The 115,343-nt window shown below is 56.2% G+C and carries 99 protein-coding genes and 2 riboswitches (1 of these 101 running past the window's edge); of the genes, 58 read left to right on the top strand and 41 right to left on the bottom strand.

The features are described 5' to 3' along the window. Window positions 1-871: the 5' portion of a YkvI family membrane protein gene (locus tag AAC01S_RS02940; protein WP_067618506.1), read on the bottom strand. Its footprint begins 176 nt before the window's first position; only the first 871 of its 1,047 coding nucleotides appear in the window; it begins with the start codon at window positions 869-871; its stop codon lies beyond the left edge, outside the window. A 219-nt stretch (window positions 872-1,090) separates the two neighbouring features. On the opposite strand from AAC01S_RS02940, the gene AAC01S_RS02935 reads away from it, so the two are divergent. Continuing rightward, window positions 1,091-1,900, top strand: a complete 810-nt coding sequence (locus AAC01S_RS02935) for an undecaprenyl-diphosphate phosphatase (protein ID WP_067618503.1) — start codon at window positions 1,091-1,093, stop codon at window positions 1,898-1,900. A 307-nt stretch (window positions 1,901-2,207) separates the two neighbouring features. Here the strand turns inward: AAC01S_RS02935 and spoVV are convergent, their stop codons facing one another. After that, entirely contained in the window at window positions 2,208-3,488 is a 1,281-nt protein-coding gene (gene spoVV, locus AAC01S_RS02930) for a dipicolinic acid transporter SpoVV (RefSeq protein ID WP_311794820.1), read from the bottom strand. Between the two features lie 164 nt (window positions 3,489-3,652). Between spoVV and AAC01S_RS02925 the strand changes: the two genes are divergently transcribed. The 9 genes from AAC01S_RS02925 to ku all read left to right on the top strand — a co-directional run bounded on the left by AAC01S_RS02925 (window position 3,653) and on the right by ku (window position 13,945). Then, window positions 3,653-4,006 (top strand): nucleotide pyrophosphohydrolase, encoded by a 354-nt coding sequence (locus AAC01S_RS02925; RefSeq protein WP_174520816.1) that lies wholly within the window; start codon window positions 3,653-3,655, stop codon window positions 4,004-4,006. Window positions 4,007-4,147: 141 nt separating this feature from the next. Continuing rightward, window positions 4,148-4,579 carry a tetratricopeptide repeat protein gene (locus AAC01S_RS02920; protein ID WP_067618500.1) on the top strand — a complete coding sequence of 144 codons (432 nt, stop codon included), beginning with the start codon at window positions 4,148-4,150 and terminating at the stop codon, window positions 4,577-4,579. Further along, window positions 4,569-5,294, top strand: a complete 726-nt coding sequence (dapB, locus tag AAC01S_RS02915; RefSeq protein ID WP_281178102.1) for a 4-hydroxy-tetrahydrodipicolinate reductase — start codon at window positions 4,569-4,571, stop codon at window positions 5,292-5,294. The genes AAC01S_RS02920 and dapB overlap by 11 nt, the downstream gene beginning before the upstream one ends. A gap of 46 nt (window positions 5,295-5,340) precedes the next feature. Continuing rightward, complete coding sequence (gene bshA, locus AAC01S_RS02910; RefSeq protein ID WP_067618599.1) at window positions 5,341-6,462, top strand: N-acetyl-alpha-D-glucosaminyl L-malate synthase BshA; 1,122 nt, start codon at window positions 5,341-5,343, stop codon at window positions 6,460-6,462. An 11-nt stretch (window positions 6,463-6,473) separates the two neighbouring features. After that, window positions 6,474-7,697: a CCA tRNA nucleotidyltransferase gene (locus AAC01S_RS02905; protein WP_169793996.1), complete on the top strand. Its 1,224-nt coding sequence runs from the start codon at window positions 6,474-6,476 to the stop codon at window positions 7,695-7,697. Next, the gene (locus AAC01S_RS02900) at window positions 7,694-8,704 is read left to right on the top strand and encodes a biotin--[acetyl-CoA-carboxylase] ligase (protein ID WP_067618492.1); all 1,011 of its coding nucleotides are present in this window, start codon (window positions 7,694-7,696) and stop codon (window positions 8,702-8,704) included. Before AAC01S_RS02905 ends, AAC01S_RS02900 begins: the two co-directional genes overlap by 4 nt. Window positions 8,705-8,773: 69 nt before the next feature. Next, window positions 8,774-10,165, top strand: coding sequence for a tetratricopeptide repeat protein (locus AAC01S_RS02895; RefSeq protein WP_067618489.1), 1,392 nt, complete (start codon window positions 8,774-8,776; stop codon window positions 10,163-10,165). Window positions 10,166-10,227: 62 nt separating this feature from the next. Further along, window positions 10,228-13,053 (top strand): ATP-dependent DNA helicase DinG, encoded by a 2,826-nt coding sequence (dinG, locus tag AAC01S_RS02890; RefSeq protein ID WP_067618486.1) that lies wholly within the window; start codon window positions 10,228-10,230, stop codon window positions 13,051-13,053. Between the two features lie 73 nt (window positions 13,054-13,126). Next, on the top strand, window positions 13,127-13,945 hold the full coding sequence (ku, locus tag AAC01S_RS02885) for a non-homologous end joining protein Ku (RefSeq protein ID WP_067618483.1): 819 nt from the start codon (window positions 13,127-13,129) through the stop codon (window positions 13,943-13,945). Between the two features lie 28 nt (window positions 13,946-13,973). Here ku and AAC01S_RS02880 read toward each other — a convergent pair whose 3' ends face one another. Beyond that, complete coding sequence (locus tag AAC01S_RS02880; RefSeq protein ID WP_169793995.1) at window positions 13,974-14,960, bottom strand: ATP-dependent DNA ligase; 987 nt, start codon at window positions 14,958-14,960, stop codon at window positions 13,974-13,976. Between the two features lie 57 nt (window positions 14,961-15,017). On the opposite strand from AAC01S_RS02880, the gene ligD reads away from it, so the two are divergent. From ligD to AAC01S_RS02860, 4 genes are read left to right on the top strand one after another with little or no spacing between them, the layout of a single operon-like run. Beyond that, a complete protein-coding gene (gene ligD, locus AAC01S_RS02875; protein ID WP_067618477.1) occupies window positions 15,018-15,908 on the top strand; it encodes a non-homologous end-joining DNA ligase in 891 nt (296 codons plus the stop codon). Window positions 15,909-15,959: 51 nt separating this feature from the next. Continuing rightward, window positions 15,960-16,763 carry an S-methyl-5'-thioadenosine phosphorylase gene (gene mtnP / locus AAC01S_RS02870; RefSeq protein WP_174520813.1) on the top strand — a complete coding sequence of 268 codons (804 nt, stop codon included), beginning with the start codon at window positions 15,960-15,962 and terminating at the stop codon, window positions 16,761-16,763. Continuing rightward, complete coding sequence (gene mtnA / locus AAC01S_RS02865; protein WP_067618474.1) at window positions 16,760-17,773, top strand: S-methyl-5-thioribose-1-phosphate isomerase; 1,014 nt, start codon at window positions 16,760-16,762, stop codon at window positions 17,771-17,773. The genes mtnP and mtnA overlap by 4 nt, the downstream gene beginning before the upstream one ends. Window positions 17,774-17,814: 41 nt before the next feature. Continuing rightward, the gene (locus AAC01S_RS02860; protein WP_067618471.1) at window positions 17,815-19,128 is read left to right on the top strand and encodes an amidohydrolase; all 1,314 of its coding nucleotides are present in this window, start codon (window positions 17,815-17,817) and stop codon (window positions 19,126-19,128) included. Here AAC01S_RS02860 and AAC01S_RS02855 read toward each other — a convergent pair. Next, window positions 19,103-19,327, bottom strand: a complete 225-nt coding sequence (locus AAC01S_RS02855; protein ID WP_067618468.1) for a hypothetical protein — start codon at window positions 19,325-19,327, stop codon at window positions 19,103-19,105. The genes AAC01S_RS02860 and AAC01S_RS02855 overlap by 26 nt on opposite strands. A gap of 87 nt (window positions 19,328-19,414) precedes the next feature. On the opposite strand from AAC01S_RS02855, the gene surE reads away from it, so the two are divergent. The 8 genes from surE to AAC01S_RS02820 all read left to right on the top strand — a co-directional run bounded on the left by surE (window position 19,415) and on the right by AAC01S_RS02820 (window position 26,192). Further along, on the top strand, window positions 19,415-20,161 hold the full coding sequence (surE, locus tag AAC01S_RS02850) for a 5'/3'-nucleotidase SurE (RefSeq protein WP_083511460.1): 747 nt from the start codon (window positions 19,415-19,417) through the stop codon (window positions 20,159-20,161). Window positions 20,162-20,178: 17 nt separating this feature from the next. Beyond that, on the top strand, window positions 20,179-20,355 hold the full coding sequence (locus tag AAC01S_RS18595) for a YpmA family protein (RefSeq protein ID WP_083511459.1): 177 nt from the start codon (window positions 20,179-20,181) through the stop codon (window positions 20,353-20,355). Further along, the gene (locus AAC01S_RS02845) at window positions 20,352-20,846 is read left to right on the top strand and encodes a PepSY domain-containing protein (RefSeq protein WP_067618464.1); all 495 of its coding nucleotides are present in this window, start codon (window positions 20,352-20,354) and stop codon (window positions 20,844-20,846) included. Before AAC01S_RS18595 ends, AAC01S_RS02845 begins: the two co-directional genes overlap by 4 nt. Before the next feature lie 137 nt (window positions 20,847-20,983). Further along, window positions 20,984-21,514, top strand: a complete 531-nt coding sequence (locus AAC01S_RS02840) for a hypothetical protein (RefSeq protein WP_245630047.1) — start codon at window positions 20,984-20,986, stop codon at window positions 21,512-21,514. After that, the gene (locus AAC01S_RS02835; RefSeq protein ID WP_067618458.1) at window positions 21,511-23,052 is read left to right on the top strand and encodes an ATP-dependent metallopeptidase FtsH/Yme1/Tma family protein; all 1,542 of its coding nucleotides are present in this window, start codon (window positions 21,511-21,513) and stop codon (window positions 23,050-23,052) included. The genes AAC01S_RS02840 and AAC01S_RS02835 overlap by 4 nt, the downstream gene beginning before the upstream one ends. A gap of 128 nt (window positions 23,053-23,180) precedes the next feature. Further along, entirely contained in the window at window positions 23,181-24,476 is a 1,296-nt protein-coding gene (asnS, locus tag AAC01S_RS02830; RefSeq protein WP_083511457.1) for an asparagine--tRNA ligase, read from the top strand. A 22-nt stretch (window positions 24,477-24,498) separates the two neighbouring features. Further along, on the top strand, window positions 24,499-25,278 hold the full coding sequence (locus AAC01S_RS02825) for a DnaD domain-containing protein (protein WP_067618455.1): 780 nt from the start codon (window positions 24,499-24,501) through the stop codon (window positions 25,276-25,278). 17 nt (window positions 25,279-25,295) lie between these two features. Further along, window positions 25,296-26,192, top strand: a complete 897-nt coding sequence (locus AAC01S_RS02820) for a complex I NDUFA9 subunit family protein (RefSeq protein WP_067618452.1) — start codon at window positions 25,296-25,298, stop codon at window positions 26,190-26,192. A gap of 1 nt (window position 26,193) precedes the next feature. On the opposite strand, the gene AAC01S_RS02815 is transcribed toward AAC01S_RS02820, so the two are convergent. Continuing rightward, on the bottom strand, window positions 26,194-27,333 hold the full coding sequence (locus AAC01S_RS02815; RefSeq protein WP_067618449.1) for a D-alanine--D-alanine ligase: 1,140 nt from the start codon (window positions 27,331-27,333) through the stop codon (window positions 26,194-26,196). 56 nt (window positions 27,334-27,389) lie between these two features. On the opposite strand from AAC01S_RS02815, the gene AAC01S_RS02810 reads away from it, so the two are divergent. From AAC01S_RS02810 to AAC01S_RS02775, 8 genes are all read left to right on the top strand, one after another. Continuing rightward, window positions 27,390-28,754, top strand: coding sequence for a UDP-N-acetylmuramoyl-tripeptide--D-alanyl-D-alanine ligase (locus AAC01S_RS02810; RefSeq protein ID WP_067618446.1), 1,365 nt, complete (start codon window positions 27,390-27,392; stop codon window positions 28,752-28,754). A 99-nt stretch (window positions 28,755-28,853) separates the two neighbouring features. Then, window positions 28,854-31,142, top strand: coding sequence for a bifunctional diguanylate cyclase/phosphodiesterase (locus AAC01S_RS02805; protein WP_067618443.1), 2,289 nt, complete (start codon window positions 28,854-28,856; stop codon window positions 31,140-31,142). Window positions 31,143-31,694: 552 nt separating this feature from the next. Continuing rightward, entirely contained in the window at window positions 31,695-33,785 is a 2,091-nt protein-coding gene (locus tag AAC01S_RS02800) for a S9 family peptidase (protein ID WP_067618440.1), read from the top strand. Between the two features lie 340 nt (window positions 33,786-34,125). Further along, window positions 34,126-35,772, top strand: a complete 1,647-nt coding sequence (locus tag AAC01S_RS02795; RefSeq protein WP_067618437.1) for an FUSC family protein — start codon at window positions 34,126-34,128, stop codon at window positions 35,770-35,772. Between the two features lie 33 nt (window positions 35,773-35,805). Further along, complete coding sequence (locus AAC01S_RS02790; RefSeq protein ID WP_067618434.1) at window positions 35,806-36,261, top strand: MarR family winged helix-turn-helix transcriptional regulator; 456 nt, start codon at window positions 35,806-35,808, stop codon at window positions 36,259-36,261. A gap of 169 nt (window positions 36,262-36,430) precedes the next feature. After that, window positions 36,431-37,369 (top strand): Tle-like phospholipase domain-containing protein, encoded by a 939-nt coding sequence (locus tag AAC01S_RS02785; RefSeq protein ID WP_067618431.1) that lies wholly within the window; start codon window positions 36,431-36,433, stop codon window positions 37,367-37,369. Window positions 37,370-37,402: 33 nt separating this feature from the next. After that, window positions 37,403-38,383, top strand: a complete 981-nt coding sequence (locus tag AAC01S_RS02780; RefSeq protein ID WP_067618427.1) for an alpha/beta hydrolase — start codon at window positions 37,403-37,405, stop codon at window positions 38,381-38,383. A gap of 130 nt (window positions 38,384-38,513) precedes the next feature. Continuing rightward, the gene (locus tag AAC01S_RS02775; protein ID WP_067618424.1) at window positions 38,514-39,776 is read left to right on the top strand and encodes an NRAMP family divalent metal transporter; all 1,263 of its coding nucleotides are present in this window, start codon (window positions 38,514-38,516) and stop codon (window positions 39,774-39,776) included. Window positions 39,777-39,862: 86 nt separating this feature from the next. On the opposite strand, the gene AAC01S_RS02770 is transcribed toward AAC01S_RS02775, so the two are convergent. Then, a complete protein-coding gene (locus AAC01S_RS02770; protein ID WP_067618420.1) occupies window positions 39,863-41,125 on the bottom strand; it encodes an FAD-dependent oxidoreductase in 1,263 nt (420 codons plus the stop codon). Window positions 41,126-41,273: 148 nt separating this feature from the next. Between AAC01S_RS02770 and AAC01S_RS02765 the strand changes: the two genes are divergently transcribed. Then, window positions 41,274-41,825: a DUF84 family protein gene (locus tag AAC01S_RS02765; protein WP_067618417.1), complete on the top strand. Its 552-nt coding sequence runs from the start codon at window positions 41,274-41,276 to the stop codon at window positions 41,823-41,825. A gap of 138 nt (window positions 41,826-41,963) precedes the next feature. Here the strand turns inward: AAC01S_RS02765 and glnA are convergent, their stop codons facing one another. Beyond that, entirely contained in the window at window positions 41,964-43,385 is a 1,422-nt protein-coding gene (glnA, locus tag AAC01S_RS02760) for a type I glutamate--ammonia ligase (RefSeq protein WP_067618414.1), read from the bottom strand. 142 nt (window positions 43,386-43,527) lie between these two features. On the opposite strand from glnA, the gene AAC01S_RS02755 reads away from it, so the two are divergent. The 15 genes from AAC01S_RS02755 to AAC01S_RS02685 all read left to right on the top strand — a co-directional run bounded on the left by AAC01S_RS02755 (window position 43,528) and on the right by AAC01S_RS02685 (window position 60,371). Next, window positions 43,528-44,325, top strand: coding sequence for an SGNH/GDSL hydrolase family protein (locus AAC01S_RS02755; RefSeq protein WP_306307164.1), 798 nt, complete (start codon window positions 43,528-43,530; stop codon window positions 44,323-44,325). A gap of 294 nt (window positions 44,326-44,619) precedes the next feature. Next, on the top strand, window positions 44,620-45,324 hold the full coding sequence (locus AAC01S_RS02750) for a GntR family transcriptional regulator (protein ID WP_067618411.1): 705 nt from the start codon (window positions 44,620-44,622) through the stop codon (window positions 45,322-45,324). A gap of 55 nt (window positions 45,325-45,379) precedes the next feature. Next, entirely contained in the window at window positions 45,380-46,597 is a 1,218-nt protein-coding gene (locus AAC01S_RS02745) for an enolase C-terminal domain-like protein (protein WP_067618408.1), read from the top strand. Window positions 46,598-46,631: 34 nt separating this feature from the next. Continuing rightward, entirely contained in the window at window positions 46,632-47,441 is an 810-nt protein-coding gene (locus AAC01S_RS02740) for a sugar phosphate isomerase/epimerase family protein (protein ID WP_067618405.1), read from the top strand. Beyond that, window positions 47,438-48,514 (top strand): Gfo/Idh/MocA family protein, encoded by a 1,077-nt coding sequence (locus AAC01S_RS02735; RefSeq protein ID WP_067618402.1) that lies wholly within the window; start codon window positions 47,438-47,440, stop codon window positions 48,512-48,514. Before AAC01S_RS02740 ends, AAC01S_RS02735 begins: the two co-directional genes overlap by 4 nt. A gap of 11 nt (window positions 48,515-48,525) precedes the next feature. After that, entirely contained in the window at window positions 48,526-50,520 is a 1,995-nt protein-coding gene (locus AAC01S_RS02730; RefSeq protein WP_067618399.1) for a YjhG/YagF family D-xylonate dehydratase, read from the top strand. Between the two features lie 16 nt (window positions 50,521-50,536). Beyond that, window positions 50,537-51,970 (top strand): aldehyde dehydrogenase family protein, encoded by a 1,434-nt coding sequence (locus AAC01S_RS02725; RefSeq protein WP_067618396.1) that lies wholly within the window; start codon window positions 50,537-50,539, stop codon window positions 51,968-51,970. A gap of 12 nt (window positions 51,971-51,982) precedes the next feature. Further along, window positions 51,983-52,864, top strand: coding sequence for a fumarylacetoacetate hydrolase family protein (locus tag AAC01S_RS02720; protein ID WP_067618393.1), 882 nt, complete (start codon window positions 51,983-51,985; stop codon window positions 52,862-52,864). A gap of 218 nt (window positions 52,865-53,082) precedes the next feature. Next, the gene (locus tag AAC01S_RS02715; protein ID WP_067618390.1) at window positions 53,083-54,519 is read left to right on the top strand and encodes an ABC transporter substrate-binding protein; all 1,437 of its coding nucleotides are present in this window, start codon (window positions 53,083-53,085) and stop codon (window positions 54,517-54,519) included. A gap of 34 nt (window positions 54,520-54,553) precedes the next feature. Further along, window positions 54,554-55,531, top strand: a complete 978-nt coding sequence (locus tag AAC01S_RS02710; RefSeq protein ID WP_083511452.1) for a carbohydrate ABC transporter permease — start codon at window positions 54,554-54,556, stop codon at window positions 55,529-55,531. After that, on the top strand, window positions 55,528-56,379 hold the full coding sequence (locus AAC01S_RS02705; RefSeq protein ID WP_067618387.1) for a carbohydrate ABC transporter permease: 852 nt from the start codon (window positions 55,528-55,530) through the stop codon (window positions 56,377-56,379). Before AAC01S_RS02710 ends, AAC01S_RS02705 begins: the two co-directional genes overlap by 4 nt. 45 nt (window positions 56,380-56,424) lie before the next feature. After that, the gene (locus tag AAC01S_RS02700) at window positions 56,425-57,576 is read left to right on the top strand and encodes a Gfo/Idh/MocA family protein (RefSeq protein ID WP_067618384.1); all 1,152 of its coding nucleotides are present in this window, start codon (window positions 56,425-56,427) and stop codon (window positions 57,574-57,576) included. A 29-nt stretch (window positions 57,577-57,605) separates the two neighbouring features. Next, window positions 57,606-58,682 (top strand): Gfo/Idh/MocA family protein, encoded by a 1,077-nt coding sequence (locus tag AAC01S_RS02695; RefSeq protein ID WP_157071018.1) that lies wholly within the window; start codon window positions 57,606-57,608, stop codon window positions 58,680-58,682. A 249-nt stretch (window positions 58,683-58,931) separates the two neighbouring features. Beyond that, on the top strand, window positions 58,932-60,134 hold the full coding sequence (locus tag AAC01S_RS02690) for a dicarboxylate/amino acid:cation symporter (protein WP_067618377.1): 1,203 nt from the start codon (window positions 58,932-58,934) through the stop codon (window positions 60,132-60,134). Window positions 60,135-60,152: 18 nt separating this feature from the next. Next, entirely contained in the window at window positions 60,153-60,371 is a 219-nt protein-coding gene (locus AAC01S_RS02685) for a hypothetical protein (RefSeq protein ID WP_067618374.1), read from the top strand. Between the two features lie 416 nt (window positions 60,372-60,787). Here the strand turns inward: AAC01S_RS02685 and AAC01S_RS02680 are convergent, their stop codons facing one another. Further along, window positions 60,788-61,978 (bottom strand): PucR family transcriptional regulator, encoded by a 1,191-nt coding sequence (locus tag AAC01S_RS02680; RefSeq protein ID WP_067618371.1) that lies wholly within the window; start codon window positions 61,976-61,978, stop codon window positions 60,788-60,790. A gap of 177 nt (window positions 61,979-62,155) precedes the next feature. Between AAC01S_RS02680 and fdhA the strand changes: the two genes are divergently transcribed. Both fdhA and AAC01S_RS02670 read left to right on the top strand, forming a co-directional pair. Continuing rightward, window positions 62,156-63,406 (top strand): formaldehyde dehydrogenase, glutathione-independent, encoded by a 1,251-nt coding sequence (fdhA, locus tag AAC01S_RS02675; protein WP_067618368.1) that lies wholly within the window; start codon window positions 62,156-62,158, stop codon window positions 63,404-63,406. Between the two features lie 189 nt (window positions 63,407-63,595). Continuing rightward, entirely contained in the window at window positions 63,596-65,008 is a 1,413-nt protein-coding gene (locus AAC01S_RS02670) for a hypothetical protein (RefSeq protein ID WP_067618365.1), read from the top strand. A gap of 98 nt (window positions 65,009-65,106) precedes the next feature. Here the strand turns inward: AAC01S_RS02670 and AAC01S_RS02665 are convergent, their stop codons facing one another. From AAC01S_RS02665 to AAC01S_RS20165, 6 genes are read right to left on the bottom strand one after another with little or no spacing between them, the layout of a single operon-like run. Then, a complete protein-coding gene (locus AAC01S_RS02665; RefSeq protein ID WP_067618362.1) occupies window positions 65,107-67,368 on the bottom strand; it encodes a histidine kinase in 2,262 nt (753 codons plus the stop codon). 24 nt (window positions 67,369-67,392) lie between these two features. Then, a complete protein-coding gene (locus AAC01S_RS02660) occupies window positions 67,393-67,662 on the bottom strand; it encodes a hypothetical protein (RefSeq protein ID WP_067618359.1) in 270 nt (89 codons plus the stop codon). Window positions 67,663-67,705: 43 nt separating this feature from the next. Then, window positions 67,706-68,275 carry a potassium-transporting ATPase subunit KdpC gene (gene kdpC, locus AAC01S_RS02655; protein ID WP_067618356.1) on the bottom strand — a complete coding sequence of 190 codons (570 nt, stop codon included), beginning with the start codon at window positions 68,273-68,275 and terminating at the stop codon, window positions 67,706-67,708. A gap of 12 nt (window positions 68,276-68,287) precedes the next feature. After that, window positions 68,288-70,330 (bottom strand): potassium-transporting ATPase subunit KdpB, encoded by a 2,043-nt coding sequence (gene kdpB / locus AAC01S_RS02650; RefSeq protein WP_067618353.1) that lies wholly within the window; start codon window positions 70,328-70,330, stop codon window positions 68,288-68,290. Window positions 70,331-70,373: 43 nt separating this feature from the next. Next, a complete protein-coding gene (kdpA, locus tag AAC01S_RS02645; RefSeq protein ID WP_067618350.1) occupies window positions 70,374-72,077 on the bottom strand; it encodes a potassium-transporting ATPase subunit KdpA in 1,704 nt (567 codons plus the stop codon). Between the two features lie 34 nt (window positions 72,078-72,111). Beyond that, window positions 72,112-72,192, bottom strand: a complete 81-nt coding sequence (locus tag AAC01S_RS20165; RefSeq protein ID WP_083511450.1) for a potassium-transporting ATPase subunit F — start codon at window positions 72,190-72,192, stop codon at window positions 72,112-72,114. A gap of 367 nt (window positions 72,193-72,559) precedes the next feature. On the opposite strand from AAC01S_RS20165, the gene AAC01S_RS02640 reads away from it, so the two are divergent. Beyond that, window positions 72,560-74,086 (top strand): ATP-binding protein, encoded by a 1,527-nt coding sequence (locus AAC01S_RS02640; protein ID WP_083511449.1) that lies wholly within the window; start codon window positions 72,560-72,562, stop codon window positions 74,084-74,086. A 69-nt stretch (window positions 74,087-74,155) separates the two neighbouring features. Next, window positions 74,156-74,845 carry a response regulator gene (locus tag AAC01S_RS02635; protein ID WP_067618347.1) on the top strand — a complete coding sequence of 230 codons (690 nt, stop codon included), beginning with the start codon at window positions 74,156-74,158 and terminating at the stop codon, window positions 74,843-74,845. Between the two features lie 94 nt (window positions 74,846-74,939). Here AAC01S_RS02635 and AAC01S_RS02630 read toward each other — a convergent pair whose 3' ends face one another. After that, a complete protein-coding gene (locus AAC01S_RS02630) occupies window positions 74,940-75,809 on the bottom strand; it encodes a pentapeptide repeat-containing protein (protein WP_067618584.1) in 870 nt (289 codons plus the stop codon). 17 nt (window positions 75,810-75,826) lie between these two features. Continuing rightward, window positions 75,827-76,156, bottom strand: a complete 330-nt coding sequence (locus AAC01S_RS02625; protein WP_067618344.1) for a PadR family transcriptional regulator — start codon at window positions 76,154-76,156, stop codon at window positions 75,827-75,829. 203 nt (window positions 76,157-76,359) lie between these two features. On the opposite strand from AAC01S_RS02625, the gene AAC01S_RS02620 reads away from it, so the two are divergent. Then, window positions 76,360-77,229, top strand: coding sequence for a proline iminopeptidase-family hydrolase (locus AAC01S_RS02620; protein WP_067618341.1), 870 nt, complete (start codon window positions 76,360-76,362; stop codon window positions 77,227-77,229). Window positions 77,230-77,261: 32 nt separating this feature from the next. On the opposite strand, the gene AAC01S_RS02615 is transcribed toward AAC01S_RS02620, so the two are convergent. From AAC01S_RS02615 to AAC01S_RS02600, 4 genes are all read right to left on the bottom strand, one after another. After that, the gene (locus AAC01S_RS02615; RefSeq protein ID WP_067618338.1) at window positions 77,262-78,176 is read right to left on the bottom strand and encodes a universal stress protein; all 915 of its coding nucleotides are present in this window, start codon (window positions 78,174-78,176) and stop codon (window positions 77,262-77,264) included. A gap of 172 nt (window positions 78,177-78,348) precedes the next feature. Then, window positions 78,349-80,052 (bottom strand): methionine--tRNA ligase, encoded by a 1,704-nt coding sequence (metG, locus tag AAC01S_RS02610; RefSeq protein ID WP_067618581.1) that lies wholly within the window; start codon window positions 80,050-80,052, stop codon window positions 78,349-78,351. A gap of 447 nt (window positions 80,053-80,499) precedes the next feature. Then, window positions 80,500-82,443, bottom strand: a complete 1,944-nt coding sequence (gene kimA / locus AAC01S_RS02605; protein WP_067618578.1) for a potassium transporter KimA — start codon at window positions 82,441-82,443, stop codon at window positions 80,500-80,502. Between the two features lie 60 nt (window positions 82,444-82,503). Next, window positions 82,504-82,980: a GNAT family N-acetyltransferase gene (locus AAC01S_RS02600; protein ID WP_067618334.1), complete on the bottom strand. Its 477-nt coding sequence runs from the start codon at window positions 82,978-82,980 to the stop codon at window positions 82,504-82,506. 114 nt (window positions 82,981-83,094) lie between these two features. On the opposite strand from AAC01S_RS02600, the gene AAC01S_RS02595 reads away from it, so the two are divergent. Continuing rightward, window positions 83,095-84,594: an MFS transporter gene (locus AAC01S_RS02595; RefSeq protein WP_067618331.1), complete on the top strand. Its 1,500-nt coding sequence runs from the start codon at window positions 83,095-83,097 to the stop codon at window positions 84,592-84,594. A gap of 36 nt (window positions 84,595-84,630) precedes the next feature. Here the strand turns inward: AAC01S_RS02595 and AAC01S_RS02590 are convergent, their stop codons facing one another. The 17 genes from AAC01S_RS02590 to AAC01S_RS02515 all read right to left on the bottom strand — a co-directional run bounded on the left by AAC01S_RS02590 (window position 84,631) and on the right by AAC01S_RS02515 (window position 108,192). Further along, complete coding sequence (locus AAC01S_RS02590) at window positions 84,631-85,272, bottom strand: GNAT family N-acetyltransferase (RefSeq protein ID WP_067618328.1); 642 nt, start codon at window positions 85,270-85,272, stop codon at window positions 84,631-84,633. Between the two features lie 13 nt (window positions 85,273-85,285). Then, a complete protein-coding gene (locus AAC01S_RS02585; protein WP_067618324.1) occupies window positions 85,286-86,797 on the bottom strand; it encodes a cobyric acid synthase in 1,512 nt (503 codons plus the stop codon). 20 nt (window positions 86,798-86,817) lie between these two features. Next, window positions 86,818-87,651: a DNA adenine methylase gene (locus AAC01S_RS02580; protein ID WP_067618321.1), complete on the bottom strand. Its 834-nt coding sequence runs from the start codon at window positions 87,649-87,651 to the stop codon at window positions 86,818-86,820. A 163-nt stretch (window positions 87,652-87,814) separates the two neighbouring features. Next, a complete protein-coding gene (gene metE / locus AAC01S_RS02575) occupies window positions 87,815-90,139 on the bottom strand; it encodes a 5-methyltetrahydropteroyltriglutamate--homocysteine S-methyltransferase (RefSeq protein ID WP_067618575.1) in 2,325 nt (774 codons plus the stop codon). A gap of 38 nt (window positions 90,140-90,177) precedes the next feature. Beyond that, window positions 90,178-91,215 carry a ribonucleotide-diphosphate reductase subunit beta gene (locus tag AAC01S_RS02570; RefSeq protein WP_067618318.1) on the bottom strand — a complete coding sequence of 346 codons (1,038 nt, stop codon included), beginning with the start codon at window positions 91,213-91,215 and terminating at the stop codon, window positions 90,178-90,180. A 99-nt stretch (window positions 91,216-91,314) separates the two neighbouring features. Further along, window positions 91,315-93,600, bottom strand: a complete 2,286-nt coding sequence (locus tag AAC01S_RS02565; RefSeq protein WP_067618571.1) for a ribonucleoside-diphosphate reductase subunit alpha — start codon at window positions 93,598-93,600, stop codon at window positions 91,315-91,317. 196 nt (window positions 93,601-93,796) lie between these two features. Next, window positions 93,797-93,995, bottom strand: a riboswitch (cobalamin riboswitch). Window positions 93,996-94,064: 69 nt separating this feature from the next. After that, a complete protein-coding gene (locus AAC01S_RS02560; RefSeq protein WP_245630039.1) occupies window positions 94,065-94,742 on the bottom strand; it encodes an HAD hydrolase-like protein in 678 nt (225 codons plus the stop codon). Between the two features lie 132 nt (window positions 94,743-94,874). After that, window positions 94,875-95,813 (bottom strand): ABC transporter substrate-binding protein, encoded by a 939-nt coding sequence (locus AAC01S_RS02555; RefSeq protein ID WP_245630038.1) that lies wholly within the window; start codon window positions 95,811-95,813, stop codon window positions 94,875-94,877. A gap of 67 nt (window positions 95,814-95,880) precedes the next feature. Next, window positions 95,881-96,513, bottom strand: a complete 633-nt coding sequence (locus AAC01S_RS02550) for an ABC transporter permease (RefSeq protein WP_067618315.1) — start codon at window positions 96,511-96,513, stop codon at window positions 95,881-95,883. Next, complete coding sequence (locus AAC01S_RS02545) at window positions 96,491-97,642, bottom strand: ABC transporter ATP-binding protein (RefSeq protein WP_067618313.1); 1,152 nt, start codon at window positions 97,640-97,642, stop codon at window positions 96,491-96,493. Before AAC01S_RS02545 ends, AAC01S_RS02550 begins: the two co-directional genes overlap by 23 nt. A gap of 109 nt (window positions 97,643-97,751) precedes the next feature. Next, a riboswitch (cyclic di-AMP (ydaO/yuaA leader) is annotated at window positions 97,752-97,896 on the bottom strand. A 348-nt stretch (window positions 97,897-98,244) separates the two neighbouring features. Then, window positions 98,245-98,403 (bottom strand): hypothetical protein, encoded by a 159-nt coding sequence (locus AAC01S_RS19155; protein WP_157071017.1) that lies wholly within the window; start codon window positions 98,401-98,403, stop codon window positions 98,245-98,247. 26 nt (window positions 98,404-98,429) lie between these two features. Continuing rightward, window positions 98,430-98,867, bottom strand: coding sequence for a PaaI family thioesterase (locus AAC01S_RS02540; protein ID WP_169793993.1), 438 nt, complete (start codon window positions 98,865-98,867; stop codon window positions 98,430-98,432). Window positions 98,868-98,877: 10 nt separating this feature from the next. Beyond that, entirely contained in the window at window positions 98,878-100,539 is a 1,662-nt protein-coding gene (locus AAC01S_RS02535; protein WP_067618309.1) for a long-chain-fatty-acid--CoA ligase, read from the bottom strand. 29 nt (window positions 100,540-100,568) lie between these two features. Then, the gene (locus tag AAC01S_RS02530; RefSeq protein ID WP_067618306.1) at window positions 100,569-102,347 is read right to left on the bottom strand and encodes an acyl-CoA dehydrogenase FadE; all 1,779 of its coding nucleotides are present in this window, start codon (window positions 102,345-102,347) and stop codon (window positions 100,569-100,571) included. Between the two features lie 38 nt (window positions 102,348-102,385). Next, window positions 102,386-103,582: an acetyl-CoA C-acyltransferase gene (locus AAC01S_RS02525; RefSeq protein WP_067618559.1), complete on the bottom strand. Its 1,197-nt coding sequence runs from the start codon at window positions 103,580-103,582 to the stop codon at window positions 102,386-102,388. A 39-nt stretch (window positions 103,583-103,621) separates the two neighbouring features. Next, on the bottom strand, window positions 103,622-106,030 hold the full coding sequence (locus tag AAC01S_RS02520; protein ID WP_067618303.1) for a 3-hydroxyacyl-CoA dehydrogenase/enoyl-CoA hydratase family protein: 2,409 nt from the start codon (window positions 106,028-106,030) through the stop codon (window positions 103,622-103,624). Beyond that, window positions 106,027-108,192, bottom strand: coding sequence for a (Fe-S)-binding protein (locus AAC01S_RS02515; RefSeq protein WP_067618300.1), 2,166 nt, complete (start codon window positions 108,190-108,192; stop codon window positions 106,027-106,029). Before AAC01S_RS02515 ends, AAC01S_RS02520 begins: the two co-directional genes overlap by 4 nt. Before the next feature lie 211 nt (window positions 108,193-108,403). Between AAC01S_RS02515 and fadR the strand changes: the two genes are divergently transcribed. The 4 genes from fadR to AAC01S_RS02495 all read left to right on the top strand — a co-directional run bounded on the left by fadR (window position 108,404) and on the right by AAC01S_RS02495 (window position 112,362). Then, window positions 108,404-109,000 (top strand): fatty acid metabolism transcriptional regulator FadR, encoded by a 597-nt coding sequence (gene fadR, locus AAC01S_RS02510; RefSeq protein ID WP_067618297.1) that lies wholly within the window; start codon window positions 108,404-108,406, stop codon window positions 108,998-109,000. 22 nt (window positions 109,001-109,022) lie between these two features. Continuing rightward, window positions 109,023-109,805 carry an electron transfer flavoprotein subunit beta/FixA family protein gene (locus AAC01S_RS02505; protein ID WP_067618295.1) on the top strand — a complete coding sequence of 261 codons (783 nt, stop codon included), beginning with the start codon at window positions 109,023-109,025 and terminating at the stop codon, window positions 109,803-109,805. A gap of 33 nt (window positions 109,806-109,838) precedes the next feature. Continuing rightward, a complete protein-coding gene (locus AAC01S_RS02500; RefSeq protein ID WP_067618292.1) occupies window positions 109,839-110,822 on the top strand; it encodes an electron transfer flavoprotein subunit alpha/FixB family protein in 984 nt (327 codons plus the stop codon). A gap of 118 nt (window positions 110,823-110,940) precedes the next feature. Continuing rightward, window positions 110,941-112,362, top strand: coding sequence for an amino acid permease (locus AAC01S_RS02495; protein WP_067618289.1), 1,422 nt, complete (start codon window positions 110,941-110,943; stop codon window positions 112,360-112,362). 5 nt (window positions 112,363-112,367) lie between these two features. Here the strand turns inward: AAC01S_RS02495 and AAC01S_RS02490 are convergent, their stop codons facing one another. The 4 genes from AAC01S_RS02490 to AAC01S_RS02475 are packed head-to-tail and all read right to left on the bottom strand — an operon-like array spanning window position 112,368 to window position 113,878. Next, on the bottom strand, window positions 112,368-112,871 hold the full coding sequence (locus tag AAC01S_RS02490; protein ID WP_067618286.1) for an Hsp20/alpha crystallin family protein: 504 nt from the start codon (window positions 112,869-112,871) through the stop codon (window positions 112,368-112,370). 17 nt (window positions 112,872-112,888) lie between these two features. Continuing rightward, window positions 112,889-113,107, bottom strand: a complete 219-nt coding sequence (locus AAC01S_RS02485; protein WP_067618283.1) for a hypothetical protein — start codon at window positions 113,105-113,107, stop codon at window positions 112,889-112,891. 42 nt (window positions 113,108-113,149) lie between these two features. Beyond that, complete coding sequence (locus tag AAC01S_RS02480) at window positions 113,150-113,425, bottom strand: hypothetical protein (protein ID WP_067618280.1); 276 nt, start codon at window positions 113,423-113,425, stop codon at window positions 113,150-113,152. 42 nt (window positions 113,426-113,467) lie between these two features. Beyond that, on the bottom strand, window positions 113,468-113,878 hold the full coding sequence (locus AAC01S_RS02475) for a hypothetical protein (protein ID WP_067618277.1): 411 nt from the start codon (window positions 113,876-113,878) through the stop codon (window positions 113,468-113,470). A 175-nt stretch (window positions 113,879-114,053) separates the two neighbouring features. Between AAC01S_RS02475 and AAC01S_RS02470 the strand changes: the two genes are divergently transcribed. Both AAC01S_RS02470 and AAC01S_RS19150 read left to right on the top strand, forming a co-directional pair. Further along, window positions 114,054-114,347: a Dabb family protein gene (locus AAC01S_RS02470; protein ID WP_067618274.1), complete on the top strand. Its 294-nt coding sequence runs from the start codon at window positions 114,054-114,056 to the stop codon at window positions 114,345-114,347. A gap of 239 nt (window positions 114,348-114,586) precedes the next feature. Continuing rightward, a complete protein-coding gene (locus AAC01S_RS19150) occupies window positions 114,587-115,273 on the top strand; it encodes a hypothetical protein (protein ID WP_157071015.1) in 687 nt (228 codons plus the stop codon). Window positions 115,274-115,343 lie beyond the last annotated feature (70 nt).

Raw genomic sequence — 115,343 nt, 5'->3', positions numbered from 1 at the left:
TCGACCCGATGGCGTAGACGTTGCCGATGAGCGTCGAGTAAATTTCGCCGAACAGGACCGCAATGAACATCCACGTCAACCACGATTGGAAGTGCGACGCAATGTAGCCCATGGGAATGGCGTACGTTTGCACATCCGGCATGTATGCGAACAGGCAGAACGTGACACAGCACAGCAGTACGCCCAAGCCGACGGCGCCAACCAAAGCGCCGTTGCGAAGCGTCCGCTGATCGCGAATCTGACCGCCGAGCGGAACCAGCACGCCGACGGAAAGCCCAACATTCATCGCCGCGTACAACAGCGCGTTGATCCAAACGACGAAGCCTGTGCGCGAATCGACAGCCTCCGGGTGTAACAAAGCGTGAAGCGGCGGGTGCATGTGAACCCAGGTATGGACCGCCGTGTACACGACGAAGCAAGTCAAGAGCGGGACAATGACGCTGTTGACCCGCAGCAGGCCGTTCATGCCAAACAGCATCGTGACGAGCGTTACGCCGGCCGCCGCGGCTACGCCAACCGTAAACGGAAGCGACAGGCGTTCGCGAAACAGCTCTCCCGTACCGGCCAGCATCGCCACCGTTGTGCCGAAGAGCATGAACAGGATGGCGAAATCGACAATGCGGCGGACACGGGGCGTGAACAAGTGCGCGTTGACGTCCCGAAACGAATTCGCGCCCAAGATTGCACCCAAGGCCATGAGACGGAAGCCGATCCACGCAAACAGAACGGTAACGAGCGCGATGGAGACATATGCAATCGGCCCAAATTGCGCAAAAAACTGATAAATCTCCCGCCCGGACGCAAAACCGGCTCCGACCACCGTTCCAATGTAAACGCAAGCGACTTGCACCGTCATCCAACGCGAGGACATGTCTATACCCCCCAATACGGTCTATACATATGGACACGATCCGGCCTTCATGACACCAGCGAGATCTTCGGAGGCGTCTCGGACATGTTCCCGCTTGTCCGCAAATATACATCTAATGCATGTACACCTGTGCCCATCCGGAGATTCGCGCTTGTGGACAAGGGTGGGCGCAAGCTGTGCGAGCTTGATTGAAATCGCGGCCGTAAAGGGGGAACCAATTTGACTGTTCTGCAAGCCATTGTCATGGGAATTGTGCAAGGCATTACCGAATTTTTGCCGGTAAGCTCGTCGGGGCACATCGTGATCGCCGAAAAATTGATGCACGTCGACATCGAAGAAGACACGCTGTTCATCCTGCTGCTCCACATCGGCACGCTCGCGGCCGTGGTCTACGCGATGCGCCGGGAGGTGGCCTGGCTGTGGCGGCACCCGAAGTCGCGCATCACGTGGATGATTCTCGTCGCGCTCCTGCCAACCGCAGTCGTTGGTGCCGTCTGCGAAGAATGGTTCGACAACTTGTTTGAGAGCGGCATCACGATTGGCTTCGAGTTCGTCATCACTGGCGTCGTGTTGTGGTGGATCGACAGCGTCAAAAGCGGAACCAAAACCGAGTCGACCATCACCTTGTCGGACAGCCTGTGGGTTGGCACGTTCCAGGGAATCGCCATTTTGCCAGCTCTCTCACGCTCTGGATTGACGATCGCCGCAGGGCTGTGGCGTGGTATGGATCGCGAGGCGGCAACCCGCTTTTCGTTTCTCCTGTCTATTCCAGCCATTCTGGGCGCGACGCTTGTCAAACTGGACGACGTGATCGAACATAAGACGGCCATGCTAGCGCTTCCTTGGGGCTCCATGCTGCTCGGCACCTTGGCTGCCGCCGTCGCTGGATACTTTGGCGTCAAGTGGACGCGCTGGTTGGTCAGCAACTGCCGGATGCGCGTCTTTGCGTGCTACACCTGGGCCGTTGCGGCGTTCGTCCTGTACGACCAACTGATTGGCCATCATTGGTTTCCGTCGTTGCTGGGCTAAGCGGAAGGCGTGGGCTGACCAAAAGGCAGTCCATGCAGCCCTGCCACCATCCTGCATTCCTAGTTTCGTAGTGAGGGCCGCCCTGGAGTGTCAAAACGGAGGCGGCCCTCAAACTGTTCTCATCGGGGGATGACGTGAATCACCGGAGGAGCTTATCCGAAATTGCATCCCCATGGCCGGCGCGGACGAACGAAGTACCCGCATGGCCACAGCAAAAAGGGTCGCTCGGAAGCACTGGACTCCCTGGCGGCGACCCACGTCTTTGCACGATGCCAACCTCTTGTACAAACCCTGCAGCGCATACAAATCACTTCATTCTTGCGTAGAACCGAATGACTCGCATACGGCGAACCATCGCAAACAGGAACGAACACCCTAACATCACGGCAAGGCCAACGACCCACACCCGCAGACCAGACGATGCCACTTGCCAAAACGAATGGTTGGACGCCGCTTCGGCCACGGCGGATACCGGCGTCAGATGCACCATGGCTGCGCTCGCCGATTTGCCCACACCGAAGAGATACAGGATGACGGTAATTGCCGCAGCCAAGACAGCGTGCAGAAACCGAGCGATAAAGTACGGCCGCATCCGAATGTCCGTGTTCGTCAGAACACTCGCGACCTGAGCATGCACGCTCAATCCGCTCCAAGCGATGATTCCGCTGACCAAGGCCAATTTTTGAATTATGGGCGCGTTGACCGCTGCCGCTTGCGCGCTGCCGATGTCGAGTTCAAGCACACCTGCCAGGGTGGGATTGACCAAACCACCGTTGATGTGGAACAGGTGGTAGACGACAGCGACTGGCCAACCAATCACGGTCATGATCCCGCTGATCCGCAAAATTTCAATCAGGACCGCGAAAAACACAATGAAGCCCGAAATCATAAGAATCGTTTGCACCGACTCCGTCACCGCGTTGCCGAGCAGTTTGCCGAACGGGCGGCCGTCCACCTCGCGAGCTTTCAACATCTCGTCAAACGCCCGCTTGAAGATGTTGCCCTTTGGCCGAGTGATCTCCCGCGCCTGGATCTCCGCGAGATGGGTCGGATCTTTGCGGCCCCAGAATTTGAACGCGACCCCTACCAAAAATGACGATACGTAGTGCGCGATCGCGAGCAATCCACCGAGTGCCGGCGACTTGAACATACCTACGGCAACCGCGCCAAACATAAACAGCGGATCGGCGGTGTTGGTGAACGCGAGCAGGCGTTCTCCTTCAATGCGCGTGCACTGGTTCGTCTCGCGAAAGCGGGCGGTAATGACCGCGTCCATCGGGTATCCGGCTGCAAGACCCATGGAGAGCGCGAACGCGCCAACGCCTGGCACGCTGAAGAGCGGTCTCATAAGAGGCTCAAGCAGGACGCCGAATCCACGAACGACTCCGAGACCTAACAACAGCTCCGACAAGATAAAAAACGGCAGTAGAGAAGGAATGATAATCTCCCAACACACCTTGAGACCTGACATGCCCGCCTCATAGCCTGGCTTTGGATAAATGACCAGAGCGAGCGTGAAAACAACTGCCATGGCGGCGAGGAGCACGGTAAACACGTGTCCCTTTTTGGCTTGGCTCAAACCCTTCACTCCTTCTTTCAACCAGTCGGCCTTCGCGGGCTGGTCCAAAAATCGTCCATACATGCATATGACATGCTGTCCCGTTTATGTTTCAGCCGCTTGGTTCGCTATAATGTGAGAGGATAGACAGGATGAAGGACCATGACCCACGACACGGCGACAGGACGATGGGGATGGCGACTGGCCGCAGGGGAGTGAACAAGCAGTTGGGACTCGCGGATATGCAAAAACAGGTCGATGATTATATCGGACAATTTAAAGAAGGCTATTTTCAACCGATGACGCTCGTGGTGAGGTTGAGCGAAGAACTCGGAGAACTGGCTCGAGAGGTCAATCATCACTTTGGCGAAAAACCGAAGCGTCAGGATGAAGCGGATGGAAGCATCGCGCTCGAACTGGGGGACATGTTGTTCGTGATCGCTTGTCTCGCCAATCGGTTGAATATCTCACTCGACGACGCGTTTGCCGCGGTCATGGAGAAGTTTCAAACGAGGGACAAAGACCGCTGGACGAGGATCGAGAAATAGCCAATGGCGACACAGCGACTTGGCACGTTGAAATAGGTAGGGAAAGGCCTTTCGGGGGCATCTGGACCGTCAGTTCCGTCCGTGGGCCAAGGTACAATCCCTTGCAAGACGGCCTCCGTACAATGCACGGAGGTGGTGTACATGTACGACGATCGGTTGATTCAAGCCGGATTCGCCTACTTGTACGTAGGGTTGTACGACGAAGCGTTGGCTTCGTTCGTCCGCGCCATCGAAGCGAATCCGTCCCGGCCAGAACCGTATTTTCACGCATCCATCACGGCCCATCGCAACGGCGACCTCGCAAATGCCAGCCGATGGGCCATGCGGGCCATGGAATTGGCGCCGGATCGCGCCGAATACGTGGAAAATTGGCGAGTGATCACGGCTTCCCAATTGGTCGAAGAGAGCCAGTCGACCTTTTTTCAAGGGGATACCAAGGGCGCGTTGAAGCTGCTCCGTCAAGCGTTGGCCCACGATCCGCTGCATCTGGATGCGCGCAGGCAGCTTGACCAATTGTGCCGCTTATACCCGACCGCGTGTGTGGAAGCAGAGGAGGAGACACGTGACAAATAATGTGATACGCGTAGCCATCGCCGGAGCCACAGGGCGCATGGGAACCGCAGCCGTTCGGGCTGTCTCGGCCACGGACGATCTCGTCATCGCAGGGTTGCTCGTTCGCGAAAAGCGGCCCGATGTGGAGGCGAGTCTGGAACCGTTTGGACAGGCCTACGACAATGCAGAGACCCTGATAGCAACAGAACGGCCAGACGTCTGGTTGGATCTGACGACGCCTGAGTCAGTGGTCAACCATGTCGATTTCGCCCTCTTGTCAGGCGTGCGTCCAGTCGTCGGCGCCACAGGCTATTCGCAAGACGACTTGGAACGTTGGAATCAAATCGCCGCGGAACGGGAAATTGGAGGACTTGTTTGCCCCAATTTCGCCATTGGGGCGCTGCTGATGATGCGGTTTGCGGCCGAGGCAGCGAAATGGATGCAAAAGTCGGAGATCATCGAGCTTCACCACGACCAAAAGCGGGACATGCCGTCAGGGACGGCCATTCGGACGAAGCGAATGATGGATGTGGATTACGACGTGCCCATTCACAGCGTTCGACTGCCAGGGTTTGTCGCGCACCAAGAGGTCATTTTTGGCGGTACCGGAGAAATCCTGACCATTCGCCACGATTCGTTAAACAGGGAGAGTTTCATGCCTGGCGTATTGACCGCCTGCAGAAAAGTCGTCCAGTTGCGGCAGGTCGTCTATGGACTTGAGCATTTGCTTTGGTGACAACGAACAGACGGCGAGAGGAACGATCACGGGAGGTGGCACCACTTTGAAAATTGGGATCAGCTGTTATCCAACCATCGGCGGTTCCGGCGCAGTCGCCACGGAACTCGGGAAAGCGTTGGCAAGCCGTGGACACGAAGTCCACTTCATCGTCACCGATGTTCCATTTCGGCTTGGCACGTTTATTGAGCACGTATACATACACGAAATTGACACAGCCACCTATCCCGTCCTGCGAACGCCGCCTTACGATTTCTCATTGGCCGCGTTGATGGCGAAGGTCGTCGACGACTATGAATTGGATGTGCTGCACGCCCACTACGCGTTGCCATTCGCTGTCTGCGCGTTTCTCGCCAAGGAAATGGCGTCGCGCGACGTCAAAGTGGTGACGACGCTTCACGGGACCGACGTGACCGTGCTCGCCCAGGACAGCAGTCTCAAGCAAGTCATGAAGCTCGGTATCGAACGGAGCGACGCCGTGACTGCCGTCAGTCGAAGTTTGATTGAACAGACCGTCGAGCTGTTTCAAACGGAGAAGCCCATCGAATGTGTCTACAACTTTATTGATACCGACGTGTTCGTGCCGAAAGTCGGTCAGCGTGTGCGCAGATCGCTCGCCAAACCGGGAGAACGAGTGCTTCTGCACATCTCGAATTTCCGTCCCGTCAAGCGGATTTGCGACGTGATCGACATCTTCGCCCAGGTCCGCCAGTCCATCGAAGCGAGATTGGTGCTCGTCGGCGAAGGCCCGGACCTGTCGCGCGCGAGAGATCGAGTGCACGATCTCGGCTTGAATCCGTATGTCGACTTTCTCGGCAAACAGGACGAAGTCGCCCCATTGGTCGCCGCCGCGGACATTCTTCTGCTGCCTTCGGAGAAAGAGAGCTTTGGACTGGTGGCGCTGGAGGCGATGGCGTGCGGGATCCCTGTCATCGGATCGACCGCTGGCGGCATTCCCGAGGTCGTCGTGCACGGAGAGACAGGGTTTCTCTCGGAGATCGGCGATACGGACTCGATGGCCGCCCATACGCTGCGGTTGCTCGAAGACAAAGAACTGTATGCGCGCATTGCGAAACAGGCCAGGGAGCGAGCGCAGAAGTCGTTTTATATCGGGGACAAGGTAGGCGAGTACGAGGCCATCTATCGACGGGTCTGCGGCATGGTATGAGACGCTTTCCCGTGCCAGAACCGGTGATTCCCGTCATGTCGACCTTGTCGGACGCCGGTTATGAGAGTTACCTCGTCGGCGGCGCCGTTCGCGACATGTGGCTCGGCAAGGAGATCCACGATTTTGACGTGGCCACATCCGCGGCGCCGAACGAGGTGAAGCGGTTATTCAGGCAAACCATCGACACGGGGCTTCGCCACGGAACCGTGACGGTGGTTTGCGGGGGCCATCACATCGAAGTCACGACATTTCGCGAAGAAGGTCCGTATCTCGACGGGCGACGGCCGTCGTACGTGTCGTTTTCCACCGATCTCATGGCCGACTTGGCGAGGCGCGATTTCACCATGAATGCGATGGCCATCGCCCGCGATGGGACGCTCATCGATCCATTTGGCGGCGCCGTCGATCTCGCCAATCGCCAACTGCGCGCTGTCGGAGTGCCAGAGGAGCGCTTCTGCGAAGACGGCCTCCGGCTGCTCCGTGCCTTGCGTTTCGCCGTCACGTATGATCTCCAGATGGAAGCCGAGACGTGGGCCGCTGTCGATCGCGCCGCAGAGGCGATGGGCCCGATCGCGAACGAACGGATCGGCCAAGAATTGCTGCGTTTGCTCGCGGGACCCTGGCCGCGACACCTGCCGTTGTTGGCCGAATCCCGTCTGTGGTTGGTCAAAGGGGAACCATTGGCGTGTCTGCGCCAGGGCTTCGCATGGATGATGAAAGCGGCTCACGCGGCGGCACAGGCGGAGGCTGCGCCAGTTGGTATCGACGGTTTAGCCGTTCTGTTCGCCGGTCTGGACGATGGACCGCAGTTCGTCAAACAGCTCTGCCAAATGTTCGCCTTGGGCAAGGACGCTGCCAAGTCGGCACAAAGCGTCTGCGAGTTGGTCCAGAGACTCTTGCGCGGCGGCGAAACAGGCTGGTCCACACACACGCTGTTCGAAGCGGGCCACGACGCGGCGACGCGAGCCTTGCAAATCTGGTCGTGGCTGTCGCCGACGGACGTGGCAAATATCGCGCAGGCCGAGGAGAAGATTCGCCGGCAGCCCCTTTGGTCCAATCGCGATCTCGCCATTTTCGGCCAGGATTTGCTGGAGTCAGGCATCCACGGCCCAGAAATCGGCCAACTGCTGCGATGGCTTCGCGAACAGGTGCTGGACGGACGTTTGGAAAACGAGCCTCGCACACTCCTCGCCGCAGCGTTAGACGAGAGCATAAAGAGGGGAATGTCGTCATGACCTTGGATGACATGGATATTCAACAGCGCCTGGTCCTGGCGTTTACACAGTCCAAGCAGCCCATTTCAGGGGAGGAATTGAGCCACCAGTTGGGCCTCAGCCGAACAGCTGTCTGGAAGCACATCAAGCAACTCGAAGCGTTGGGGTTCACGTTCGAGGCGTCGACTCGGGTCGGTTACGTCTTGCGCGATTGGCCGGACGAGTTGATGCCGGCCTTGGTCAAACCGCACTTGGCGCCAGATCGCGCAGGTGCGTTGGGACATCTGATTCTGTGGGCGGCAGAACGGGAATCGACCAATGTCACGGCGATTCAATTGGCGTCCGAGGGCCAACCGCACGGCACGGTGGTCACCTGCGGTGTGCAGACCGGCGGCAAGGGCCGGCGGGATCGGGCGTGGACATCGCCGAAAGGCGGCATGTGGTTTTCGATCCTCCTGCGCAACCCGTGCGCCTTGTCGCAAGCTGCCGACTTGACGCTGCTGGCGAGTCTGGCGGTCCAGCGAGCCCTGGCCAAACACGGTGTGAACACGCGCATCAAGTGGCCTAACGACATCCTCTTGAACGGGCGAAAACTGTGCGGAATTCTGGCGCAGATGCGCACAGCCGGCGAGACCATCGATTACGCCGTGCTCGGAATCGGCATCAACGCCAACTTTGTAGAGCAGGACCTGCCGGCCGACTTGCAGGGCAAAGCCACGACAATTCTGTCCGCGACAGGCAAACCAGTCTACCGTCCGCGGCTGCTCGCCGATATTCTCGCCGAGATCGCGGCGCTTTACCGTCTGTTCGACGAGGGCGGCGGCTTCGCGGACATTCGCGACGAGTGGCTGGCCGCTTGCGCGACCATCGGATCGCGCGTCGAAGTCCAAGTGGGGCGGGAGATCGTGGCGGGGACCGCCATCGACGTCGACGATCACGGCAACCTCCTGATGCTGCTCGACGATGGCACGCGACATCGTGTTCACAGCGGCGAAATCCTCTTTCAAGCCCGCGACGTCATCCCCTAATCGCAATTGGTTGCATAAAGTTCCGCGAGCGACGGACGCTAGGGGGATGAAAGCGAGGAGGAACGCGCCGTGCAGTACGTGGAACTTGCAGCCATCGCGGAAGCGGTTCAAGCGCTGAGATCGAAACTGCCCACTGCCGATGAGACATTGCGGGAGAAATTGTCCGATACGCTGTTGACCTTGCGAGAACTGGCGAACAAAACCTTGGATGCGTGGATGTCGGTGGACGAAGCCATCGAAGAGACGTACGCGCTGCTCGAGTCGCCGTCCGTCGCGAAGGATGCCATGCCTTCGGAGACGCCTTCCGACAACGGGACGATGGTGGAATCGGGGGACGCCCTCGACAGTCCGTACGCCGAAGGCCTGTTTGACCTGTCGGCCAAGTACGAATGTCAACTTCGCAAAGGACTTGCCTACTACGATCTTCGCATGTTCGATCACGCCGCAAAGACACTCTCCGACGCGATCGACGAAGCGGACTGCAGCGGCGACAGCCTCGGGGCGATGATTTACGTCGCGCTCAGTCAACTCCACGCAGGCCACCTCGACGAAGCCAAACAAACACTTGCGACGGTCGAAGCGGCAGTCGATGCTGATGACGAGATCGTGCTGCAGGCGCTGCTCGAAGTTCGCACGTTCCTACATGCGAGCGAACGCGATTGGCAGAACGCCATCCATACGCTGTACAACTTGCTCGACTTCGACTCCGACCGCGGTGAAGTCTGGTTCAATCTTGGCGTATGCCACATCCACCTGGGTGAATTTGCGGCAGCGGAACGCTGTTTCGCCCAATCCCACGCGCGAACGGATGACGAGGAAGCCTTGCTCTGGCGTGCTCTGGCGTTGGTTTGGGCAGGCAACGGCCGGGCCGCGAAGACCATTGCCGAGATCATTCCGCCGACAGCGTCGACCGTCAAATGCATTCGGCTTCGCGTGATGCTGCTGTTGGCCGTGGGCCTGCACCAGCATGCGTTGATGCAAGCCCGGGAATACCAGCGCCATCAAGACAACCTCGCACTCGGTCTCTACCTGGAGGCTTTGTGTTGCGTCGTGATGGGTTCCAGTGCGAGGGCGTCGGTGTTGTGCAAACGGGCGCTCACCATCGCCCCGGACGATCTGCCGCTGACAGCCTTGCTCGGCTGTTGTTTGTATCTCATCGGAGACTACGATCGTTCGGAGGGCGTCTTGGCAAACTTGGCCAACCAATTGCCGTCCGTTCCGGGCATGGTTTCGCTGCTTCTTGGGCGTCTCGCCATACGTTCCCACGACACACACCTGGCGATGAAGCATTTGCACGCGGCCGCCAAGTCCTCCCAGACTTCCATTCGCCGCCTCGCGGCGCTCTATCAGGCGGTGGTCTACGAACGCAGGGCGGAATCGGAAGATTTGGTCGCCTCGCTGCAACGAGCGGTTCAACTCGGGGTTCCAGCGGATGTCCTTCGTCATGCGGACGGCCCCTAGCCCCAGTCCAGTCCACTTTGCTAGAATAGGATCATCTCGCAAAATGGGAGTTGCTCCGAAACGTGACATACGTTGTAGTGGACATCGAAACAACCGGATTCGATCCGACCAGCGATGACATCATCGAGATCGGGGCCGTTAGAATGGATGGCAATCAGGCGGTGGAAACTTTCCACCGCCTGATCCGTCCGTCCCGCAGCATACCGCAGGAAATCACCGACTTGACCGGAATCTCGAACGATATGGTGAAAACCGCGCCGGCGTTGGAAGACGCCTTGCCTGAGTTCCTCTCGTTTCTCGGAGATTCCGTCATGGTCGCTCACAATTTACAATTTGATCGTTCGTTCATTCAGCAGAAGTGCGAGTCGATTGGCCACACGCTCCTCGGCGCGGACGGATTGTGCACGCTCAATCTGGCTCGCATCCTGTTTCCCAGTCTCTCGAACTACCGACTGGAGAACGTTGCCCGAACCCTGCAGATTGACGTCGATGAAACCCATCGGGGTGTCGCCGACGCCCTGCTGGCCGGTCAAGTCTTGTACAAGCTGGAGCAAAAGGCAATTCGGTTGCCGCTCTTGGTCCTGCAAAACCTGAGCCAACTCGCCTCACTCTATTCCTCGATCACGTCCGATTGGTTCAGCCAACAGGCAGCGCACGTCTTGGAGCAATCGGGCGACACCTTGCCGGAACCGTTGGACGTCCGCGATGGCCTCGTCTTTGCGAAAGAGCCGGAACGGACGCCCAAACGAAATGGTCGTGCCGGCGTGCTGGACCATCTCGAAGATCTCGGTCGAAAAGCGTCCGAACTGCTGGGTCCAGACGGACCCATGAGCAGACTGCTTGAAGGGTATGAACCTAGAGCGGGTCAAATGACCATGATTGAAAAGGTGAGCGAAGCGCTTGTGCACGGCAAACACGCGGTCATCGAAGCCGGGACGGGAACTGGCAAGTCGATGGCCTACCTGATCCCTGCCGTCCTCTACGCGTTGGCGACGGATGAAAAGGTCGTCGTCAGCACGCACACCATCGCGCTGCAGGATCAAATCGAGCAACGCGATTTCCCCACGCTGCAACGGCTGTTTGACGGCACCATTTCCCTGGCTGTCCAGAAGGGCAGAAAGAACTACGTCTGCCTTCGCAAGATCAAAGGCGAATCTACGGCACAGTCGTTCGTCACGCCGATGGACGAGATTCAAGGCGTCATGTCTCTGCTCGTCTGGCTGACGGAAACGCCCGACGGAACCAGGGACACCTTGTCGACCGGCGCGGTGGGTCACGCGCAGTGGGCGCGCGTGCAAAGTGAAACCGATTCGTGCATCAACAAGCGGTGTCCGTTCTTTCGACCATGCTACTACTTTCGCGCCAAGGGCGCGGCGCAGTTGGCTGACGTCGTCGTCACCAATCACTCGCTCTTGTTGTCCGACATGAAGGCGGACAATCGAGTCCTGCCAAAATACGATGCGCTCGTGATCGACGAAGCCCACCATTTGGAGGAACAGGCGACGAAGCATCTGGGAAGCGAAGTGCACGCCGTCCAGTTGGCGGCGTTTGCCAACCGACTGAGCCGAGATCGAGGCAAGAGCGGGGTGCTTGCCGATCTTAGGACGCGCGCGGCAGAATCGCCGACCGCGCCCAAGCGGATGGTTGAGCGCCTGGACGCCGCGCAGGAGTGGATTGAAGAGATTCAACGGACCTGCGATCACGCATTCAACATCCTTGGCGGACTCGTTCCGCAGGGCAAAGCGGAGTACCGGCTCACCGACGCGTGGCGGCAAACCGACGAGTTCCGCCTCTTCGTGCAGGCGATGGACGAGCTTGCCCATCCGTTGAAATCGCTCGAAGAGCTCCAGCAAAGCCTGCAGGAATGGGCCAAGAACGCCGTATCCGACGACGAGGCGGGCCGCATCGTCGACGCGTCGGGATTTCTCGGCACATGGATCGAAAGCGTCCGCTTGCTTGAGAGCACGTCGCTCGAGTTGCCGGACTTTGTGACCTGGATTGAACGCCGAGGCACGTCACGCCCGCGCTGGAGCGTGCATCGGGCGCCGATCGACGTTTCCGCCGCACTGCGCTCCGCGCTGTTTGAACGGTACGACAAGGTGATTCTCACCTCCGCCACACTGTCCGTCAAAGGAAACTTCGACTACGTGGTGGCACAACTCGGACTCCAGGAATCCGTCCGCGACGGCAAACTGATTGCCACACACGTGCCTTCGCCGTTCGACTACAGCGCGCAGGCAATGCTTTGTGTTCCCAACGACGTGCCCGAGTTGGCGAAGATGTCGCCGCAAGAGGCGGCGATGTGGCTCGGAGACTCGCTGTATCAATTGGCGGTCGTCAGTCAGGGGAGGATTCTCGCTCTCTTCACCAGTCATCAGATGCTGCGGGAAACGGCCAAGCTGATCCGCCAGCCGCTGCGCCAGCACGGTCTGCAATTGCTGGCGCAGGAGATCGACGGCGGCAGGACAGCGATGCTCGAAGCGTTTCGCAACAACCCGAAGAGCGTGCTGCTCGGTGCCCAGTCGTTCTGGGAAGGGATCGACCTCCCTGGCGATCAACTGACGACGCTCGTCATCGTCCGGTTACCGTTTGCGCCGCCGACCCACCCGGTGACCGAGGCGCGGCACGAGCGGATCGAACAGAATGGAACGAGTCCGTTCTGGGCGTCGAGCCTGCCGGAAGCGGTTGTGCGTTTTCGCCAAGGATTTGGCCGCCTGATTCGAACTCGCCAAGACAAAGGCGTCGTTGTCGTGTACGACAAACGCCTTATCACACAGCGCTATGGCACCACGTTCGTGCAGTCGTTGCCAGGCGTTCGTCCGCTCGTTGCTCCGGAACGGGATGTCCTCTCGCATATTCAAACATTTTTGGGGCAATCTGCTCGCTAGTCGAGGCATGCCGCGGGCGTGTGTGACCCACCCTACTCGTAGGAGTCCGAGTCGACGGGAGGGTGGTGCAGGGATGCATACGATGTGGAAAGGTTCCATCAGCTTCGGCCTGATCAACGTCCCCGTGCGCATGTACAAAGCGACGGAGAGCCAGAGTGTTCGTTTTCGGCAATTGCACAAAGCGTGCAAAACGCCCATTCAGTACCAGAAGACGTGCCCCACGTGCGACATCGAAGTGAAGGCAGAGGATATTGTCAAAGGCTTCGAGTACGCGAAAGGGCAGTTCGTCGTGATCGAGGACGACGAACTGGAAAGTTTGAACCACGAGCGCTCGCAAACGCTCGATATCGTCCATTTCACGGACGCGCATGAAATCGACCCGGTCTATTACGACAACACGTATTACCTTGCGCCGGAGCAAACTGGACGCAAAGCTTACGCCTTGTTGGCACAGGCCCTCGGAGACACCCATAAAATCGCCGTTGCCCGAACGGTGCTGCGGGCCAACGAGGCCATGGCCTGCATCCGCATGAGCGACGGCGTGCTCATCATGCAAACGCTGTTTTGGCCGAACGAGGTCCGGTCCACGTCGGAACTGCCGTTCGTTCATCAGGCTCCCGACGTCGCCGAGGAAGAACTCGACATGGCCGTCAAGCTCATCCAACAGCTCAGCAAACCGTTCGATCCCGCCCAATTCAAAGACGAGCGCAAAGACGCGGTGGAGCGTTTGGTCGAACAGAAACTTGCCCACATGGAGACGACAGGCGAAGTCGAGAAGCCAGCCGCCGCCACGGCCGACGTGATCAGTTTGATGGACGCGCTGCAAAAGAGCATCCAAATGACCAAGGCGGAACCCCTCAAAGGCAAAGGAAGGAAGAAAAAGACCTCGTAAGCAAATGGTCCGTCCTTACCTGCCTGGCTCACATGTCCGCCTTCGCCATCGTGCATTCGAACGGCGGGACGTCCGAGCGGGCAATCAGTACAGGCTGGCGCAGGGTTGCGTCGGGCGTCCACTCGAGGAACGAAACCTTGACCGTCAGCTCTGGTGCGGCCCAACGGGCCGCACCACGCCGAAGGTCGTTCGGAATCTCGACGAAGGGCGATTCTGCCATGTAGGTCAGTTCTGCCAGCAGTTGTTTCCACTCCGTTTGTGGCAGCCTCCCGGTACCGACATGCCCGACACAATGCAGCAGCTGACGTTCGTCGTAAAGGCCCACAATCAGTGCGTTGGGCTGGTCATCGCGGAGTGTGACTCCGCCAACGGCCAGGACCGCGTTGCGGATGTGTTTCAGCTTTTGCCACCGATTGTCCTTTCCGCCAATCAAGTACGGTTTGCGCAGGTCTTTCACCACAATGCCCTCTAGCCGCAGTTGTTTCGTCGCTTCGAACAGCGCGCCGAGATCGGCCTCATTGTCGACCATTCGATACATATGCGCCGGCTCCAGAACGCGCCTGAGCAGCGTTTGGCGCTCCTCCAAATTTCTCTCGACAAGCCAATCTCCATCGAGAAACAACATGTCAAAAACCATGTAGAGAACGGGTACATCGCGGGAAGCGGCCTGGATGGCCTTGGGCGTCTGGGAGCGATCCCGCCGCATCAATTCGTAGAACGACGGCCTGCCATCGACCATCGCGACGACTTCGCCGTCCAGCACACAGGAATTGGCATGCGCGTACTCTCGCAGTTGCAAAAGCTCAGGGTACTGCTGCGTTCGCTCCCGGCCATTGCGATTCCACAACCGAATCTGCCCGCCATCGATGTACGTGAGCAGCCGCACGCCATCCCACTTGACCTGGCCGATCCAGTGGCTGCCCGTTGGCAATTCCTGCACTTGAATCGGCTCAAACGGCCGTATCACGGGGAGATCCACCTTCATCCGCTCCTGTTCGCGATGTCTGTATTCCATCAGTTTGCCCGGAATCGGGCACACTAGGCGGGAAACGAGAATGGGGAGGCGGCATGTATGGCTGTGGAGCAATTGGAAGTTCAGGCGGAGGTGCCGGTGAACATTACGCATCCGGACAAGATCCTGTTCCCGGAAGTACACAGGACCAAGATCCAATATCTCCAGTATCTCGCCACGGTCGCTCCTGTCATGCTGCCTTATCTGGCGGATCGCTCCATCACACTCGTGCGCTGTCCACACGGCGCCGTCGGCAAACGATTCTATCAGCGCCATGTACTTGCTGGAACGCCTGAATTCGTGCCGTTTCGCATCAACGCGGAAGGCAAGAAGGAAATCGTGATCCACAACATAGCGACCCTGTTGCACTACGGCAACCTCGGCGCGCTTGAATTTCATGCGGGGTTGCACCGGCTCAGCGTCCATGAGCCCGATACGCTGTCGTTTGATCTCGACCCAACCGATACGTCCGATTTCGAACGCGTTCGCGAAGTCGCCATCCACTTGCGCGATACCTTGCAATCTCTGCAACTGCCAAGCTTGGTCAAAACCTCCGGGGCAACCGGTCTTCAGGTCTACGTGCCTCTGCAATCGACCATCCCGTACGACGATTCCAAACGGTTCGTGCAGTTCATCGCGCGTTATCTAGAACAGAAGTGGCCGAACATCGTGACGACCGAGCGGTTCGTCAAAGATCGCGGGGACAAAGTCTACGTGGACGCGCCGCAGCACGGCGAGTCGAGAACGCTCATCTGCGCGTACAGCGTGCGTGCCACACCCTCAGCAACCGTATCGACGCCCATCACGTGGTCGGAATTGGAGAACGGATGCCATCCTCGCGATTTTACGATCGACAACGTACCGGATCGGATTCGGAAATTCGGCGATTTGTTTCATTCCGAGAAGCGGGGCTCCATACGCGACTTGTTGGAGGCGATTTCGGGACAATAGGGAAGTTGTCGCGTATAATCAGGCTAAGCAAGTCAAGCAGGGAGTGAAACCATGGGCATTCGTTACGCCATCATCGGCGGCACCGGGGTCTACAACGCTGGTGACATCGCCGATGCAGATACAAAAACGATACATACGCCGTATGGCGATACAATGGTCACGATTGGCCGCTACGCGGATCGCGAGGTCGCGTTCATGGCGAGACACGGGGTGCAGCACGGCACACCGCCGCACCTCATCAATTACAGGGCGAATCTGTACGCGCTCAAGTCGCTCGGCGTCGAGCAGGTGTTGGCGACGGCGGCCGTCGGTTCGCTACAGCGATCGTACCAGCCTGGCGAACTGGTGTTGGTGGACGACGTGATCGACATGACAAAGTCGAGAAAAAGCACGTTTTTCGATGAAGGGCGCGTCGTGCACGTCGATATGTCGGATCCGTACTGTTCACGGCTTCGCCGAGGCCTGAGAGAGGCCGCCGGCAAGTTGGGCTACGACCTGCACGATGGCGGCGTGTACGTCTGCACGGAAGGACCTCGCTTTGAAACGAAAGCTGAAATCGCGATGTACGCACAGCTCGGCGGCAGCGTCGTCGGCATGACGAGCATGCCCGAAGCGACGCTCGCGAAAGAGCTGGAATTGTGCTACGCGACGGTCTGCATGGTCACCAATTGGGCCGCCGGCCTGTCGCCGCACCCGCTGACGCACGAGGAAGTCACAAGCGCGATGGCAGCCAACGTGGAGAAGCTGCGGCGCTTGTTCTATCAGTTCATCGAGAACGACACGGGCGAACGTACATGCGGGTGCACGACCGCGGTAGGCGGACAGGCTCCGTTGACAGGGGAGGAATCGGCGTGAGAGCCATCCAATGGGCTCCCGGCGAAATATCGCTGCTGGATCAAACGAAGTTGCCGCATGAGACGGTCTGGGAGACGTTTCGCTCGGCGGCGGAAGTTGCAGACGCCATCACCGCCATGAAGGTGCGCGGCGCCCCGGCCATCGGCGCGGCGGCGGCGTTCGGCCTGGCTGCCGAGGCGCATCGACTGCAGGGGCAGCCTCGCTTGAAGGAGCAACTGATCGAAGCTTCGCAACAGTTGCGCAAGGCTCGGCCAACCGCGGTCAATCTCGCTCAAGCGCTCGACGAGATGGACGAGGTGCTGCGCGGAGTCGACGACGAAAGCCGGATTGCCGAGGAACTTTATCGACACGCCTTGCGCATCGCCGAACTCGATGTGCAAACCAATCGACGAATTGGAGATCTCGGCGCCGAGTTATTGAAAGATGTCGGCGGGCGCATTTTGACGCACTGCAATACCGGATCGCTGGCGACGGTTGAATACGGAACAGCGCTTGGCGTGATTCGCAGCATGCACCGGGATGGCAGTTTGCAGCGTGTGTATGTCGACGAGACGCGCCCATACCTGCAGGGCGCACGCCTCACGGCCTACGAATTGATGGACGAAGGCATTCCCTTCGACATCGTCACGGATTCGATGGCGGGCTATTTGATGGGACAAGGTATGGTGGACGCCGTGATCGTCGGCGCGGACAGGATTGCTCGAAACGGCGATACCGCCAACAAAATCGGGACGTATTCGCTTGCGGTGCTGGCCAAATACCACGGTATTCCATTTTATGTCGCGGCACCGATGACCACGGTTGACCTTCGCACCGAGTCGGGGGATGCGATTCCCATCGAGCAGCGGCATGCCAAAGAGGTCACGCATATGTGGGATTTGCCCATCGCGCCGGAAGGCGCATCGGCCCTGCATCCTGCGTTCGACGTGACGCCGGGAGAGCTGATCACGGCCATCATCACAGAGCGAGGGATCGTCCAGCCGCCCTACACCACTGGATTTTCGTCCTGATTCCCTGGGCGGACTCGTCGAATAGGAGAGGAGCAATCGCATTGCCAAGCGGACGTATTAGCGTGATCGAAGTTGGACAAGCCATACTCGACGCGAACACGGTTATCAACGACAACGTACACTTCGTCATCCAGGACGGCGTTATCCAGCATGTGGGTCAGGGCGATTTTCGGCCCAGCGAAGCATTCCCGCACGTTGATCGGTGGATTCGCAAACCGAATCGAATCGCCATCCCTGGTCTCATCAACACGCACGGCCACGCTGCCATGACACTGCTTCGCGGTGCGGGCGACGACATGCCGTTGATGAGTTGGTTGAGTGATCGGATCTTTCCGCTCGAAGACAAACTCACCGAAGACGCGATTTATTGGGGAACCCTGTTGGCGGCTTGGGAAATGTTGATTTCTGGCACGACCGCGTATACCGACATGTACATGATGATGGACAACGCGGCGCGCGCGGTCGCCGAATCCGGGATGCGCGGCGTACTGTCGGTTGGAATGGTCGGATTCGACGAACAGAACCGGGAAAATGGGCGTCGGCGCAGCCGGGCGTTCAAAGCGTGGCACAATACATACGATGGGCGCATAACAGTCACATTAGGACCTCACGCTCCGTACACGTGCAGTCCCGAATTTCTCGCCGAAGTCGCCGACTTGGCCGCGGAGCTTCGTCTTCCCGTGCAAATTCACATCAGTGAAACGCGCGTGGAACTGGAAAATTCCCTTCGCGATCACGGTCTCACACCGGTGGCGCACGTCGCGCGCACAGGCCTCTTTTCGGTGCCTACGCTGGCGGCCCACTGCGTGCACGTCACAGACGAAGACATCGACCTGATGAAGCAATACGGTGTGCGCGTCGCGCACAATCCCCAAAGCAACCTCAAACTTGGTTCAGGCGTCGCGCCTTTGCCGAAGATGCTGGAAAAGGGGATTGTCGTCGGGATCGGCACAGATGGAGCGGCAAGCAACAACAACCTCGATATGTTCGAGGAAATGCGGTTGGCCGCAACGCTTCACAAAGGCGTTCACGAAGACGCGGAATGCATCGATGCAAAAACAGCGTTTCATTTGGCGACAGCGGGCGGCGCACGCGCTTGTTTCATCGAGAATGGACTGGGCGTTTTGCACAAAGGCGCGCCTGCGGACTTCGTCTTGCTGGACGGCAACTCGCCGCACTTTCTTCCTCAGCACAATCTGTTGTCGGACGTCGTCTACGCGTCGGGCGCGGACGATGTGCAGGATGTATTCGTCAACGGCGAATGTGTCGTGGCGAATCGGCAGCCCGTGTCGATTGACACGGAACGAGTCCAGTATGAAGTCAAACGCATTAAAGATGCCTTGACCCAATCGTGAGACCTTCGGGCTGCACGAGGTCATGGGACTCTGGATGCGGCCACTCCTCCTCCGAAAAGGTGACTCGCACCTTGGCCCATTCAACGCATTGGGCCGACGCTTCACCGAACATGGCGGACGTGAGAAGTGTTTGTTCAATCCCGTCGACATACGTTTCCAGCGGTGAATTCACGTGGTGAGTCCGTTTCGGAGCAGTCATAACAACACCTCCCGCTGAAGTACTCCTAGTATGGGCGGCCGACTTTGGCGTATGTTGCGGGAATGCTGGCAGGAAAGGAGACATTCCATGCGCATACTGATAAGTAATGACGATGGCATCGACGCGGACGGCATACGCGCACTGACGACGGTCATGGCGACGGTGGGCGACGTGACGGTTGTGGCCCCTGACACCCAGCGAAGCGCTTCCAGCCACGGCATCAGTCTGCATCGGCCAATTGTGGTTAAAGAACGCGGGGTGCCAGGGGCGGTGGAAGCGTACCAAACATCGGGAACGCCGGTCGACTGTGTCAAATGGGCACTCGCGACGCTTCACCGCCAAAACCCTTTCGACATCGTTCTGTCCGGCATTAACGAAGGCGCCAATCTCGCCACCGACATCCTATATTCCGGCACGGTCGCAATCGCGGGCGAAGCGGCCTTGCAGGGCGTGAAGGCCATCGCGTTTTCGCACGTGGGTCCACCGTTCGATTTTGCGATCGCGGCAGATGTCAGTAAAATAATATTTGAACTCATTTATCCAATCACATTGCCGCCGGACACGTTCATCAACGTGAATATTCCACTGCTGGAAGGCACGCCGACATGGACTTGGACAGATGTTGGGGTTCGCCGTTATCACGACGTCTTTACACTGGAACTGGACGCGGAAGGACGGCAAGTATATCGATATGGGGGCGATTTGATTGACCTGCCCGGAGAAGGCGAGACGGATATTCGCGCCGTCGCAAACGGACAGGTGAGCCTCACACCATTGCGGTTCGGATTCACGCACCAAGAATTTCTCAATCAACTGCGCAAGTTCAAACCTTAGGCGGACGGTGGAACATTTTGGAAGGTAAACTCAACGTACTGGCTACGCATCAATGTCAGAAGACAGACGATTTGTATCTATTGGTGGACTTTTTAAACCGCAATTTGAAAGACAAGGACATCATCTTCGGTCTGTCCAAATCGGATGAACCAGATAAAATGCAAATTACGCTGTATCGGACGGACATCGAATGAGTACATGGCGGGTGTGGGCAGTCACAGTACCATTGCTCCTGATTTTGGTTGCCGCCGGAGTCGCGATGTGGCTCTGGCGCAACTTGTCCTCCTACTGGAGCGCTGAAACGGCTGCGGCGCAGTATGTGTTGAACCATACGCCTATCGATCATCTGCAGACATACCAAGTGTTCACAGCTTCTGGAGTCGAAGATGTGTTCGAAGGGACCGACGCGTTTCATCAAGAATGGTACGCATTTTACGATCAGAACCAAAATGAAGCATTCGTCGTTCCGACTGCGAGCGTTCTGCCGAAGTCAGCCGCGGTCAAACAGGCTCGCCAGAGCGGGATTGTGCCGACCGCCGAAACATTGGGTTACGTAACATCCCAAGCGAGCGGCACACTTCACCCGCGCGACCATATCGTCTATGAAGTCGTGGGCACGGCCGGCAGCAAACTTCGGTTTGTCTACGTCGACGCGACAACTGGACGCGTTCTCTGGAAGTACTGAGTGCACTATTGTTACAATGAAGTAGTCGGACCGAGTGGAAGATCGGGAAGAATCTACTGTGAACGTACGTTCGGTTCACATGTTATACTGGGTTCACGACGTAATCTGGAGAAAGGGGCGAGGTTCTGTTGTCCCGCGTGCGATTGGTTCCCATATTTGTAGTCGCCATCTTTGTTCTGTCCATCCTGTTCGGCGGATGGCAAGCGTATCAGCATTTCAATCTGTTAAATCCATTGAAGCGCAACCTGCAACAGGTAGCAGGCGTGCAGACGGTCAATATCTCGACGGGAAGTCCCGACCTCGTTCAAATCCAGCTAGGTCCATTCGACAAATTGAAGAACGGCGACCTGCAGCAGACATATCACGCCATATCGACACAAATCGAGAATCGGCTCGGAACCAACGTCTCGCTTCAAATCTCTGACAATCATGAAGGTCCATTGACGCAAGTGTTCGAGAGCTCGTTTGTGTTTTATATTCAAGAGGGAATTGCGAAGCAAAATTACACCCAAATGGTGTCTCAGGTCGCGGAATTGGCGAAGAAAGATGGAATTGACGCCCGCCTGACGATGGATAGTCAGGATATCTACATTCAACTGGCAAAAGGCAATTCGTATCTGTACCGCGTGATTCCGTATGGCAATCGGCAAGGAGGTGCTTCGACTTGATGATGAAAGAATGGCTTATCGGCGTAGGCGTAGCAATCCTCATTTTCCTTGGCATGCTGCATCTCGTTCAGGTTCTACCTGTTCTCTTTTTAATCGGACTTGGAGTGTTGCTGTGGATGGTCATGGATCGCAAAGGTGCGACAAGTGCTTCGACTCGCGAAACACCCGTGCGCCCGAATATCTCGTTTGAAGAGATCGGCGGACAGGAATCGGCGAAACGGGAGCTTCGCGAAGCACTCGACTTCTTGCGCTACCGGGATCGGATTAAGTCCCTTGGCATTCGGCCCCTGAAAGGGATCCTGCTGACGGGACCGCCGGGAACGGGTAAGACTTTGATGGCAAAGGCGGCTGCAACGTATACCGACTCTGTCTTTTTATCCGCTTCAGGTTCAGAGTTTGTGGAAATGTACGTCGGCGTCGGCGCTCAGCGCGTCCGCGAACTGTTCCGACGCGCTCGCGCCATGGCGAAACGCGAAAATAAGGACAGCGCCATTATCTTTGTCGACGAGATCGATGTGGTTGGTGGACGCCGCGGTCAACACAGCCACCAGGAGTACGATCAGACACTCAATCAGTTGTTGACCGAAATGGACGGCATGAGCACATCGCAAAGCCCGTTTGTGCTCGTCATGGCTGCGACCAACCGCCCGGACATCCTTGATTCGGCGTTGCTGCGGCCAGGGCGTTTCGATCGCCAAATCAAAGTTGATTTGCCGGACAAAGAGGGCAGACTGCACATTTTGAATATCGTGGCAAAGGGAAAACCGCTCGACAGTTCGGTCGATCTCGAACACATCGCCCGCGAAACATACGGTTTTTCCGGCGCTCAATTGGAAGCTTTGGTCAATGAGGCGGCGATTATCGCCTTGCGGCAAGACGCGAAGACGATTACACAAGAAATGTTCCGCGACGCCGTGGACAAAGTTCTGATGGGCGAGAAGACGGGGCGCCGGCCAACGGATGAAGAATTGCGCCGCGTCGCCGTGCACGAGCTTGGACACGCGATTATCAGCGAATTGATGCGTCCTGGAACGGTGTCGCACATCACGATTGCCCCGCGCGGCAACGCGCTCGGATTCGTGCGGCAGATTCCTGAAGCGGATCAATATCTCTACACCAAGAATCAACTGGAAGAGCAGATCAATGTGGCCTTGGCGGGCTGCCTCGCCGAGGAACTTCACTACGGCAATCGCAGCACGGGCGCTCAGAACGACTTCGTTCAGGCATCCTCGCTGGCTCGCACGATGGTGCGTTGCGGCTTGTCCCGTCTTGGAATCGTCGACGAAGAACATCTGCCCGAACAAGTTCTTGAGAAGGAAGTTCGCCACATCCTCGCGACGCAAGAGCAGGCGACACGCGAAGTGTTACAGCCATACAAAGCCGACATTGAGCGCTTTGCCGAATATGTCGTGCAGGAAGAGAGCATCGACGGCGCGGAATTCCGCAAATGGATGGAATCGATGCAAGTTCAGTCGCAATCCCTGGCTTCCGCGTCCGTCGCCCATACCCCAGCGCTCGAAATGAGCCCGTCTGTATGATGATGGTCCGTGGCAGCGATTAGAGATTTCTTGCCGGAACGGCCCGAATACCCTCGAACGATGGTATTTAGGGTCGTCCTTTTTTGTTATAATCGATCCGAAAGAGATCATCCGTGGAGGGAACTCACTTGGCACCTGTGGTGAAAATCGGTTCGTTGCCATCGTACATAGAGCAAACGGTCATGCTGGAAGGCTGGCTGTACAATAAACGCTCCAGCGGAAAGATCCAGTTCCTGCAGCTTCGGGATGGAACTGGCCTTGTTCAATGCGTCGCGGTCAAGTCAGAGGTTGGGGATGAAGTGTTCGCGGAGTGCGCATCCTTGACTCAGGAATCGTCTGTCCGGGTGGAAGGCGTCGTCCGCGCCGACGAGCGTGCGCCAAGCGGCGTGGAACTCGTGGTGCAAAGAGTGGAGCCTGTTCAAATTGCGCAGGAATATCCAATCACACTCAAAGAACACGGCGTCGACTTCTTGATGGATCACCGTCATCTCTGGCTGCGCGTGCCGAAACAGGCCGCACTCATGCGGATTCGCGCCCATATCCAACGCGCGATTACGGAATACCTGGACGGTCAAGGCTTTACTCGGGTCGATCCGCCGATATTGACACCGTCTTCCTGTGAGGACACGACCGAACTGTTTCAGACCACGTACTTCGACGAAGAAGCGTATTTGACACAGAGCGGCCAAATGTACATGGAGGCTGCCGCCATGTCTTTGGGCAAAGTGTATTCTGCCGGCCCCTGCTTCCGCGCCGAAAAATCCAAGACTCGACGCCACCTCATCGAATTCTGGATGGTCGAACCGGAGATGGCGTACGTGGAACACGAAGAAAACCTCCGAGTTCAAGAATCCTTGGTGTCGCATGTGGTCACCCACGTCTTGAACCATTGCGAAGAAGAGCTTCGCACGCTCAATCGCGATATCTCCGCACTGGCGAAAGTGCCGGGAACTTTCCCGAGAATGTCGTATGATGAAGCCATCGCGTGGCTGCAGAAGAAAGGGTTCGACATCAAGTGGGGAGACGATTTTGGCGCGCCGCACGAAACCGAACTTGCGGGTCAGTTTTCGCAACCAGTCTTTATTGAGCGCTATCCCACCGAGTTGAAAGCTTTCTACATGCAACCCGATCCGAATCGTCCGGAAGTCGTGCTTTGCGCCGACATGCTGGCCCCGGAGGGGTACGGTGAAATCATCGGCGGCAGCCAGCGCATTCACGACTACGACCTGATGAAACAGCGCTTTGCACAACACAAGCTGCCGGAAGACACGTACGATTGGTATTTGGATTTGCGCCGCTTCGGATCCGTTCCACATTCGGGGTTTGGCCTGGGGCTCGAGAGAACCGTCGCATGGATCGCAGGCATCGAACACATTCGGGAAGCCATCGGTTTTCCTCGTACGCTGTATCGCTTGTATCCTTGAAATCACGAAGGGGAAGTGCAACATGAAACCGTCTGGTCGTCATCTTGGCAATGGAGATTTCTTGAGCACCCCCTTCATGAGCATTCCTTACACATTGATGCAGTCATATGCCAATCTGGGCTTACATGCGCATGAAATGCTACTCATCCTGCAAATCATCGGAAGCGGGCAAATCCGTGGCACGACGGAACTGTCGCCGCACGAACTGGGTGACCTTTGCGGCATGTCGAGTAAAGAAGTGATGGTCTGTGTGGAGAGGCTCGTTCGAGAAGGCTTCCTCGCCATCGGTGAACGGTTCGACGACACGGGGGCCCATGTCACGTACTTTGATATCCAGCCGTTGTGGGATAAACTTCGCGGCAAATCCTCGACAAAGGACACGAGATCGTTCCGCAAAGATCCTGTCACGATGTTCGAAGAGGAGTTCGGCCGACCGCTGTCCGCCATGGAATGCGAGCAGCTTCGCACGTGGCTGGCTGAGGACGGCTATCCTGAGTGGTTGGTGGCAGAGGCCTTGAAGGAATCCGTCCTTGCAAATAAGTACAGTTTCCGATATATCGATCGCGTCTTGTTGGACTGGGGTCGCCATCGCATTCAATCTCAGCAAGATCTGGAAGAGTACCGGAGGCAATATCGCGATCGCGCCGCACGCGAAGTCTCATCCAGTCGGAATTCGTCTGCGGCCGTGTCGAATCGGGCTCCGCGGGGGAAGAACGACAAGTCTCTGAACACGCAAGGTGGCAAGGGTCAGGCTCGAGACGAGCGATATGCCAACTTTTATCAACTATTTCCTGAAGGCTGAGAAGGCGAGCGAACGGCATGGACATATTCGTAACGGGCGGAACGGGCTTTGTCGGTGTGCCTGTGGTCCGCCGGCTGATCACGGACGGTCATCATGTCCGAGTACTCACGAGACGGCCAGATGTGGGGCATCTATTTCCTTCGAATGTTCAATTGGTGGAAGGGAATCTCTTTGATCTGCCATCGCTGCGATTAGGGTTGCACGGAGCCGACGCGGTGGTTCACTTGGTCGGCATCATCCGTGAACAGCCCAGGAGAATGATCACGATGCAGCGAATTCACGTGGAGGGGACCTCCGTGTTATTGGAGGCCGCGGCCAAAGCCAACGTCAAACGGTTTATTCACATGAGCGCGCTCGGTGCGCGGCCGGATGCGGTGAGCGCGTATCATCGAAGCAAATGGGACGCGGAAAAGCGCGTTCGGCAAAGCGGACTGGAATTCACCATCTTCCGGCCGTCGGTCGTGTTCGGCAAAGGCGGGCCGAAGCCGAGTTTCCTCAGTGAGCTCGCCCAAACCATCCAGCGAATGCCCGTCGTTCCCGTCGTGGGGGACGGCGAGTTTCCGTTGCAGCCAGTGCACACGACCGTGGTGGCGGACGTGTTCGCGAAGTCGCTGACCTTCGTCGAAGTCGTCGGGGAAACGTTCGACGTCTGTGGTCCGAACGTCGTCACGTACAAACAAATCGTCGAGCAGCTGATGTCGGCATTGGAGGTTCGCAAGCGGATGGTGCACGTGCCGATGTTCGTTTTGGAAAACGCCCTTCGGTTGCTCGACTGGACAGGGCTTCTGCCGTTGACCATGGATCAGTTGATCATGTTGCGGGAAGGCAACGTCTCCGCCAACGCGGCGCGAGCGTACGAACGTTTCGCGCCGCCCTCCATCCCATTTTCGATACAGCCATCCGACTTGGAATAGTTCAGTCCTCTTCCAACTCAAAGGTTCGAACCGTCCGCTCCCGCTCCTCCTGTCGTTCCAGAGCAAGTTGAATCAAATGATCCAACAACGCACTGTACGACATGCCGCTCGCTTCCCACAGCTTCGGATACATGCTGTAACGGGTAAAGCCGGGCATGGTATTGATCTCGTTGACAAGCACTTTCCCCGTCGACTTTTCAATGAAGAAGTCCACGCGGGCCAATCCTGCACAATCGATGGCCTGGAACGCCTGCACGGCGTAATGTTCGATCTCGGCCCGCTGTCCGTCCGTCACTTCCGCCGGAATGATCAACTTCGACGTTCCGCCCACGTACTTGGCGCTGTAGTCGTAAAACTCGTTCGACGGTATGATTTCGCCCGCGACAGACACTTGCGGAACATCGTTGCCGAGGACTGCCACCTCAATCTCGCGCACGTCCAAGCCTTGTTCGACAATGATCTTTCGGTCGTACCGCGCCGCCAAGGTCAGCCCCTTGTCGAGATCGGCACGCGATTTCGCCTTGGAAATTCCCACGCTCGATCCAAGGTTTGCCGGTTTGACGAAGACCGGATACGTCAAATTGCCCTCGATTTTTTCGATCACGCTGTCGCGATGCTGCTCCAATTCCTTTCGCGTGCACGCGACATAATTGACTTGCGGAATCCCGACCGCGCCGAACACCTGCTTCATCACGATCTTGTCGAGGCCAACTGCCGACGCCAGCACGCCCGCTCCGACGTAGGCGACGTTGAGCAGCTCGAGCAATCCTTGGATGGCGCCGTCTTCGCCGAATGTGCCATGCATGACAGGAATCACGACGTCGATTTCGCCTGCCAGCGACGGCGGCAGCACGTCCTGGGACTTGGTTGATTGAATGGGCGTCAAGCCGCCAACCGATTTGTTGATATAACTAGCCTTGCCGCTTGGCAGCGCGGACGTCGTCACATGTCCTTCTTCCAAGGCTTTCATCGCATGTTTGCCGACATGCCATACGCCGTCTTTCGAAATTCCAATGGGCACAATGCTATAATGATGTGGGTTCAGTGCTTCCATGACAGACTTTGCCGATTGCAGGGACACTTCGTGTTCCCCGGATCGCCCACCGAAAATCACACCAACTCGAATCCGCTTGTTTTGCACCGAACGCAACTCCTTTAAACAAATCATGTGAGATAGAGAAAGGAACGGGAAAGCCAATGACGCCCATCACCGTTCAAGAACTGAGCAGCCGGATTCCGCATCTGTACGTCTCCGGCGACCAAACGCGCGAAGTGACTGGCATCTGCATCGATCACCGGATCATTCAGCCAGGAGATGCCTTCGTGGCGTTTATCGGCCAGCGAGTCGATGGCAACGCGTTTGTGGACGAAGCCTTCGAACGCGGAGCAAGTGTAGCGATTGTCAGCCGGGACGTCAAGACGACCCGCGGACCGCTGATTCGCGTCGAAGATCCGCTACGCTCCATTCAACTGCTAGCTATCGCCGAACGTCAAGCGTTTGCCGGCCCCGTTGTGGGCATCACCGGCAGCAACGGCAAGACGACAACCAAACAAATGGTCGCTGCGGTTCTCGCCAAAAGCGGCGACTGTCTGTACACAGAAGGAAACCGCAACACCGAATTGGGCTTACCACTCACTATACTACAGCGTTTGCCTCAACATCGTTCCATCGTCCTGGAGATGGGGATGCGCGGGTTTGGACAAATTCAGGCCTTGTGCGAGATCGCGACGCCAACCATCGGCGTGATCACGAACATCGGCCAAAGCCATATCGAATTGCTCGGCAGTCAAGCGGGTATCGCGCAGGCGAAAGGCGAACTGTTGGAGTCGCTGCCAAGTGACGGCCACGCCATCTTGAACGGAGACGACCCTTGGCTGCGCCGGATCGCCTCAAAGTCAGCCGCGCCCATCACGTGGTACGGGCTTGGTGAAGGATCGGACGTTCGGGCGACGGACGTTGAATGGACCAGTCAAGGCATGACATTCGTCGTGCACGCGGAGGGAGAAGCGGCTGCGGCCTTCATCCCGACCTTTGGCACGCACAACGTCGTCAACGCGTTGGCGGCGATTGCCGTCGGTATTCGAGCCGGATTGCAGCTTGCGCAATCGGTCGAAGCGCTGCGAGAGCTCACCGCGACGGCTGGCCGCCTGAACATCATCGAGAACGGTTCAATACGCATTATCGACGATTGCTACAATGCGAGTCCGGCATCGACGAAAGCGAGTTTGGACGTGCTAGCGCACCTCGCTTCCTCGAATCGGATCGCGATTCTTGGCGATATGTTTGAACTCGGCTCCGAGTCGGAAGCGGGGCACCGAGAAGTTGGAGCATTTGTGGCGAAGCTCGGGATCGAAGGTCTCATCGCCGTTGGCGAGATGTCGCAGTGGATCGCGGACGCGGCGCGGTCGGCTGGCATGTCCGCGGTTCGGCACATCGCCACGGTGGAAGCAGCCATCGACGAAGCCGCAAACTTGGTGCCAGTTGGAGCCACGGTGCTTGTGAAAGCGTCGAGAGGAATGCAGCTTGAGCGGATCGTCGAACGCCTGCGCCAAATCCATTGACGAATTCTCCCGATTCTCATCAAATCTTATCAAAACGTTGACAGGATTTTTACACATATTCGCTACAATCCTCACGTTGGAACAGAGGAGGCGAGTGGCATGGAAGGTCGCAGATTCCTACACCATCGCATATATCCCGTATTGGATTCACTACGAATGCACTTGACGCGAGATTATGGGAACTCTGAGAGCCGCATCAAGGATCCGTTGGGACTCATTCACTTCGACATTCCGTCACTCGCCAAGATCCAAACCCAATTTGGCAAATCATCTGTACAGCACATCATGCAACTCATCGAGTCTCGTCTGGCCACGCTCCGTTCTCTGGCAGGATGCGCGATCATCAGTCACGAGACCATTTCCAATTCGACGTTCATCCTCGTGAAATTCCCGCTTGGCCATGGACGCCTGTCGACATTGCTGTACGACGCAACCACCAGTCTTTCGTCGACTTTGTCCGGCGATTTCGAACGAGCGGTGCCGCAGCTTTCCAATCTCATCGAACTGCGGTTCGGCACAGGGGTTATCCGCCCGGAAACGGATCGTCCATTTCGCGACATCTACTACGACGCGCTGGTCGACGCAATTGTGCAATCCAATCAGCATAACGACCCCATTCGTCGCGGTCGGCAAGCTGAACTGCGCGACATCATCCAAAACCAGCGCATCGAGAGCGTGTATCAACCGATTGTATCGCTGTGGACGGGAGAGGCATATGGATATGAAGCCTTGTCGCGCGGTCCCATCGGAAGCGTGTTTGCGACGCCGCTGCGGCTGTTCGATTTCGCGGAACAGGTCGGTCAACTGCACGCGCTTGAGGAAGTCGCGCTGGAGAAAGCCATGACCTATTTTCAGCCGGAGGTTCCGAACCTCAAATTGTTCCTCAATATCAACGCTTCGATGTTCACCGAGGAAGATTTTGTCCTGGATCGGCTCCGGTTCGTGCTCGAAGGTCGGGGACTCGAGCCGCACAACATCGTTCTCGAGATTTCCGAGCGCAGATCCATCGAAGATTTTGATCAGTTCAACCAGATCCTGAATCAATATCGAAACGCGGGATACTTGATTGCCATCGACGACGCCGGGGCAGGGTACTCGAGTTTGCAAAGCATCGTGTCGATCAAGCCGGATTTTATCAAGATCGATCGCAGCCTGATCCAAAATATCCACGAGGACAAGTTGCGGCAGAAGCTGGTCGAAGCCTTGTGCCAGGCCGCGATGGCATGCGAATGCAAGGTCATTGCGGAGGGCATTGAAACGTCCGAGGAGTTGACGCAGGTGCTGCACCTTGGTGTTCCTTACGCACAAGGATACTTGTTGGGGCGCCCAGCGCAAAATTTGCAGCCTGTCTCCGGATTGCTGCGGGAAGCGTTGCGCGTCTCGACCAGTAATGCGCGGCCGCAGAGCACCTTCACGACAGTGGGCGACATCGCCAAGCCCGTGACCACCTTCACAGCCGATGTCGAAGCACGCGAAATTGTCACATACTTCCATCAGAATGAACACGTCACAGGCATCGTCATCACCGAAAACAATCGCCCGATTGGACTCGTCATGCGGGAAAAACTGTTCAGACGACTCGCGACCAAATACGGCGTGTCCTTGTTTTGGAATCGTCCAATCAGCCAGGTCATGGACAGGCATCCGCTGATCCTGGACAAGTCCGTCTCGTTGGAAAACTCATCCGTCCTTTCCATGGGGCGCAGCGCTGAACAACTCTACGATCTCATCATCGTAACAAACGAGGGACGATTGCACGGTGGTCTGACGGTCCAAATGATTCTCAATTCTTTGACAAATTTACAAATGGAACTCGCGAGAGACGCAAATCCACTCACAGGATTGCCCGGGAACCGCCGTATCACCATCGAATTGTCCAAGCGTCTGTCCGAAGCAAAGGCCTTTTCCGTCATCTATGCCGATCTCGATCACTTCAAATGGTTCAACGACGCGTTTGGCTTCCAAAAAGGCGATCACGCGATTCGCGCATTGTCGGAAGCACTTCGCAAGAGTGTCGCCATGCTGCCGGAGGCCGACAGATTTATTGGTCATATCGGAGGTGACGATTTTATCGTGATCACGACGTCTGAGAACGCATATGATCTGGCAAAGACCATTCGGTCAACATTCCACACCGAATTCGAAAACGCGTTTCCCATGCCGGAGAACGGATCGTGGACTGTCCGCGACAGGGAAGGCAACGTCATGGAAGTCGATGGTTTGACGATTTCGCTCTCTGTCCTGCGCTGCGATCCGCCGTTTTCGGAGATCTCACAGGAATCCATCGCGGCCTGCGCCGGCGTTCTCAAGCGCGAAGCGAAACGGGAGAGCCAAAGTTCCATCGTGTTTGGCGTCTACGCCGACATGGTCAGCTCTCAGAGCGTGTAAACAGCGCATGAAGTCTGTGTCATCAATTCTTTACAAATATTCAGTACATCTTCTTCGATATTTTCGGTAAACTAGAGATATATACAACATATGTCGCGCCATCACGATGTTCCTATCTTTAACCACACTCGCTGCGGCGATGGAGGGGGAATGCTAGGTGGTCACATGCCCTATCTGCAAGGAGTTGTTACAGGAACTTACCTCAGTGCATTGCGTCGAACGACACGGAATGTCCAAGAACAGTGTCATCGCGCAATACGGAAAGCCGAAACGGCTCTTTCTCACCTTTGCTGCCGAAAGCACCGTAACTACCCCCACGATTAGTCCACGTGATTATCTTGACTCCCAACTTCTCACGGATCGGTTAAATTCAAAAACGAGAAAATTTCATGTATAGGATTCTCGCGGGTTCATCTCGAAATATGTATTCAAACGGCCGATTCACGTGGTTGTTTTGCCATCTCAGACGAGCGGAAGGGAGTACGAAGAGCGAGTCCGAACAGCGTCACAGGATCCCGTGACACATTTCGAACGACCTCGAAGAGAGCCTATATGAAACGACCTATTGATGTAGAAGATTTCGCGCTATTTCAACTTGTCGGCAGACTTGCCCCATCTCCAAGCGGCAACACGCTGTTGTTCGAGTTGCAGACGTGTTCTGCCGCCGAAGATACCTATCGCACCGAGTTGTACAAGATGAACCTCGACAGTGCACAGGTCATACCGTTTGCAACCAACGGTGATCGCAATCATCAAGCGTGTTGGTCTCCCGACGGACGCCGCGTCGCATTTGTGCGAAAAGATCAACTTGGCAGTCAAATATGGGTGATGCCGAGCGACGGCGGTGAAGCGCAGCGCCTGACCACGCTGGTGGGCGGCGCGTCGGCTCCTGCCTGGTCGGCGGACGGCACGAAGCTGTTTGCCTTGGCGCAAGTCTCAGAAGACAAACAACTCGAATTCATCGACACGAAGGCGACGTTCGAGAACCAAAAGGCCGAGCTGTCGAAGCGGGCTGAGGCGTGGAAGAAGAACAGCAAGCGTTATCGCCGGCTGTATTACAAGCGGGACGGGGAAGGTCTATCCAACCACGAACGCGCGCAACTCGTCGAAATCGACCTAGCGACCAAAGCGGTTCGACAACTGACCGCTGAACCGGACGATATCCATTCGTACTCGATAGCCGCCGATGGCAAGACCCTGTACTTTTTACGCGGCCGAGACGACGATCTCGCGCAACAATATACGGATCTGTACCGATTGAATTTGGAGACGCTCGACATCTCCTTGGTCAACGACAGTCTGCTGTTTCAACAAATCGAATGTTCGCCTGTCGACGGATCGATTGCGGCCATCGCCACGGATGAAGCCGCCTATGAGACCTATGGATTTGCGGCACACGCCAACCTGTACCTGCTCGATGCAGAAGGACGTATCGAACGGCACTTGTCCAAAGACTTTCCGGACGACCTGTCCGATCACACCTTAACCGACCTAGGTCCAAGTGTACCGTCTGCGCAACTCATTTGGTCGAACGATGGACACGCCATCTACGTGTTGTCGGAGCGGGAAGCAAAGGTCGACGTGGTTCGCTTCACCCTTGATTCGTCCAGTCATGGGGAAGTCGTGTTCACAGGCCCGTTCTCCGCGTACCAGTTTGCGGTGGTCGGTCATCACGTCGTCGCCGCGTGTTCCACGTTCACCGATCCGAGCAGGCTGTACACCGCAAAGATACCGGAGCAGGGTTTTGTGCGGCGGGATCGACGGCCGACTGAGCCGATGGAGACGTCCCCAATCCAATCCGACGCCCGCGTGCTGTACGCACCGAATCAAGATCTGCTCGCCAATCTCGAATTGTCGCGGCCTGAATCTTTCTGGTTTCAATCCGAGGACGACTGGTGGGTCCAGGGCTGGGTCATGAAGCCAATCGGGTACTCGGAAGGCAAGACCTATCCTGTCATCCTCGAAATCCACGGTGGGCCTCACACGCACTATGGAACGCATATGTTCCATGAGATGCAGTGGTTCGCGGCGCAGGGCTATGCCGTGGTATACGTCAATCCGCGAGGCAGCACAAGCTATGGACAGGAGTTTGTGAACGCGGTGCGTCAGCACTATGGAGAAAAAGACGCGCAAGACATTCTGAACGGGCTGCAAGCCGCGCTGGATCGATACGCGTTTCTCGACGGTACACGCGTCGCCGTGACGGGGGGAAGCTACGGCGGATTCATGACGAACTGGCTCGTCGGACACACCAAACGGTTTTTCGCCGCCGTATCCCAACGCTCCATCTCAAACTGGATATCGTTCTTCGGCTGCAGCGATATTGGTCCGCATTTCGTCAACATGGAAGTGTCGCGGGACGGGATTCAAGATTTGGAGCGTTTGTGGAAATCCTCGCCGCTGGCCTATGCAGATGACGTCGAAACGCCGATTTTGCTCATTCATTCCGAGCAAGACCTGCGGTGTCCTATCGAACAGGCCGAGCAATTCTACACTTGGCTGAAATACAAAGGCAAAGAGGCCGAGTTTGTCCGGGTTCCAGATGCCAGCCACGGCCTGTCGCGAAGCGGCAAACCGTCGTTGCGCATCCAACGTTTGCAGGCCATTTTCGGCTACATTCACGACCATTTACCGAACGTGTGATCGACGGAGAGTCCGAACAGGGGCACCCGAAGCGCAGATGGGTGTCCCGATTTCTCCGGTATCCTCCTCTTCGTCTTGTCGTCTCGCGTATCGAACCTCTCATGGACCCACCCGAACCGTCTCGACACCCTCGCGAACACATGCTTCCAGATGAATCTCCGCACACTGATCACACGGCTGAATCGGCTGATTATCATACGTTGAGAATTGTCCATGCATCGAGACCGCGTCTGAAACCGCAATGTACTCAAAAGGCCTCCGAGCCATTTATGTGATATGCTTATAGTATGCTATGCAACTATATGTGCGAATGATATCGTTCGTGTGGAGAGGTCCTGCCATGGAGAGAGAGTCTGAGCAAAAGAGACGTGAATCGGTCATTCCGCCGCACCCAGATCCGATTGGGATCCGCCATATGTTGAGGATCAACCGAGTTCCATATCCCTTTAGGCGCGCGCTCGGAGCTGGGTTCAGCCTGTTTGTGCCCATGTTCGTATGCAGCGTGATCGGACATCCCCTGTGGGGGCTGCTTTGTACAATCGGCGGTTTCACGAGCATTTACGTGACGAATTTGCCGATCCCGCAGTTGGGTCTGCGGTTGCTGTACGTCATGGTGGGGTTGGCTGTCTCCCTAGGGCTTGGTACGGTTTCCGCTGTTTCGCCGTGGTTGATGGCCGTCGTCTTCGCGTTCGTCGGTTCAGCGGCGATGTTTCTATGCAGTACGTTCAAAGTTCCGCCGCCTGGTCCCTTTTTCTTCATCATGGCTTGCGCAATTGGTACGGGCATGCCGGTCGATCCCGGTTCCGTCGGCACCCGAGTCGCCTTTGCGCTCGTCGGCGGCAGCGTGGCCTGGATCATCACCATGGCGATCACAGTGGTCCTGACCAGACGATACCGCCGCCAATCGGCCAATCAGCAGGCGAGATCGAACCCGCTCGGGTCAACCGTACTCGGGCCAACGGCGCCAACCGCGATCCGCCGCCTGTCCGTCGAAACTCGACTGCGGACAGCCCTTCGCAGGGATTCCATCATCCTGCCGCTCACGCTTCGGATTGGAATCGGCATCTTTGCGTCGACCATCATCGCGTACCTGCTTGGCAATCATCGACCCTATTGGGTGCCCATTGGCTGCGCGTCGGTCCTGATTGGTACAACCGTGATGGCGACCATCCACCGCGCGATACAACGCGCACTCGGGACGGCCATTGGGGTCCTCATCGCCGGAGCCATTTTCTATGTCCATCCGTCAGATATCGCGATCGCGTTCATTATTTTTGCCTTGCAAACTGTCGTCGAGCTTCTGATTCCCCGGAATTACGGACTGGCGGCTATTTTTATCACTCCGCTGGCATTGATGATCGCGGAAACGGCCAATACTGGGATGACAGCCCAAGCTTTGGTGAGCGCTCGATTCATCGATACGCTGCTGGGGTGTACAATTGGCTTGGCAGCCAGTTTGTTGCTGTGGCGGCGCGCAGCTTCTGCAAGGCTTCGCTCCGTCATCGCGCGATGCCTCCGGACCATCGGACGGTTGCGCGCAGGGTTGACAAACACAGACGCGTCTGCGGAGGAAATCGAGGAGCTCATGTACCAAGTGGACCTGGCGATTTCACACATGGATACCATTTATCACAGCGCCCTGCAGGAATATCCTCGACGAAGCCGCGATACGAATGCGCTGTGGGGAGTGATTCGGGCGGTTCATCAAGTCGCCAAGACCATCATGGATGAACATGTTCGGGCGTCGCTTCTGCACAACCATACGGAGCTACACGCCTTCGACCTTTCCTGGTTTGAGTCGCTGGCGCGTGCGGTCGATATCCACCTTTCCGTCGATACCGACAACAAGGTGAACGAGGCGTTGCACCCGAATGCACTCGATCACGGCTCTCCGTTTGTCGAGGCATGTCTTGAACTTCAACAGGAGATTGAGGCGGCAGCTGTTATCACGAGAGACAAGGGCTCACTGACGCACAAGCTGGTATAGTTTTGATTGACAATCTGTTCAAGGAGACGACGAATGGTGGATTACAACCCGCTGAACGACTCCATCGGATTTTTACTTGGCGCGACGTATCGCAAAGTCAACCAGTTGACGACATTGCGCTTTCGCGAGTACGACGTCACGCCTGAACAATGGATTGTCATGTACTGCCTTCGGAGAAACGAACGTACCACGCAAACGGAGCTGTCACGGACAGCTCAGAAGGATAAAACGACCATCACACGCATCATCGACATTCTGGACCGCAAGGGTATGGTGGTGCGAACGTCGAGTTCCGAAGACAGGCGTGCGCACTACATCCACCTGACAGAAAAAGGGCGATCGACGGTCGACGCCTTGTGTCACCTTGAACGAAGCGTCATGAGCGAGATTGCCGCGGGACTCGAAGGCGAGTTGATGGGCGTATTGCATCAAATTCGACATCGGGTAGAACAGATACTCGAATTGGAACAGACAGACGGGCAGTCATAGTGAATGAACTCGCCAAGTATACATAACATTTATTATGTCATCTCATATGGAATTTTCCTTCAAATGTTTGTGGGTGTGTATGCTATACTGATGCAAAGTCCTGTTCGGAATGGACTGACGCTGTCCGTGGCTACGCATATTGCTCGTAAAGGAGTTTACCGAAGCAGACATGAGATCACCAGCTTACTGGAAACGCCTGCTGGCTTTCTGCGTTGCATCCGTTATGCTGATTGCTCCATTTCGATTTTTAACCGTCAATGCCGTTGTTCGCGTGAACACGCCTTCGGCAAAGGTGCCTGCAACTGCGACGATGACGACGAACGGTATATACGACGGCGTTTTGATGAAATTGACCGATCTATCTTACGTGGATCTGCAGGACTATGTTGGAAAATCCATGCGTGATCTCGAAGTTTTATCCGCCCATCAACAGGGCCCGAAATCGATCTCTGACGAAGTCACACACGTCGACAAGTTGGACTGGCACGTGCCGTATCAGGAGGCGAACCAGTTTTTCTTTTCCGATTTGAATACATGGAAGATCATCGCGGTCGACAATCTGGAGAATCAGGATGGCTTTTACGCGGTGGCGTACCAGCAGGGGAATACGGTCGTGATCGCGTTCCGTGGAACGGTGAATGTCCAGGATTTGGTCGCCGACGCGGAAATTTACCTCAGTGTGCCAAACATGGTCGAACAGTTGACGCCGGCCGAGCAATTCGTGAACAAGGTCGAGGCGCAGCTTCATGGCCAACCTACACACGTGATTTTGACAGGACATTCGATGGGCGGCTGGCTCGCGCAAAAGATTTATACGTTGGACAGCGGCAAATGGGCGAATTGGAACATTACGGGATCGACCGTTTTCAATTCAATCGGAACGGGATTCCATCCGTCCATATCGCAAGCCAGCAGTGTCAAGGACTATCATTTTCAAGGCGACGTCTTCAGCGATTACGGCTCCTCGTTGGGTACCGAGATTGTCATACCCAACGATACGCCTGGGGAATCCGTGTATGATCGTCACCAGATGTACGACTTCTACAAATATTTTTATCCGAGCGTGCCACAGGCTGCCGGCTTGGCGCGCGAGGGCATGCAGGGCTGACGACTGGCGGGCCGACTGTGGAGGTTCAGAAACGTGTCCATTGAACCGAATTGGAAACTCCATTTGAATGATGGGACCCGTCTGTTCGGCCGAGCGTTTTTTCCGCATTCGGACGCCGTCAAAGGCATTGTCTTGATCTTGCACGGAATGGGTGAGCACAGTGCTCGCTACAGCGATTTTGCGGCCTATTTGAATCAACACGACTTTCTCGTCTGCGCCTATGACCAACGGGGGCATGGCCTGACCGGTGAGACGGCCGGGACGCTCGGGTATCTTGGAGTGAACGGATTTACCCGATTGACGCAGGACGTCGGTGCGGTCGTTTCGTGGCTGAAAACTGTCCATCCCGATGTCCCTGTCTACTTGTTCGGCCACAGCATGGGATCGTTTGTGGCCCAGGGTTATCTGGTACGCGGCGCGGAAGGGATCGACGGTTGCATCTTGTGCGGATGCAACGGTCCAGAGGGATATCGCTTATACGCCGGCATTGCCATCGCCCGGCGATATGCCCGAAGACACGGACCTGCCGCAATGAGCAAGTTGCTCACTTGGTTGACGTTCGGTATGTACAATAGACGCTTCCGCCCGATTCGCACGCCGTACGATTGGCTTTCCCGCGATCCCGACGTCGTCGACGCCTTTTTGTCGGATAAGCGTTGTGGTTTCCCACTTTCGGCAGCTTCGATGGGGGACATGTTTCAAGCCCTGCTCGATATGTACAAACCGTCGAATCTTCAAAAAATCCCGCGAACGCTGCCGATTTTCCTCATTGCCGGGGAATTGGACCCCGTCGGCCACCAAGGGCGCGGCGTCATGAAACTTGCCGACATCTATCGCCGAATCGGCATCCAGGACGTACAAATGCGGTTGTATCCTGGCGCACGCCACGAGCTGTTGCACGAGTTGAACCGCATGGAAGTGTTCGCGCACATCCATGAATGGCTCGCGCGTCAAGTCTCATCCTCTCGATCCGGCAATCCGATCACGGTGCCAACACGTATGTCCAATTTGTGAAAATCCTCGATAGCAGCCATATGCACCCCCCTGCGAACAAAGTAGACTATTGTAATCAACATTCCCGTTAGTTTAGACTAACCAAGGTAAGTTGGGAAGCCTAATCCATCATCTACGTGAGGTCTTGTCCATGAAAGATACTGAGTCAATCGCGATGGGCATTCAGGCACCCCGCCATAAACTCCGTCGCATGATGCTCGGTTTGGCCATGTTCGGCCCTGGAATCATCGTCATGCTTGCCAACACAGACGCTGGCTGTATCGTCACCGCCGCCCAATCCGGAGCCGAATGGGGGTATTCGATGGTGCTCCCGCAGATTGTCCTCATCCCCATTGTCTATCTCGTTCAAGAGATAACGGTGCGCCTTGGCATTGCGACAGGGAAGGGGCACGGTGAACTGATACGCGAGCACTTCGGCGGCAAATGGGCCATGTTCTCTGTGAGCACTTTGTTTTTGTCGGCCGTTGGGGCGCTCGTCACCGAATTCGCGGGAATTGCAGGCGTAGGCGAGTTATTCGGCATATCGCCGCGCTATACAGTCACCATGGCCACATTTCTGCTGATCGGCCTCGGGGTGACGGGAAGCTATAAGCGTGTGGAACGCGTCGGGATCGCCATGGGGCTGTTCGAGTTGCTGCTGGTTCCCGCAGCCATCATGGCCCATCCAACTGGGCAGGCCTTGTGGAACGGTTTGCGTACAGTTCCGCTCGGATCGTCGAGTTACGTATTTCTCCTGGCAGCCAACGTCGGCGCCGTCATCATGCCATGGATGATTTTCTATCAACAGTCGGCTGTCGTGGATCGCAATTTGACCCGCAAACACCTTCGCATCGCACGGTGGGACACCGTATGCGGTTCCATTTTGACGCAGGTGATTATGATCGCGGTTGTCGTGATGATTGCGGCGACGATCGGACGCACGAACCCGTCCCAGCCTTTGCAGACCGTCGCCCAAATATCGCAAGGATTGATGCCGTTTCTCGGTGTTGGTGGGGCCAAAGTGATCTTCGGACTGGGGATGCTTGGCGCATCGTTTGTCGCCGCGTTGGTCGTGTCGCTTGCCGGCGCTTGGGGAATTGGGGAAGTGGCTGGGATCAAGCACAGTCTGAACGCAAAGTGGCGGGACGCGAAGGGGTTTTACACGATTTATACATGCGCCCACGTCGGCGGCGCCATTTTGGTCTTCAGCGGTATCAACCTCGTCAATTTGGCGGTCGATACGGAAGTCATGAACGCCTTGCTGCTGCCGTTTGTCTTGGGATTTCTGCTGCTGCTCGAGGCGAAGGTTCTGCCTCCCGAATGGCGGATGAAAGGCTTGTACAAATACGTGGTATGGAGCATTTCAGTCATCATCATGGCGTTCGGTGCCTATATGGGATTTCAAGTGCTGTGAGGAAGAGAGCTTCTTTCCATCTGTTATTAAAACAAGAGAGGGACAACCCTCTCTTGTTTGACATTCACTGAAATCGACATCTGGAATTATAGAATGGCGCCCTGGCGTATCAACTCTCGCCGAACGTCCGCGGCGGCCACGCGTCCAACACTCGCGTGCAAGGCGGCTGCCACACCGGCAGCGTGGCCCGTCGCGAACGCGGTCCCCATCACGCGGGCCGAGGCGAACGCTATCGGATCGCAATCGATGATCCGCCCGGCGCACCACAAATTGTCAATCCGATCCACCTTCAATGTTCGCAGCGGAATTTCATAATACGACTTGTCTTTGATCTGTTGATACCTCGCGGCTTCACCGGGTTCGTGAATTTCGACGGGCCAGCCGCCGCGGGCGATGGCGTCCTCAAAGCGGGCTCCGTGAATCGCTTCTTCTCCAGCCAAACGATATTCTCCAGACACATGGCGCGTTTCACGCACGCCGATGGCAGGGCCCGTCTGTACCAAATAGGCGTCCTTGAACCCAGGCACATACTGACGAAAGGCCTCCAGATATCCCCAAGCCTGGCGGCGTCCCGACATTTCCGCCTGTGTCAAGCTCTCGCTGTCCAAGCCGTTCACGTCTTCGTCTGCGAACAGAGCCAATACGTGATTCGATCCCGCGAGACGCACGACCATGCCTCGGTCCTTCGTCAAGTAATCCATGCCTGCGCGCTTGGCCTGCCACACGGCCGCCGTGAACTGGTGACGGTGAATACTGATATCCGGTGCGACGCCGCCGAACTGCATCACCAACGTCCCGGCCTGCACACGTCCCTCGTTGCCGCCGTATCGAACGTCCGCTCCCGCAAACGTCGCCAGATCCGCTTCGCCACTGGCATCGACGAAGGCAGCCCCTTCCACCGTAAAAGGACCACCGTGATGGAAACATTCAATGGCCCGCAATTGACGTCCATCGACGTCCGCACCGATGACCATCGTGTGCAACCGCGGAATCACGCCCGCGTCGAGGACCAGTTGATCCAGCGCAAATTTCGTCGTTTCACCATCCAATGGCACGATCACATTGCCCGAGCCAGGGTTGCGAAACGGACCGTCGTATCTGCCCAGTCTTGCCAGGTGATTGAGAAATGTTTGACCGACACCGCCGACAACCTGTGTCGTAGGTTCTTGTTGCGCAAATAAACCGCAGATGGTGAGGACTGAACTATGTGTCGATGCACCGCCAAAATACGGGTTCTTTTCAATCAGCAGCGTCTTGGCGCCGACGTTGGCCGCACCGACAGCGGCAGCCACCCCAGCGCTCCCGCCACCGACCACGACGACGTCGTAGCTGTGCGTCTTCTGTATCAAATCGAGCTACCTCCCGGTGTTCGAAAACCACTGTCTATCATACCTCAATATGATTCCATCGCACATGCCATACGTGGTATAAAGAAAAAAGATATAGATTCGATCCATCGGCCAATGCAGCCAGATCCGAATCGGTGAGGAGTGCTCCATGAATACAAACCGCATCTGGCGCATTGCAGTTGGTTCCTCCAACGCCGCCAAAGTGAAGGCCGTCGAAATGACATTTCGTCAATTGAACATTCCTGTGGAGCTTGGCAGCGTGAACGCACCGTCCGGCGTGTCGGCGCAGCCGTTTTCCGACGACGAAACCTTGCAAGGGGCCCAGAATCGCGCGATTCACGCGGTGCTGGCTGTGCATGGCGATCTCGGAATTGGTCTGGAAGGCGGCGTTGTCGAGACACGCCTTGGCATGTTTCTATGTAACTGGGCCGCAGTGGCAACGCCCGAGCGCGAAGTTAGAGTAGGCGGAGGAGTCCGCATCCATCTGCCAGAGGAAATTGCACAAGCCGTACGTTCTGGCAGGGAATTGGGCGACGTCGTTGACGAATGGGCAGGCCGCAAACACGTACGCGCCGGGGAAGGCACCATCGGTATTCTGACGAACGGACAAATCACACGCGCCCAAATGTTTCGCGACGCGCTCATCTGCGCACTGTCGCCATTTCTTGACCGGTTGACGGGCCCATGGATCACGAGATAATCGGGCTGACCCCAAGCAAATTGATCTGATCTCTTGACGCTCCGCGGCCACAGACGACAGCGCGATGTTGTCCTCTCTGCAAAAAAACAGCCTGCACACAAACGGTGCAGGCTGTTTTTTTGCAATGCGCGATACGCCTTACAGGTCGTAATACATTTGGAATTCGTAGGGATGAGGGCGCAATTTCATCGGAGCGACTTCCGTCGTCCGTTTGAACTCGATCCATGTGTTGATGAAATCCTTGCTGAAGACGCCGCCTTCGAGCAAGAACTCGTGATCGGCTTCAAGCGCCTGCAGCACCTCGTCGAGCGAACCAGGCACACTGCGAATCTGGGCTTTTTCGTCAGCGGACAACTCATAGATGTTTTTGTTAATTGGACCGTAGCCCAGTGCCGTGGGGTCGAGCTTGCGCTTGATGCCGTCCAGGCCAGCCATCAGCATTGCGGCAAACGCGAGATACGGGTTCGCCGTGCAATCCGGTGTACGGAACTCGATGCGCGCTGTCTTCGGCGACACCACAGCGACCGGAACGCGGACGGCGGCGCTGCGATTGCCTTTGGAGAAGACCAGATTGACCGGCGCCTCAAAGCCTGGAACCAAACGCTTGTAGGAGTTCGTGCTCGGATTCGAGAAAGCCAAAATCGCAGGAGCATGGTGGAGAATGCCTGCGATGTAATGCAGCGCAATATCGCTCATGTTGCCATATTTACCTTCCTCGAAGAACAACGGCTTGTCGCCGTCAAACAAACTTTGGTGCACATGCATGCCCGATCCGTTGTCGCCGAAAATCGGTTTCGGCATGAATGTTACGGTCTTGCCGTACTTATGCGCGACATTGCGGATGATGTACTTGTATGCCATGACGGTATCCGCCGTCTTGGTCAACGTATTGAAGCGGAAATTGATTTCAGCCTGTCCCGCCGTCGCCACCTCGTGGTGATGACGCTCCACTCGAATGCCGACATTCATCAATTCCTTGACCATTTCAGTCCGGATATCCTGTTGTGTATCAATTGGGGGAACAGGGAAGTAGCCACCCTTGTTTTTCACTTGATAACCAAGATTTTTCTCTCCAGTACCGGTATTCCACATCGCTTCGACGGAATCGATTTGATAAAACGAACCACGGTTTGTGGAGTCGAAACGAATGTCGTCGAAGATGAAGAACTCGAGCTCCGGACCGAAAAAGGCTGTGGTCGCAATCCCGCTGTCCTTCAGGTACGATTCAGCTTTTTCTGCAATAAAACGGGGGTCTCTATCGTATCGTGAACCGCTCGGCTCATACACGGAGCACGCGAGCGAAAGGGTTGGTACCGCCATGAATGGGTCAATAAACGCGGAATCCAGGACAGGCTTCATGACCATGTCGCTCTCTTCAATGCCCCGGAAGCCCTGAATGCTGGAACCGTCGAACGCGACTCCATTTTCAAGTACTCCCTCGTCGACTTCGACAGCGGGAACAGTCACGTGATGCTGACGTCCAGGTACATCGACGATTCGGAAGTCCACCATTTCAACATTGTTTTTCTTCATCAGATCTAAAATGTCGCGCGGTGTCAAAATTCCACTCCCCCTAAAGCATATCTGTGTTAACTCCACTCATTATAGAAATGCAAGAATTATGAGTCAACACGTTATGTCAGAAAATCTAACACAATCGTTGGATTTCGCTTTTCAATGAGTTATCATTTATAATTTGGTTATGAATCGTAAGGATGAGTCAAAAAGAAAGAAGGTTGGACAACCTATGCGGATTGTTTGCGCCGGCGATAGTCTCACCAGGGGAGTATCCTTGATTCGCGGCCGATTGCGCATTGTCGAGAACCCATATCCAAAACTTCTCGAACAGTCGCTGCGGTCAGCTTTTGGCGCCACAACCGCACTCGGTGAGATCACCGTGACGAATCGCGGCGCGTTTAACGATAATTCAAGTTCGCTCCTGAAGCGGCTTGCGAAGGACGTCTTGTCCGAGGAGCCAGACATCGTCGTGATCGAAATTGGAGCCAACGACTGCGATTTTCGCTGGAACGAGGTCGCTGAAGCCCCTGATCTCGAGCACACACCTTATGTTCCCCTCGAACGTTTTGCGAGCAACATCGAACGCATGGTGGAACAGATTCAAGAGGCGGGTGCGAAACCGCTCCTGTTGACGCTCTTGCCTTTAGATCCAGTTCGCTACTATCGGCATCTGTCCAAGCGGTTTGGCACGGGCATCGCGCATTGGATCGCCTGCTGCGGTGGAATCGAACACTGGCATAACCGATACGACGAAGCGCTGCGCCAATGTGTGGGAAAGCTCGGGGTTGACCATATCGATGTGCGCGCCCGCGATGGACAAGTTCAACTGTGGCGATCCATGCTCAGCGACGATGGTATTCATCTTACCGCGACGGGTTATCAACACGTCAGCTCCATGGTGTTCTCATCCCTCTTCGCGTTGCGTCTCGTGAATCCCGGCACAGTATCGGAAACGGCCGCCGAGCCGCATATCGTCTCATGAGATGTGCCGGCATAGCGGTTCTCCGCGGCATGACAGCCGAAAGTGGCTACTTGAAGACGATTGGGTACATTGACTTGAATACAAGTATACAATACACTGCTTCTATAACCGCACCTCGCTCTAGGATGTCTACGGAAACTTTGCTCAAGTGACCTCATTCCATGGATAAAAGAGGTGATTTGTGTCAGGAACCTCACAGCGCGGGAGACGTTGTCAACGGGCTCGATTCTCGACAATGAACCGAACCGGACTGGACACACCAGCATCCTGACGTTGTGACTCGGAGGGTTGAACATGGTCATCGGTATGGTATTTGGAGAAGGGAAGAAGACACTTGGGGAACAAGCGTACGAAATTATTCGGGAAAATATCCTCACGTTGCGCCTGAAACCCGGACAGACAGTCTACGAATCGGAATTTTCCACGATGTTGAACATCAGTCGGACGCCGGTTCGCGAAGCCGTTCGCGCGTTGCATATTGAACAGTTGATCGACGTGCTGCCGCAACGCGGCATGAAAATTGCGCTGATTTCGGAACGCAAAGTAGAAGAGACAAGATTCGTCAGGGAGAGCCTTGAAGTCAGCGCCATTTGCAATATCGTCGACCAATGGGAACCCGCACAGACAAAATACCAAGACCTCTACAGAGCGTTGGCCAGTAATCTTCAATCTCAGAAGCAAGTCATCCAAAACGGCGATGCCGTACAGTTCTTGCAAGCCGATGAAGCGTTTCACAGACTTCTCCTATCCGCCATCGGCAATGCGACACTCGTTTCGGTCGTGTCCCAGATGAGGGGTCACCTCAATCGCGTTCGTCTCCTGTCGTTGCAGGAAATCCCGTATACGGAAGGACTTGTTCGGGAGCACGAACAACTGTTGGAGGCGTTGCAGTCGAAGGATCGAGATCGAGCCACCTCCATCCTGAGTGCTCACTTGTCGAGAGTGAGTGAGGACATTCAAGTCGTCAAGGACAAATATCCAGACTATTTCACGGATTGAGCCAGTGACATACCACGTTTGGAGCAATCACTTCCGTGCAAGGGAGAGATGAATCGTGCGAATCTCAGACGTGACCGCAACCACAGTGACCTTGCCGCTCGAAGCCCCGTTGCGCCACAGCAACGGCGTGCATTGGGGCAGATTTGTACGGACCATCGTACAAGTGTTTACGGATGAAGGGCTCGTCGGCCTCGGTGAAATGGGCGGAGGAGGAGAAAGCGCCGAAGCCGCGATTCGCGGTCTGAAACAGTACTTAATCGGTCACGATCCGTTCCAGCTCGAAGAACTTCGGTTTAAAATCGCCAATCCGACAGCGAGCCTCTACAACAATCGCACGCAGATGCTGGCAGCTGTCGAATTTGCCTGTCTGGACCTGATGGGCAAATACTTGAATGTGTCCGTCTCCCAGATTCTTGGCGGACGATTGCGGGATCGGATACCGTTTGCGAGCTACCTCTTCTTTCGACTCCCCAACTCCGAGTCCGGCCTCGGCGAAGTTCGGACAATCGATCAACTCGTGCAGCACGCCACAGCGTTGCGAAACGAACACGGTTTTCGCGTCCACAAATTGAAAGGCGGCGTATTTCATCCAGATTATGAATTGGAATGTTATCACGCGCTTGCAAGCGCTTTCCCCGAGGATCGGCTTCGCTACGACCCCAATGCCGCCCTCAGCGTCGAAGAGGCGATTCGCTTTGGCAAGAGCATCGAGAGACTGAACAACGACTACTTCGAAGACCCAACCTACGGCTTGAACGGCAATCGTCGAGTGCGCCAAAACGTTCGCATTCCCATCGCGACAAACACCTTCGTCGTCAACTTTGAACAGCTGGCGACGAACACGCTGACGCCAGCCTTCGATGTGATCCTTCTGGACACGACGTTTTGGGGCGGCATTCGCGCCTGTGTCAAAGCGGCGAGCGTGTGTGAGACCTTCCAGTCGTCGATTGGCGTGCACTCTTCAGGAGAACTTGGCATCCAACTCGCCACCATGCTGCACCTCGGTGCCGTGCTCCCCAACTTCACATTCGCTGCAGACTCGCACTACCACCACCTGAGCGACGACATCATCGTCGGCGGCAAGTTGACATATCGCGATGGGTGCATCGACGTACCGACCGGTCCTGGATTGGGCGTTGCGCTCGATCCCGATAAACTCGCCGAATACTCGGAGCTATATCAAAAATTGGGCGGCTATCCGTATGACAGAGATCCGTCCAGAATCGACTGGTTTCCATTGATTCCAAACGATCGCTGGGCAGACCACAAGTAAATCCCAACCTTGGACCAAGACAGGGGGACTCCATATGATTCTAGGCGCGGCTGTACCGCCCGATCACGCCAAGACGCTGTCCGTCAAAGCGGCCGAAATGAGACTGTCGGAGCACGCGACGGACGAAGATCTACTGGCTCTGCGGAGCCGGTTTGAGGAACTGGGGATCATGAACGCGCAGATCGGCGCGTACTGCAATCTATCGAGTACGGATGAAGCCATTCGCCAGGAGAACATTCAGCACGTCAGGCAGGCCATGCGCGTGGCGCATCTGGCAGGCTGCAAGAACGTCGTCGTCGGAGGCGGGCATCGCGATCCCAGTCGCCCCCGCGAGACGGCGTCGGCGCACATCGACAATTGGACCGATCACGCGTTGGACGTGTTGGCCGACAGTTGCCTGCAAGTACTGGATGGCCTCGACTTCGATGTCCATCTCGTGATTGAAACCTGGGTGATGACACCGGTCAGTTCTGAGCAGCGGGCCCTGCAATTGGCCAACAAAGTGAACCATCCAAAGATGGGCATCCTGTTCGATCCCGTCAATTGCATGAATATCGAACGGTATTTTCAAAACGGCGATTTCATGCGCCGCTTTGTGGAAACCGTCGGCGACAAGATTTTTCTCGTTCATCTGAAAGATACGTTTCTACGTGCGCGGCCGATTACGTATCATATGTCGGAAGTGCCGATTGGCGAGGGCAACCTGGATTACCCAGCGCTGCTTCGGGCAATCGACCCGTTGCCCGTTCCCGCTCTGTTGGAGCACATGTCCAACCCCGACGACTATGGGCCAAAGGTTGAATACATTCGCAACTTGGCCGGCGAACTGGGTATCGACCTATGACCGCCGTATCCTTCGCCATCGTTGGGGGAGGCTTTCGGACCAAATATTTTCTGAACGTCGCGAGATCGTTGCCGGAATTGTTCGACGTATGCGGCATGGTGGTCCGGGATCGCGAAAAGGGACAAGTGATTGAACGAGATTGGGCCGTTTCGACTTTCCGGACCCTCGGTGAACTGCTCGCGGTTCACACGCCCGATTTCGTCGTTCTCTCCATTCATCCGGCCGCAAACGTGGAGTATGTCGACGATTTGCGGCGAGCGGGCATACCGGCCCTGGTGGAGACACCTCCGGCCGCGGATCTTGAGGGATTGTTGGAATTGCACCGGCTCACCCGGCTTGGCGCACGAATTCAGGTCGCAGAGCAGTACGCGTTCCGCCCGATGCACGCCGCGAGGTTACAGATTGTCCAGTCGGGAAGGTTGGGCGATATCACCCAAGCCACCGTTTCGATTTCTCACGGCTATCACGGAATCAGCTTGCTCCGCAAGTTGCTTGGCGTACGCTTCGAACCCGCGGACATCCGGGGCATGCGATTTGAATCCCCCATGGTGGCCGGTCCGACGCGGGCCGGTCCGCCGATTGCGGAATCCATCGTGATGTCCAGACGGGACATCGCCTGGATTCGGTTTGGCGACAAATTGGGCATTTACGATTTCACCGCCGATCAGCACCGCTCCTGGATTCGGTCAACCCACTTGTCCGTCCGTGGGGTGCGCGGTGAAATTGACGATCATCGCGTGAATTTGCTGCTGGACCACCGCACACCGCTCCATCTCGATTTGAAACGCGTCAATCGGGGCGAGGAGGAGAATGTCGAGGGCTACTTTTTAAGCGGGATCATCTGCGGGGACCAGTGGGTGTACCAAAATCCGTTCGCCGGCGCGCGCCTCTACGACGATGAAATCGCGGTCGCCGCCTGTATGCGGAAGATGGCGGACTACGCGCGAGGAGGTCCCGATTTTTACAGCCTGGCAGAAGGCGCTCAAGATCACTACTTGGCGATGCTCATCGAGCAGTCCATCCAAAGCGGTGACGAAATCACCTCGACGGTCCAACCATGGGCAGAGGATTAGGGGGGATGAAGATGGACACCGAGGATTTGTCCCGAATGCTTCAATCGCAGTCTGACGATATCTACGACATTCCGACCAAGGCCAAAGGGCCTGCCGGAAAATTGCCGCTCACTGCGGACATGCTGCGCAATTGGCCGAGCGGAGACCTGTTTGGATTAACCCAAAACGTCGGAATGGGATGGAGTCCGGCCGAGGTGCTCGGCAAGTCCGTGCTGATATTGAGCACGCAGGGAGGCCTGCGCGAGGAAGACGGGACACCCGTCGCCCTCGGATACCATACGGGCCACTGGGAAATTGGCCTGTTGGTCAAGGCGGCGGCAGAAGCGTTTCGCCAACGAGGGGCCATTCCGTACGCCGCCTACGTCAGCGACCCTTGCGATGGCCGATCACAGGGAACAACCGCCATGTTTGATTCTCTGCCATATCGAAACGACGCGGCGTTATTGATGCGGCGCTTGATTCGATCACTGCCGACACGCAGGGCCGTGATGGGCGTCGCCACCTGTGACAAAGGCTTGCCCGCCACCATGATTGCGCTCGCTTCGCTGCGTGAATTGCCAGGAATCATTGTACCGGGGGGTGTGACCTTGCCCCCGGAAGACGGCGAAGACGCAGGGAAGATTCAAACGATTGGCGCCCGTTACGCCCATGGCGAGATCGATCTTGAATACGCCTCCGAGGCCGCCTGCAAGGCCTGCGCGTCGCCCGGAGGAGGTTGTCAGTTTCTTGGCACGGCGGCGACTGCGCAAGTGATCGCTGAAGGGCTGGGAATCGCTTTGCCGCATTCCGCGCTCATCCCATCAGGGCAGCCCATCTGGCTGGAAATGGCCCGTCATTCGGCAAGGGCCCTCATGCAGGCCATGCGGCTTGGCTGGGGCATGCAGGACCTCTTGACGGACGCCAGTCTGCGCAACGCGATGGCTTTGCACGCGGCATTCGGCGGATCGACCAACCTGTTGCTGCACATTCCCGCCGTCGCGCACGCTGCAGGGTTGTCGATCCCGACGGTCGGCGACTGGAAGGAGATCAACCAGCAGGTGCCTCGGTTGGTGAGCGTATTGCCGAACGGCCCTGTCGATCACCCGACGATTCGGGTCTTCCTGGCCGGCGGCGTGCCCGAAGTGATGCTGCATTTGCGAAAGGCGGGGCTGCTCGATCTCTCCGTCAAAACCATCGCGGGGCAGGCGCTCGCCGACGTGTTGGACTGGTGGCAGGATTCTGAACGCAGGTACAACGTGAGAAGACGGCTGCGTGAGGTGGACGGGATCGACCCGGACGACGTCATTATGGCACCGGATATCGCGCGATCTCGCGGTCTGACGTCCACCTTGGTGTTTCCGACGGGCAATCTGGCGCCGGAGGGATCGGTGATCAAGTCGACCGCGATCGATCCGAGCGTTGTGGACGCGGACGGCGTGTACCGCCACATCGGGCCAGCCAAGGTGTTTACGACCGAGCGGTCGGCTATCGAAGCTATCAAAAACGGATCGATTGAGGCAGGGGACGTGTTGGTACTGACGGGGCGCGGGCCGTCCGGCACTGGGATGGAGGAAACGTACCAACTGACTTCGGCCCTCAAGTACCTGCCTTTTGGCAAGCGTGTCGCACTGGTCACAGACGCCAGATTTTCGGGCGTGTCCACCGGGGCGTGTATCGGCCACGTTGGCCCGGAGGCGCTTGCGGGCGGACCGATTGGGCGCCTGCGGGACGGAGATCTGATTCAAATCGAGATCGATCGCGTGCGACTCGAAGGAACTGTCGATTTCGTGGGCCGCCTAGGCGCGCCTGTCACGCCGGAGGAGGGCGCGGCCGTCCTCGCAAAACGCACACCGTTGGCCGATTTGGCGCCCGATCCCGACCTTCCCGACGACACCCGGCTCTGGGCGGCTCTCCAATCCGTCAGCGGCGGGGCGTGGAAAGGGGCCGTATACGACGTGGATAAGATCATCGAAGTGATTGAAGCGGGGAAGAAAGCCTTGGCGCTTTCACCGCAGGTTGACGCATGACGAAGGGGGTCTCAACGTGGAATCAAAGAATTGGATAGGCGGCGAGTGGTATGCGCCGACATCCGAAACGATGGTGATCAGTTCACCCTCGGATATCTCAGTCGACGTCGGTGTGCTCCACTTTTCGGACGAGTCCGACGTGATTGCCGCAGGCGACGCCGCACGCAAGGCCCTGCCAAGCTGGGCCGATCAACCACCCATGGCGCGGGGCGACATCCTTTACCGGGCTGCCGCGCTGTTGGAGCAACAACTCGAAGAAATCGCCGTGCTTGCAAGTTCTGAAATGGGAAAACCCATCACCGAAATGAAAGGGGAGGTGATGCGCGGCGTCAATCTGCTGAAGTATTACGCAGCCGAAGGCGCGCGAGCGGTCGGCCAAGTCATTCCGGCCAGCCAAACACAGGTGCTCCAGTACACGAGCCGTGTTCCGCTCGGCGTCGTCGCCATCATCACTCCGTGGAATTTCCCGGTCGCCATCCCGATTTGGAAAATCGCACCCGCCCTCATCTGCGGCAACACGGTCATTTGGAAGCCCGCGGAGAACGCGTCGCTGTCGGCGACGCGAATCGCGCAGGTGTTCGCAGACGCAGGCGTGCCGGCCGGTGTGCTGAATGTCGTGATCGGCAGGGGGCCAGAGCTCGGCGGCGCGCTGTTTGAGAAGACAACCCTTGACGGTGTGAGCTTTACGGGTTCGACGAATACAGGCATGCACGTCGCCGCCATGGCTGCGGCGCGCAACATCAAATACCAGACGGAAATGGGCGGGAAGAACGCCGCAGTGGTTCTGGCGGATGCGGATCTGTCCGTGGCGGTACCCGCCATCTTGAGCGGCGCATTCCGATCCGCCGGGCAGAAATGCACAGCGACCAGCCGCGTGATCGTCGAAGCGACGATATACGACGCGTTTCTGACCGCTTTGACGGACCAATTGAAAGACGTCTACACCGGCTCCGCGCTCGATCCACGCTCGTACCTGGGCCCGGTGGCATCCAGGCAACAGTTCAAAAAAGTGCAGTCCTACGTGAAACTGGCGGAGACCAACGCCAAACGCCTGCACAGAGGTCAGCTCAACGCCGAAGCGGAAGGCTATTACGTCCAGCCGCTCGTGATCGAAGGCGTTGACAGAGACAGCCCATTGGTGACGGACGAGATCTTTGGCCCCGTCATGGCGCTGCTTCCCGCGAGCGGCTTCGATGAAGCGGTCCAGTTGAGCAATCAGACCGTCTATGGTCTGAGCGCATCCGTATTCACGCAGAACATCCATCACGCCTTGCGCTTTCTGAATGAGTCAGAGGCGGGCATGGTCCGCGTGAATCTGGAGTCCGCAGGCGTCGAGTATCAAGCGCCATTCGGCGGCATGAAAGCTTCCAGTTCCCATTCCCGCGAGCAGGGACAAGCCGCGCTGGATTTCTACACGCAGACGAAGACCTGCGCAATCTATTACGGATGAGGAGGGCCACAGATGAAAACCATCCGATTTCTGCACCCAGACGATGATCGCGTCCACCTAGGCATACTCGAGGGAGACGCCGTGTACAGCGTGACCAAGCGCGTCCCAGCGTGGACCGATCCGATTGCGATGTGGCATGCGCTTCGCGCGCTCGACCTGTCACCGGCGGAAGCCGGGAAGAGACTGGCGACCGGAGATTGCCTGTCGTTTGCCGATCTCGAGCGACAAGGTCGCCTGTTGCCTCCCGTCGCCGCGCCGGAGGTGTGGGCGTCAGGGGTGACGTACGAGCGCAGCCTCGACGCGCGCAACGCGGAGACACAGGTGAAGGACAGCGTCTACGACAGGGTATACACCGCGGAGCGGCCGGAATTGTTCTTCAAAGCGACCCGCGACCGATTGGTCGCACCAGGAAAACCGTTGCGACTGCGATCCGATTCCCAGTGGATGGTGCCTGAGCCTGAATTGACGCTTGTCATCGCTGCGGACGGCTCGATCATCGGTTGGACCATCGGCGACGATTTCAGTTCGCGCGACATCGAAGGTGAGAATCCACTGTATCTGCCGCAGGCGAAGCTGTTCGCACAAAGCTGTTCCCTGGGTCCGGCGCTGCTGTGGAACGACGGGGAAGAGCATCCGGAGAATTGGGACATTCAATTGACCATTCGGCGGGACGGCGAGATCGCGTACAACGGAACCGTGTCGCTGTCGCAATTTCGTCGGAGCTTCACCGAACTGATCTCCTACCTGTTGCGGGACAACGTCATTCAGGACGGCACAGCGTTGATGACCGGCACAGGGATCGTCCCGCCAGACGAATTTTCGCTGACGGCAGGGGACCTGATTGAAATCGCGATTGGCGATATCGGAGTGCTGCGAAACCCGGTCGAGGGATGAGCGGAATACGACGCGCTGGATCGTACCGATCCGGCGCGATCGACATACCCGTACTGGTGAATTTGTCGAAATTCTTCTTGAAGACGCGTCTTGATTTTTGTCTCTGCGTTCATCTATAATCATTGTATACAAGTATATAAGTATACAAACGAGACACGCATCCATGAAAGCGCATTCGTAAACTACTTGTTCTATTAGGTATACAAGGGGGATTTACTATGCGGAAACATGCCAAGCGCGCACTTCTGGGCGCGGCGATGGGATTAGGTTCTTCGTTTGCTCTAGTCGCTTGTACGACGGTGCCGCAAGGCGTCAATACGTCCAACGGCAGTGCGGAAGTCAAGCCCGGCGGTACATCGACCGCAAGTGCAACACACGCAAACACTGCACACGAAAACGCGAGCAGCAGCAGCCCCATTACCATCAGCCTCTCGTTGGGCCTCATCACCAGCAACCCGCAAGGTCAAAAGAAGATGGTCAACGACATGATTGCGAAATTTGAAAAGCAAAATCCCGGTATCAAAGTGACGTGGTCCACATGGGACTCCGCGTCTCAGGAAGATACCGACATTGAGACCATGACCGCGACGGGGCAAGGACCTACGATCATGGACGTCGGGCCCATTCCTACGGCCTATGCCACGCACGGCTTTCATGTGCTGTCGGCGGCGGACTGGAAGGCGATTGGCGGCAAATCTCGATATTTCGCAAAACAGTTGACCATGTCAGGCCCGTCCGCAAGCCAGGAGATCGGAATCCCATGGGAGATCAATCCGTTTGCGCTCGTTTACAACAAGAAGATGTTTCAAGAAGCTGGAATCAAGTCTCCACCGACGACCTGGACACAGTTCGTCAAGGATGCTCAAAAGCTCACGAAACCGTCCAAAGACCAATGGGGCACTGGCATCGATCCCGCGGATTCGATCGACCCGTGGCACATCAACTGGGTCATGACGAAGCAACTCGGCGGCGACTTCCTGAATTCCAACTACACCAAAGCCACCCTCAATTCAAAACCCGTACAGACAGCGCTTAGTTTCTGGTTTGACTGGGTGACCAAATTCAAGATTGCGTCTCCGAATGACTTGGATTACAAGTCGACAGACCTCGTGAGCGCGTTCGAGAATCAAAAGATTGCGATGCTGCCCATGCAAAGCTATGCGTTCGTGCCTTCGTTGAACGCGTCGGCCGTGAAGAACGATTGGGCGTACGCGCCGATGCCGACGATTCCGTACGGAATGTCAAAACTCCCAAAGGGCGGAACGCCTGTGCAAACGTTTACATCCGGCGATTTTCTGGTGATCCCGAACTACGTTCAAGGGGCTCAGTATCAAGCCGCGTTGAAGTGGATCAACTTCTTCACAAGCGTTCCGCAACAACGGGAAATCTTCAATTCCATCGGCTACCTTCCGGTGAACGTCGACGCGTATAAGAACTATAAGCCGCTTGAAACACCGACCATCAGCATGTTGGAACAAGCGGAAAATCACGCGTATCCCTACCCGTTCAGCGGCAACTGGGGCAATGTGGAGGTGGCGTTCGGCGGGGCAGCCAACCAGATTGCGGATGAGATTGCGACGAAGACCTACAAGAGCGGAGACATCGCTTCGGCGCTGAATGCGGCGAACGCGCAAATTCAAAATACGCTCCAATAATCAGAGCGCAAATTTCGTGAGGAGGGTCGATTCTATGCGTGGAGAGGGTGTCCAGGTAGATTTCGCGGAAACGACAGCCACGTCCACAGGCGCCAAGGCATCCCGCAAGCGAAGATCCGCAAATCGTATGCCGGTGTGGATGCTCTTTCCCACTCTGTTTTTGCTGTTGCTCATTATCGTCGTTCCGTTCTTGATCGCGGTCTACACAAGTCTGATTGACCTGAACCAGTACACGTTGATTCACTGGGTCCGTGCTCCGTTCGTCGGACTGGGAAACTTTATCGACGCGCTCAAGCAGGGCAGTGCACTCGGCGCGTCCGCGCTGCGAAGCGTGTGGGTCAGTGTCTCGTTTTCTCTCGTGACGACCGCGATTATTACGCCGGTTGGCGTCATGGCGGCACTCATGGTCAACAAACCATTTCGAGGTCGAAAGTGGATTCGCGCGCTGTTTCTGTTGCCGTACGTACTGCCTGTGTTTGTCATCGCGCTCGTCTGGAGACTCCTGTTTCTCAACGGCACAGGGCTCATCGATCAAGTCCTGTCCTGGCTCCACATCGCCAACAAGAGTACGTACTGGCTGATTGGCCCTCACACGTTTTGGGCCATGGTCATCGCCGACGCGTGGGGGTCGTGGCCATTTATCTACCTGATGGTGCTGGCAGCGCTTCAAGGCATTTCGACAGATCAGTATGAATCCGCGTATATGGACGGCGCCGGCCCCGTCAGAAGCTTCTTTTCGATTACGGTGCCCAATATTCGCTCCATCCTTGGTTTGGCCGTCTTGCTCTCGACGCTCAACCACTTCAACAATTTCACCTTGCCGTTCATCATGTTTGGCACGCCTCCGTCACCCCAGGCGGACGTACTGCCGTTAAACGTGTACATCACGTCGTTCCAAACCTTTAATTTCGGCCTGGGTGCGGCTATGTCCATCATCACGCTGATCATCATGATGATTCCAGCCATCTTTTACATCCGAATGCTGAAGATAGGGGAGGGGGCGACACGATGACACAAAGCAAAACCTTGGTGCGGATTCGCTTTGCCGGTATCGTGATTTTGGGATTGATCATCATCATCCCATTTCTCTACATGGTCATCATGTCGCTTACGCCTGACAGCGAGGTGGGGGACGGAACGCTCTTTCCCTCACACTGGGCATGGGGCAACTATGTGACGATGTGGTCCAATATCGGTCTCGGCCAGTACCTGATGAACAGTGTGATCATTTCGGCCGCAACTGGATTTTTGGCCACCGTCGTCGCATTTGGTGCGGCCTATGTGATCTCGCGTTTTCAATTTCGAGGAAGAAAGGTATTTCTCTATTCCCTCATCACCATGCAAACCGTGCCGCAAGTCATGATGCTGCTGCCGCTGTTCATCGTGATCGTCTTCATCCAACAAGCATTTGGCATCCGGCTGGTCGGCCAATATTACACCATCGTCATCACCTATCTCACGTTTGCCCTGCCATTTGCCTGTTGGCTGCTCATCTCCTATTTCGAGAACATTCCCATCGATTTGGAAGAGGCGGCCCAGGTTGATGGAGCCACCAGGCTGCAATTGCTGTTTCGCGTAGTGCTGCCGTTGATGCTGCCAGGCATGGTGGTTGCCTTTGTCTTTTCGTTCTTACTGTCTTGGGGGGATGTGCTGTTTGCGAGCGTATTGACATCGAATACGACGAGAACTATTGGCGTTGGTTTGCAGGCGTTCTTGTCGGCGGGAGACGCTGGCGGCGGCGTGTATTGGGGCCAACTGATGGCTGCGAGCCTGACAAGCGGCATTCCCATTGTCGTAATCTTTTTGCTGCTTCAACGCTACATCCTTGGCGGACTGACAAGCGGCGCCGTGAAGAGTTGATCAGTCATTCGTACAACGGATGAAATTTGGAAGGAGACGAGAATGATGATGAACGTCGCTGTGATAGGAACTGGATCGATTTCCAGCAGACATATCGAAGGATACCTGAGTTTTCCGAATCGGTGCCAGATTGTAGCGGTTTGCGATATTTATGTGGACAAAGCAGAAAAGTCGATTGAAGACTACCATCTGAATGCTTCCGCAGTTGCAGACTACAAACAGTTGTTGAACAACCCAGATATCGATTTGGTCTCCATTTGTACGCCGCCTTCGACGCATGCGGAAATCGCGATCGACTTCTTAAAAGCGGGTAAACACGTTCTCGTTGAAAAGCCCATGGCCGCGTCACTCGCGGAATGCGACGCCATGATTGCGGCAGCGAGCGAAAGCGGGCGCATTTTATCGGTTGTCGCCCAGAATCGGTTCCGCACCCCCTGGATGAAGTTGAAGCAGGTACTCGATGAGAACGTGGCGGGGAAGATTCTCCACGCACAGGTGGATTCGTTTTGGTGGCGCGGTCACAGCTACTACGATCTGTGGTGGAGAGGAACGTGGGAGAGCGAAGGCGGCGGCTGCACATTGAACCACGCCGTACACCACATCGACGCGTTGCAGTGGATGATGGGTATGCCTTCGGAAGTTCAGGCGGTCATGAGCAATGTGGCCCACGACAATGCGGAAGTGGAAGACATTTCGATTGCTCTGTTGCGCTTTCCTGGGGGAAGCGTCGGGCAAATCACCAGTTCTGTCGTCCATCACGGTCAACAACAGCAGTTGGTGTTTCAGTGTGAACACGCCAAAGTATCGGCGCCTTGGGATCTTTATGCCTCGATTTCGCAGGAAAATGGATTTCCTGAACGCAACGAAAAACTGGAGGCGGAGATTCAGTCATTTTACGACAGTTTGCCGGACAGCCAGTACGAACACCATGTCGGTCAAATCGACGATGTACTGACGGCGCTTGAACACGGGCGCAAAGTGCTCATCGACGGCCATGAAGGCCGAAAGACGTTGGAACTTATTGTGGCGATCTATAAATCCGCAGCGACAGGTCAACGAGTGACATTGCCGCTCAGCGAGACGGATCCGTTCTATACTAAGGCCGGACTGATGGCCTCGGTCCCTCGCTTCTATGAAAAGACCGCGTCTGTGGAGAGATTTGAGAAGAACGTCATTACCACGACAGGGCATGAATGAACCGCTTTGCACATAAGGGAGGAAACCGCGTGTCTACTCGGGATGGTATGAACTATGCTCCACAAGGTAAACCCAATCCGGTTTGTGAGAAGGGCGAGTTTCGCTTTGCGGCGATTGGGTTGGACCACGGCCATATTTACGGGATGTGCAACGGCCTCATCGAAGCCGGCGGAGAGTTGGTTTGGGTCTACGATCCCGACGAAGCAAAAGTGAACGCCTTTCGCACAAAGTATCCTGACGTCAAAGTCGCTCGCTCGGAAGACCAGGTTCTTGACGACTCGTCGATCCATATGATCGCTGGGGCAAAAATCCCCTCCGATCGGGCAGATTTGGGCATTCGCGTGATGAAACATGGGAAGGACTACTTCACGGACAAAGCCCCGCTGACGACACTGGAACAGTTGCAACAGGTGCGCGAAACGGTTGCACAGACGGGGCGACGATACAACGTGTACTACAGTGAAAGGTTGCACGTCGAATGCGCGGTGTTCGCCGGCCAATTGGTTCAAGACGGCGCCATTGGGCGGGTTGTGCAAGTGATTGGCATGGGACCTCACCGAATGAACCCGTCGAGCCGCCCGGACTGGTTCTTTCGACGCAGCCGCTACGGCGGGATTTTATGTGACATCGGCAGTCACCAAATTGAGCAGTTTCTCTTTTTCACAGGCGCACGGGACGCGACGCTGATCTCGAGCAAGATCGCGAACTATAACCACAAGCAATATACCGAATTTGAAGACTTTGGCGATGCCACTTTCATCGCGGACAACGGTGCCACGAACTATTTCAGAGTGGATTGGTTTACTCCGGACGGCTTGGGCACATGGGGTGATGGGCGAACATTCCTGCTCGGCACCAAAGGATACATCGAGCTGAGGAAGTACATCGATGTTGGCCGCGATTCCTCCGGAAGCCATCTCTATCTCGTCAACGACGAAGGCGAATTCCATATTCCAGTCCACGGAAAGGTTGGCTATCCATTCTTCGGGCAGCTCATTCTCGATTGCCTCCATCGGACTGAACACGCGATGACTCAGGAGCACGCGCTGAAAGCTGCGGAGTTGAGCGTACTGGCGCAAATGAACGCCACGGTCGTCGAGTCGTAACAATGAGGGTCCTCGGCTTCCTCGTCTCACCCCATCCATTCTGGCAGGGACGGTATGGTGCACGACCGTCCCTGCCAGAGACCCTCCTCGAAACCACAAAATATCCGGCACTAAATAAACTTGACAAATTGGAATAGTGGGTATTAACCTCAAGATAATTTCAAACCGCCGATCGGACAGCCGAAGGTTTACAAGACGCTCTCAAGATAAAGATACAACGCGAAACCACCGTGAAAGGGCTGTCTGTCGATGAGAAGAATCCCACTCTTTGTCCAAGTGATGGTTGCCGTATGTGCCGGCATTCTCGTGTCACTTTTGAGCAAATCTGTTGGCGTTGATCTGAAGGTACTTGGGGATGCGTTCATCCGTCTTATCGAAATGACCATCATCCCATTGATTTTCCCGTTGATTGTACTCGGCGTATCGAGAATGCGATCCATCCAAAAGTTAGGGAGGATTGCCGGAAAGACCATCCTGTATTTCGAGATCGTGACCACAATCATTCTGATCATTGCGGTGTTCATTTCCAACGTCGCAGGCTTGGGACGTGGAGTTTCCCTGCCCGGGACGTCCACCTCAAGTTTGAGCGGAATTGCACAAGGTATCGATTTTGAGCAGTTTCTGCTCGATATCATACCCTCGAATCTGTTCTCGTCCTTGGCCAACGGAGATTTGCTGCCAATCGTTTTTTTCTCCATTTTCTTGGGGCTCGCCTTAGCGGCAATTGGCGATTCGGCAAAACCGATGGAAGACGTCCTGGAGTCGCTTTCACAGGCGATGTTCAAGGTCATCTCGTATGTTGTCAAATTTACGCCCATCGGTGTGTTCGGCTATGTCGCTTACGACCTTTCCGAATATGGTTGGTCCAGCCTTGGTGCGCTGCTTCAATTCATCCTGGTGGCTTATATCGGTTTTGCAGTGATCGTGTTTGTTCTTTTGCCCTTGATAGCAGCCTATTTCCGCATCAAGTACTGGAAGTTGCTGCGAACAATCTGGGACCTCGTGGTTCTCGCATTTGTCACGCGTTCATCAGAAGTCGTTCTGGCGCCGCTGACTGAACGATTGGAGCAATTCGGCGCGGACAATTCGGTAGTGTCGTTCGTGTTGCCCATCGGTTACTCGTTCAATTTGGACGGAGCTACGTTGTATGAAGCGATCGCCGTCGTATTTCTATCTCACGTGTACGGACTGCACTTGTCGATTGGTCATCAATTGGCCATTATCGGTCTACTCATGGTCCTGACCAAGGGACTTGCGGGCGTGCCCTCCGCCGCAATTGTCGTATTGATTACCACGGCCAAGTCGATTGGCCTGCCCTTGGACGGTGTCGCACTGTTGCTCGGGATCGACTTCATCATCGACATGGCCCGTACCGCGACAAACATAGTGGGCAACTCGTTGGCATCGATGGTCATTGCAAAATCAGAAAACGCCGTCGCTCAATCAGAATAAGGGGTAGGAATCCGGTACGTGGCGAGGGTTGCTCAAGACCCAACCCTCGCCGCGATCATGGTGTATGACACGGTGGTACTGAACAAGAAGATGGCTTTCACGAAGTATATCGGGAAAATGGACGACAACGCATGGACAAGCAGAAACATGGTCTGGAACGAAGACGGCCTTCTCAGGTGGAATTTGTGGTCGGACATACTCGATACATTGTATACGCACCAGGAGGTCGTGCGCTAGACATCATGGAAACGATAAAGCTGGTGAGATAACACACTGCCGATTTGGAAGGATCGAAAGAAGACGGAACTGGCTCGGCAGCGGACATCGACCAATACGCCCGCAAATGATGAAGTGATTCGAACTGGTCGTCGTGTGAACCGACTCCCCTAAGTTTCCACCTACAACGTCCGATAATATATATTATGTTAACTAAAAACCATATTCCAATGTTCCCATGCCTGTGATTCGGGTCTCCGCGTTTCAAATATCAATCGTCCATTCACTCATAGGCATCTAGGTCAGAACGCTCAGGGTCAAATGGGTCATAAATAGCAGCGAGCCTTGGGTTTTCGAAGATTTCATCTGCCATTCAATTGCCTCCGCTTCAACCAAATGTATCATAAGCCTTGGATGAAATTTCTATATGAACGCTATCACTTCTTGAAATTCGATAAAACTCCCCCGCGAAACGCCCACCCAGCGGATACGAGCATCTCCAGTCCCTCAATCGCAAACCATACGGACGAGAGTTGGTCTGTGTGTCGCAACTGGATTCCAATCAGTTCTTCGATGTGCCTGATGCGGTATAACAAGGTGTTACGGTGCACATAAAGCGCCTTGGCGGTTTCAGTGACATTCTGATCCAGATAAAGATAGACGCGCAAGGTATGTAACAACTCGGCGTGCTCTGGAAGTAGAATGGGACCCAATGTACGGTGCACGAACTCGTAAACCTTGTCTTCCGGCAGGTTTGACAACATGTAGGTCATGGTGGGATTGGAGCGCGAGCGTATGACGCCCTTCAAGTTCCACCTGTCTGCAAATTGGAGTGTGGAATCGACCTTGCGAACGGCTTGGTCCAATCGTTTCATGTGATCGACCGTCGCGATACAAGCCCGCACTTCCATAGTCTGTTCGACGTGGACACGCGACTGATAAGCCCTCCATTCGGACAGCCAAGTATCCAGTGACCTCCCCCACTGCTCCTCGTCCATCCCAGGAAAGATGCAAATCAAGCCGCCCGGCCGATAGGCAACGAAGTCCAGCGTGTCGCGGTATCCCCAAATCCTTGCAAGCATGAATGTTCTCAACAAATCCATGTACAAGAATTTGTCGGTTGCAGATACCAGTTCCATCGCCACAAGCGTATATCCTGGATAGTCTGTGAGCCCACATAGTTTCAGTAACCATTCCATCTCTGGCGTGACTCCATCGGCCAGCAGTTTCTGTACCTTCTCGCCTCGACGTTCACACTCGGTCTGCACCCAGTGTTCGAACTCGGACAAGTTCATGACGATTGTGGACATATCCGCATATTCAAATTTGTCGAGTTGGCCGAGATATCGAATGCGTCCATACTCGCGATCGTTCCAAAGAAGCGGCTTTTCTGCCCAAGAAAATCTCGCTCGATCGCGTTCAATATCGCCGACTGATCGAATGGCCACACCGTAGCGATCCTCGAGCACAAACGAGATGCTTGGAAACCGATGGTGCAACTGCAACACTTCACGATCCAAGTTTTTCCGCAACTCCTGTCCGCGGCGTACCGCAGAAAAGTACATCTGGTCCTGAACCCCGTCTTTCCCATGTCCGTTTCTCGGACACAGCATGGAGTGATCCGCCACATGAACCCCTTCTTCCTCCATGGTTCGTTCGACATCTGCTCAATTTGTACACGTGCACAAGGATCATTATGCACGAGCTAAAAGTAATCGCTTTCATATTGTTCTCTTCGCTCAGCGTTCATAAGATTCTCCTGTACCTACTCTAGCACAACTCACAAGTTTTGGAGGTGCTTCGCAATGTCAGGAAACCGAGCTGTTGTGTACAAAGGTCCCGGCAAGGTCGGGGTAGAAAACACCGATTTCCCGGAACTCGTTCTCAAAGACGGTCCCGGTGTCAATCCGCTGAATGTGGGCAGAAAGTGCGAGCACGGCGTGATTCTCAAAGTCGTGTCGACGAACATATGCGGCAGTGATCAGCACATGGTCCGCGGTCGCACCACCGCTCCAGAAGGTTTGGTTTTAGGACACGAAATTACCGGGGAAGTCATCGAGACGGGCCGCGACGTCGAGTTCATCAAAAAAGGCGATCTCGTGTCAGTCCCCTTCAATATCGCGTGTGGTCGATGCCGCGCCTGCAAAGAAGGCGATACACATATTTGCCTCAACGTGAACCCCGACAGACCAGGTTCAGCTTACGGTTATGTCGATATGGGCGGTTGGGTCGGCGGCCAAGCGGAATATGTGATGGTTCCCTACGCCGACTTTCAATTGTTGAAGTTCCCGGACAAGGATCAGGCGCTTGAAAAAATTCTGGACCTGACCATGCTCTCCGACATCTTCCCCACTGGCTACCATGGAGCCGTGAGTGCAGGTGTCACAACCGGATCGACGGTCTACGTCGCAGGTGCTGGCCCAGTCGGATTGGCGGCCGCGCATTCGGCTCAATTGCTGGGGGCATCCGTGGTCATTGTCGGCGACTTGAATCCCGCACGCCTTGAGCAAGCAAGGAGTTTTGGCTGTGAAACCATCAACTTGAGTGAACATGACGATCTCGGAGAACAGATTGAACAAATTCTCGGTGTTCCTGAGGTCGATTGCGCCATCGACTGTGTTGGTTTCGAAGCCCACGGACACGGCAAAGATCATACTGAAGCCCCTGCCACCGTATTAAACTCCATCATGCAGATCACCCGAGCCGGCGGAAAGCTTGGAATCCCCGGTTTATATGTCACAGGCGACCCTGGCGCACACGACGACGACGCGAAAATTGGATCGCTCAAGATCCGCATAGGACTAGGTTGGGCAAAGGCGCATTCTTTCGTCACGGGTCAGACGCCCGTGATGCGCTACCATCGCCGACTGATGAACTCTATCCTCAGTGGCCGCGCACAGATTGCGAAGGCCGTCAACGCCACGATTATCGATCTCGATCACGCTCCGGACGGATACCGTGACTTTGACAAAGGTGTCGCGCGAAAGTTCGTGATCGATCCGCACGGCATCGTACGCAAGCATCACCCCAACCACGTCGCTCAGTTTCATGACTGATTGATTCCCCGCTTCCCAAACTGCATCGGGCCGCAGCGCACAATTGATCGCTGTGGCCCGATGCTTTGCGCAGACGGTCAAACCCCTGCTAGACTCTCATTTTTGTATGGTAAATCTTCATCTATCGATCTATAATTTGGCGTGACACAACCCATCCACTTGCATACTATCCTCGAGAGGTCGTGCGCCGTGAGAAAACGTTTTCGATTCCTCGCTTCAGCTTCACTATTGGTCTTTGGCGTCGCAACATGCGCTGTTTCGACCGCACCCGCGCGCCACGTGATGACTTCCGCCGCACATGGCGCAGCTTCTATTGGCAGCAATGTTCCCAACCACCCAGTTCAGGCTGCTCCTTCGAACGCCGCGACGAAAGCTGCAGGAACGACATCCATCTGGATACCGTTTTTGAAGCCGCGCGTCAAAGTAGAAGCTTCCGGAACCGGAGTGTCCACCGCCGATGTGACACGCGTACAAAATATGCTTACCAAAGTGAACTCTGTTCAACGCATCAGCCAATTTCTTGGCACGACGATGAATCGGTCCGCAACCGTGATTCTAGTGAACAACCCAGCCTCATATAGTCAGGCGCTCAAAAAGTTGGGGGTTTCGAGCGGCGACGCGTCAAATCTATCAGAGGATTCCAATGGATTTACGCTGGGAAGCACGGTCATTATTCCGCTCTTTCAAAACACGACGGACGCCGAACTAGCGAATACCCTGACGCATGAGTTGACACACGTCAACATCAATCAGCATATTCAATCGATTCCCAGTTGGATGAACGAAGGCATGGCTGTTTTTATGGGCATGAATGGTCAAGAGAGCGTTCAAACCCCGATAGACTTTGATGACAGCGAACTTTCCTACGCCGAAGATATTTTGTCTGTCACCCAGTCTGGCCAACTCGTTCCGCTAACGGGCGACGAATCGGCGATTCTCTCCGGATCCGAGTCATACGACTACGAACTGCAAGACTGGCTGGCCATGTGCGACTTGATTTCGAAATACGGTTTCTCCTCGATTCAGACGCTGGTGAGTCATTTGGAGCATGAAAATGCTGATCAGGCATTCCAAGACACGTTTGGGGAATCCGTGCAAGCTTTCAATTCGCAATTTACCCAGGTGCTGAAAGAGTCGGTGAATCAGCCAAACGATGGGGCCAGCCTCAACTTAACGATATCGCCAGATTTCGCCGGTGACATACAGTTCCAAGCTCCCAACACATCCAAGGAGCAAGGTATCGTCGCGAAACCAGGGCACTATCAGGTCGTGGTGCATTCAAATGGTACAATTTCGAGTACGCTCCCGTCTGCAGCTCAGATGAAGAGCCAAAACCCTGCCAGCCCGTCGACCATGTATCTGTCACTCATCCCTTCGAAAGTTGAAAAAGTGCAGAAATCCAAGGTGTCGAACGCAGGCTTGTCGTTTGATCTGAACGATGGTCTTTACTCATTCGACAGCGCATGGATCAACCTCGCCAATGGATCTGTTTTGGATCAATCCGAACCGTCGTTACTTGGAGTCACCGTGAACACAATCACAGAACTGAACTCGAGCGATCCGATTCTGAAGATCCTCAAAAGTGAGCAGAAGATCGTTTGACACCTCGAAAACACAGACAAGGAGGCGCCTCAATCTCGTGAGGCGCCTCGTTAGGAATCACAGCGCGCAAAACCGCTCCATCCACTCACGTCGCGCCCTTACGATCCATCTCGACCGTGCGCAACCACATGCAAATCCACAAATTCCGCGTTCTCAAGCACGTAATCGAGCGGATTTTTCCTGATGCGGCCAATCAGTCTCTTCGGCGGAACGGGTTGCCCCGCCACGATCCAGGACACCGCCAGTTCGTGAGCCATCTGTACAATCGTCTTGCCAACATGATTGTCGCTTGCGCGCGCAGTGACAAAGTGGGCGTCGAATTGTTCGCTCAATTTTTCGATATTCGCCAAATCTCGTTCCGCTTGTTCACTCATCGGTTCAAACGTCAAAACCACAAGTACCCACAGTTCTGCGTTGAGGCGATCTGCCAATCTCCATCCTCGGCGAATCAGCTTCTCCGAATGCGGACGATGATTCACACACACAAGAACCCTCTCCAGATCATCGTCCAAACGAGATTCCGACTCACGATGAATGCGCTGATCCACATCGTCCGCAACTTCAAGTAGAGCCAATTCCCGCAAAGCGGCTAAGTTTGAGGTTTGAAAGAAGTGATCGAGCGCGTACTGAATTTTTTCCCGGGTATAGATCTGGCCCTGCCGCAAACGATGTTGCAGTGTTTCTGGCGTTACATCAATCAGTTTGATCTCCCGAGCCAGACGCATGAACCAATCCGGCACACGCTCGCGAACCTTGACACCGGTAATGTGTTCGACCTTGTCGTGCAGGCTTTCCAGGTGCTGTATATTCACAGCTGTAACGACATGGATACCTTGTTCTAACAGGTACTCAATATCCTGATACCGTTTTTCCCGTTCGGACCCCGGCACATTCGAATGGGCCAGTTCATCAATCAGAACGATGGCAGGTTTGCGCCGGACAATCGCGTTCACGTCCAACTCTTCGTACACACGCCCATCCACCTGGATTTTCCGTTTCGGAATGGTTTCTAAATCCCCGATTTGTTCAGCGGTTTCAGCCCTTCCGTGTGTTTCAACCAGGCCGATCACGACATCCCAACCACGGTTTCTCCAATCGTGCGCGTCCTGAAGCATCTTGTAGGTCTTGCCCACTCCAGGCGCCGCACCGACGTAGATGGTCAGGCGCCCCGATGGACGACGGTACGCTCCCACATCGCTCTGCATTCCTGATTCACGAGCAATCCGAAGCGTGTACGCGGGAAAGTCCCGCCAGCCTACTATCCGGATATCCGTGTATTTGAGATTGCGCAGCAAATAGCGAACGGGATTTTCTTTGCCAAAGTATTTCCACTTGGAATGGGAAATCGGTTGACCTACGACGACTTGCGTCACGTTCAACCGTTCAACGACCTCGGTCACGATGGCGCCTATCTTGCGGTCATTGCGAGGCTCGACGATCCATTGTGCGCCAATGGTGTGCGCCAACTCCTCCAGCTTCGACAAATTGGTCCTTTCGCGATCCGACAGTTGATCCGGCGATCCCTTCGCGATGGTAAGTACATGCAAGTCCGCCTTCATGCGCACTGCCATCCGGTGCGCGCGCCGGATCAATTTCCACGCTCTCGCGTAATGGCCCACACATACCATGATTACCTCCTTGGCACCCACTGGCCCTGGAATTCGTCTTCGGGAATATGAATTCTGCAAACGCTCATCGACGTCTTCCGCGACGAGACGCAACGCGAGTTCCCGCAATCCGGATAAATTGGACTTTCGAAAGAAGTGGCGGAGAGCGTGATCGACCTTTTCCGGTGGATAAATGCTCCCGTCCAAGAGTCTCTGCCGAAGCGTCTCCGGCGTGACGTCGATCACAGAGACTTCATGCGCCCGTTTCACGATGGAATAAGGCACCAGTTCCCTGACGTGAACTTTGGTAATCTCTTCAGCTTCTCGATGAATCCCCTCGATATGCTGCACGTTGACTGCGGTCATCACCGAGATGCCATGATCCAATAGGTACTCCACGTCCATGTAGCGTTTCGGAAAGAGAGAACCCGGCGCATTGCTGTGCGCGAGTTCGTCAATCACCACCACCTCGGGACGGCGCTGCAGAATGGCATTCAAATCCACCTCTTCGAACATTCGACTCTGATAGTTTATAGTTTTTCTTGGTAACATTTCCAGGTCACCAATTTGTGCGGCGGTGTCTGGCCTGTCATGCGTATCGACATAACCAATCACGACATCCACCCCCCGCTCCCGCATCGAGGCGGCTTCGCGCAACATGGTGTAGGTTTTTCCTACGCCTGGTGCTGCGCCGATCCATATCTTCAATTGTCCAGGTTCGGTACCAAACGCGCCTTCGTGATACGTCCGCACGAATCAATCACCTACTGTCATGACTCACTCTTCCGTAGTCAAGTGTCGCTGGACGATCTGGAACACCTCATGGACCGGATACGGCGTGAACAGCAACATGCTTTCCTCGTACCACGCTGAACCTTTCCACGCTCCGAGGACCTCTTCTTCCGTCTCTTCGATCCAGTACGCAACAGGTGCACGTACACCGTCGTGATAACGCCAAACGGCACCGAACCACCGTCGCGTCACCGAATCCACATCCGCCGGACAAACCATGTATCCAAAATAGAGCCGGCCATGATGGCAGGACATGATACTCGCCTTCTCAATCAGTGTGACATCCGCACCAATCGCGTTACTTTCGCAGCCTCTGTTCGATTGCCACGTTCAGTTGCATCACATTGACGACCGTATTGCCCCAGATCCCGAGCGCTGGTCCCTGCGCATTCCCGTTGACAATGCTCTTCAAGTACGCTTGGCTGAGCCCAGTCGCCTTGGCGATACGAGGTATCTGAATCAAGGCGTCCTGTACGGAAATGTCGGGATCAAGACCTGAAGCGGACGATTCCACCATATCCGGCGGTATCTTCGATGGCGGAGTGCCCGGATCTTGTTTCTCAACCACCTGCAAATTCTGTTGTACTTCCTTGACCAGCGCGGGATTCGTGGGTCCTAAGTTCGAACCCCCCGAACCGTTCGCCGCATAATCGACAGCCGACGGACGCGGGTGAAACAACCCAGGCGCCGTCACTTGCTGTGCAATCAGTTTCGAACCGACCGTTTGTCCGTTCAACTGAACCATGCTGCCTTTCGCCTGGTACGGAAACAGCAAATTGCCGATCCCTGACACCGCGAGCGGATACAATGCGCCCAACAAGATCGCAAACACAACCGTGAATCGGATCGCACGCCACAAGTTCACCATGTTGATCACCTCCTAGATATGTGCGGAACCTAGCGCCGCAAGCACGAGATCAATGACCTTGATCCCGGCAAACGGTACGATGATGCCGCCGATACCATACAGGAAAATGTTGCGGACAAGCATCGACGTTGCGCTGATTGGTCGATAGCGGACACCTCTCATCGCCAGCGGAATCAAGAGCGGGATGATAATGGCGTTGAAGATCAGCGCAGACAGGATGGCGCTGTGCGGACTTGTCAAATGCATGATGTTCAAGACCTTCAACGATGGAATGGCCTGGACAAACATAGCGGGAATAATCGCAAAATACTTCGCGACGTCGTTCGCGATAGAGAAAGTCGTGATGGCACCTCGTGTAATCAGCAACTGTTTGCCAATCGCCACAACCTCAATCAATTTCGTGGGATCTGAATCCAAATCCACCATGTTGCCCGCTTCTTTGGCCGCTGTTGTCCCCGTGTTCATCGCGAGACCTACGTCCGCCTGCGCCAGCGCCGGAGCGTCGTTCGTCCCATCACCAGACATTGCGACGAGTTTGCCCTGAGCCTGTTCTTCTTGAATCAAGCGCATTTTGTCTTCGGGTTTCGCTTCAGCGATGAAATCATCCACCCCGGCTTCCCGAGCGATGGTCGCCGCTGTCAACGGATTGTCTCCCGTACACATCACCGTCTTGATGCCCATCTTCCGAAGCTCTGCAAATCGTTCCCGCATGCCAGGTTTCACAATATCCTTGAGATAAATCACACCGTACACCTCGTCGCCTCTGACGACCGCAAGGGGTGTACCTCCCTCTCTTGCAATACGTTCCGTCTTGGCGTCCAAATCGCTCGGAATGCTTCCGCCTCGCTGCAAGACGTAATTCTTGATGGCATCCACCGCGCCTTTGCGAACCTTCGTGCCATTTGCCAAATCGAGACCGCTCATCCGCGTATCTGCGCTGAATTCCACGTTCTCGGAGTCCATGTACGCCTCTCGGGCCATGCGAACACCTTTTTCCCCGGCCAGTTCAACGACAGAACGTCCTTCAGGCGTCTCATCGAACAAGGACGATAAAACCGCCACCTCCATCAACTCCCGTTCGGTGTGTGAACCGACCGGCGAAAACTCGGTGGCCAATCGATTTCCAATGGTGATGGTCCCTGTCTTGTCGAGGATCAGGGTATTCACGTCGCCAGCAGCCTCGACCGCTTTGCCTGACTTGGCGATAATGTTGAACCGAATCACTCGGTCCATGCCCGCAATGCCAATCGCCGACAACAGCGCGCCAATCGTGGTCGGGATAAGACAAACCAGCAGCGCGATGAGCGTCGCGACATCGATGGACCCTCTTACGTAGTGAGCCATCGGTTCCAGCGTGTCGACGACAATTAGAAAGATCAAGGTCAATCCTGCGAGCAGTACGGACAGGGCCAGTTCATTTGGTGTCTTTTGTCGGCTGGCGCCTTCGACGAGACCAATCATCTTGTCGAGAAACGACTCTCCTGGATCGACGGTGACCCTGACCAGCAATTCATCAGACAAGAGTTTCGTGCCTCCTGTGACAGAGCTGAAATCTCCGCCGGCGCCCCGAATCACAGGTGCGGATTCACCCGTGATGGCCGATTCGTCCACGCTGCCAATTCCGCTCACGACCTCCCCGTCAGAAGGAATGACTTCGCCGGCTGTAACGCGGACCGTGTCCCCCTTGCGAAGAGCGGTCGCAGGAACAAGTTCGTAAGTTCCGTCCGGTTTCCGGCGATGAGCCATCAGATCCGTTTTGGTCTTGCGCAAGGACTCAGCCTGAGCCTTGCCTCGCCCCTCCGCGATAGCCTCGGAAAAATTTCCGAACAACACGGTGAGCAGCAGGATGATGCATACCGCCAGATTGAACGCCCACTGATGCGGCCCATACTGCCCCCCGAACAGACCTGGGTCAACGGTCAAGAGCAGCGTGATGGCAGCGCCGACTTCCACGACGAACATGACCGGATTTTTGACCATCACCCGTGGATTCAATTTGATAAACGAGTCCATGAGTGCGCGATTGACGATCTCTTTCGACATCGTTTGAATCATCTTCGAACGTCTCCTTTATGATGCGTTCCAGATGGAACTCGGGTTATTGACTGAGGTGACCCGACACCATTTGAATCTGCTCCGCAATCGGACCGATGGCCAGCGCTGGGAAGAAGGTCAACGCGCCCACAATGACAACGACAGCCACCCAAATCCATCCGAACGTAAACGTATCGGTCTTCAGCGTGCCTGCGCTCACCGGGATCCTTGGTTTCATGGCGAGGGAGCCTGCGATGGCGAGCATCGCAATCATCGAGATGTACCGTCCAAGCAGCATCACCACGCCGCCAACCAAGTTGAAGAATGGCGTGTTCCCGCCGAGCCCTCCGAAGGCTGAGCCGTTGTTGAACGTCATGGACGTAAATGCGTACAACACCTCTGAGAACCCGTGCAGACCAGGATTCTCCATCGACGACACACCCGTCTTTGTCATCACCGCGATCGCGGTCGGAATCAGAAGCGTCACTGGCGATGACAGCATGGCCAAGACGGCAAGCTTGATTTCTCTGGACTCGATCTTCTTACCGAATATCTCGGGCGTTCTGCCGACCATCAGCCCTGAGAGAAACACGGTGATGATGAGGAACATGATGATGCTGAGCAATCCGACACCTTCTCCGCCCAAGACGACCATCAACATCATATTTGCCATGGGCACGAGACCGCCAAGCGGTGTCAGGCTGTCGTGCATCGCATTGACGGCTCCGGTGTCCGTTCCTGCGGTCACCGCGACAAACAGACTGCTGAGCGGTATGCCAAAACGGACTTCTTTGCCTTCCATATTTGGGCCGGTCACGCCGAGAACATGGTGCAGAATTGGATTTCCCGCCGACTCGCTGGCGTAGATCACCATCGTTCCCGCCACGAGCATTCCACCGATGAACACATAGAAAATCGCCGTCCACTTGCGACTGCGTATGAAATGTCCGAACATAACCAAAAAGGCGGTTGGACCGACGCCCATCAAGACGAGTTCGATCACGTCGGTCAAGGCCGTCGGATCCGCCAATGGGTGCGACAGGTTCGCGTTAAACCACCCGCCGCCGTTGTTCCCGAGCTGCATGATTGGCACCTGGGCAGCGACAGGTCCACGTGAAATGGTCTGAACGGCACCTTGCAGGGTGTGCACTTTCGCGGCGCCCAGAAATGTGTCGGGGACGCCAAGTCCGACCAGGACGATCGCCGAAACCAAACAAATAGGAATGAGAATTCTTGTGAATGTCTTGATGAAATCGACCCAGAAGTTTCCGACATTCGATGAACGGTCGTTGGCAAGCCCCCTCAGGAATGCAACGGCCGCGACCATGCCGAGGGCAGGTGCCACAAACTGCACCACAATCGCCGCCAACTGGCCGAGGTAGGTCATCCCCGTTTCACCGCCGTAGTTCTGCCAGTTTGTCGTCGTGATGAAACTTGCGGCAGTATTGAACGCCAGTTCCGGCGGCATGGACTTGTTGCCGTCTGGATTCAACGGCAGATGGCCCATCAGCCTCCACATCGCGTAAGCAAACATCATGACTACGAAACTCACCAACAAAATCGGCTTCAGATACGCTCTCCAGTCCATTTGCGCAGCGGGGTTTACCCCTACCAATCGATAGAAAAACCGTTCCGTTGGCACAAATACTGGCTCAAGCCAACTGCGTCTGCCTGTGTACACGCGATACATATACCCGCCAAGCGGTATGCCAATGGCAAATATGATGGCGATCACGGACAAAATCTGCATGATACCTTCGAAGGTCACCGTGTTCACTCCCTCTTGAACTAATCCGACCCGTTCAAAACTTCTCCGGATGAAAAATGACGTACGTGAGATACACCATGAAAACGACCGAAATCCCCAGCAAGATCCAAATCACGGTATCCCCTCCCGACTTGTCCAACAGTGGCGATGCCTTTACGCTTTGTCAAAGGTTTTCATGAGCCACACGAAGAGCCCGAACACCGCGAAAAAGATCGCTATCGAAACCACGTCGAGCATGCATTTGCCCTCCTGTCGCGTTGCTTGGATAGGAACGAGGTGATTGTAAGTCGACAGCGCGTAAAAATGGCGCAAAGATACCGAGCACAGGTGTAAAAAAGCTGTAAAAACGGCGGACTCTAACGCACATTGGGAGTATAAATAAGTGAGTGGTTATGATTCGAAGAGGGGTCTAAGTCATGCGGCGACATACGTCTATACGACCAAAATGGCGTGTTCTTTCATCACAAATGACGGGTTGGTCGATGTCGGACACGGTGGTGTATGGGGATCACGTGAACAAGTACACACTTCTTCCCTACATCATCGTGACGCTCATGGTAGGGTTCATGACAATCATCTTTTGGAAAGTGGGCTACGCTTTCACGCTTGTCAACCTTGCTCTCCTGTATCTCCTGCCCGTGATCGTCAGTTCCGTCCGCTGGGGACTCGCACCTTCGTTTTACGCTGCAGCCATCGGGGTTACAGCCTTTGATTATTTTTTTGTTCCTCCAATTCATCGCTTCACCGTATTGGATATCCGATACGTCGTGTCATTTGGCGTTTATCTGGCCGTGGCCATATTCACCGCGGGTTTGGCGGCGCGCCTGCGGCAGCGCGTGAGGGAATTGAGCGAACGCGAAGCCATCACATCCGCGCTTTACACGTTGAGCATCCAAGTCGCGGCCGGACGCGACTTAGATACTGTTTTGGGGGAGATCGTGCGTCATGCTTCAGATACGTTTGGATTGCCCGCGGCCATTCTGCTCCCAGATGCAGCCGGCCATCTGACGGTCAGGGCAGAGGAAGGGCTCCAATCCCATGGAGACGCGCCAATCCCCGAATCGCGCATTGTCGACTGGGTCTATCGCCATGGCCGCATCGCTGGATATGGGACGAACCAAAACCGCGACTCCACGTTCCTGTATGTCCCTCTGAAGACCGAATCGAACGTCCATGGTGTCATGTGTATCGGGCAACAGCAGTCCCCCAACGTGAACGTCGGGACCGCGAGAATGCGGATCGTACAGGCTTTGGCCGGGTTGGCGGCCGTTTGCATCGCGCGAATCCGGTTTGAAGAAGAAGCGAAGATCGCTCACTTGAGCGCAGAATCGGAACGTCTCAGAACCGCCTTGTTGCATTCCATCTCCCACGAGTTACGTACGCCGCTGGCGACCATTTTGGGTGCGGTGACCGGCATGACGGAAAGTGGAGACATCCTGTCTCCAGATGATCGGCGGGAACTTCTCTCCACCATCCGCGAAGGCGCATTGCGAATGAATCGGTTGGTGACGAATCTGCTTGGAATGGTGCGGATGGAAAGTGGTATGCTTCAACTGAACAAGCGCTGGTGCGATGTTTCCGACATCGTCGGCGTCGCCTTGCGCCAAATCGGAGATGCGCTGCAACATCGAACAATGGAAGTGAACATACCCGACAATCTCCCCGCCATCGCCGTCGACGAGATACTGATTGAACAGGTGCTGGTCAATCTCCTGAGCAACGCAATCAAATATTCACCCGACGGCAGCCTTATCCGTCTCGATTGCATGGAATACGACGGGATCATGACCTTGTGTATACGAGATGAGGGCATGGGCATTCGCGAGGACGAGGCGGAGAAAATTTTCGAGAAATTCTATCGCTCGGATACTGACACTTCTGTTCCGGGCACGGGGCTCGGCCTCGCAATCTGCAAGGGCATCGTCGAAGCGCACGGCGGCGAGATCTTCGCCAGGCCGGCGGAACCTCAGGGAACGATGATCACGATTCGACTGCCTGTCGGCGACTGAGTCAAACCTGAATCAGCCACGGATATCCAACCGACATCATACCATCGACATCGAGTACGGAGGCTCAGGATGATGGGAGCGAAGATTCTAATTATCGATGACGAATCACAGATCCGAAAACTTCTCCGGGTCACCCTGGAGGCGCATGGTTTTACGATCTACGAGGAATCTACGGGGAGAGACGGAATTCTGCAAGCCAGCATGATTCGGCCTGATTTAATCATTCTGGATTTAGGTTTGCCCGATATGAATGGGTTGGACGCCTTGATCAAGATCCGAGAATGGGCGGAAATGCCCATTCTCGTCTTAACGGTATTAGAAGACGAAAATGGAAAAGTCTTCGCGCTCGATCACGGCGCCGACGACTACATCACAAAACCGTTTGGAATGGGGGAGTTAATGGCTCGCATTCGGGTCGCGCTGCGCCACTCCGCACGTCGACCAGACGAACCCGTCATACAAATTGGATCGCTGACCATGGATTTGGCTCGACGCCATGTGGAGAAGAACGGCACGCCTGTGAAACTCACGCCGATTGAATACGATCTGCTCAAGGCACTTGCCACACACGCAGGACGAGTGATCACACATCGACAGTTGCTGAAACAGGTCTGGGGCGAACAGAACCTTGAAGCTGCAGGCCACTATCTACGAGTTTACATCGGTCATCTTCGCAAAAAAGTTGAGGATAATCCCGCCAATCCAAGCTTCATCGTCACGGAACCCGGCGTAGGATATCGGCTCGTCACACCAAACTGAAATATGGCAACCGCGAGAATGCCGCAGCGCGCCGACCACTGCGGCCGTTTTGCCAATCACGGTCGTCCCCTTGCACTTGCACATTGCCGTTCTCCTAGATGACCTTGACGTTTGACAAATCGACGACCCACAGGCCTTTCAGCGCCGCATAGGTCAGCTTATCCATCATCGCGCCGTCGAAGCAGACGGTTTTGAAGTCGTTGTACGATTTGTTTGTCACGGAAATCGGTAGCCGGAATGACACATTCTTGAGCGTTGCGCCTCGAAACGAAACGTCTTTCAATGTGGACCTGTCAAAACGCACACCGCTGAAAATCTGTTCGTCAAAACGAATTCCTCGCAAATCGCAATATTTGAAATCAACGCCGTGAAAGGTACAGTTCTCGAAGGTTGCGGTTCTAAGATCTGACTTGGCCAACTCAGCGTCCGTCAGTCTGGTGTCTATGAACTTCGCGCCTTTCAGGCTTGAAACATTCACATCGGTGCGTACAAGCACGGATTGGTGGAAACTCGCATTTGCGAGGTCCGTGGCGTAAAAACTGCAATCTGTCAGATTGGCCCCGTCAAAATTGCCTTCACGCACATCGCTCGTCGCAAACGAGCAACCGGTCAAATCCGCGCCAACAAAGTTGGCTCCGCGCAACGCACTCGCTTTGAATTTTCCTTTATGCAGGGCAACGCCCGCGAAGTCGCTCTCGTTCAGATTCATCGCACGCAGGTTGATGCGCACCTGCCGTTCCAGCGACTGGGAGAGGTTAGCGATTTCTTCCACCGTCTCTTCGATGTCGCCAATGCTATCGATGGTCATGGCAAAGGCCGTTTCATCGTCCTTACCTTCGGCCTTGAGTTCACGGAACCGTTCCTGCAAATCGGAAAGAAGGTCGGCCTTCAGTTCGCCCACGCTCTTTATCCCATCATACGGAGCAAACAGCTCATTCAAATAGGTCGTCAATTTCTCGTTCATCATGTCCAATCTCCTCCTTACAACAAGGTGTCGAGTACGCGCTTGGCGTACTCCCAATTGCTTTTGTTGCTGGCGTAAGTGACTCTGCCCTTTTCGGTAATCCGAAAATACTTGCGTCGTCCTCCCTGGGATTCGTCGCCCCAATACCACTCGATATCGCCGTCTGCCTCAAGCCGCCGAACGCTGGAGTACATCGTAGCTTCCTTCAACTCATACTCACCGCCTGAACGCTCGGCAATCAGTTTGACCATTTCATAGCCATAGCGATCCGCCTCCGACAAGAGTCGCAGAATCATCGTGTCTGTGTGCCCTCGCAGCAGATCGGATGAGATTTTGTGTTTACTCATATCGTCACCTCGACATCCGCATCATACGTCACATTACTATGTCAGTCAAGGTAATTTATTCACCGGTGTATAATGACTATTTATAAACTGGTTCATGCGACCGTACGATCTTCGGATCGATGGACATGGAATTTTCGTACCCAACGCGCTGCGATGGTCGTGCTAAACTAATAATGGGAACTTAAATATGGAGGGGAGAACATTTGAGCAACGAAGGATTCATCCATGTAGAAGGCGGCCGCATCTGGTATCAGATTGTCGGCGAAGACAAAGACAAAACGCCACTGATTACCCTCCACGGCGGCCCGGGTAGTTCGCATCTTGGTATGGAACCCCTAGCCAAAGCGCTTGGCGAGGCGCGCCCGGTGATTCTGTATGATCAATTGGGTTGCGGCCAATCGGATCGGCCTGACGATGTCTCGCTCTGGACGATTGAACGGTTTGTTCGCGAACTGGCCGCGCTCCGCGAAGCACTAGGACTTAAGAAAGTCCACATGCTTGGCCACTCCTGGGGAACGATGCTGCTCACAGATTATCTTTTAACGCAACCGGAAGGTGTCGCCAGTGCTATCTTCTCAAGTCCTTGCCTCAGTACGTCTCGTTGGATTGAAGATGCGGAGCGGTATCGAAAGGAATTGCCAGAAGATGTTCAGGCTGTTCTCAGGGAATGCGAGGCAAACGGCACCACCGACTCGGAAGCCTATCGAAATGCGGAAAAAGTCTATATGCGAAAGCACGTCTGCCGCGTCGAGCAATCAGAAGAAGAACAGACGCGCCGCAAGGCTGCTTTTGGTGAAGCTGTCTACAACTACATGTGGGGCCCATCCGAATTTCATGCAACCGGGACCTTGCGCGACTACGACCGAACGGACAGGCTGCACGAGATCACCGTTCCAGCGCTGTTTACCTGCGGCTTTTACGATGAAGCGTCACCCGCATCCACGGAGTATTATCACAGCCTGGTAGCTGGTTCCGAATTCCACGTCTACCCAAACAGTTCCCACTCACCGATTGTGGAGGAACCCGAAGCGTACTTTCAAACGGTCGAATCGTTTTTGCGCAAGCACGAGTAGTTTGCCTGACTGGAAAGCGCCAATCCTTCCAATCACGAAACCTCGATAACCTCCTCCATCTCTTGCGACACAGGGATCGATTCTCTGACGACCAACGCCGGTGCCGTCGTCATGTGGACCACTGCATGGCTGACACTGCCAAGCAAAAGTCGATCCGACATGGGGCGATGACCATGGCTGCCTAGAATGACGAGATCGGAGCGTTCCTCGTCGGCGACGTGACAAATGGTGCGCGCTGGACTCCCTTCGATGGAACGAAATGTCACCCGCTGCGTAAGAGCGGCAAAAGTGCCTTCCAGAAGATTTTGCTCCAGCTCGTCGCTCCACAACGCGGTGGCGGAGTGAAGGCTTTCGGCGAGGTGATCGAATGGCAAATGCGCCACCGAATCCCTTACGTACAGAATGGTCAGCTTCGCGTCGGGACATTGCGTCATCCAGTCTATCGCAACCGCTTCCGCGGCCGCAGCGCTCGGCGATCCGTCCGTAGCAAGCAGGATCCGCTTCGGTCCATGGCTCGGCAGATTCGCTCCCTCTGGAACGACAAGGACCGGCACATCCGCTTCATGGAGCACCGCGTTGCAGACGCTGCCGAGCAAAAAGTGTTCGCCGCGGTGGCCATGTCGTCCGATGACGACGAGATCGGCGTCTTGCTTGCGAGCCATCGCACAAATTTCAAGCTGTGCGACTCCAGTGACGTGGTGAAATTCGAATCGGGCCCCGGTACGCGGTGGAAAGGCCGCGAGCGTTTCTTCCTTGATGGTGCGGGCCATCTCGTTTTCACGGGCGACCGCCTCTCTGGCAAGATACGCGGAGGGAAACGAAGGCCGGGGCGATACATAGACGCAAGACAACGTATCCTTGTTGTCGACAGGGATCAGCCGACCGACCGCGCGAGTCGCTGTTTTGGATGCTGGAGAACCGTCCGTGGCAAGCAGCAGATGTTTCATGATATCCGTTCCTCCGTTCAACCCTCATGGCCATTGATTTCAAATCATGTCATGTCAACACCTTCATTGTCGACCAACGGCCGTTAGGCTAACAGGCACGAATGAACCGTCTTCCACTAGGCAATTCAGCGGATGCCTCATAGTCCATTTGGACTATCATCTGAAGCTTGCGTCAATCCGAAGAAGCCTTCGCTTGCCCCGAAAAACGCATGGCAAGCGCTCCGATTTCATCCTTGTCGATCCTCCGGAACAAGGGCTCAGGCACATGAAACGTTCGCCCCGCTGAGTAACATGTTAGGTCGATCTCGCCAGCGATCCACGACGACCGCTCATCGACAGTCAAGTTGAGTTCATCGTATACCTTGTTGGATGTAAATGGAATGATCGGCTCGGCGGCGTGTGCGAACAGCGCGATGAGGTTGATGGCTGTCCTTAGGACCATAGCCGCTTCGTCCCGCTCTGTCCTGACAAGATTCCAAGGCGCCGCATGATCCAAATAGACGTTGCCGAGTGACCATAGCTGGCGGAGCGACTGAATCGCCTTGCGATATTCCAAGTTCCGAAGATGGGATCGGTAAGCATCTATCACCGTTTGGCACGCTTGAACCAGGGCAGCTTCCCTGTCGGTCCACACGCCGCCGTCCGGCACCGTACTGCCGAATTGTGCAACAGACAACTTGAGCGTCCGGTTGACGAAGTTGCCGAAAATGCCAACCAGGTCCTTGTTCACGACGCTTGCGAAAACTTCCCAAGTAAAACTGACGTCGTCCGCTTCCGGTGCATTCGCGAGCAGGAAGTATCGCCAGATGTCGGGATCGAACAAGGCAAGCGCGTCGTCGAGAAAAATGCCTCGTTTTTGGCTGGTCGAAAACTTGCCGCCGTAGTAGTTCAGCCAATTGAAACTCTTGATTTCGCCCGCCATCGTCCAAGGCTCGCCGGTTCCCAGCAGCATCGCCGGAAAAAACACGGTGTGAAACGGAACATTGTCCTTGCCGAGGAATTGGGTGTAGCGCACGTCCGGGGCGTTCCACCACCAGTCTCGCCAGTCGCGGCGGGCGGGATCGTGTGAGGCCCACTCCTTCGTCGCCCCGATATAGCCAATCGGAGCATCGAACCAAACGTAGAACACTTTGTCGTCGAAGCCTTCGCGAGGGACCCGTACGCCCCAGTGGAGATCGCGGCTGATACAGCGCTCGCGCAGGCCTTCGTCGAGCCACTTGAACGCAATGGACTTTGTTAAGCGCGACCAGTCTTCGTGCGATTCCACCCACCTTCGCACGTCGTCGCTGAGCAGATCCAGCCGCAGGAAGAGGTGGTTCGTGGAGCGAATCTCGAGCGCGTCGCTTCCGGATACGGCGGAACGAGGGTGCAGCAGATCGACGGGGTCGAGCAAGGCCGTGCACTGCTCACACTGGTCTCCCCTGGCTCCGTCGTATCCACAGTGCGGACAGGTGCCGACGATATACCGATCCGGCAGAAACCTCCCCTCCTCCACCGCGTAGACTTGGCGAATCGGGCGTTCCACGATGAAGCCGTTCCTGCAAAGGCTGTTGTAGATGCGCTGTGTCAACTCGTGGTTGTGCGGGGATGACGTGCGGCCAAAGTGATCGAAAGACAGGCCGAACTGCCGGAAGACGGCCGACTGCCGCTGGTACATCGTCTCGCAATACGCCTCGACGGACAGATGCTGCTCGAGTGCCGACAATTCAGCGGGCGTGCCATGTTCGTCGGTCGCACAGATGAACAGGACATCTTCCCCCTCAAGACGCAAAAAGCGCGCGTAGACGTCTGCAGGCAAGAGCGAACCGACCAAATTGCCGAGATGCTTGATACCGTTGATGTACGGCAATGCGCTGGTAACCAGGTGCTTGGGCATGCCCGAAATCCCCCTGTTCGCTTCGTGATTGAGTGGAAGGCGGCGAAACGCAAAAAAAGACGCTGCAGGCAAACATGCCCACAGCGTCTCGTTATCGAACGGCCCTTCGACTACATTCGATATGCGATCCAGCTCCGTGAGCACACATGAGACATCCGCATAGATTGCATGATCATGCACATGGTCATCATGTGTACCCACTCCTTCCGTACCATTTGCTGGTTAGGAGCTACTCTAACACGGCGTTGCGAGAAACACAAGCGCGCGTCTGAAGCGGACGGTCTATCGCAGGCATCGTCCACGAACCCGCCATCGCCAGCCTGGGCGGCTATGGCCGTTCGGTGCGCTCGCGGAGCGCAAACCAGGCGACAACGACGGAAAACACGATATACAGAATGCCAAACAGCCACCACATGGCCCAAACACCTCCACGACGTCGTGAGTTCGTCACTTCTTCAAATGATACGGCACGGTCGAAACAATGACATCCTTGTGTCGCAACATCCACGTCCGGATGAGCAGCGACGTTTGGTTGTGCAACAGATTGTGCCACCACTTCTTCGGCACAAACTGCGCGATGAACAACTGAATATGATCAGGCTTGCCGCCTTCGTAGGTTTCGATCCGGCGAACAAATTTGGAAAGTGGGTACAAGAGCGAGCGATACTCGCTTTTGATGGTCACGAGCCTGCATGGATTCCCCCACGCTTCCCACTTCTCTTCCATCCGCTCGATGGATTCGTCGTCGAAGCCGATATACAGCGCGATCACGTCCTTCGACGTGCTCATGGCGAACGAAATCGCTTCGGCGGAGAGCCGATGGATGCCGGAGATCAACACAATCGACAGCACTCTGTGCTCGGTGGGCCGCACCTGATTGATGTCAATGCGCAACTCGTCGGCCACATCGAGATAGTGCTTGCGTATGCGCGTCGCCGCGATCACGATGATCGGCAGGACAATCAGGACGATCCAAGCGCCGCCGGTGAACTTGGTGACGGCGAAAATCACGGCGACCATGGCCGTGATCGCGGCACCGAACGAATTGATAGCCCCTTTGATTTGCCATCCGCGTTCTCTCGTTCGCAGCCAACGCCTCGTCAAACCGAGCTGCGCGACGGTGAACGCGATAAAGACGCCAATCGCGTAGAGAGGAATCAACGCGTTGGTTTGAGCGTGAAAGACCTCGATAAGAAGCGCGGACAGCGCAGCGAGGACGATCATGCCGTTGGAGTACCCCAGACGATCTCCCCTGAGTGTCAACACGCGGGGCAAGTAGCGATCGTTTGCCACAAGCGCCGCTAACTGCGGAAACCCGGTGAACGTCGAATTCGCAGCAAGAATGAGGACGACGAACGTGAAAATGATGATAATTTGATACATCGCCCCATGGCCGAAGTACAAACCTGCCAATTGCGACAGCATCGTGTTGTGCGGATTGACGGAAATCCCTTTGACGTACAGATGGTACGAAAATCCGAGCAGTGTGACGCTCGTGACGATGCCGAGCGCGATATACGCCTTGATGGCCCCGCTCTTCCCCTCGCGGAAAATGGGTACCGCGTTGGAAATCGTCTCAAGTCCCGTCACGGATGAACACGCGGAGCTGAACGCCTTGAGCAGCAGCATCAGCGTGAGTCCTTGTGGTATGGTGCCGAAGGGAGGCGTCGAAGGTTGGACGAAATGATGTTGAAATTCGTCCCGGAAGCCTGCCCCAATCAACAGCAGCATACACACCATGAAGAAAAACGTTGGATACGCGAACACCTGAGCCGACTCGGAAACACCGCGCAAGTTGATGAGCAGAATCACGAACACGCAAAATACGGAAATGAGCGTCTCATGGCCCGCGAGAACCGGATACGAAGAGGCCATCGTCTGCACGCCGGACGATACCGACACGGCCACGGTCAATACGTAATCGACAAGCAGCGCGCTCGCGGCGACGAGCGACACCCAAGGGTGCTTGAAGTTGTCTTTGCTAATGGCGTAAGCGCCGCCGCCGTTGGGATACGCCATGACGCCCATCACATACGAAATAATCAACAGAACGAGCAAGAACACGGTCGATGCCGTGATCGGCAGAATCAGCCACTTCGCCTTGACGCCAAGCGACGCGAGCTCTGTGATGCCCGCTTCCGGGCCATAGGCGACAGACGAATATAGATCGGCCGCGAGTACAGGCAGTGCGAGCCACCAAACCAGCTTCATATGCGCTTGGTTTAACTCGCGGGATCGAATCGGACGCCCCACGACGAAGCGCCGGACGTTGCCAAAATTGAAAATCGCGAAAGCAATCACCGCGAGTGTGATGCAAATCAACACCGGATGAATCCAGGGAACTTGAGAGCGCACGGCGGGTTCTCCTTCACAAGGTTCGAACGAGATCATTGTAGCCATGTTCCGCGGCAATGCAATCCCCAACTGAATGATTTTTGTGATCACACGCGTTCATCGCAGGTGTTTTTGCATCACGACGGACTGATGGCGAACCTCTGGCGGGTGGACCGTCCCGATATTCTCCCAATCTCGCTTTCGATAGTAAAGTTCGGCGGTATGCGTGAATAGATAGAGTCGATGATGCCCAAGCGCCACCGCCAGTTGTTCCGCCTCGCGCATCAGCGCGTCCGCGACGCCTCGCTTCCGATATTCAGCCAATACAAACAGACCAGCAAGCCACGGCGAACAGGCATCGCCGACATTCAGTTGGCGTTGTACGAGGGAGACACTTCCGACGGGGATGCTGTCCTCGATCGCGACGAGTGCAATCGGCAGCTTGTCCCGATTGCCCCGTGCGGCGAACATCTGAAGCGAGTGATCGTAATTGCGCTCCGACGGCATGCGCATCGTCAGTTGATGCATCAAGGCGACAACGGGCACCCAATCTGGGTGATCGGCTAAATACGCGATTTCCAAGGATTCTCCCAACCTCTCCATCCAAAATGCGAGATCGTCCGCCGAACTCGTGTTACGATGTCGCTAGATGTCACGCGATGAGATTCTCGTGGCGAGATTTGACCTTGGGTCGCTAGGAGGATCTCCATGAGCGTACAAACTGCCCGCATCAGGTCGCATCGAACCGTACGCCAATTGCAACTCGCCTCGTTCCTGCGCAGCATCTGCCAAGGCATCGCGGCCGTCGATGTCAGTCTTTACTTGCAATCCCTCGGCTGGTCAGCAGTCGCCATTGGCGTCGTGCTGGCGCTGTCGGGTATCGTACGAAGCCTGTTGACCGTATTCGCGGGAGAAATCACGAGGCCCCTTGGGCCGAAGCGCTACCTGCTCGCATACGAATGCATCGCCGCTGTCGCGGCTGCGATCCTCGGTTTCACTGACAATCCGGCAGCCATCTGCGCCGCCGTCGCGATATCCGGATTCGGGCGCGGGCACAGCGGTTCTGGCGGCCCCGTGGTCCCGATTGAACGCGCCTGGCTTGCCGCGTACACCCGGCGCGGCGGCGAAACGCTCGCGATGGACGTGTTCGGGGTGCACGCGGCGCTCGGGTACGCGGGTATGGGCATTGGAGCCCTCGTCGCGGGAGCCGCAGCATTGCTTCCGAAGACGCTCCCTCCTCAAGCAACCTACCACGCCGCGTTCCTGGTCATGGCTGTCGTCTCCATCGCGAGCGCCCTCGCGATTTACCAAGCCCAGGGCGGCTCGCGAAAACCGACAGAACCGCCTCAGACCGTAGAGACAGATCCTGCTGATATGGCGGTGGACACGCGCAATTCGTGGCAAGCGTTGTTCACGCTGCTCGCCGTCGTCGCTCTGTGCGCGCTCGTCACCTCGCAATGGGCTAGATGGTTGCCAATGGCCAAGACGTGGCGGCCTCTCGTGCCCATCGGCATCGTGGTATCGCTCGGCCTCGCACACTGGGTGTGGCGTCAAATCGTGAACCGGCGGAACAAGGTTGCAACCGAACTCCACACAACGCCGCGAGCGCAGCATGCGCGACGCTCCGCCTCCGGTTCCACACGCGCGGACAGCAATCCGTTCGTCAATCTGGTGAACAGCGTTGCGACAGCCCTGTCCAGCACGATGACGTCGTACTGGATGTCCGTTCGCTTTCATGCGGGTGAAGACCTGATCTCCGTCGTGATCGCGGCGGCATACCTCATGGCCGGGTGTGTATCCGTCTTCAACATCCGCATGTCGAAACGACTCGGAGCTGTTCGGACACTCGTTTACGTTCAACTGGCAGGGACGCTGTTCGTTCTCGCCATGCCGCTCGTGCCGTGGTTCTGGCTCGCCGCTTTGCTCAACCTGTTCGCGGTCGGACTGAGTCTCGGCAGCCGCGGCAGCCGCTCGACGATCTCGGCGGGTGGCCCGAAGCGATCTCGATCGTGGCAGCGCAAAGCGACGACCGTGATTGTCTTGTTCCTCACCACGGGTGTCTGGCCCGCGGCGTTCGGCCAAATGATGGAGGATGGCGAATATGTCCTGCCGTTCTTCATGGCTGGATCGGCACAGTTCGCCTCAGCCATCTGGTTCCGAGAATCCCACACGAGGCGCAAGACGGCAAACGTCCCCGACCGGACCTGACGACAGGGCCGCTTGCCGGTGCGTGAGCTGTCTCAGCTATTGGCGAGCCAGCTTGCGCAACAAGTCTTCGCGAACTTGCGGCCACTCCTCCCTGATGATGGAGAAAAATGCCGCGTCCCGCACGCCGCCGTCCGATGCAGGCGAATGCCGACGACGCACGCCTTCGAACTTCGCGCCAATCCGTTGAATGGCGTTGCGCGAGCGGGTGTTGCGGGCATCCGTCTTCAGCACGACGCGAAGCACCTTCCACACTTCAAACGCGTGTGTCAGCAGCAGAAATTTGCATTCTGTGTTCACTGCGGTGCGCTGGGCCGATGCGGCGTACCATGTCGAACCGATTTCGAGCGCATTCGGCGGCGTCGCGTCGCTTGGAATCACCGATTGCGTGACGCCTGGTACAAAATGGAGCGGAATCACCTCCAAATCCATGAATCGCGTCGTGCCCACGATGCGATCCGTCGCGCGATGGCGGACGACGAACGGGATTGCGTTCCCCTTTGCGCGCTGTTTCAGTGCCGTATCGATATACAGGCGCATTTCGTCGATGGTGTTAGGGACATGCGTGAAACCGTAGGTGGATCGATCCTCGCTGGCCGCCTCCAGCAAATCGCCGGCGTGATCCGGGGACATCGGCTCAAGCACGGCCACCTGCCCCTCCAATGTAAACGGTGCAAACATCGTTCCATTCCTCCTAGATGGACAGGACGGACAAATCCACGTGTTCTCGCAATAGGTTCGCGAGGCGATCGTAATTTGCCTCTCTCCTCGCCTGGTAAGGTACTGGCGCGACCTCTCCCGCTGGACGCGAAAGCCCATGCGCCGTGCGCACCATGTCGAGCCAAGCGGTGCGGAACACGTCGTGATCGAACAAGCCATGAACGTACGTGCCGATGACTCTGCCGCCGTCCGCGATGGCGCCGTCGACCCGCCACTTCGTGTCCGAATCCGCACGGACTCTGGCGAAGGGCGTCGCGCCTTCCACATATGTACTGACGCCCATGTGAATCTCATACCCGCGAATCGGGACTTCTCCCTCGGGAAGCGTCGCGATCCCGTCGACGAGCACCGTGGTCTTTTCGCTGTGCCACACCGTCCGCACGGGCAACAATCCCAACCCACGCAAGATCTCGCCGTTGGCGGATTCGATCCCGTCCGGGTCCGCCACTTCCCGCCCGAGCATCTGATAGCCGCCGCAGACGCCGACGATGTGCGTTCCGCGTCCATGGGAAGAGGCGATGGCGTCGAACCATCCGGTCGCTTTCATCCACTGCAAGTCGAGCAAGGTGTTCTTGGTGCCTGGCAGAATGACGACGTGCGCATCGGCGGCTTCCCGGACATGTCTGCAAAACTGCACCGACACGGCCGGTTCGGCGAAGAGCGGATCGAAGTCGTTGAAGTTCGACATATACGGGAGGGCCACGACGCGAATGCGCAGGGTCTGTGCGTCCTCGGATCGTTCGCCGCGGTAACGCGGCCCGGCGAGGGCAACCGAATCCTCTTCGTCAATTTCGAGATCGCCTAGGTACGGGATCACGCCGATGACCGGAATGCCTGTATAGGATTCCAAGAGCCGCTTCCCGTCTTCGAAGAGAGCGGGATCGCCGCGAAACTTGTTGATCACGACGCCCTTCACCCGCCCCCGTTCCTCAGGCGTCAACAGGGCAATGGTGCCGTATACGTACGCGAACACCCCGCCCCTGTCGATATCTGCGACGAGCACGACATCCGCGTCAGCCAGTGCCGCGGTCCTCATGTTCGCGATGTCCCTAGCTTTCAAATTCATCTCGACCGGACTGCCCGCGCCTTCGATGACAATCACATCGAACTCGTCCGCGAGCAGGCGAAAACTCTCTTCCACGCGGCTCCAAAGATACTCGAGACCATCCGTTCCGTCCGCGAAGTCCGTTTGCGTACCCAGGACGCGGCCCTGCACGACAACCTGGGAAGCACGGGCTGACGTCGGCTTGAGCAGAACCGGATTCATGTGTTCGTTCGGCGCAATGCGGCACGCCTCAGCCTGGACCGCTTGCGCCCGGCCGATCTCGCGTCCGGACGGCGTGATCGCCGAATTCAGCGACATGTTCTGGGCCTTGAACGGCGCGACGCGACGGCCGTCCTGCTGCAGCAAGCGGCAGAGCGCCGTACACAGCACGCTCTTGCCGACACCCGACGACGTGCCCACCACCATGATGGCTTTCGCCATGCCGCATCCCCCTTCGCCAATCAAACGTAATTGGCCACCAACACTTCCTCAATCTTGCCCCGCCGCGTCGCATCGGAATTGATTGCCCTCGCGGCGCTCAACGTGAACATGGTGTAGTCGCGATACAAATCTCGAATAAACGGCGTCGACGCGTTGCTGAGGAGTACCTTGCACCCTCTCGACGTCAAACTGTCCACGGTCAGCTTCAGGCGAATTTGTTCCGCCTTTGGAAACCCATTAACGACATATCCCGTAAACGACGCGGTGTCGGACACGGGATCGTACGGGGGATCCAAGTAGACGAAGTCGCCTTTGCGCGCGGTCGTAAGCACGGCGGCGAAGTCATCGTGCAAGATCCGCACGCGATTGTCGTTCAGATATTGGTGAACTCGGCGAAGCACATCTTCGTTGACGATCTTCGGATTCTTGTACCGGCCAAAGGGAACATTGAACTGGCCCTGACTGTTCACGCGAAAGAGCCCGTTGTAGCACGTTTTGTTCAGGTAAATGAAACGCGACGCCCGCTCGACGTCCGAGAGCGACTCGAACTCAGATGATCTGTCCAGCGATCTGAGCCGATAGAAGTACTCGCGCTCGTTGCGGTGCATCGAGAGCGATTCAATGAGTTCATCGATTCGATCCCGGATCATGCAGTACGTGTTGATCAATTCTCCATTCACGTCGCTGATGACGGCCTGCCTCGGACGAAGGTGAAACAAGACCGCGCCAGCGCCGACAAACGGTTCGTAGTACGTATCGAATTCCCCTGGTATAAATCGCCTGATTTCCTTGAGCAATTGCCGTTTGCCGCCTGCCCATTTGAGAAACGGCCGAATCTGTCCGTCATTTGCCAAAACGCATAGCTCCTACTCCAGCAGGTGAAGACGAGGTCCAATTCCGGTGCAACCTATTCGCATCATTAGGGATTCGCTTCGCAGGGCGGAAAACCTCCCATCCCTCTCCCGTTGTCCCTCCATTCGTCCCTTCCAATGTACATCGCGCCGATTCCAGCGTCCATCACGTGCGGTACGACGAAACCTTCCGCATTTGTCGCGCGGCTTCGACCATGGCCGTCAACGCCTCCACGGTCTCCTTCTCGCCGCGCGTCTTCAATCCGCAGTCTGGATTGACCCACAGTTGCTCTGGTGCCAACCGCTCACACGCTCTCTTCAGCAAATTCACCATTTCGGCGACCGTCGGGACGCGTGGACTGTGAATGTCATAGACGCCGGGACCAATATCGTTCGGGTACGCAGACGCCTGAAACGCCTCCAGCAGTTCCATGTCCGATCGCGACGTCTCAATGGATATGACATCCGCGTCCATCGCGGCGATCGCGGACATGATGTCGTTGAACTGCGCGTAGCACATGTGCGTGTGGATTTGTGTCTCGTCCCGAACGCCGCTTGCGGCAAGTCGGAAACAGTCGACGGCCCATGCCAGATAATCCGTCCAGGCCTCTCGATGCAAAGGCAAGCCTTCGCGCAGGGCAGGTTCGTCAATTTGGATGATGGGTAGGCCGGCTTCTTCGAGATCGACCACCTCGTCCCGGATCGCCAAAGCAATTTGCCGACAGGTCGTCTCGCGCGGTTGGTCGTCGCGCACGAACGACCACTGCAAAATCGTGACGGGTCCCGTGAGCATCCCCTTCATGGGCCGCTCGGTCAACGATTGCGCGAATCGGGACCATTCGACGGTCATTGGCCGCTTGCGGGCCACATCGCCGTAGATGATGGGCGGTTTAACGCAGCGAGATCCGTAACTTTGCACCCAGCCATTTCGGGTATGCGCAAAACCGTCCAGTTGTTCGCCGAAGTATTCCACCATATCGGTCCGCTCGAACTCGCCGTGCACGAGTACGTCGATGCCCAATTGCTCCTGCAGGCGGACGCACGCAGCCGTCTTGTCTTTGAGCATTTGCGTATATGCCGCTTCGCTCAAATCGCCCCTGCGAAACGCGGCCCGCGCCTTCCGAATGTCTTCTGTCTGCGGAAACGATCCGATGGTCGTCGTCGGGAATTTCGGCAGTTTGAGCCTCGCTTGCTGTGCCCGCTTGCGCACCGGAAACGGCGAGCGTCGATGGTAATCTCCCTCGCCGACGCGCGCCAGGCGCGCTGTCACCTCCGGGTTGTGGATGCGCGGCGAACTCCGTCTGCGCGCCAAGGCGCGGCGGTTGTCGGCGATGGCCTGTGCGACCTGATCCGTGCCCTCGTTCAACGCCGTTTGCAGCGTGCGGATCTCGGACAACTTCTGCTTCGCGAACGCCAACGTGTCTTTCACGTCCGCATCGAGATCCGTTTCGGCGTCGAGATCCCATGGCACGTGCAACAGTGAGCAGGACGGCGCCACGATGAGATTCTCGTTGCCGCCGCTCCAAAGTTCCACCCGCTCCAGCAATTGGAGCGTCTGTTCCAAATCATTCTTCCAGACATTGCGTCCGTCGACGACGCCCAGCGAAAGGCGTTTGTCACCCGGGTGCGCGTGGTTGGCAAGCAACTCGTCCAACTGTTCCGGCGCGCGCACGAGATCCAGGTGCAGAGCCGCGACAGGCAGCGACAGCGCAGTTGCCAAATTGTCACGCAGACCGGCGAAATACGTGGTCAGGAAGATCGAGATTGGCGCCGCTGCCGTCAATCGCGTATAGGCGTTTCGATACAACTCCAGTTCTTCTTCGGTCCTGTCCAAAGCAAGGCACGGTTCGTCCAATTGCACCCAACGCGCGCCGGCCTCCGCAAGCTTCGTCAACAAATCTTCATACATAGGCAACAGTTGGGGCAGCAGTGAAAGCGGATCGAACTTTGTCCCTTTGGCTTTGCCTAGCAACAGAAACGTGATAGGACCTAGCACCACAGGCACCGTTTCGATGCCATGCCCGAGTGCTTCACGAAACTCGTCGATTGGCTTCGGCGAGGAAGCCAAACGAAAGTTCATGTGTGCCGTGAACTCCGGCACGATATAGTGGTAGTTCGTGTCGAACCACTTGGTCATTTCGAGCGCGGGCACCGCTCCCCCGCGCGCCATCGCAAAGTACAAGTCGAGATCGATGTCGCCCCCGTCCCAGCCAAACTGTTCAGGAATCGCGCCGACCAAAACGGCGGTGTCGAGGACGTGATCGTAGAGGGAGAAATCGTTCGACGGAATCAGATCGATCCCGCTGTCGCGCTGGATGGTCCAACGCTCCAGGCGCAATTTCGCCGCTTCTTCCAACAGTTGCTCACGGGAAATCGAATGATTCCAATACGCCTCCACAGCTCGCTTCAATTCGCGGCGCGCCCCAATTCTCGGAAATCCGAGTGTTGCCGACCATGCCAAGCCAATCGCCTGCCTTTCGTTTGTCCACATCGAGATCGTCAAGCCGCACAATGCGGCCATCCGTCATTTTACAGCTCGTCCCAGTTCAAATTCGCCGACTTCGTGTAGTTGGTGACGCGTTGCTCGAAGAAGTCGGTCTTCATCGAGTTCATCGAGGCGTACTGATCAACCCAAGGCATCGGATGCTCGACGATTTCCGGATACAGCACCGGAAGATCGAGTGAATTCAGGCGAATGTTCGCGAGATACTTGATGTACGAATCGATGAGACCATTGGTCAGACCGCTGATCTTGCCGTCCGTCACATACTGTCCCCACGCCACTTCGTGCGCCACGGCCTCGCGCATCATCTCCCGCAGTTCCTCGATTAAATCGGTGGTCAGCAGGTGCGGATTTTCCCGGACAATCTCCCGGTAAATATGGCGAAAGATGGCCAAATGGGTCAGTTCATCCCGCTGGATGAACTTGATTTCGGACACGGTGCCGAGCATTTTGCCCTGACGCCCAAGGACGAAGAAGAAGCTGAATCCTGAGTAGAAGTAGACGCCTTCGAGAATGTAGTTGGCCACCACTGTGCGCAGAAGGTTTCTGTCGCTTGGATCCGCGATAAACGCCTCGAACAAGTCCGTGATGAACTGGTTCCGGTTCAGCAGGTGCTTGTCATTGCGCCACTCGTTGTAGATGGCGTCCCGCGTCTCCGCGGATACCACCGAATCGAGAATGTAGCCGTACGACTGCGAGTGCACCGCTTCCTGGAAGGCGTGGACGGTCAGGCACATGTTGACCTCCGGCGCCGTGATGTACTCGTTGATATTGGGCAGGTTGTGGGTCAGCAGGCTGTCCATGAAAATCAGAAACGACAGCACCTTGTTGAAGCTGCGGCGCTCATCCTCAGTCAGACTGGCATACTGGCGCGCGTCGTCTGCCAGCGCAATCTCCTCGGGAATCCAGAAGTTGTTCATCATGGCCCGGTACAGGCGATACGCCCATTCGTACTTGATGTTGTTCAGTTCAATCAGGTTGGTGCTGTTGCCGCCGATGATGCGGCGCTTGCCCCAGTCCCTGTCTCCCGCTTCGTTAAACAGCTTCGTTCGCTGCAGTTGCATCGTTCATACCTCCAAGGCAATCGTTCTATGCCGGCACGACGCCAGCATGATCGAGTGATACGGCAGACGGCGGATCCAGCCGCGGATCGAGCGACAGGATCAAGACGAACAGGCGACGCAGTCCTCCAACTCCACGGACATGCTGCGGACGTAGTAGATGGTCTTGAGCCCGCGCTTCCATGCGAGCATGTACAGGTTCAGAAAATCGCGCGCGTGAATGTCCGGCGTGATATACAGGTTGAACGACTGAGCTTGATCGACGTGGCGCTGGCGCACCGCACAGGCTTCGATGCTCCACGTTTGGTCGATGGCGTGGGCCTCCTTGTAGTACCAGAACGTCTGCGCGTTCAAGTTCGGCGCCGTTTGCGGAACCACCCCGTTTTTCTTCTCTTCGAGGAAAAAGCGCGAGAACACCGGATCGATCCCGGCCGTGCTCCCCGCAATCAGACTCGTGCTGCTCGTGGGCGCAATGGCGAACAAATACGCGTTGCGGATGCCGTGTCTTGCGACCTGTTCACGAAGACCATCCCAATCCGGACCGCCGTCGCGAGTGGCGTAACCGCGCATCCGGAAATAGTCGCCGGTTTGCCAGTCGGAGCCCGGAAACAGTTCGTATGGTCCTTTCTCTTTCGCCAACTCCATCGAAGCCTCGATGGCGAAGAAGTTAATCCACTCAAACAGTTCATCCACGTACCGAAGGTGCTCGTCGGACTCCCAGACAATGCCCCTTGTCGCCAAGTGCTGGTGATAGCCGCTGATGCCAAGACCAATCGCGCGATACCTGCGGTTGGTGACGGCCGCTTGGGGAACCGGGTAGTAGTTGAGATCGATCACGTTGTCCATCGCCCGAATCTGCCGCGCGACCGTCTCCCGGATGGCATCCAGTTCGCCGCACCGCCCCAGGTTCAACGAGGACAGATTGCAGACGACAAAGTCGCCCGGCTCGCTGCGCTGTGTGAGCACGCCGCTTTCCACCGTCTCCTCGACGAGCTTCTGCGGTTTCATGTTCTGCATGATCTCGGTGCACAGGTTGCTGCAGTAGATCATGCCCTGATGCTTGTTCGGATTGAGGCGGTTTGCCGTGTCCCGGAAAAATACAAACGGCGTACCGGTCTCAAAGGCCGACTGCATGATCCGCTTCATGATCTCGATGGCGGGAATCTCGACGCGATCGAGCCTTGGTTCGTCGATGCACGCCTGATAGCGCCGTTCAAATTCCTCTCCCCACGAATCTTCGAGTGAAAATCCCATCACCTGCTTGACCTCGTATGGGCAGAACAGGTACCACGGCTGCCGTGCTTCGACGCGGCGCATGAACTCGTCCGGGATCGAGACGCCAGGGAAGATGTCGTGCGCCTTGAGCCGCTCGTCGCCGTTGTTCGTCCGCAGTTGCAAAAAGTCCATGATATCCTTGTGCCAGACGTCGAGATAAATCGCGGCCGCGCCGCTGCGCATGCCCAACTGATTGCAGCTGACGGCGGTGTTGTTGTAATTCCTGACCCACGGGATCACGCCGCCGCTCGCGCCTGCGTGATTGCGAATCGCCGATCCGCGCGCGCGAATTTTGCCGACGTAAATCCCCATGCCGCCGCCGAACTTGGACACGCGCGCAAACGCCTTGTCCGTTTCGTAAATGCTCACCAAGTCGTCTTCCGGCATGTCGATGAAGCAGGAACTCAACTGGTGAAACGGCTTGCGCGCGTTGGCGAGCGTCGGCGTCGCCACCGTCGCCTCAAGCGTCGAGAACGTGTCGTAGAAACGCTTGGCCCACGCCACCTTGTCCGCCTCGTTCATCGCCAGGTGCATGGCGACACCCATGAACAATTCCTGCGGCAGTTCCATGATCTCCCCTTTGAGTCCACGCACGACATACCGATCCATCAGCTGTTTCAAGCCGACGTAGTTGAACAGGAAATCCCGCTGTGGTTGGATGTACCGCTCCAGTTCGTCGATCTCGTCCTTCGTGTACGCGCTTCGGATATATGCGCCGTATCGACCGATATCCTCCAATTGCTCGATCAGACGGTAGAAGCTGCCATACCCAAAGTGTCGATACCCTCTCGCGTACCCGGCGTTTTTGTAGCAGTCGAACAGATATAACCGCGCGGCGACAAACTGCCATTCGGGCCGTTCGACAGACGTCTTTTCCGCGGCGACCCGGATCAGCACCCGCATGATTTCCTGTGTCGTCATGTCGTCTCGAAGTTGTGGGTACAAATCCGCCTCCAACTCACCAGGCAAACACCCGTCCACACCTTCGCAACCCCGGGCGATGAATCTGTGCAGCTTGTCCGCGTCAAACCGCGTGCGCGCTCCGTTTCGCTTGATCACGCTGGACGGCGGGTATGCGGTGGATCGACCACTTGCACCCACTCGCGCTTCCATTATCGCTGTCGACTTTTCCTGTCCCACCAAAATCCCTCCAATTTGTGAAATCAAAAAACACCCTGTTCTGAAGAGAACAGGGTGTCGTCAAACCAATCCAGTCGACTATCCGCGTCATGTCGGACTTACAGAGACGCCTGGCATCCATGGCCCATGACCGAACTATCCCGCTCCTTCCCAATCCCTCGTGGGAGTGATGCATCTGTAAACGTTGGCAGGTCTCCGGACTTGGACTCATTTGCAGACAAGCGACCTTCCCCCGAACAAATCGGAGTGGTTGGCAGACCATACTGCCTTCGCTTTCGCATCGTACCTTACCGTGGCGAGGACCGTTCCAGCTTTTCACTGGATTCCCTTTTCACCCGCAAGCGGGCACCAACATTCACATATGTAGTTGTGATTTCGATACAACCAGGATTGTAACACTATATATAGCGTTTCACAAGATAGATTTGTGTGTCGCGTCAGCGGTTGCGGGCGCCGATCACGCGATTGAAATCGGCATAATCATTCAAATAAAAGTCCGCACCTTCTTCGGGATTTTGGAACAGGCACGTTTTCATGCCCAAAGCCTTCGCAGGAAGAATATCGATCAGCCGATCGCCGACGGCGAGATCGATAGGCTTGCAACTGTGCAGGTACGCGTACGACGCTGGGTCCGGTTTCAGTGGAAACCCGTCGTCGATGGTCACGATCTCGAGAAAGTACTTCGTCATGTCGTGGTGATCGAGAATTTTCATGACCTCCGCGCGGGGGCCGTGCGTCATGATGACATTCGTGTTTGCCGCGAGTACGTCGCGGATGCCGGGAAACGGCGGAAACGACGCTGGAGGAAACTCTCGAATCAGCAGTTGCAAAAGCGCGCGCTGCTCGTCAGACACGCCAAATTCGACATACGCCTGTGTGAACGAAACCTTGAGATGTGGGTAAATATCGTCTTCGGAGATGTCTGGACGCCCCAGCATTTGGTGGAAAGCTTTCACGTAATTCGGATAGGAGTTGATCAACGTACCGTCGAAGTCCCACAGGATGTGCAAGGATGACGCCCCTTTCAAGTCACAAGCAGCCAAGTGCCGAGTTCGATCCGAATCGACAGGCGTTTCCCGGAGCCGCCGGGCGGGTGCACGACACGCCGCGATCACGGCAAGACGCCTCCATCGTTCGTTGACAACGTCTATCGTGCTACATTCGGACGCAACCGTCTACCGACAATTTTCCGCTCGCACACCAAGGCTGCGAAGCACGGCCAGGGCGGCACACGCCGCCCCTGCCCATCAGATCAATCCTTCCGACGTCAACCACGACTTGGCCACGGCCTGCGGTGTCTTTTTCTGCATGTCCACTTCGTCGTTCAGCTTCTGCATCTGCGCATCGTCAATCTTTCCGGCGAGCTTGTCGAGAATCCCCTTCAATTCCGGGTGCGCCTTCAACGTGCTGTCCTGGATGATTGGCGCTGCATAGTATGGCGGGAACAGGTGCTTATCGTCCTTCAGGACCACCAGGTGGTATTCAGGAATCTCCGGATCCGTGGAGAAGCCGTCAACCACATCCACCTTGCCGTCGACGAGCGCCTCGTACTTCAAACCATTTTCCAACGGTTTCTCGGCCTTGAAATGCGTGCCGTACAGTTTATTCATCGCCGGCAAGGCGTCGTTGCGGGTGAGAAAATCCTGATCCGCACCCAGCACAAGCTGATTCGAATGTTGGGCCAACTGGGATATGTCAGTAATCCCGAGCTTGCTCGCCTCGGACTTCTGCATGACCATCGCGTAGGTGTCATTGAAACCAATGGGTTGCAGCCAAGTGATATGATACTTGGATTCAAACTGCTGTTTCACTTCGTCGTACGCCTTCTGCGGATCCGTTGTCACTGGGTCTTTCAAAATGTTGACCAAACCGGTGCCCGTGTACTCCACGTAGACGTCGACGTCCTTGTTCTTCATCGCGTTCCAGGCGACGTTGCTGTCCAAATTATCCTTCATCACGACTTTCAAATTCGTATCGTGTTGAATGAGCAATGCGAGTATGTTTGACATAATCAACTGTTCCGTAAAATTTTTGCCCCCAACGACGATGGTGCCGTTGTTGGCGGAACCAGAACTCGTACCACAGCCGGCCACGCTTGCCGTCACCGCGATGATGCCGACGGCGGCTATGCCAGCCCGCCGGATCGGTCGATTCGTCATGCGTCGTAACCAGTGGAATATGCCCAAGAAACCTTCCCCCTCCTCTTTGTCTGTACCAAACGGCCGGCCGTCGCAGCCGAGCCAGTCCAGCGCCTCACCTCAACCCGCGCGGTGTCAGCGCCCTGTCCAACCAGTGAAGGAGCGCGTCAAAGACAATGGCGAGCAAAGCGGCCGGAATGGCACCCACTAGGATCAATGGCGTGTCAATCATATCTACGCCGCGCATAATCAAGTCACCGAGGCCGCCTGCGCCGATGAACGTTGCCAAGGTCGCGATCCCGATGGTTAACACCGTCGCTGTCCGCACGCCAGCCATAATCACATTCCGCGCAAGCGGCAGTTCCACTTGCCAAAGGATCTGTCCCCGCGTCATCCCCATGCCGCGGCCAGCCTCAATCAGCGATGGTTCCACTTCCATGATGCCCGTGTACGTGTTGCGGACAATCGGAAGCAGGGCGTACAGCGTCAACGCGATGAGCGCAGGCGTCGTGCCAATTCCGAACAGTGGGATCATGAATCCTAAGAGCGCGAGACTGGGTATCGTTTGAATGATAGAAACAATGGCGAGCACGATGTTCGCTGTCTTCTTGTGACGCGTGATGTAGATTCCAAGCGGCACGGAAATGATGCAGGCGATGAGAATCGCGCCGACACTCAGGTACACATGTTGCCAGAGCGCGGTCAATAACTGTCCCCAGTTGCTGTTAAACGCTCTCCACAGTGCCATCTCTTCCTGCCTCCCCCGTGTAGGGAGCCACGACATTTAGGACGCTCGCCCGAGTGACAACCCCAATCAGTTTTTCCGATAAATCCACGACCGGCAAAAACCCTCGCGCGTCGGTTTGCAGCAATCGAACCACTTCCTCGACATTCGCCTCCGGCAAGACCGTCGGCCCGTCCCGGCGCATCACCGATTCCGCCGTTGCGCCTTCGTTTCGATAATGTTCATAGATTTGCTCGGCGCCCACCACACCCAGATAGAGGCCGTCGCGCGTGGTCACAATGAGGCCGTTCACGCGCCGCCGCCGCATGATTTGTACACACTCGGCAATCCCGCGATTCGGCAGAACCGTCACGGCTTCCGTCATGACTTCTCGAGCCTCGCTGAATACACCACTTTGCAAGAAACGCTTCTCGCCGACAAATTCACGCACAAAATCGTTCTTCGGGTGACGAAGGATTTGTTCAGGCGTGCCCGTCTGCACGACCTGGCCATGCTGCATAAGAACGATTTGGTCCGCAATCTTGAGCGCTTCATCCATATCATGTGTGACAAAGACGATGGTTTTCTTCAACTGTGCCTGGAGCTTTAACAGTTCATCCTGAAGTTGTTCGCGACTGATTGGATCAAGCGCGCTGAACGGCTCATCCATCAGAATAATCTCGGGATCGGCCGCCAACGCGCGTGCGACGCCGATGCGCTGCTGCTGTCCGCCGCTGAGTTCACGCGGATACCGCTTGCCGTACACCCGCGGATCCAATCCAACCAAGTCCAACAACTCGTCGGCTCGTTTGCGATACGCCTCGCGGGCGACCCCTTTCAGTTTCGGGACAAGCCCGATGTTGTCTTCGATGGTCATGTGGGGAAACAACCCGATCTGCTGAATTACGTAACCGATCTTTCGACGCAACAAGACGGGATTCACCTGTCGAGTGTCCTCACCGCCGACCAGAATCGTCCCTCTTGTCGGCTCAATCAAGCGGTTGATCATCTTGAGCGTCGTCGTTTTTCCGCAGCCCGATGGACCGATCAGCGTCACCAAATTGCCTTTTTGAACGGACAAATTCAACCCGCTCACAATAGGCGTGTCTCCGTAAGCTTTTTCGACATCGACAAATTGAATAACGGTTTCCATGGACACTCCTTTCCTAAGGCACTCGCTAATTGATGCATAAAGAACTAGCCCAGCGTCGAAAACAACCTTCTCACACGGATTGAAGTCGCGAAATACGATGTGCGTTGACCAAAGCACATGATTCGCCTGCGAGGTTAGCTGACGGATTCGGCGACCGAAATCGCCTATGACCGGATGCTGGGAACAACCGATCAATTCACCCCAAGAACTGGTTCCCCCGCTTCCACATCAGTGGAATTCGGCCTTTTTGTGTCATTTGGTGTGAGGATTGAGTGGTGTACATATCCAGTATAACACAACAGATTTAAACTGCAAATTCAGAAGAGTTAATTGTATTTCCCGTTTCAATCGGGCTCCTGAGCGCGGATTCCCGAGGCCGAACGTCGATCCCGTCGGCCAAAGCGCCCCCAACCTGCGCAGGGTTGATGGGCCGAACCTCCGCGCAGGGCGGAAGCAAATAAGCGGCCGACAGCCGCTTATTTGTGTCGAATCGTCTGATCTGCGGGGAATAAGCGGCCCTGGGCTGCTTAAATCGCTGCCACGCGCCGCGATCCGCCCGATTTCGGACAAATAAGCGGCCGTCCGCCGCTTATTTTCCCATTCTATCTGTGTTCGTTCGAATAAGCGGCCGACGGCCGCTTATTCGCCCCGCTCCATTCGATCCGCCGATCCCGCTCCATTCGATCCGCCGATCCCGCTCCGTTCAATCCGCCGATCCCGCTCCGTTCAATCCGCCGATACAGAGGAGAAGCCCGGCGCATATGGGCAACCACCGTTCAGCCGTCGCTCAACCGTCGTTCCGACGGCCGACCACGCGAAACGTACCAGACGCAAATGTGCAAAGGTTCCCCGCCTCGTCGAAAACGCGGCCTTCGGCCGTGTACGATCGCGCCCCCTCGTGAATCAGGTTCGCGATCGCCCGAATCCGCCCCGAGGACACCGGCGCCGTGAAATGAACATTCAGGTTGGTCGTCAGCACGGTCTCTCCGGGACGCTTATACATCACCAGTAAGCCCATGATTGAATCGAGCAGCGATGTCGAGACGCCGCCGTGGAGCAAACCGGCCATATTCAGGTGGTGTCGCACCACATCGAGTTCGGCGACGACCGACTCGTCTGTCAACTCGACGAGTTCCACACCGAGATACCCCCAGAACGTGTCTCTCGCCTGCTCCTCCATCCTTTTGTAGTCTGCTGCCTCCAGACGGTTCGATCCCGATGTCATAATGGACCTCCTAAGCGTTCTTTTTTCGGTTGGCGAGTTCATGCCGCAAGATTTTGCCAACTGCGGACTTCGGCAATTCGTCGAGGAACTCGAATTCCCGCGGCACCTTGTAGGCCGCCAGATTTGCGCGGCACCACTGGTTCAGTTCCTCAACGCTGACGTGCATACCAGGCTTCGTCCTGATAAATGCCTTCACCGTCTCTCCCCGATAGTCGTCCGGAACGCCGACGACCGCGACTTCCTCGACGGCTCTGTGTTCGTACAACACTTCTTCCACTTCGCGCGGATATATGTTGAACCCGCCGGCGATGATCACATCTTTCTTGCGATCCATGATATAGAAAAATCCGTCTTCGTCCATTTTCGCCATGTCACCCGTGTAGAGCCATCCGTCGCGCAAAGCGGAAGCGCTTTCAGCCGGCTTGTTCCAGTACCCTTGCATCACCTGCGGACCGCGGATGACGAGTTCTCCGATCTCGCCGATGGGGACGTCGTTACCGTCGGGATCGACGACACGGGCTTCCGTGTCCGGAAACGGGATGCCGATAGAGCCAGGTTTGCGCAAGCCCCAAAAATTATTGGAATGCGTGATTGGCGAAGCCTCCGTCAGCCCATAGCCTTCAATGATGCGGCCCTTGGTCAGTTCCTCGAACTTCGTTTGCACTTCATGCGGCAACGGCGCTGCGCCGCTCACGCACACTTCGATGGAGGACAAATCGTACGACGACAGCTTGGCGTGGTTTAAGATGGCGATGTACATCGTCGGCGTGCCGGGAAACGCGGACGGTCGGAAACGGTGGATGAGCTGAAGGATTTCTTCGGTGTGGAACTTGGGAACGAGAATCATCATGCCTGCACGATACACTGCCTGATTCATCGCAACCGTCAGACCAAATACGTGAAAAAACGGAAGCGCCGCGAGATAGCGTGCCTCGCCCGTCTTGAGACTGTATGACCACAGGGCGCTTTGAATCGTGTTGGAGACCAGATTCATGTGCGTCAACATGGCGCCTTTCGGCGTCCCTGTGGTGCCGCCCGTGTACTGGATCAGGGCGATGTCTGTCTCTGGATCGACTTGGACATCCGGCAAAGTGTCGGCCGCGTGCTTCAAAAACTCGCGCCAGGGCCGAACGTGATCAGTATAGGCAACGCGAACGTTCTGCCCTTCCCGTCTCGCCTTGATAGGATACAGCCACGACTTGACAACGGGCAGGTAATCGCGGATCGACGTGACAATCACGTCACGCACATCGGTCTCTTTCCAAACTTGTTCAACCACCGGAAACAGGATGTCGAGCGCGACGAGCACCTTGGCCCCGCAATCGTTGAGTTGATGCTTCAATTCGCGAGGTTTGTACATCGGATTGTGCTGTACCACAACCATGCCTGCCAGCAAGGCGCCAAAGTATGCAATCACGGCCTGCGGACAGTTCGGCAGCATGATTGCCACGCGCTCCCCTTGATTGAGGGGAAGCGCGCGCAACGCGTTGGCGAAGTGAATGCTGCTGTCGCGAAGCTGGCGATAGGTCATGGTTTTGCCATAGAACCAGATGGCCGGATTGTTCGGATACGCCTCGGCAGAATCAAGCAAGAACGACGCGAGATTCTGCTTCGGGTAATCGTACGTCGCCGGCACTTCGTCGGGGTAATGTGCAAGCCACGGTTTTTCCATAAGCTGACCACCCTTCGTCTGGTCGTGGATTAGCAAACAAACTGTTCTTGTGCGACGATGGCCTTCGCGATTTCCCGTTCAAGCCCAATCGAGTTCAGTTCGGAACGCCGGCACAGTTTTTTCAACACGCTCAACTGCATCCGGAGCATATCCCCAGCTTCGACGTAGGCCAACACTTCTTTGGCCAACGATTCGATCTTCGCAAACGACTCGTGCACAAACACCTGCGCCATCTGCATCGCGAGGGTGGCAGACGCTTCGCCGTCGACCGCCAATTTCCGTTTCGCCCGCAAGAGCGCGCTCTCCATCGCGTAGACGAGGATCATCATGTCCGCAAGGTGACTCAGCACCTCCTGTTGGGCCTCGATCTTGGTTTGGTACTTCTGCACCGCCAGCCCACCGACCATGAGGAAGATTTTCTTCGCGTTGGCAAGCAGGGTGGTTTCTTCGTCAAGCGGTTCGCCCGACGGCGATGAAGGCATCAACTGCAGCAACTCCGCCTGCAAAGCCTGCGCCTTTTGCAGGAGCGGCAAGTCGCCCTTCATGCCGCGGCGGAGCAACGTACCCGGAATCAGAAGGCGGTTGATTTCGTTCGTTCCCTCAAAGATCCGATTGATTCGCGCGTCGCGGTACATACGTTCGATCTTGTAGTCTTGGATAAATCCGTAGCCGCCGTGGATTTGCACCCCTTCGTCGACGACGAAGCCGAGCGCCTCCGAGGCAAAGACTTTGTTGATGGAGCATTCGATGGCGTATTCGGCGATGGCCTTCGCGGACTGTTGGCCCGCGTCGGGGCTGGCGTGATCGATGCCTTCGAGCGCGCCGTCAATCAACCCTGCGGTACGGTAGACCATGCTCTCCAGCGCGTACGTGCGAACGGCCATCTGCGCGAGTTTTTGGCCGATGAGGGGAAACGAGGAGATCTTCTGCCCGAACTGCGAACGTTCGTTGGCATAATGCGAAGCCAGCGCAATCGCGTCTTTGCACGCGCCAACACAGCCGGCGGCCAACTTGAAGCGGCCGATATTGAGAATGTTGAACGCGATGAGGTGTCCCTTGCCCACTTCCCACAGCAGATTTTCCACTGGCACGTGAACGTCTTCCAAAATCAGCGGGCGCGTCGACGAGCCCTTGATGCCCATCTTCTTTTCCTCCGGGCCGACGCTCACGCCTTCCATCGTGCGTTCGACGATGAATGTGCTGAAGTCCTTGCCGTCCACTTTCGCGTAGACGATGAACACGTCCGCGAATCCGGCGTTGGTGATGAATTGCTTGGTGCCGTTCAAAATATAGTGGCGCCCGTCTTCACTCAATTTCGCAGTCGTTCTCGCGCCAAGCGCGTCCGATCCCGACGTGGGCTCCGTCAAACAGTACGCCGCGATTTTCTCGCCGGTCGCCAAAGCCGGCAAGTACTTCTCCTTCTGCTGCTGGTTGCCGAAGTAGACGATAGGCAACGTCCCGATGCCGACATGCGCCCCAAGTGACAGCCCGAACGACGACGCTTTCGACAGGCGCTCGTTGATCAGGGTTGAACTCACTTTATCCAGACCCAAACCGCCGTACGCTTCCGGAATTTCGGCGCTCAACAAACCGAGTTCCCCGGCCTTGCGCAACAAACGCACCGTCAAGTCGTAATTCAATTTCTCGATCTCTTCATCGTGCGGAAGCACTTCGCCTTCGACGAAACTCTCGGTCGTTTCCGCAATCATCCGCTGCTCTTCGCTGAACGTCTCCGGCGTCACCATCGATTCCCAATCGTTGTCCTCCAGTACGAAACTGCCACCCTTGACCAACGTTTTTTCCGCCATACTTCATTCACGCTCCTTAGCTTCCTCGGATATTCCGTCTATTGCTTCACCTTTGGCGCATGGACTTCCAGAACACCAGCCGCCCCCATACCCCCGCCGATGCACATCGATACGACACCGATGCCCCCGCCCCGGCGCCGCAGTTCGTGGACCAGCGTGGCGGTCAGTTTGGCGCCGCTGCAACCGAGCGGGTGCCCAAGGGCGATCGCGCCTCCATTGACATTGACTTTCTCTTCGTCCAGTTCGAGCGCGCGGACAATGTGCAAGCATTGCGACGCGAACGCCTCGTTCAGTTCAAACAGATCGACATCTTGCAAGCGGACTCCCGCCAACCGCAACGCCTTCGGTATCGCTTCCACCGGGCCGACGCCCATGATGGCGGGATCGACACCAGCGACGGCGAAGCTGCGAAACGTCGCGAGCGGTTCCAGCCCGAGCGTCTGTGCTCTCTCGCGGCTCATCACGACAGCGGCGGCCGCGCCATCGCTCATCTGCGACGCGTTCCCGGCTGTCACGGTGCCCCCGAGTTTGAAAGCGGGCCGCAGTGTCGCCAGCACTTCCGGCGTCGTGTCCGGTCGGATGCCTTCGTCCTCTGCGAAGTGGATCGGTTTGGACCAAACGCGCCCATCGTCGCCAACGCCCCGAATCGTCGTGTCCACGGGCACAATCTCATCCGCAAAGCGGCCTGCCACCTGTGCGGCATGCGCCCGCCGATGGCTGCGCGCGGCGAATTCGTCCTGCATCTCACGCGTGATTCCGAACCGTTCCGCGACGTTTTCGGCCGTGTGCCCCATGCCGATATATACGTCAGGCATCTCGTCGACAATGCGCGGGTGCGGTGACGGTTTGTGTCCTGTCATCGGCACGTGGCTCATGCTCTCCACACCGCCGCCGATCACGACGTCCGCATGCCCCAGCATGACGCGCTCCGCGGCAAACGCAATGGCCTGCAAACCCGACGAACAGAACCGATTGATGGTCAGCGCGGGCACCGTCTCCGGGTACCCTGCGTACAGGGACATGATCCGCGCAACATTCAACCCCTGTTCACCCTCCGGCATCGCGCAGCCGATGATGATATCTTCGACGTCCGCCTTGTTCAGGCCAGGCGCTCGCTCGATCACGGCATCCAGCACAACTCTTCCCAAGTCCTCCGCGCGCGTCTGCGCCAGGCTGCCTCGCTTCGCTCTCCCAACGGGCGTTCGCGCAATGGACACAATCACGGCTTCTCGCATATCCATTCCCCTCTCCTCGTCTGACTGGTCACGACATCCTCAATTCCGCAGCGGTTTGCCCTTCAACAACATGTGCTGCATGCGCGCCTGCGTCTTCGGCTCTCCGCACAAGCTGAGGAACGCTTCGCGCTCCAATTCGAGCAAGTACCGTTCCGTGACCACCGTTCCGGCCGGAACCTGACCGCCCGCCAACGCGTTGGCAAGTTTGCTCGCAATCAAGAAATCGTGATCGGAGATATAACCGCTCTCCAGCATGCCGCGCACACCCAATTTCAGCACAGCCGCGCCGTCTTCGCCTGCGACAGCCACTTTCGCCTCGCTCGTCCTCGGCGTGTAGCCTTCGTCGACCATCCGCAAGACGCGCTCTTTTGCCGCGTGGATTTGCAAGTCTCCGTTGACGACCACCTCGTCCGTGGACCTGAGCAAGCCCATGCGCAGGGCGTGGTGCCCGCTCGTCGACACCTTCGCCATGCCGATGGTCTCAAACAGCGCATTGAGTTTCGGTTGGATGTCCTCTCCCTCGTTCAGCGACGCCGCGGCGCGCAGTACGGCCTCTTTGCAGCCGCCGCCAGCCGGAATCACGCCAACGCCGACCTCGACCAAGCCAAAATACGTCTCGGCGGCCGGCATGACGACATCGGCCGCCAGGCAAATCTCGACGCCTCCGCCCAAGGTCATCCGATGCGGTGCGGCGACAGTCGGAATGCCAGCGTACTTGAGCTTCATCATGGTGTTCTGGAACAGGTGGATCATCTCGTCGATCTCATCCCATTCGCCTTCCTGGGCAGCCATCAGAATCAGCATCAAGTTCGCGCCGACGCAGAAGTTGCGCGCCTGATTGGCGATGACGAGCCCCGCGAAGTCGCTCTTCACCCGGGCGATGCTGCGATCGATCATCGCCAGGATATCGGGGCCAATCGCGTTGTTCTGCGAATGAAATTCGAGACACGCCACGCCGTCGCCGAGGTCGATGAGACTAGCCCCCGTGTTTTCCTCCACGACGCGGCCAGCCTTCTTGTAGGAACGCAGGTCCACGACGTTCGGCCGTGGGACAAGCTGCTTGCGTTCCGTGCCTGATCCGCCTGGTCCAACGGGAATGAACACCTTGCCGTCCTGCTCCTCGTAGAACGACTCATGGCCCGCGGCCAGCCAATCGAGCACCCAAGCAGGAACAGCGAGTCCCTCCTGCTGCATCCGTTCGACGGACTTGCGCAGGCCAATGGCATCCCACAGCTCAAACGGACCCAAATCCCAGTTGAATCCCCACTTCATCGCGAGATCGACGGCTTCGATGGAGTCCGCGATCTCGCCCACTTTCTCGGCGGAATACACGAGCGTCCGCTTCACGAGGTTCCACGCGAACTGCGCGTATCGGTCCTGCCCGCCAATCAGAGCGCGGCTCTTGGCGGCCGGCCCCTTCGCTTGCTTGGCGGCTTCCAGCGAAGCGCTTGTCGGCCGCTGCTGCTCGCGATACGCCATCGTCTCGAGATCGAGCGCCAGAATGACGCTTCCACCCTCGCCTTTCACTTTCCGATAAAACCCTTGCCCCGCTTTTTCGCCGATCCAGTTGCGCGAAACCATGTCGAGGATCGGTTCCGGCACTTCGAAGATCGCCTTCTCGGCCTTGTCCTCCACTTTCTCCCGGACATTGCCCGCGACGTGGACAAACGTGTCGATGCCGACGAGATCGAGCGTGCGGAATGTGGCGCTCTTCGGCCGCCCGAGCGCTGGGCCAGTGACGGCGTCGACTTCCTCGACCGTGTAGCCGCCCTTCGTCATCTCGTCGAATGTCGCGAGAAGCCCAAACGTGCCGATCCGGTTGGCGATAAAATTGGGCGTGTCCTTTGCGATCACGACGCCTTTGCCGAGCCGCCTCGTGCCAAAGTCAACCATGTACTCGACGATCTCCGGCAACGTTTGTGACCCCGGAATCACCTCGAGCAGCTTCATGTAGCGAGGCGGGTTGAAGAAGTGCGTTCCGAGAAAATGCTGGCGGAAGGCGTCACTGCGTCCTAGGCTCATTTCCTCGATGGAGATGCCGGAGGTGTTCGAACTGACGATAATGCCTGGACGCCAGTGGGATTCGATGCGTTCGAGCAACTGCCGCTTCGGTTCCAAACGCTCGACAATCACTTCAATCACCCAGTCTACCGTCGCGATCTGTCCGAGGTGATCTTCGATGTTCCCTGGCGTGATGCGTTCCGCGAAGCGTTCGTCGTAGAGCGGAGCCGGACTTAACTTCTTCAGCCGGTTCACCGCCTCCGTCGCAAGCCGATTGCGAACCGCCGGGTGCTCGAGCGACAGACCCTTCGCCTGTTCTTCTGGGGTCAATGCGTCAGGCACGAGATCGAGCAGCAAACAGGGAATGCCGACCCCGGCCAGATGGGCCGCGATGCTCGCGCCCATCACGCCGGAACCGATGACAGCGGCACGTTGGATTTGTCTCATGGATATACGACCTCCTGTTCTTCGTGTTGGGACTCAGTGGCGTTGCCAAATACGGACAGGGAGAGAATTTCCGCCACGTCCTTGGTCCCGACGTCGTCGCGATCAGCCAGTTTGGCGCCGTCCTCCATCATCGTCAGACAATATGGACAGGCGCTGCTGATGATGTCTGGGCCGACGGCCAACGCCTGCTCGGTTCGAGCCAGGTTGATCCGCTTCCCAGCCTTCTCCTCCATCCACATCCGCCCACCGCCCGCGCCGCAGCACATGGCGTTTTCGCGGCTGCGCGCCATTTCGACGAGATCGATGCCTGGAATCGCTTGCAGAATGCGCCGGGGCTGGTCGTAAATCCCGTTGTAGCGGCCGAGATAGCACGAATCGTGGTACGTGACGCGCGCTTTGACGGGATGTACAGGGCGCAGCTTGCCTTCTTGAACGAGTTCGTCGAGCAGTTCGGTGTGATGCATCACCTCCACGCCGGTCATGCCGAAGTCCGGATATTCGTTCTTGAACGTGTTGAACGTATGCGGACAAGCCGTGACGATTTTCTTGACGCCATACGTTTTGAACGTCTCGATATTGTCGCGGGCCAGTTCCTGAAACAGCATTTCATTGCCCAGCCTGCGCGGCGTGTCGCCGGACCCTTTCTCCTCGTCGCCGAGGATGGCGAAATTCACGCCGGCCGCGTGAAGCAGTTGAACAAACGCGCGTGTCACCTTTTGGCTGCGGCGATCGTAAGAACCCATGGAACCGACGAACAGAAGGATGTCAAAATCGGGGTTTTCGTGAACCGTCGGCACGGGGACGCCTTCGATGTCGCGCGTCCATTTCGCCCTGTCGGCGCGGCTGATGCCCCACGGATTGCCCTGGCGTTCGATGTTCTGCATCGCCCGCTGCGCCTCTTGGGGCATGCTCCCTTCCATCAGCACGAGGTAACGGCGCAGATCGACGATTTTGTCGACGTGTTCATTGTCGACAGGGCACTGATCTTCGCAGTTGCGGCACGTCGTGCACGCCCAAATCTCCTCTTCGGAGATGACGCCGCCAATGAGTCCGACGTCCGTCGCCGTCCCCCCGCCTTCGGCGTGCCAGGTCGCCTTCTGCCAGGCCAAGGTGCCCTCGATGTTGGTCACGTCGCCGTCGTTCCACGCGACCGCAGGCACCTCTTCGGCGAGCGCGTGGACGCCTGTCGATCCGAACGCGAACGCCGGCTGCCACGGCGACGTGCCGGTCTTCGCAGCCGCCTTTTCGGTCAGGTGATCTCGCATTTTCGTGATCAGATGCATGGGCGACAACGCCTTGCCGGTATTGGCCGCAGGACAGACATTGGTGCATCTGCCGCACTCGACGCACGCGTAAAAGTCCAACAGCTGCTTACGAGTAAAGTCCTCGACCTGCCCCACGCCAAACGACTCCGCGGTTTCATCCTCGAGATCGACTGGCGCGAGCCGGCCGGCCGGACCCTTGCGGCGCAAGAGCACGTTGACAGGCGCGACAAGCAGGTGGAAGTGTTTGGATTGCGGAACGTAAACCAAAAATGTCAATAAAATCAGGAGATGAAGCCACCAGACGACATAGAAGCCGACTTCTGCGCCTTGCCTGCCGACGCCCGACAGCCAACTCGCAATCCAGGAGGAAACCGGCGCGTACGCGGAGGCCGGCTGCCCTTGCCACACGCGTTCAAAGGCGAGATCGAACAGCACACAGAACATGAGTCCGGCGATGAGAAACAGCACGATGCTCGGCTTCCAGCCTCGTTTGAGGCGCTTCAACCGCTCGATGTAACGACGATACGTCGCGTACGCCGTCGCCAGAATCACGAGTGACGCGACCGCCTCCTGGCAAAAACCAAATGCTTGGTAGCCCGGATAGGGAATGTGGCGCCCGCCTGTCAGGCCCTTCACAATCAGGTCGAGCGCCCCGAATTGCAGCACGATGAATCCATAGAACATCACGATGTGCATGAGTCCGCTTTTTCTGTCTTTGAGCAGTTTCTTTTGTCCCAAGAGCTGATAGAAAAATTCCCCTAACCCTTCTCGCCAGCTCACCTCGACAGGTCGACCAAGCGAAATGTACAGATAGCGCCGATAGACCACGAGGCCAAACAAGAGCAATGCGTAGCCAGCCACCAGAATAAATGCGATGTCTGTGAGCGCTGTCAGCATGTCGTACGGTCACCTCCAGCAACCATTCTCAAACTTCTGCGATACGTGGTTCCACCGCATTCCGATCTCGTCCGCAACCGCTTTCATCACGCGTATGCACAAACCTCGTTCCGCGATTGACACCAGCATGTTCGATGCGTAGTATGGGGTTACAGAAATGAATGAGCATTCATTCAATCTTTGAACACGATGTTAGCATCGAGGTGACAACATGACAAGTACGTTATCCGAAAAAAAGAAAGAGAAGTACGACGCGATACTCGATGCGGCGTTGAAGATTTTTGCGGAATACGGCTACTTCGGCTCGCAAGTCTCCAAAATCGCTCGCGAGGCCGGCGTCGCGGACGGCACGATTTATCTCTACTTCAAAAGCAAAGAGGAAATTCTGATTTCCGTCTTTCGCGAACGTCTTGGAGCGCTCGTCAGTCGCTTTCACGAACACATCCAGGACGACGATCCCGCTGACACAGCCATTCGCAAAATTTGCGAACTGCACTTCACGTCGCTCGAGCGCAATCTCGATTTGGCCAAAGTGACGCAGCTTGAACTCCGGCAGAGTTCTCTGGATCTCCACCGGGAAATCGGCGCGGCGCTTCGACCATATATTCAACTGATTGAGGATATCCTCGTGCGCGGCATTCAACAGGGCATCTTCCGCGCGGATCTCGACATCAAGCTCACGCGCCTGCTGCTCTTCGGCGCGATGGACGAAGTGGTCACATCTTGGCTGGTGTCTGGCCAGCGCTATTCGTTGTCCGCCCAAATCGACAACACGGTCGACTTCTTCCTTCGCGGCTTGCGCAGGTAAATCCGGAAAGGAGCGAATTGGCATGAACATCGCGGTGCTCATGAAACAGACGTTTGACACAGAGGAAAAGGTCGTCCTGACAGACGGACGCATCTCCGAAGCCGGGGTGAAATTTGTCATCAACCCGTACGACGAGTACGCCGTCGAGGAGGCTATCCGAATCAAGGAGAAACACGGCGGCACGGTGACGGTGCTCTCGGTCGGCAATCAAGACGTCGCGCAGTCGCTGCGTACCGCGCTCGCGATGGGCGCGGACGAGGCGGTGCTGATCGACGACCATCGCATCGGCACCGACGAATACAGCGTGTCCCGGGCCATCGCCGCATACCTGTCCGCCAACCCATGCGACGTGATCCTAGGCGGCAACTTTTCCGTCGATCTCGGCTCCGGCCAAGTCGCCATCCGCGTTGCCCGGCTGCTCAACCTGCCCCACGTCTCCGCGGTCACCAGCCTGACGGTCGACGAGGGCCGGGCCGCCGCCGTGCGCGATCTCGACGGCGACGTCCAAACGATCGAAGTGGCGCTGCCTGCGCTATTTACGGCGCAACAAGGGTTGAATGAACCACGTTACCCTTCCCTGCCGGGCATCATGAAAGCGAAAAAGAAACCGCTTACCGTGCTCGATTTGGACGCGCTCAAGTTGACAACTTCGGATATCGAGCCGAGGACGGCGCGGACGTCGGTTGAACTGCCGCCCGCAAGACAAGCAGGCCAGCGTCTCACCGGGACGGTGGACGAACAAGTTCAAAAACTCGCCGACATCCTGCTTGCCGCGACCCATGTCGGCATGAGCAAGCATGCATAAAACATCCGCGACGGATGAAGGAGGTTTACGCAGATGGGAAAGACAGTACTGGTCATCGTGGAACACAAGCATGGAAAACTCCGCCAGGTTGCGCTCGAATCGCTGACCGTGGCGGGCCAAATCGCTGGCGACGGTGGACGCGTCATATCCGGCGTCATTGGCGATGATGTCGCGCAGGTCGCCTCCGAACTCTCCAATTACCCGCACAACGGCGGTTATGTGGTCGCGGACGAACGCCTTGGCACCTATAACCCTGACTTGTACGCCGCGGCGGTCAACGCGTTGGTCGAACAGGTGAAGCCGGACGTGGTCGTGTTTGGCCACACTGCGATTGGACGGGATATCGCCCCCATCATCGCGGCGGACCTCGAAGCCGGCCAGGTGTCCGACATCGTGGGTTTGGTCACCGATGACGACGGCTCCATTTCCTTCATTCGCCCGATTTACGCCGGAAAAGCGTTTGAAAGACGCCAGTTTCTCACAGGACCCTGGATCGTCACCGTCCGGCCAAACAACTTTCCTGCGATCACGCGAGGCGAAACCGAACAGATCGAGTTCACACCGTTGGCGTTCACACCTCCAGCCTCTGAACGTTTCGTCGTTCGCGAGACGGTTCAAGCTTCGGACGGAAAGCGCGATTTGACCGAGGCCAGCGTGGTGGTTTCCGGTGGCCGAGGGGTCAAAAGCGCAGACGGATTTCGGCCGCTTGAGGAACTCGCGAATGTACTCGACGGCGCGGTCGGGGCTTCGCGCGCGGCCTGCGACGCCGGATATTGCGACTATTCGCTGCAAATCGGCCAGACAGGCAAGGTTGTCACGCCCGACGTGTACATTGCATGCGGCATCAGCGGCGCCATCCAACACCTTGCCGGGATGAGTCAATCGAAACTGATCATCGCCATCAACAAAGACGAAGAAGCGCCCATCTTCGGCATCGCGGACTACGGCGTGGTTGGAGATCTGTTCGAAATCGTTCCGAAACTGACGGAGGAGCTCAAACGCCGCAAGATTGGCTGAACCCGCTTCGTTTCACCGATATCCCCCGCCCCCCGACGGATCGACAAGGGAGGATCGGTCGCATAAAGCGACAACGCCCGTGGCAAGATATGCCAAGAAATTCTGGGGGGCGGTTGCTTTGCAGAAGACAGCATCGAAACGAATGGCGAAATCCAATGACATCGGCCGGCGCGTGGCGTCCGCTGACCATGGGGATATGTCGTTTCGGGAACTCGTGCTGATTGGCATCGGCGGAATTGTCGGAGCCGGGTACTTTCTTGGGGCTGGATCACCCATCCGCACGGCTGGACCGTCGGTGCTCATCGCATTTCTCGTCGGCGGGTTTATCACAGCGCAAACGGCAGGGGCGTTAATCACGCTGTCGCTCGATCACGCCGAAGAAGGTTCCTTTCAAGCCTATTCAGCTCGATACCTCGGGACTTTGATGGGATATCTGCAAGGCTGGTTTTATTACCTTGGCAGCCTCCTCACCATTTCGAGTGAAGCGGTGGCGTCCGCCATCTTCGTTCGAGTCTGGCTCCCCCACCTTCCATTGGCGGTCATGTCCTACACCTTTGCAGGCATCGTCATCCTGATCAACGTGTTTGGCGTGAAGAATTTCGGCATTGTCGAATCGTGGATGAGTGTCGTGAAAATCGCCGCACTCGTGGGTTTTATCGTCGTCGCGGCCCTGCTCGCATTCGGTTGGCACGCTGGCCCAGGCCATGCCTCGACCTCAACATCCGCGCTCCACACGGGATTTTTCGCCACTGGCGTACACGGCGTGCTTCAGTCCATGTTGATTGTCATTTTCACGTTTGGTGGGATTGGCGTATTCGGAACGGCTGCGGTTCGCATCAAAAACCCCAAACGACTGGACGCTGGTGGAATGACCACCATCAGCCTGTTGACACTGCTCTATCTGCTGTCCATCGGCGGCTTGCTGCTCGTCATGCCTTGGCAAACAGTCAGCACGAAGGTGAGTCCATTCGTCCAAGCCTTGCAATACAGCGGGCTTCACGTGTTTGCGGACATCCTGAACGGCGTCATCCTCGTGGCTGCGTTCAGCGTGATGGCTGGATCGGTCTTTTCGGCAAACCAAATCCTCGTCAATCTCGGCAGAACGGGCGATGCTCCAAGGTTTGTGGGACACCTCAGTCCGCAGCGCCAAACGGCGTATGGGGCGATGCTCTTTACGGCATTGGGTGTCGGTATCTTTATCGGGATGTCGTACGTGCTGCCATCCGAGGTATATCAGTTTTTGATCAGCGCTTCCAGTTTCTTTACCTTCTTTAATTGGTTCATCATTCTGGCGACCATGTTGGCATGGCGTCGCAAAACTGGCAAACGCCGCTTTTCGCGCCTGTCGTTCGGACATCCCGTTTCGACGTACGTCACCATGGCCCTGATTGCGTTTCTCGCGATCTACGCGCTCACAGACTACAGCCAACGCATGGGCTTTTACGCCTGTCTCGCCATGGCCTTCCTCGTCGTGCTTGGCTACGTGTTTGGCACGCGCCGACATCGCCCGGCAAAGTCGGGCGTCGAGCGTTCCGATTGACCTCTTCAGTCGTCTGAAGAAAAGTCAATCAAAACGGAGTCCCTCGACTGCTCGGGCGATTGATCCTTGCGCAGATAGACTATGAGCATTCCGCTTCGATACGATGCTTTCACGTCGTCGGCGACGACCCGTTCCGGCAGTTCAATTTCCCTGTCAAACGCTCCATGATGACATTCGTGCATCAACATCTGCTCATGGCCTGTGGAGAAATAGTGCGGGACGTTCCCTCGGACGCGCAGGTAATGCGGGCGAACGGACAACGAAACGTCGTTGGCGCTCTTCAGGCCAGGCAGCGCGATCACGGCAATCAACTCGGAACTCCGATTGTACAAATCCACTTGCGGATACTCGTCGGCCGTCGAATCCGCGTCATTGAAGAAGGCTCCATTCTGCATGTTCGGCAGCGGCAGATTCTTAAAAAAATCTTGCCCAAGAAATTTCCGAACGTCGCCCATCTCACCCAATTGGCTCAAAAAGTCGAAAGGGTTGTTCTGCTTTCCTCCCGCCATCATCCCGCCTCCACTCGCTACGACTTCCGTCGCAACGCCGCGGCGTCTATCGCGTCGCGATCGTTCAACAGCGCATGATTCTCCGCAATCCCCCGACGAGCTTGAGCAACGGCTCCGAAGCCTTCATTGCTCTTTGTATAAGATTGGACGTCGGCATGCACGTTGTCCCCCGCCGCGACGACGGAACCGTTCGAGACATCGCCGATTTCGATCCGTCCGTACAGAAACTTTGGCATCCACTTCACTCCTCACCCGTGTCGAGTTGCTTGTGTTCCTGGTCACTTGGCGTCCTTCGGCAGTAATCTCGCAATCCAATCAGGCACTTCGTCATCGGCGAAGGTCGCCAAATCGAGCGTGTCTGGGTCGTTGAGGAGACTTCTCGTCCCCCGAATCGTCGAATGATCCCCGCTCACGGTTCCGAACCCTTGATTGTGCTTCTTGTAACTGCGAAAGTCGGAAGACCAGTTGTTGCCCATATTGAAGCACGATGCGCCTTCAATCTGCTGGATACGGATGCTTCCGATCACGAATGTTGGTGAAAACGCGTCCGCCACATATCTTCCTCCCACTTCGCCGGCACTCTGCGACGGTCGGCTCTACTTCTCGCGAAATTTCACTTGGTAGCCGCGATCGGTCCATCGCATGACACTGCCATCGCCAACCGACACAGACGGTGACGGCCCGGACTCGGCGGCGTTCGCTCCAGCTTCAGAATATTCCTCGAACGCCGCTCTGCCACGCTTCGTGCCGGACATTTGGATACGCTTCGATTTGATCGTGTCGGTTCCGAAATTGTTCCCCATGTTCAGCGAGCCGCTGAGTTCGTCAATGTGAAGTCGATCGAGACGGAAGACCAGTTCATCGAGCGACACTTCGTCAACATGCAGATGTTCGACCTCTACATGCACGCGATGGTCTGCCGCTCTTTCCAACGCCTGCTGCACCGTGCGAACCAGTTCGTCCAAGCGAGCAAGCGTCTGTTCCTCGCGTCTGCGCCGTCCAAACATGCCCCGTCCTCCTGTTTCGTCTGCCGCGTCCAACCGGGAATTCCACCATGGCTCAGCAATCCGTCGTCTATTGATATATATGTCCAAGCTCCGACATTAACCCTGCCGCGTTTTTGGGCAGCAAAGCTTCGCGTGCTACACTAGGGACAACCTAGCAAAGGAGGTGCACATTTCAGTGTACGAACATATGGTATTGTTCAAGTTCGCCAACGATCCGACCGAACAACAATTGGCCCATTTGACCCAACTCGCCCATGGGCTGAACGAACATATCGCAGGCATCGTCGATCTCGCGATTGGACGGAATACATCGTCCCGCAACCAAGGATTTCAAGTAGGCTTGACGGTTCGTTTTCAAGACAAGGCCGCGCTCGACGCCTATGGCCCGCACCCAAAGCATCAGGAATTGGTGGCTTTCACGTTGGAAATGGGGCGGACGGATATCATCGTCGTCGATTTCCCGATGTAATCTCAAGATTCGCCTATGGCTATCCGCCGAGCCGTTTGAGCTACGCTCAAACGTCGACTGGCTATCCGTCGGCATGCCTTGTTGGGGCTTCGCCCAATCCTCGCCTGGGGACGAAGCCCCCAGACCCTTTCTTGAAATACTTGGATCACAACCCGTAATATTCATTCTGCTTTCTTGTCACACTACACTGACGCAGTCCGTCTGCTCAAGTGAAGTCAAACATACGAGGAGGCAATTTCATGAAGGGCTCATCAAAAAAAATAACACTCGCTATTACTATAGGTTTTTCTTTTTTAACTTTGGTTGGCTGCGGGAATTCAACATTGCATCAAAACGCAGTGAATACACCGGGTACATCAAACTCAGGCATGAAAGCCTCAGTAAAACCGAATTTGGATAAGACCGTGGCCTATTCAAGTGCAGAATTAGAGTCTTTGACACCAGAGCAAATTGCACAATATCGTATTAAACATGGGTATTGTCCTCCATTTTCAGGAGAAAACGTTAGACGGAATTCACTAAACGAAAAGAATTCTATTCTAGGGGATTTGGGTAACTACAAGCTTACAAATTATAAAATGATGGACTCATGGGAAGGTATTGTCGGAGGAAAAGTATTTCAACTGGAAGTTGATAAGAGTACTGACGGGAAACAATACATTTTGTCCAGTACGTATGGAGCAAAAGCGTATAAGCCAAATGTTTTTTTAAAACCGATATGGATTACAAATTTCACGGGACGTTACGTTGTCTTTGCAGTACCAACTCCGGCGAATGGTAATCCGATGTATGCTCTTGATTTAACAACAGGGGCCCTTGTATCATCACACACTAACCATTGGGTAGTACCAATGAGTAGTGCAGGAGTTGGTGGCTACGGTACAAATATTACTGGGTTAACACAAAAGTATCCGGTATTTAGATAAAGATAACAATGTGGGTCTACACTAATTTAAGTGTAGACCCACAACTCTCTTGTTATATTACTCAGCTTGG

It is taken from the genome of Alicyclobacillus acidiphilus NBRC 100859, assembly GCF_001544355.1.
Classification (GTDB): Bacteria; Bacillota; Bacilli; order Alicyclobacillales; family Alicyclobacillaceae; genus Alicyclobacillus; species Alicyclobacillus acidiphilus.
The sequence above is the reverse complement of the archived record's forward strand: the minus strand, read 5'-3'. Positions and strand labels throughout refer to the sequence as shown.

Coding starts and splice junctions, on each gene's coding strand:
- AAC01S_RS02925 (WP_174520816.1), top strand. CDS start 3,653: ATGGCGACTGGCCGCAGGGGAGTGAACAAGCAGTTGGGACTCGCGGAT.
- AAC01S_RS02920 (WP_067618500.1), top strand. CDS start 4,148: ATGTACGACGATCGGTTGATTCAAGCCGGATTCGCCTACTTGTACGTA.
- AAC01S_RS02900 (WP_067618492.1), top strand. CDS start 7,694: ATGACCTTGGATGACATGGATATTCAACAGCGCCTGGTCCTGGCGTTT.
- ku (WP_067618483.1), top strand. CDS start 13,127: ATGCATACGATGTGGAAAGGTTCCATCAGCTTCGGCCTGATCAACGTC.
- AAC01S_RS02880 (WP_169793995.1), bottom strand. CDS start 14,960: ATGGAATACAGACATCGCGAACAGGAGCGGATGAAGGTGGATCTCCCC.
- ligD (WP_067618477.1), top strand. CDS start 15,018: ATGGCTGTGGAGCAATTGGAAGTTCAGGCGGAGGTGCCGGTGAACATT.
- mtnP (WP_174520813.1), top strand. CDS start 15,960: ATGGGCATTCGTTACGCCATCATCGGCGGCACCGGGGTCTACAACGCT.
- AAC01S_RS02855 (WP_067618468.1), bottom strand. CDS start 19,327: ATGACTGCTCCGAAACGGACTCACCACGTGAATTCACCGCTGGAAACG.
- surE (WP_083511460.1), top strand. CDS start 19,415: ATGCGCATACTGATAAGTAATGACGATGGCATCGACGCGGACGGCATA.
- AAC01S_RS02845 (WP_067618464.1), top strand. CDS start 20,352: ATGAGTACATGGCGGGTGTGGGCAGTCACAGTACCATTGCTCCTGATT.
- AAC01S_RS02825 (WP_067618455.1), top strand. CDS start 24,499: ATGAAACCGTCTGGTCGTCATCTTGGCAATGGAGATTTCTTGAGCACC.
- AAC01S_RS02820 (WP_067618452.1), top strand. CDS start 25,296: ATGGACATATTCGTAACGGGCGGAACGGGCTTTGTCGGTGTGCCTGTG.
- AAC01S_RS02810 (WP_067618446.1), top strand. CDS start 27,390: ATGACGCCCATCACCGTTCAAGAACTGAGCAGCCGGATTCCGCATCTG.
- AAC01S_RS02805 (WP_067618443.1), top strand. CDS start 28,854: ATGGAAGGTCGCAGATTCCTACACCATCGCATATATCCCGTATTGGAT.
- AAC01S_RS02800 (WP_067618440.1), top strand. CDS start 31,695: ATGAAACGACCTATTGATGTAGAAGATTTCGCGCTATTTCAACTTGTC.
- AAC01S_RS02795 (WP_067618437.1), top strand. CDS start 34,126: ATGGAGAGAGAGTCTGAGCAAAAGAGACGTGAATCGGTCATTCCGCCG.
- AAC01S_RS02790 (WP_067618434.1), top strand. CDS start 35,806: ATGGTGGATTACAACCCGCTGAACGACTCCATCGGATTTTTACTTGGC.
- AAC01S_RS02785 (WP_067618431.1), top strand. CDS start 36,431: ATGAGATCACCAGCTTACTGGAAACGCCTGCTGGCTTTCTGCGTTGCA.
- AAC01S_RS02775 (WP_067618424.1), top strand. CDS start 38,514: ATGAAAGATACTGAGTCAATCGCGATGGGCATTCAGGCACCCCGCCAT.
- AAC01S_RS02765 (WP_067618417.1), top strand. CDS start 41,274: ATGAATACAAACCGCATCTGGCGCATTGCAGTTGGTTCCTCCAACGCC.
- AAC01S_RS02755 (WP_306307164.1), top strand. CDS start 43,528: ATGAATCGTAAGGATGAGTCAAAAAGAAAGAAGGTTGGACAACCTATG.
- AAC01S_RS02750 (WP_067618411.1), top strand. CDS start 44,620: ATGGTCATCGGTATGGTATTTGGAGAAGGGAAGAAGACACTTGGGGAA.
- AAC01S_RS02740 (WP_067618405.1), top strand. CDS start 46,632: ATGATTCTAGGCGCGGCTGTACCGCCCGATCACGCCAAGACGCTGTCC.
- AAC01S_RS02735 (WP_067618402.1), top strand. CDS start 47,438: ATGACCGCCGTATCCTTCGCCATCGTTGGGGGAGGCTTTCGGACCAAA.
- AAC01S_RS02730 (WP_067618399.1), top strand. CDS start 48,526: ATGGACACCGAGGATTTGTCCCGAATGCTTCAATCGCAGTCTGACGAT.
- AAC01S_RS02720 (WP_067618393.1), top strand. CDS start 51,983: ATGAAAACCATCCGATTTCTGCACCCAGACGATGATCGCGTCCACCTA.
- AAC01S_RS02715 (WP_067618390.1), top strand. CDS start 53,083: ATGCGGAAACATGCCAAGCGCGCACTTCTGGGCGCGGCGATGGGATTA.
- AAC01S_RS02710 (WP_083511452.1), top strand. CDS start 54,554: ATGCGTGGAGAGGGTGTCCAGGTAGATTTCGCGGAAACGACAGCCACG.
- AAC01S_RS02705 (WP_067618387.1), top strand. CDS start 55,528: ATGACACAAAGCAAAACCTTGGTGCGGATTCGCTTTGCCGGTATCGTG.
- AAC01S_RS02700 (WP_067618384.1), top strand. CDS start 56,425: ATGATGAACGTCGCTGTGATAGGAACTGGATCGATTTCCAGCAGACAT.
- AAC01S_RS02690 (WP_067618377.1), top strand. CDS start 58,932: ATGAGAAGAATCCCACTCTTTGTCCAAGTGATGGTTGCCGTATGTGCC.
- fdhA (WP_067618368.1), top strand. CDS start 62,156: ATGTCAGGAAACCGAGCTGTTGTGTACAAAGGTCCCGGCAAGGTCGGG.
- AAC01S_RS02660 (WP_067618359.1), bottom strand. CDS start 67,662: ATGTCCTGCCATCATGGCCGGCTCTATTTTGGATACATGGTTTGTCCG.
- kdpC (WP_067618356.1), bottom strand. CDS start 68,275: ATGGTGAACTTGTGGCGTGCGATCCGATTCACGGTTGTGTTTGCGATC.
- kdpB (WP_067618353.1), bottom strand. CDS start 70,330: ATGATTCAAACGATGTCGAAAGAGATCGTCAATCGCGCACTCATGGAC.
- AAC01S_RS02640 (WP_083511449.1), top strand. CDS start 72,560: ATGTCGGACACGGTGGTGTATGGGGATCACGTGAACAAGTACACACTT.
- AAC01S_RS02635 (WP_067618347.1), top strand. CDS start 74,156: ATGATGGGAGCGAAGATTCTAATTATCGATGACGAATCACAGATCCGA.
- AAC01S_RS02630 (WP_067618584.1), bottom strand. CDS start 75,809: ATGAACGAGAAATTGACGACCTATTTGAATGAGCTGTTTGCTCCGTAT.
- AAC01S_RS02625 (WP_067618344.1), bottom strand. CDS start 76,156: ATGAGTAAACACAAAATCTCATCCGATCTGCTGCGAGGGCACACAGAC.
- AAC01S_RS02615 (WP_067618338.1), bottom strand. CDS start 78,176: ATGAAACATCTGCTGCTTGCCACGGACGGTTCTCCAGCATCCAAAACA.
- metG (WP_067618581.1), bottom strand. CDS start 80,052: ATGCCCAAGCACCTGGTTACCAGCGCATTGCCGTACATCAACGGTATC.
- kimA (WP_067618578.1), bottom strand. CDS start 82,443: ATGATCTCGTTCGAACCTTGTGAAGGAGAACCCGCCGTGCGCTCTCAA.
- AAC01S_RS02595 (WP_067618331.1), top strand. CDS start 83,095: ATGAGCGTACAAACTGCCCGCATCAGGTCGCATCGAACCGTACGCCAA.
- AAC01S_RS02590 (WP_067618328.1), bottom strand. CDS start 85,272: ATGTTTGCACCGTTTACATTGGAGGGGCAGGTGGCCGTGCTTGAGCCG.
- AAC01S_RS02585 (WP_067618324.1), bottom strand. CDS start 86,797: ATGGCGAAAGCCATCATGGTGGTGGGCACGTCGTCGGGTGTCGGCAAG.
- metE (WP_067618575.1), bottom strand. CDS start 90,139: ATGTGGACAAACGAAAGGCAGGCGATTGGCTTGGCATGGTCGGCAACA.
- AAC01S_RS02570 (WP_067618318.1), bottom strand. CDS start 91,215: ATGCAACTGCAGCGAACGAAGCTGTTTAACGAAGCGGGAGACAGGGAC.
- AAC01S_RS02565 (WP_067618571.1), bottom strand. CDS start 93,600: ATGGAAGCGCGAGTGGGTGCAAGTGGTCGATCCACCGCATACCCGCCG.
- AAC01S_RS02550 (WP_067618315.1), bottom strand. CDS start 96,513: ATGGCACTGTGGAGAGCGTTTAACAGCAACTGGGGACAGTTATTGACC.
- AAC01S_RS02545 (WP_067618313.1), bottom strand. CDS start 97,642: ATGGAAACCGTTATTCAATTTGTCGATGTCGAAAAAGCTTACGGAGAC.
- AAC01S_RS19155 (WP_157071017.1), bottom strand. CDS start 98,403: ATGCGCCGGGCTTCTCCTCTGTATCGGCGGATTGAACGGAGCGGGATC.
- AAC01S_RS02540 (WP_169793993.1), bottom strand. CDS start 98,867: ATGACATCGGGATCGAACCGTCTGGAGGCAGCAGACTACAAAAGGATG.
- AAC01S_RS02535 (WP_067618309.1), bottom strand. CDS start 100,539: ATGGAAAAACCGTGGCTTGCACATTACCCCGACGAAGTGCCGGCGACG.
- AAC01S_RS02530 (WP_067618306.1), bottom strand. CDS start 102,347: ATGGCGGAAAAAACGTTGGTCAAGGGTGGCAGTTTCGTACTGGAGGAC.
- AAC01S_RS02525 (WP_067618559.1), bottom strand. CDS start 103,582: ATGCGAGAAGCCGTGATTGTGTCCATTGCGCGAACGCCCGTTGGGAGA.
- AAC01S_RS02520 (WP_067618303.1), bottom strand. CDS start 106,030: ATGAGACAAATCCAACGTGCCGCTGTCATCGGTTCCGGCGTGATGGGC.
- AAC01S_RS02515 (WP_067618300.1), bottom strand. CDS start 108,192: ATGCTGACAGCGCTCACAGACATCGCATTTATTCTGGTGGCTGGCTAC.
- fadR (WP_067618297.1), top strand. CDS start 108,404: ATGACAAGTACGTTATCCGAAAAAAAGAAAGAGAAGTACGACGCGATA.
- AAC01S_RS02505 (WP_067618295.1), top strand. CDS start 109,023: ATGAACATCGCGGTGCTCATGAAACAGACGTTTGACACAGAGGAAAAG.
- AAC01S_RS02500 (WP_067618292.1), top strand. CDS start 109,839: ATGGGAAAGACAGTACTGGTCATCGTGGAACACAAGCATGGAAAACTC.
- AAC01S_RS02490 (WP_067618286.1), bottom strand. CDS start 112,871: ATGGCGGGAGGAAAGCAGAACAACCCTTTCGACTTTTTGAGCCAATTG.
- AAC01S_RS02485 (WP_067618283.1), bottom strand. CDS start 113,107: ATGCCAAAGTTTCTGTACGGACGGATCGAAATCGGCGATGTCTCGAAC.
- AAC01S_RS02475 (WP_067618277.1), bottom strand. CDS start 113,878: ATGTTTGGACGGCGCAGACGCGAGGAACAGACGCTTGCTCGCTTGGAC.
- AAC01S_RS19150 (WP_157071015.1), top strand. CDS start 114,587: ATGAAGGGCTCATCAAAAAAAATAACACTCGCTATTACTATAGGTTTT.